This window comes from Streptomyces varsoviensis, assembly GCF_000718635.1.
Lineage (GTDB): Bacteria > Actinomycetota > Actinomycetes > Streptomycetales > Streptomycetaceae > Streptomyces > Streptomyces varsoviensis.
In genome coordinates this window covers 115344-203107 of the sequence record NZ_JOBF01000033.1, presented here as the reverse complement: position 1 = coordinate 203107, position 87764 = coordinate 115344, and the positions used below count along the sequence as shown (strand labels likewise).

The following is an 87764-nucleotide window of genomic DNA, read 5'->3' as shown; positions in this document are numbered from 1 at the left end:
CGCACACACCCACCACTGACCAGCGGCGTGTAGAGCGCCGTGACCGTCAGGTCGAACGCCAGCGGCGAATGCACCAACGACACCCCCGCCACCGCCTCCCCGTACGCCTCACGCGCCCGCAGCAGATACGCGCCCAGCGAACGGTGCTCCACCACCACACCCTTCGGCACACCCGTCGAACCGGACGTGTAGATCATGTACGCGGCATGGGACTGAGCAGGGACACGCCCCAGATCGTCGTCCGACACGCCGTCGGACACGAGAGAGCCGATCTCCTCCTCGGTGAGCGTGAGCACCGGCCGGGAATCCGCCAGCATGTGGGCGATGCGCTCATCCGGATACTCCGGATCGACCGGCACGTACGCGCCACCCGCCTTGAGCACCGCCAGCATCGCCACCACGTTCTCCGCCGACCGCGGCAGCACAATCGCCACAAACTGCTCCGGACCCACACCACGGCCCACCAACGCCCGCGCCAGCCGGTTCGCGCGGGCATTCAACTCCGCGTAAGTGAGGGACGTATCACCCTCCATGAGCGCCGGAGCATCCGGAGTACGGGCCGCCTGCGCCTCGAAGAGTTCGGGAAGAGTCGCGGCCGGGACCTCGCGGGCGGTGTCGTTCCAGCCGTCCAGCAGTTGGTGGCGTTCGTCGTCGCGGAGTACGCCCGTACGGCCGACCGGGAGGTCAGGGTCGGCGGTGAAGGCGTCGAGGACCTGGAGGAGGCGGTCGCCGATGGTCTCGACGTCGGCCTCGCTCAGCAGGTCGGGCTGGTAGAAGAAGCGGAAGCCCAGGCTGGAGTGGGGCATCGCCACAAGGCTGAGCGTGTAGTGGTTGGCGGAGGTGCTTTCGGCGGCGGAGACCCGGAGTCCGCCGGGGGCCGCGCCGGTCTGTTCGCGGGCCTGGTCGAGCGGGAAGTTCTCGAAGACCAGGGAGGTGTCGAAGAGTTCGCCGATGCCGGCCTGGCGCTGGATGTCGGCGAGGCCGAGGTGCTGGTGGTCGAGGAGCCGGGACTGCTCCTCCTGTACGCGCGCGAGGAACCGTGCGAGGGGTTCGGCGGGGCGCAGCCGGGCGCGCAGCGGGAGGGTGTTGATGAAGAGTCCCACCATGTCCTCGACGCCCGGCAGATCGGCGGGGCGGCCGGAGACGGTGACGCCGAACACCGCGTCGTCGCTGCCGGTGAGGCGGCCGAGCACCAGCGCCCAGGCGCCCTGGACCACGGTGTTGAGGGTGAGGCCGTGGGCGCGGGCGCGTTCGACGAGCGCGGCCGTCGCCTCTTCCGTGAGTCCGAATTCGTGCCGTCGCGGGGCGGTCGGCAGCCGGCCCGCGTCCATGGGGGCGATGCGGGTCGGTTCGGTCAGTCCGGCGAGCGATTCCCGCCAGGCCCGTTCGGCGGCCGGCCGGTCCTGCGCGGCCAGCCAGTCGAGGTAGTGGCGGTAGGGCCGGGCCTCGGGCAGGCCACTGGCGTCGCCGCGGCTGATGTAGAGGGCGTAGAACTCGCGCAGCAGGACGGGCAGGGACCAGCCGTCGAGGAGGGTGTGGTGCATGGAGAGCACCAGCCGGTGCTGCCGCTCGGCGAGCTTGACCAGCAGGAACCGTACGAGCGGCGGTCGGGTCACGTCGAAGCGGCGGGCGCGGTCGGCGGCGACGAGCCGGTCGGCCTCGGCGGTGCGCTCCGTCTCGTCGGCGATGGCGCTGAGGTCGGCGTCCGCCCAGGGCAGCGGGACGGTGCGGGCGACGAGCTGGGCCCATTCGCCGGTCTTGCGCTGCCGGAAGGCGACCCGGAGGTTGGAGTGGCGCTGGAGGAGCGCGCCGCCGGCGGCCCGCATCGCCTCGTGGTCCAGCTCCCCGTCCAGGTGGAACACGAGCTGGACGGTGTATACGTCCGGTGCCGCCTCGTCGTACACGCTGTGGAAGAGCAGCCCTTCCTGCAACGGGGACAGCGGCAGAATGTCCTCGATTACCCGCGACTGTCGGCTCACGTTCAGATCTCCCACTCGGCTACCAGGTCGTCTTCGAATTCATCGATCTCGTGCTGCGTGATCGAGCCGAGGCCGACGTCGGAGGGGGTGAGCCCGCCCGCGTCGGGGTGTTCGGCGTGTTCGGCCAGCGCGGTCAGCGCCCGGAACCAGCCCTCGGCCAGTTCCCGCACGCTCTTCTCGTCCAGCAGTCGCTCGGCGAAGGTCCAGGACGCGACCAGCTCCGGGCCGCGCTCGCCGTCCTCGGTGAGGGCGTTGAGGCCCAGGACGTGCGGGAGCGGCATCTTGTCGTCGGTGCCCGGGGCGTTGCCGTCGGCTTCCGGGGTGAGGGCCCAGTCGGCGGACCGGGCGGCCGCCGAGGCTTCAGTCGCGGCCTCGGTCGTGGTCGAACCGGCACCCGAGGCCGCGGCTGTGGTCGTGGCTGTGGCCGTGGCGAATCGGCCGAGGTAGTTGAAGCCGAGCTGCGGCGCGCCGAGACCGGCCAGTTCCCGGGCGGTGTCCGGGTTGAGGTACCGCAGCAGGCCGTAGCCGATGCCGTTGTCGGGCACGGCCCGCAGCCGTTCCTTGACGCGCTTGAGCAGCGCGCCCGCGGCGGGCCCGGCGGCCCACGCCTGGGCGCGGTCCAGCCCCGACACATCCAACCGCACGGGGTACACGCTCGTGAACCACCCCACGGTGGCGGAGACGTCGACGCCGCCGACGGCGTCCTCCTCGCGGCCGTGGCCTTCGAGGTCCACGAGGACATCGGAGGACCGGTCATCGCCGCGCCAGTCGGCGACGGCGAGCGCGAACGCCGACAGCAGCACGTCGTTGACGCCGGCCCGGAAGGTGCTGGGCACGGTCGTCAGAAGGGCGTCCGTCACAGCGGCGGGCAGCCGCAGCGTCACGGAACCCGCCGACCCGTACGTGTCCAGCGAAGGGTCGAGCGGCCCGGCGCCGATGACGGGGTCAGGGCCGCCGAGGGCGGCGCGCCATACCTCCAGTTCTTCGCGCCGCGACGGCTGGTCGGCCTCCTCGACCAGGCGGCGGACCCAGCCCCGGAAGGAGGTCGCCACCGGCTCCGGCTCGGCGTCGCGGCCCGCCGAGGCGGCCCGCCAGGCGTCGGCCAGGGCGGGCACGAGCACCCGCCAGGACACGCCGTCCACCGCGAAATGATGCACCATCACCAGCAGTCGGCCGGGCTCGTCCGGGCCCCGGTCGAACCACACCACCTGGAGCACCGCGCCGTCGGCGGGCGACAGCCGGTCGCGGGCCGCGTCCGCCTCGGCCGCGTACTGGGCGCCGCGCGCCGCGTCGCCGAGTCCGTGCTGGTCGACGCGGAGCACGCACTCCTCGGCCCGTACGGAGCCGGGCGTGGCGACCTCCATCGTCCAGTCGGCCGGGGCGGGCGCGGTGACGACCTTCAGCCGCAGTGTGTCGTGCTGGTCGAGGACGGTCTGCACGGCCGTCACCAGGTCGCGCTCCGCCATTCCGGCGGGCGCCTGGAGGACCGTCGACTGGTTGAAGCGGTCGAGGGGGCCGCCGCGTTCGGCGAGCCAGTGCATGACGGGGGTCAGCGGTACGGGGCCGATCCCGGCGCCCGGCGCTTCGGCGACCGCGCCCCGGGCGACCGCGACGGCCGAGGCCAGTCCGGCGACCGTCTTGTGGTCGAAGACGTCGCGCGCGGTGAGTTCCAGCCCGGCCCGGCGGGCCCGGCTGACGAGCTGGATGGACATGATGCTGTCCCCTCCCAGCTCGAAGAAGCTGTCGTCCACACCGACCCGCTCCACCCCCAGGACCTCGGCGAACAGCCCGCACAGCAGCTCCTCGCGCGGGGTGCGCGGGGCCCGGCCGGCGAGTTCGGTCCGGTATTCGGGGGCGGGGAGCGCCTTGCGGTCGAGCTTGCCGTTCGGGGTGAGCGGCAGGGCGTCGAGGGTCACGAAAGCGGCGGGCACCATGTAGTCGGGCAGTGTGGCGGCGAGGAATTCCCGCAGTTCGCCGGTGGTGGGGGCCGCCGTGCCGGTGGGCACGAGGTAGGCGACGAGCCGCTTCTCCCCCGGCCGGTCCTCGCGGACCAGGACGGTGCTCCGGGCGACGCCGCCGTGGGCCGACAGGGCCGCCTCGACCTCGCCGAGTTCGATGCGGAAGCCGCGGACCTTCACCTGGTCGTCGGCGCGCCCGGCGTAGTCGAGCACGCCGTCCCCGCGCCAGCGGGCCAGGTCGCCGGTGCGGTACATGCGGGCACCGGCGGGCCCGTACGGATCGGCGACGAACCGCTCGGCGGTCAGTCCGGGGCGCCCGTGGTAGCCGCGGGCCAGGCCGCCGCCCGCGATATACAGCTCGCCCGCGACGCCGGGCGCGACCGGTTGGAGCGCCGCGTCGAGCACGTACACCCGGGTGTTGGCGACGGGGCCGCCGATGGGCGGCAGGGCCGGGCCGTGGACGGGGGCGCTGATGGTGGCGGCGACGGTCGCCTCGGTCGGGCCGTAGGCGTTGACCATCCGGCGGCCGGGCGACCAGCGGGCGACGAGCTCCGCCGGGCACGCCTCGGCGCCGACGACGAGGGTGCGGAAGTGCGGCAGCGCGCGTTCGGGGACGCTGCCCAGCACGGTCGGCGGGATCAGGGCGTGGGTGATACGTCGGTCGTCCAGGATGTCGGCCAGTTCCTCGCCGGCGAGGGGGCCGGCGGGCGGTACGACGAGGGCGGCGCCGGCGGGGAAGGCCATGAGGAGTTCCATGACCGCCGCGTCGAAGCTGGGCGAGGAGAGTTGCAGGACGCGGCTGTCGGCGTCGATGGCCAGCCGTTCCCGCTGGGTGGCCCCGAGGCTGGTGAGGCCGGCGTGGGTGACGACGACGCCCTTGGGGCGGCCCGTGGAGCCGGAGGTGTAGATGACGTACGCGGGGTGGTCGGCCGTCAGCGGCGCGGTGCGCTCGGTGTCGCGTATGTCGTCGTCGGCGCGGCCGTCCACGCCGTCCAGCGCCCGTATCGCGGGGTCGTCGTCGAGGAGCAGCCGCGGGGCGGGGGTGGCGGGGAGCCGGGCGGCGGTCGCCGTGGTGCTGATGAGGACCACGGGGCGGGCGTCGTCGAGCATGTAGGCGATGCGGTCGGCCGGGTAGTCGGGGTCGACGGGCAGGTACGCGCCGCCCGCCTTGACGACGGCGAGGAGCGAGACGACGAGGTCGGCGGAGCGCGGCAGGGCGAGGGCGACGGTGGTCTCCGGGCCGACGCCGTGTTCGATGAGCAGCCGTGCCAGCCGGTTGGCCTGGGTGTTGAGCTGGACGTAGGTCAGGGCGGCGGCTCCGGCGAGCACCGCGGGGGCGTCGGGGGTGCGGGCGGCCCGGGTCTCGACGAGCGCGCCGAGGGTGTGGCGCGGCAGGTCGCGGGCGGTGGCGTTCCAGTCGGTGAGGACGTTCCGGTGTTCGGCGGCGTCCATGATCTGAAGCGCGCGCAGCGGCTGTCCGGGATCGGCGGCGACGGCGGTCAGCAGCCGGACCAGCCGCTCCCCCAGGGTGACGGCGGTGTCCGCGTCGAAGAGGTCGGTGCTGTATTCGAGGTGTCCGGTGAGTCCGGCGGGCGTCCCTTCGCCGGTGTGACGTTCGGTGAAGGAGAAGGCGAGGTCGAACTTGGCGGTGCCGGTGTCGACGGCGGCCGGGGCGACGCTGAGGCCGGGGAGGCGGCCGAGCACGTCGAGCGCGCCGCGGTGGTCCGTCTCGAAGGTCAGCGCGGTCTGGAACAGCGGGTGGCGGGACATGGAGCGGGTGGGCGCGAGGACGTCCACGAGCCGTTCGAAGGGCACGTCCTGGTGCGCGTACGCCGCGAGGTCCGCTTCCCGTACCCGCTCGGTCAGCTCGGCGAAGGTCGGGTCGCCGGAGACGTCGGTGCGCAGCACCAGCGTGTTGACGAAGAATCCGACCAGCTCTTCCACCGCGCTGTCGGTGCGCCCGGCGACGGGCATGCCGATCGGGATGTCCGTGGCGCCGCTCAGCTTCGCGAGCAGCGTCGCGAGCGCCGCCTGGACGACCATGAACAGGCTGCCGCGACTCTCCTTGGCGAGGTCGGCGAGGCCGTGGTGCACCTCGGCGGGGACGTCGAAGGAGATCCGGGCGCCCTGGTGGGTGGCCGTGGCGGGGCGCGGCCGGTCCCGGGGCAGCGCCAGCTCCTCGGGGAGGTCCGCCAATGTGTCGGTCCAGTAGGCGAGTTGCCGGGAGATCTCGCTGTCGGCGTCGTCCTCGCTGCCGAGCAGCTCGCGCTGCCACAGGGCGTAGTCGGCGTACTGCGCGGGCAGCGGCGCCCAGTCGGGGGCACCGCCCGCGCAGCGCGCCTCGTACGCGGTCATCAGGTGCTGTACGAGCACGGGCAGCGACCAGCCGTCGGCGGCGATGTGGTGCACGAGGACGAGCAGTACGTGCTGGTCGGGGCCCTCTTCGAAGAGGGTGGCCCGTACGGGGACGGCGGTGGCCAGGTCGAAGCCGCGGCGGGCGGCGGCGTCGAGCCGGGCGCGGCGGCCGGCGGGGGTGTCGGCGCGCACGTCGACGGTCTCGACGGCCGGGCGGGCGCGCGGGTCGGCGGCGTCGAGCACGACCTGGTATCCGCCGTCGGCGTCCTCGGCGAAGAGGGTGCGCAGGCTCTCGTGGCGGGCGACGACGTCGGCGAGGGCGTGGCGCAGGGCCTCGGCGTCCAGCGTGCCGGTCAGGCGCATGGCGATGGGCAGGTTGTAGGCGGCGCCGGGGCCGTCGAGGTGGCTGAGGAACCAGAGGCGCTGCTGGGCGTAGGACAGCGGTATCCGCTCCGGGCGCGGGCGGGCCGTGACGCCCGTGCGCGCGCCGCCGGCCCCCGCGAGCGCCCCGGCCAGGGCGGCCACGGTGGGTGTCTCGAAGAGTTGGCGGATGGCGAGTTCCGCGCCGAGGGCGGCGCGGACCCGGCTGACGAGGCGGGTCGCGAGGAGGGAGTGGCCGCCGAGGTCGAAGAAGCTGTCGTCGATGGTGACGTGGGCGACGCCCAGCACCTCGGCGAAGACGGCGCACAGGATCTCCTCCTGCGGGGAGCGCGGCGGGCGGCCGGTGGCCTCCATGCCGTACGAGGGGGCGGGCAGCGCCTTGCGGTCGAGCTTGCCGTTGAGGGTGAGCGGCAGCGCGTCGAGGGCGACGATCGCGGACGGCACCATGTAGTCGGGCAGGGCCTTGGCGATGTGCGCCCGCAGGGCGTCGCGGTCGAGGGTCGCGCCCGCCACGGGCACGGCGTAGCCGACGAGCCGCTTGTCGCCGGGTCGGTCCTCGCGGAGGATCACGGCGGCCTGCGCGACCTCGGGACGGCTCGCGAGCACGCCCTCCACCTCGCCCAGCTCGACGCGGAAGCCGCGCAGTTTGACCTGATCGTCGACGCGGCCGACGAACTCCAGCCGCCCGTCCTCCAGCCACCGCACGACATCGCCGGTCCGGTACATCCGGCCGCCGTCCCCCTTGAAGGGGTCGGCCACGAACCGCTGCGCCGTCAGCTCCGCCCGGCCCAGATAGCCGCGCGCGAGCCCGGCTCCGGCGATATACAGCTCGCCGCTCACGCCGACGGGCACCGGGCGCAGCGAGCCGTCCAGGACGTAGAGCTGGGTGTTCCAGAGGGGGCGGCCGATCGGCACGACGGCCTCGGGGACCTCGTCGGCCGTACGCATCGGGTTGACGCTGGAGAACACGGTGGTCTCCGTCGGCCCGTACTCGTTGGCGACGGTGATCCCCGGGCAGGCGTCAAGCACGCGCCGTACAGCGGCTGGTGACACAACATCACCTCCGGCCCAGATCTCGCGGACTCCCGCGAAGCACTCGGGGTCAGCAGCGGCGTCCAGATCTCGAACGTCGACGCGTCGAAGGCGTACGGCGAGTGCATCAGCACCCGCTCATGGTTGCCGCGCCGCCAGTACCGGTCGGCTGCCAGATGCACCACGTTGCGGTGCGTGTTGGCGACGCCCTTGGGGGTGCCCGTGGAGCCGGAGGTGTACATGGCGTAGACGAGCTGCTGGGCGTGGGTCGGCACGCCGGGGTCGGTGCCGGGCTCGTCGGCGAAGTCCTCGTCGGCGCGGACGATGGGGGCGTGCACGGCGAATCCGCGAGGCCGATCAGCCGGTGCGCGAGACGGTTGGCCCGCGCGTTCAGCTCCGCGTATGTCAGGGACCGCGCGCCCGAGACCACGGCCACCGCGTCCGGCGACGCCGCCGCCCGCTCCTCGAAGAGCGTGTGCACGGCCGTGTCCGCCGGGAAGTCGACGTCCGTGTCGTTCCACTCGGTCACCATGCGGCGCCGCTCGGCGGGGTCGAGGATGTCGACGGCCGCGACGGGCCGGCCGGGGTCCTCGGTCATGGCGGTGAGGACGCGGACGAGCCGGTCGACGAGGCGCTGGACGCTGTCGCGGTCGAAGAGTTCGGTGCTGTACTCCACGACGCCGCCGAGACCCGCGGGCGCGCCGTCGGGGCCGTATGTCTCGGCGAGGTTGAAGTCGAGGTCGAACTTGGCGACGCGGGTGTCCACCGGCTGCGGCACGGCGGTGAGTCCGGGCAGGGCGTCGATCGCGTCCAGCGCCCGGCGCCGGTCGGTCTCGAAGGTCAGCGAGGTCTGGAAGAGGGGGTGCCGGGCCAGCGAGCGGGCCGGGTTGACGGCCTCGACCAGCCGCTCGAACGGCACGTCCTGGTGCGCGTAGGCGGCGAGGTCCGTCTCCCGCACCCGGTCGATCAGCTCGGCGAACGTCGGGTCGCCGGAGACGTCGGTGCGCAGCACCAGCGTGTTGACGAAGAACCCGACCAGGTCTTCCAGGGCGTCGTCGGTGCGGCCCGCGACGGGCGTGCCCAGGGGGATGTCGGTGCCGGCGCCCAGCCGTGCGTACAGCGTGGCGAGGGCGGTCTGGACGAGCATGAAGAGGCTGGCGCGGCGCTCCTTGGCCAGGGCGGCGAGCGCGGCGTGCAGGCCGGCGGGGACCTCGAAGGCGAGGTGGCCGCCCCGGTTGGCGGAGGCCGCGGGGCGCGGCCGGTCCGTGGGCAGTTCCAGCTCTTCCGGCAGGTTCGCCAACGCGCTCTTCCAATAGGCGAGTTGCCGGGCTACGGGGCTGTCGGGGTCGTTCTCGTCGCCGAGGGTTTCGCGCTGCCACAGGGTGTAGTCGGCGTACTGGACGGGCAGCGGCGCCCAGTCGGGGGCGGTGCCCGCGCGGCGTGCGGCGTAGGCGGTGGAGAAGTCGGCGGCCAGGCGCCCCATCGACCAGCCGTCGCCCGCGATGTGGTGGACGAGCAGCAGCAGTACGTGCTCGTCGGCGGTCAGCTCGAACAGGGTGGCCCGTACGGGGATTTCGGTGGTGAGGTCGAATCCGTGGCGGGCGGCGCGGCGCAGTTCTTCGGGCAGCGCCTCTTCGGTGACGGCGGTGACCGTCAGTTCCGGTCGACCGGCGGCGGCGTCGAGGACCCGCTGGTACGGGCCTTCGGCGTCCTCGGCGAACACGGTGCGCAGACTCTCGTGCCGCGCCACGACATCGTCGAGCGCGTGCCGCAGCGCTGCGCGGTCCAGACGGCCCGTCAGGCGCAGGGCGGCCGGCAGGTTGTAGGTGGCGTTGGGCCCCTCGAACTGACCGAGGAACCACAGGCGCTTCTGTGCGAAGGACGCGGGCACGCGGTGGCCGCGGTCCCTCGGCGCGAGGGCGGCGCGGGCGGCGCCCGACGCCCCGGTGACCGTCGCGAGCCCGGCGACGGTGGGTTCCTCGAAGAGCTGACGGATGGACAGTTCGACGTCGAGGGCGGCGCGGACCCGGCTGACGAGCTGGGTGGCGAGGAGGGAGTGGCCGCCGAGGTCGAAGAAGCTGTCGTCGATGGTGACGTGGGCGACGCCCAGCACCTCGGCGAAGATCCCGCACAGGATCTCCTCCTGCGGGGAGCGCGGCGCGCGGCCCGTCTTGCCGAGGGCGTAGTCGGGGGCGGGCAGTGCCTTGCGGTCGAGCTTGCCGTTCGGGGTGAGCGGCAGCGCGTCGAGGGCGACGATCGCGGACGGCACCATGTAGTCGGGCAGCGCCTCGGCGAGGCGGGCCCGCAGCGCGTCGCGGTCGAGGGCGGCTCCCGGTACGGGCACGGCGTAGCCGACGAGGCGCTTGTCGCCGGGGCGGTCCTCGCGGGCGATCACGGCGGCGCGGGCCACGGCCGGGTGGGCGGCGAGCGCGGACTCGACCTCGCCGGTCTCGACGCGGAAGCCGCGGATCTTGACCTGGCTGTCGGCGCGGCCGACGAATTCGAGGTCGCCGTCGGGGCGCCGCAGGGCGAGGTCGCCGGTGCGGTACATGCGGGCGCCGGCCGGTCCGTACAGGTCGGCGACGAACCGCTCGGCGGTCAGGGCGGGGCGGCGGTGGTAGCCGCGGGCCAGGCCGTCGCCCGCGATGTACAGCTCGCCGGGGACGCCGGGCGCGGCGGGGCGGAGGGCCGAATCGAGCACGTAGAGCCGGGTGTTGACGATGGGCCGGCCCATCGGCGGTACGACCGGGCCGGCGAGCGGGCCGCTCATGCTGGCGCACACGGTGGATTCGGTGGGGCCGTACGCGTTGATCATGCGGCGGCCGGGCGAGAAGCGCTCCACGAGGTGCGGCGGGCACGCCTCGCCCGCGACGGTCAGGGTCATCCCCGCGGGCAGGTCGTCGTCGGCCAGTCGCGCGAGGGCCGAGGGCGGGAGCGTCGCGTGGGTGATCCGCTGTGCGGCGAGGAGCGCGGCGAGCGGAGCGCCCGGCAGCAGGTGGTCCGCGGCGGCGAGGACGACGCAGGAGCCGGAGAGCAGGGCGACGCAGAGTTCGGAGACGGCGGCGTCGAAGCTGGGCGAGGCGAACAGCAGGACGCGGCTGCCGGCCTCCACGGCGAAGCCGTCGATCTGCCCGGCGGCGAGGCTCGCCAGGCCGGTGTGGGTGACGACGACGCCCTTGGGGCGGCCCGTGGAGCCGGAGGTGTAGATGGTGTACGCGGGGTGGTCGGCCGTCAGGGGCGCGGCGCGGTCGGCGTCCGTGAGGTCGGCGGCGTCGTAGCCGCTGGTGTCGGCCTGGTCGACGAGCAGCAGCGGTACGTCGGCGGCGCCGAAGCGGGCGGCGCGGGCGGTGTCCGTCAGGATCAGGGCGGGCGCGGCGTCGTCGAGCATGTAGGCGATGCGGTCGGCCGGGTAGTCGGGGTCGACGGGCAGGTACGCGCCGCCGGCCTTGACGACGGCGAGGAGCGAGACGACGAGGTCGGCGGAGCGCGGCAGGGCGACGGCCACGGAGCGCTCGGGGCCGACGCCCCGGTCGGCGAGCAGCCGGGCGAGCCGGTTGGCGCGGGCGTTGAGCTGGGCGTAGGTCAGCTCGCCGGTCTCGGACGCGGTGGCGGGCGCGTCGGGGGTGCGGGCCGCCTGCGCCTCGAAGAGCGCGGGCAGCGTCGCGGCCGGCACGTCGCGCCGGGTGTCGTTGCAGTCGGCCACCAGATTCCGGTGCTCGGCGTCGGTCAGCAGGGCGATGCGGCCCACGGGCCGGGCCGGGTCCATGCGCATGGTGTCCAGGACGCGGGTGAGACGGTCGGCGACGGTTCGTACGGCCGCCGCGTCGAGCACGTCGCTCTGGTAGTCGAGCCGGAAGCCGAGGCTGTCGCCGGGGATGGCGACGAGCGCCAGGGTGTAGTGCGTGGAGTCGCTGATCGCGGCGTCGGTGACGCGCAGCCCGCCGAGGCCCGCGAGGTCGTCCAGCGCGCCCCGGTCGAGCGGGTAGTTCTCGAACACCACGGAGGTGTCGAAGAGTTCGCCCGCCCCCACTTGTCGCTGAATGGCCGTCAGGCCGAGGTGCTGGTGGTCCAGCAGCCGCGCCTGCTCGGCCTGGACGCGGGCGAGGAGGTCCGCGAGGGGTTCGGCGGGGCGCAGCCGGGCGCGCAGCGGGAGGGTGTTGATGAACAGGCCCACCATGGACTCGACGCCCGCCAGCTCCGGCGGCCGGCCGGCGGCGACGAAGCCGAACGCCACGTCGTCCTGGCCGGTGAGGCTCGCCAGGACCAGCGCCCAGGCGCCCTGGACGACGGTGTTCAGCGTCAGCCCGTGCGTACGGGCCCGCTCCGCCAGCTCGGCCGTGGCCTGCTCGGAGAGGGCGAACCGCAGGTGTTCGGGGGCGGCCGGGGGCCGTACGGCGCGGTCGGCGGGGGCGAGCCGGGTCGGCTCCTCGAACCCTTCCAGGGCCTCGCGCCAGGCCGCTTCGGCGGCGGGCCGGTCCTGGTCGGCGACCCAGCCGAGGTAGTCGCGGTACGGGCGCACGGGCGGCAGCTCTTCCGTGCCCGTGTAGAACTGGAAGAGTTCACGGACGAGGACGGGCAGCGACCAGCCGTCGAGCAGCAGGTGGTGGTTGCTGAGCACCAGCCGGTGGTGTGCGTCGCCCAGCTTGAGCAGGGTGAGGCACAGCAGCGGCGGCCGGGCCAGGTCGAAGCGGAGCGCGCGGTCCGCCGCGAGCAGCCGTTCGGCCTCGGCGGCCCGCTCCGCCTCGCCCATCTCGGTCAAGTCGGCCTCGCGCCATGGCAGTTCCACGCCGGCGGGGATGACCTGCACCGGGTGGGCGAGCCCTTCATGGCGGAAGGCGGCGCGGAGGTTGGCGTGCCGGTCCAGCAGCGCCTGCCCGGCGGCGCGCATGGCGGGCGCGTCGAGGGCGCCGTCGAAGTCCAGGACCATCTGGACGGTGTAGACGTCCCGCGCCTGCTCGTCGAAGAGGCCGTGGAAGAGGAGGCCCGACTGGAGCGGCGCGAGCGGCAGCACGTCGGCGGTGTCCGGGTACGCGGCGAGCACGCCGTCGAGTTCCGGCTGGGTGAGGGCGGCGAGCGGCACGTCGGAGGGGGTGAGCCCGCCCGCGTCGGGGCGCTCGGCGTGCGCGGCCAGCGCGCGCAGCGCCCGGAACCAGCCCTCGGCCAGTTCGCGTACGCGCTCCTCGTCGAGCAGCCGTTCGGCGAAGGTCCAGGTCGCGACCAGCTCGGGGCCGCGCGCGCCGTCCTCGGTGAGGGCGTTCAGCTCGACGGTGTGGGTGAGCAGCAGCGCGTCGTCCGTGCCGCCGCTGCCCGCCGACCCGGCCAGTACGGACCAGTCGGCGGACTCGGCGGCGCCGTCCGCCGCGACGCGCCCGAGGTAGTTGAAGCCGATTCGCGGCGCGCCGAGGGCCGCCAGCTCGCCGGCGGTGGCCGGGTTGAGGTAGCGCAGCAGGCCGAAGCCGAGGCCGTGGTCCGGCACGGCCCGCAGCTCTTCCTTGACGCGCTTGAGCAGCGTCCCGGCGGCTGGCCCGCCGTCCCACGCCTGCGCGCGGTCGAGGCCGGAGACATCGAGGCGCACCGGGTAGAGGCTGGTGAACCAGCCCGCGGTCTCCGCCACGTCCACGCCGCCGACCGCTTCCTCCTCGCGGCCGTGGCTCTCCAGGTCCACCAGGACGTGCGGGGACCGGTCGTCGTCTGCCGCGTGCCCGTCGCGCCAGTCGGCGACGGCGAGCGCGAACGCCGACAGCAGGACGTCGTTGACGCCGGCCCGGAAGGTGCCGGGCACGGTCGTCAGAAGGGCGTCGGTCACATCGGCGGGCAGCCGCAGCGTCACGGAACCCGCCGTCCCGTACGTGTCCAGGGCGGGGTCCAAGGGTCCCGCGCCGATGATCGGTTCAGGGGCGTCGAGCACCTGCCGCCACCGCTCCAACTCAGCGACGCGAGACGGCTGTTGCGCCTCCTCGGTCAGGCGCTGGGCCCAGCCGCGGAAGGATGTCGCCACGGGCCGCGGCTCCGGCTCGCGGCCCGCGGCGGCCGCCCGCCAGGCGTCGGCGAGGGCGGGCAGCAGCAGCCGCCACGACACGCCGTCCACCGCGAAGTGATGCACCATCACCAGCAGTCGGCCCGGCTCGTGGGGGCCGCGGTCGAACCACACGAACTGCGCCATCACGCCGTCGGCGGGCGCCAGGCGCTCGCGCGCCGCTTCCGCCTCCATCACGTGCCGGGCGTCGCGCGCCGCCGCGTCGAGCCCCGTCTCGTCCACGCGCCGCACCAGGTCCCGAGCGCGTACGGAGCCGGGCGCGGCGATCTCCACCGACCAGTCCCCCGGGCCGGAGGCCACCCGCATGCGCAGCACGTCGTGCTGGTCGAGCAGGGTCCGCACGGCGGTCACGAGGTCGCGCTCCGCCATCCCGGCGGGCACGCGCAGGGCGAGCGACTGGTTGAAGCGGTCGACGGGGCCGCCGCTCTCCGCGAACCGGCGCATGATCGGCGTCAACGGTACGGAGCCGACCCCGGCGCCCGCCGCCTCCGCCACCGGCTCCTGGGCGTCGCTCACCGCGGCGGCGAGCGACGCGGCGCTCTTGTGGTCGAAGACATCGCGCGCGGAGAGTTCCAGCCCGGCCCGGCGGGCCCGGCTGACGAGCTGGATGGACATGATGCTGTCCCCGCCCAGCTCGAAGAAGCTGTCGTCCACACCGACCCGCTCCACCCCCAGGACCTCCGCGAACAGCCCGCACAGCAGCTCCTCGCGCGGGGTGCGCGGAGCCCGGCCGGAGGTCTCGGGGCCGTAGACGGGTGCGGGCAGCGCCCGGCGGTCGAGCTTGCCGTTGAGGGTGAGCGGCAGCGTGTCGAGCGGGACGATCGCGGACGGCACCATGTACTCGGGCAGCGACGCGGCGGCGTGGGCGCGCAGCGCCTCCGCGTCGACGCCGGTCCCGGCGGCCGGGACGACGTAGCCGACGAGCCGTTTCGCGCCGGGGCGGTCCTCGCGGAGGACCACGGCGGCCTGCGCGACCTCGGGGCGGGCGGCGAGCACGCCCTCCACCTCGCCGGGTTCGATGCGGAAGCCGCGCAGTTTGACCTGGTCGTCGACGCGGCCGACGAACTCCAGCCGACCGTCCTGAAGCCACCGCACGACGTCGCCGGTCCGGTACATCCGGCCGCCGTCCTCCTTGAAGGGGTCGGCCACGAACCGCTGCGCCGTCAGCTCCGCCCGGCCCAGGTAGCCGCGTGCCAGGCCGTCGCCGGCGATGTACAGCTCGCCGCTGACGCCGGGCGCGACGGCGCGGAGGCCCGTGTCGAGGACGTACAACTGGGTGTTCCACAGGGGACGCCCGATCGGCACGACGGCTTCCGGCACCTCGTCGGCCGTACGCATCGGGTTGACGCTGGAGAACACCGTGGTCTCCGTCGGCCCGTACTCGTTGGCGACGGTGATTCCCGGGCAGGCGTCCAGGACCCGGCGCATCGCCGTCGGCGAGGCGATGTCGCCGCCCGCCCAGATCTCGCGGACGCCCGCGAAGCACTCGGGGCGCTCCTCGGCCGGTCAGCAGCGGCGTCCAGATCTCGAACGTCGACGCGTCGAAGGCGTACGGCGAGTGCATCAGCACCCGCTCATGGTTGCCGCGCCGCCAGTACCGGTCCGCCGCCAGATGCACCACGTTGCGGTGCGTATTGGCCACGCCCTTCGGGACGCCCGTGGAGCCGGAGGTGAACATCACGTAGACGAGCTGCTGGGCGTGGGTCGGCACGTCCGGGTCGGTGTCGGGCTCCCCCGCGAAGTCCTCGTCGGCGCGGACGATGGGGGCGTCCACGGCGAATCCCGAGGCCGATCAGCCGGTGCGCGAGACGGTTGGCCCGCGCGTTCAGCTCCGCGTATGTCAGGGACCGCGCGCCCGAGACCACGGCCACCGCGTCCGGCGTCGCCGCCGACCGCTCCTCGAAGAGGACGTGGACCGGGGTGCCGGCCGGGTACTCCACGTCCGTGTCGTTCCACTCGGTCACCACGCGGCGCCGCTCGGCGTCTTCGAGGACGTCGATACGGCCCACCGGCCGCTCCGGGTCCGCGATGACCGCCTCCAGGACGCGGGTGAAGTGTCCGGCGATGGCCTCGACCCGGTGCCGGTCGAGCAGGTCGGGCTGAAAGTCCCAGACGAAGCGGAGCTGATCGCCGGGCAGCGCCTTGAGGCCGAGGGGGTAGTGCACGGCGTCGCGCGCGGCGGCCCGGTGCAGCCGGAGCCCGGACGCCTCGACCAGACCGGTGAACTCTCCGTCGTCGAGCGGGTAGTTCTCGAAGACGAGGGCGGTGTCGAAGAGTTCGCCGATGCCGATCTGCCGCTGGATGTCGGCGAGTCCGACGTGCTGATGGTCGAGCATCGCCGTCTGCTCGTCCTGAATGCGGGCCAACAGGCGGGACACAGGCTCGGCGGGGCGCAGCCGGGCGCGCAGGGGAAGGGTGTTGATGAACAGGCCCACCATGGACTCGACGCCCGCCAGCTCCGGCGGCCGGCCGGAGACGGTGACGCCGAACACCACGTCCTCACGCCCCGTCAGGCTCCCGAGCGCCAAGGCCCACGCGCCCTGCACCACGGTGTTCAGCGTCAGCCCGTACGCCCGGGCCCGCTCCGCCAGCGCGGCCGTACGCTCCGGCGACAGCGCGGTCTCGACCTTCAGCGGGTCGGACACGGCGTGCTCCGCGTCGGCGGGGGCGACGCGCGTGGGCTCCTCGAAGCCGGCGAGCGCTTTCTGCCACGCGGCCTCGGCGGTCGAACGGTCCTGGGCGGCCAGCCACTTGAGGTGATCGGTGTACGGGCGTACGGGCGGCAGTTCGCCGTGGCCCGCGTAGAGCGCGAACAGTTCGCGCAGGACGATCGGCGACGACCAGCCGTCCAGCAGGAGGTGATGGGCGGTCAGCACCAGCCGGTGGCGGCCGTCGCCGAGGGTGAGGAGGGTGAAGCGGAGCAGCGGCGGCCGGGACAGGTCGAAGCGGCGCCGCCGCTCCTCGGCCAGGAACCGCTCGGTCTCGGCCTCCCGCTCCGGCTCCCCCAGGCCCGACAGGTCCAGCTCGCGCCAGGGCACGTCGGCGTCGGCGGGGATCACCTGGACAGGGCGGCTCAGCCCCTCGTGCCGGAATCCGGCGCGCAGGTTGGCGTGGCGCGCGAGCAGCGCCTGGCCGGCGGCCCGGAAGAAGAGCAGGCCGGACTGGAGCGGCGACAGCGGCAGCACGTCCACCGGGCCGGGCTCGGCGGCCACCAGCGCCGCCAGCTCGTCGGCGGGCAGCGGGGCCAGCTCCACGCCGGCCGTCTCGCCCGGGGCGGACGACGGCGCCGTACGGGAGTGCGCGTCGAGGGCGGCGACGGTGCGGTGCGCGAAGACGTCGCGGACGGAGAACTCCAGCCCCGCGAGGCGGGCCCGGCTCACGAGCTGGATGGACAGGATACTGTCGCCGCCGAGGTCGAAGAAGCTCTCGTCGGCGCCGACCGCCGGCACGCCCAGCACCTCGGCGAAGAGCGCTGCCAGCAGTTCCTCGCGCGGTGTGCTCGGCTCGCGCCCGGCGCTCTCGGTGGCGGTGTAGTCGGGGGCGGGCAGCGCCTTGCGGTCGAGCTTGCCGTTCGGGGTGAGCGGCAGCGCGTCGAGGGCGACGACGGCGGACGGCACCATGTAGTCCGGCAGGGCCTCGGCGACGTGGCGGCGCAGAGCGCCCGCGTCAGCTTCCGTCCCCTCGGCCGGCACCACATACGCCACGAGCCGCTTGTCGCCGGGCCGGTCCTCCCGTACGACCACGGCGGTCCGCGCCACCGCCGGGTGGCCGCCGAGATGCGGAAGCCCCGGACCTTCACCCCGATCGGCGGCGCACCCGCCGCACCCGAACGGGAGAACCACGCCGCCGCGTACACCGTGGCCTCCGTCGGCCCGTAGATGTTCGCCAGCCGCTCCGCGCCCAGGGCCCGCACGATGTCGTTCGCCGCCTGCGCGGACAGCGCCTCACCCGCCAGTACGACGCTGCGCGCGCCCGCGCGCAGTGCGCCGCCCGCCACGATGTGGGCGAGGGCGGAGGGCACGCCGCTCACGATTCCGGCGCGGGCGCCCGAGCAGGAACCGTCGGCGAGGGCGAGGAGGTCTCGTACGACCTCGATGGAGCCGCCCGAGAGCAGCGGCCCGAACATCTCGAAGACGGAAACGTCGAAGTTGAGGGAGGTGGACGCGACGACCCGGGCCAGTTCCTCGGCGCCGAACTCGGCCGCCGCCCACGCCGCGAGGTCCGCGACGTTCTCGTGCGGCACCACGACGCCCTTCGGGAGGCCGGTGGAGCCGGAGGTGTAGATCGCGTAGGCGGGATGGAGCGGAAGCAGCGCGGCGGCGCGGTCGGCGTCCGTGGGGTCGGCGGCCGGGCGGTCCGCGAGGGCCCTGACGGTCTGCGGATCGTCGATGACCAGGAGTGCCGGGCCGCCATCGCCCTCCGGCAGCCGCGACAGTACGTCCCGGGCCGTGATCAGCAGGGCGGGCGCGGCGTCGGTGAGCAGGTGGGCGATTCGGTCGGCGGGGTAGCCGGGGTCGACGGGCACGTAGGCCGCGCCGGACTTCAGGACGGCGAGCACCGCGACCATGGTGTGTTCCGAGCGGGGCAGGGAGATCCCCACGAATTCTTCGGGCCCCGCGCCCAGCGCGATGAGATGGTGCGCGAGCCGGTTGGCCCGGGCGTTCAACTCCGCGTAGGTGAGGGAGACTTCGCCGGATATGACGGCTACGGCGTTCGGGGTACGGGCCGCCTGCGCCTCGAAGAGTACGGGCAGCGTCGCCCGCGGCACTTCGGCCGCGGTGTCGTTCCACTCCTCCAGCACCCGGCGCCGTTCGTCCGCGCCGAGCACGTCCACCCGGCCGACCGGCAGTTCCGGGGCGGCCGTCACGGTCTCCAGCAGCCGCGTGAACCGCTCGCCGACGCGCTCCACGGACGCCCGGTCGAACAGGGCGGGCTGGTAGTGCAGCCGGAAGCCGAGGGTGTCGCCGGGGTGGGCGACGAGGCCGAGGGGGTAGTGCACGGCATCGCGGGCCGTGGCGCCGTGCAGCCGCAGTCCGGCCCCGGCGGCCGAGGTGCCGAGCCCGTCCGCGTCGAGCGGGAAGTTCTCGAAGACGAGGAGGGTGTCGAAGAGTTCGCCGAAGCCGGTGCTGCGCGCGATGTCCGGCACGCTCAGGTGCTGGTGGTCCAGGAGCCGGGCCTGTTCGTCCTGGAGGCGGGCGAGGAACCGCGTCAGGGGCTCGGCGGGGCGCGGGCGGGCGCGCAGGGGGACGGTGTTGATGAACAGGCCCACCATGGACTCGACGCCCGTCAGCTCCGGCGGCCGGCCGGAGACGGTGACGCCGAACACCACGTCCTCACGCCCCGTCAGGCTCCCGAGCACCAGCGCCCACGCGCCCTGCACCACGGTGTTCAGCGTCAGCCCGTACGCACGGGCCCGCTCCGCCAGCGCGGCCGTACGCTCCGGCGACAGCGCGAACTCCACGCGTTCCGGCTCCGTCGGCGCGTACTCCCCGGCGGACGCGACACGCGTGGGCTCGACGCGCGTGGGCACGACGCGGGTCGGCTCGACACGTGTCGGCTCCTCGAAGTCGGCGAACGCCTCCCGCCAGGCGGCCTCCGCCGCCGAACGGTCCTGGGCGGCGAGCCACTTGAGGTGGTCGCTGTACGGGCGTACGGCGGGCAGGTCGCCGCGGGGGTTCCCGTAGAGCGTGAAGAGTTCGCGGGCGAGCACGGGGAGCGACCAGCCGTCGAGCAGCAGGTGGTGGTGGGTGAAGACCAGGCGGTGGCGGTCGTCGCCGAGGGTGAGCAGGGTGAAGCGCAGCAGCGGCGGCCGGGCGGGGTCGAAGCGTTCCTCCCGGTCGCGGACGAGGAAGAGTTCCGCCTCCGCCGCGCGCTCCGCCTCCCCCAGGCCCGACAGGTCCAGCTCGCGCCAGGGCACGTCGGCGTCGGCGGGGATGACCTGGACGGGGCGGCTCAGTCCTTCGTGCCGGAAACCGGCGCGCAGGTTGGCGGAAGAGCAGGCCGGACTGGAGCGGCGACAGCGGCAGCACGTCCACCGGGCCGGGCTCGGCGGCCACCAGCGCCGCCAGCTCGTCGGCGGGCAGCGGGGCAAGATCCACGCCGGCCGTCTCGTCCGAAGCCGCGGCCGGGGCCGTGACCGTACGGCAGTGTTCGCCGAGGGCGGCGGCGGTGCGGTGCGCGAAGACGTCGCGGACGGAGAACTCCAGCCCCGCGAGGCGGGCCCGGCCGACGAGGCGCAGGGCGAGGATGCTGTCGCCGCCGAGGTCGAAGAAGCTGTCGTCGATGGTGACGCGGTGCACGCCGAGGACGTCCGCGTACAGGTCGGTGAGCAGGCTCTCGCGGGCGTCGCGCGGGGCCCGCCCGGTCGATCCGGCGCTGTAGTCGGGGGCGGGCAAGGCGGCGCGGTCGAGCTTCCCGTTGGGCGTGAGGGGCAGTGCGTCCAGGGTGACGACGGCGGCCGGGACCATGTAGTCGGGCAGGGCGGCGAAGGCGTGTGCGCGGAGTTCGCCGGGGTCGGGGCGGTGGCCGGGCGCGGGCACGACGTAGGCGACGAGGCGCTTGTCGCCGGGGCGGTCCTCGCGCACGAGGGCCGCCGTGCGGGCCACCGCCGGGTGGGCGCCGAGGACGGCCTCGACCTCGCCGGGTTCGATGCGGAAGCCGCGGATCTTGACCTGGAAGTCGGTGCGGCCCACGTACTCCAGCTCACCGTCCGGAGTCCACCGCGCCAGGTCGCCGGTGCGGTACATGCGGGCGCCGGCCGGGCCGTACGGGTCGGCGACGAACCGCTCGGCCGTGCGGCCGGGGCGGCCGAGGTAGCCGCGGGCGAGGCCGCTGCCGGCGATGTAGAGTTCGCCGGCCGTGCCCGGCGGCACGGGGTGCAGGGCGCTGTCCAGGACGAGGACGCGGGTGTCGCTGATGGGCCGGCCGATGGGGGCCGCCCCGCCGTCGGAGACGGCGAAGAGGCTGTCGCCGGTGATCTCCGAGGCGCCGTAGAGGTTCACGAGCCGGGCGTGCGGCAGGGTTTCGGCGAACTGCCGGGCGGTGGCGGCGGGCAGCGCCTCGCCGCTGCTGATCCACAAGGCGCACGCGTCGAGCCGCCGCGCGCCGCCGCTCTCCAGGAGTCCGGCGAGCAGGCTCGGTACGACGGTGATGCGCCCGATGCCGTGCCGTGCGCCCACCTCGGCCATCTCGGCGGCGTTCCGGGCTTCCTGAGGCCCCGTCATGACGACGGGCGCGCCGTGGACGAGGGCGCCGAGCAGTTCCGTGGTGCCGTCGATGAAGCTGATGGAGGTCTTGGCGAGTACGGGCTCGTCGGCGCGGTAGGGGAACGTCTCGCCGAACCACGCCAGGCGGTTGACGACGCCTTCGTGGAGTCCGACGACCCCCTTGGGGCGTCCGGTGGAGCCGGAGGTGTAGATGACGTACGCGGGGTGGCGCGGGGTGAGGGGCCCGGTCCGTTCGGCCGGGGCGAGGTCCCCGGCGTCGTACGCGGCCAGGGCCCGCAGCACGTCGTCCGCGTCGAGGACGGTACGGGCCGTGCCGTCGGTCTCGGGCACGGCTGCCGCGGCGGCGCGCGAGGTGAGGACGCGCGCGGGGCGGGCGTCGGTGAGCATGTGGGCGATCCGGTCGGCGGGGTGCGTCACGTCGACGGGCAGGTAGGCGGCGCCGGATTTGAGGACCGCGAGGAGCGCGGTGGCCAGCTCCGCCGAGCGGGGCAGCGCGACGGCGACCACGGATTCCGGGCCGATGCCGTGGGCGGCGAGGTGGCGGACGAGGCGGTTGGCGCGGGCGTTGAGGTCGCGGTAGGAGAGCGTCTGGTCGCCGAAGACCAGCGCGGTGGCGTCGGGCGCGCGGCGCACCTGGTCCTCGAAGAGCTGGGGGACGGTGGCGGGCGGGGTGCTGCGGGGCGCTCCCATGCCGGCCTCCAGCACCCGGCGGCGCTCCTCGCCGGTGAGCGTCGGGAGCTGACCGACACTCTGGCGGGGGTTGTCCGCGAGGCTGTCGAGGAGGGCGAGGAAACGGTCCTGGTGCGCGGCCATCTGCTCGGCGGTGTAGAGCGCCGGGTTGGCCTGGAACTCGATGTGGAGGCCGTCGCCGCCCTCCGCGTCCCCGGAGACGACGACGGAGAGGTCCTTGACGGCGCCCGTCGAGAGGTAGCGGGTGTGGGTCGGGAGGTCGCCGAAGCGGTGCGGCGCGGAGAAGGTGATGGCGTTGACCGAGGGGCCGGTGAAGCCGCCGGCCAGACCGAGTTCCCGCTGAAGGTCCTCGACGCGGTAACGCTGGTGCTTGCCGGCCAGCGCCACCTGCCGGGCGGTCCGGCCGATGAGTTCGGTGAAGGGCGTCGAGGGCCGTACGGACAGCCGCAGCGGCAGTTCGTTGGCCAGCATGGCGGGGGTGGCCAGGGCCGCCTTCGTCATCCGGGCCGTGGTCGGCAGGCCGAGTACGACGTCCTGGGCGGCCGTCACGCGGTGGGTGTAGGCGGCGGTGGCGGCGATGACGAGCAGCGGCCAGCGGCCCGACAGCTCGGGTACCGCGTCCAGCAGGGCGGCGAGGCGGGGCGCGGGCAGGGTGACGGTGCGCCGCAGGGCGGTCGGCGAGGCGGGCGCGGTACGGCCGGCGAGGTTCGCGGGCTCGGGGCGGTCGGCGAAGGCGGCGAGCCAGTAGTCCCGGTCCCGGGTGTGGCGCGCCGAGTCGCGGTAGGCCGCTTCCTCGTCGAGCAGGTCGGCGAGGGTGTGGAAGGGGGCCGGCGCGGGTTCGCGGCCCGCGGCCGACTCGGTGTAGAGCTCGCAGAGCCGGTCGAGGTAGCGGGTCTGGCCGTAGCCGTCGAGGGCGATGTGGTGGAAGCGGACGTAGAGGCGGTGGTGGTCCGGGGCGAGGGCGAACAGGACGTGGGCGTACAGCGGTTCGTCGGAGCGCAGGTCCACGCCGGCGGCCATGTCGTCGTCGATCCACGCGGCCGCGGCGGCGGCCGGGTCGGCCGCGCCGCTCACGGCGATGGTGCGCAGCGGCTCGTCGGGGGCGGGGGCGATGGTCTGCCGGAGGTCGTCGCCGTCCGCGGTGAACCGGGCGCGCAGCGCCTCCGTCTCGGTGAGCGCGCGGCGCACGGCCCGCCGCAGCGCCGGGTGGTCGAGGCGGCCGCGGATGTCGAAGGTGACGCCGCAGTTGTAGAGCGGGCTGCCGGGGGCGAGTTCCTGAGCCACCCAGACGCCGTGCTGAGCGGCCGAGACGGCACGTCGGGCGATCCGCACTTCAGTCACTTCTCACTACCCACGCTCTCTTGGGACTGCGGTTGTCTTCGTGTTCGCCGGGGCCGGCGCGCCCGGCTCCGGGCCGGGGCGTCGAGCCGCCGATCCGGCCGTACGGGCCTCGGTCACAGGCCGTGCGGGCCTCGGTCAGGCCGTCTGCTCGGGCTCGGTGAGGAAGCCGACGAGGTCGTCGATGGTCGGGTGGTTCCACATGACGGTGGGGTCGAGGTCGATGCCGAGGTGGTCCTCGATCTCGCTGGCGACCGTCAGCGCGTAGATGGAGTCGAGGCCGTAGTCGGTGAGCGGCACGTCGGGCTTGATCTGCTCGGGGGTCAGTTGCACGTGCAGGGCGACGCACTGGGTCAGCCACGCGCGCAGGTCCTCGGTGGACCTGCCGTCGGCCTGGTTCTCTACCGCGGAAGTGGACATGACGGCTCCTTCGCCTGGTGCGGGTGGTCGTGATGTGCGGTTCGGGGCGCGGCGGCCGCGGGCGGTCGCGCGGCGGTCGGCGTCAGCCGGCGGGCAGGCCGTTCTTGTTGATGCCGAAGCCCTGTCCGGCTTCGTGGCGCTCGGTCAGTTCGGCGAACAGGTGGCGTTCGATGTGCTCGGGGAGCGGGGCCCGGACGGCGCCCGCCGGGGCGGACAGCCGGTGCAGTACGGCGATGAGCCAGGTGGGGTCGCGCCAGAAGGGGTCGGGGTGGTGCTGGTTGTGCCGCCAGGTCTCGTAGCAGGCGGCGGCGACGAGGATGGTGGTGTAGCGGGCGGTCAGGTCGTAGGAGTGGGAGCTCGCGTCGACGGCGAGTTCGGTTACGGGCAGCCGGGAGCATTCCTCGGCGAGTGCGGCGAGGTCGGTGACGAATCCTTCGGCGAGCCGCCGGACCTCGCGGTGCGCGGGGTCGTCGGCGGAGAGCGCCTGGAGCCCGGCGGCGAGGGAGGAGCTGAGCCGTTCGCGGCCGCCGGCGCTGACGGCGAGCCGGTCGAAGGGCATGGGCGGCAGGTCGGCGTCGAGCCGGAAGAGGTCGTCGGGGGCGGGGACGCCGGGCTGCCAGGAGCGGCGGGCGAGCAGCGGGAGCTGCTGGAGCAGGGACATCTGGCAGACGGAGCGGGCGATGTGGCCGAAGCCGGCGGGCTGGATGTCGCGCAGCATCTTCTGGAAGATCGCGTTGGTGCTGTGCGGGTCGCGGATGTAGAAGTGCGCGCCGAGGACGCCGGAGAGCCGGTTCATCGCGTCGATGAGGGTTTTGGAGACGAAGTACTTGACGGCCTGCGCGTAGATGCCGGTCTCGGCGGGGACGAGGTGCAGCGCCCGGGTGGAGACGGTGGCGAAGACCTCGGACATGAGCAGGTCGAGGAAGACGCCGGCCAGGGTGGAGCGCACCTGGGGGAGTTCGGCGGCGGTACGGCCGTAGAGCCGGCGGTCGTGCACGTGCCGCAGGGTGGTGCGGAGGCCGGTGTCGAGGGCGCCGGTGAACATGCCGACGAGGGTGGTGCGGGTGATCTGGAAGGACTTGAGCATGGTTTCGAGCCCTTGGCCGAGGTTGCCGAGGACGCGGTGTTCGGGGAGGGGGCAGTCGCGGAACTCGACGCCGCCGAGCTGGACGCCGCGCATTCCGGCGCTGGCGAACCGCGGCAGGTAGCTCATCTTCCCGTCGGCGACGCGGTCCTTCTCGACGAGGACCTGGGAGTGGCTGCGGCTGCCCTGGCGGGCGTCGGTGCGGGCGAACATCACCATGGCGTCGGAGCGCTGGATGTTGGTGACCACTTCCTTGCGGCCGTTGAGCAGGAGGCGGCCGGCGCCGGAGGGCAGGGCCTGGAAGTCGGTGCGTGCCATGTCGTTGCCGTGGGCGAGTTCGTGGTAGGCGGCGGCGATCTTGCCGCCGCGCAGCAGGATGGCGGCGACCTGGCGCTGCTGGTCCGGGTCGGCGGCGGTCCAGACGTTGACGGAGGAGATGAAGGAGCTGAAGCCGTAGCCGAGGCCGAGGCAGGGGTCGCGGCGGTAGACGGTCCGCATGATCTCGACGAGGTGGTCGACGCGGGTGAGCCGGCCGCCGTGTGCGACGGGCACGAACTCGGCGTTCAGGCCGTAGGCGTCGAGTGCGCTCTCGCCGTCGGCGAACATCTCGGCGCGTTCGTCGGCTTCGAGTACGGCCGTGAAGCCGAGGGGGTTGCCGCTGTCCCAGGGGTCGCCGAGCCGCTGGTCGAGTGCGGCGAGCCGGGCCTGTGCGGTGGCGGGGCCGGGGGCGGCGTCCGACGGGGGCTGCGTACCGGTCATGACGTGCTCCAGGCCAGGTCGTCGGTGGTGAGGAGGGAGAACGTGCCGGTGGGCGCCGCCAGGAGGAGGTCCGCGACCCGGTCGTAGGCCGCGGCGTGGGACTCGTCCACGGGGTGGCCGAGGCGGGTGAGGACGGCGGCGAGGGCGGCGGCGAGCCACAGGCCGTTGCGCCAGAGCTGGGGGCCCGCGGCGGGGTCGGCGGTGGGGGCGTTGTGCAGCCACAGCCGCAGGGCGGCGGCGCCGGCGTAGAGGAGTTCGTAGCGTTCGGCGAGGTGGAAGGCGGTCGGCGGGACGTCGCGGGGGGTGCGCCGGAGGGCGGCCATGTCCTCGTGCAGCCGGTCGGCGACGGCGGTCAGCTCGTCGGCCAGGCGGGCGGTCTGGAGCGGCAGGAGGCCGCGGTCGGCGAGGGCGGCGATCCGCTGTGCGGCGTCGGGCAGGCTCTGGACGAGGCTGCATCCGTCGCCGGAGAGGAGCCGCTGGCGGGCGGGGTCGAAGGGCGTGAGGTCCCGGTCGAGTCCGGCGGCTTCGGCGAGTCCGGTCTCGTTCCAGCGGCCGTCGCGGTAGGCGCGGGCCAGCCGGGCGAACTGGTCGATGAGGGCGTTGCGGTTGACGGCGGTGCTGCCGTCGAAGATGGCGACGATGCGGTGGTCGCGCTCCAGCTTGGCGTACTGGCCCTCGGCGTAGGTGCGGCTGAGGAAGCCGCGGGTGCCCATGAGTTCGGTGAGCCGGTCGATGGCGTCCTGGGCGAGGGTGGGCACGGCGGCCTTGGTGACGGCGGAGGCGACGCTCAGCTCGCCGGTGAGGGCGTGCGGGGTGCGGGCGGAGACGAGGGCGGTGGCCTCGGCGAGGAAGACCGTCGCGGAGATCTCGCCGAGGATGCGGCGGACGCGCGGCAGGTCGGTCAGGCGGCGCCCGTAGAGGTTGCGGCCCTCGGCGAAGCCGGTGGCCAGGCTCAGGGCGTGGTCGGCGGCGCCGAGGGAGAGCCCGACGGCCACGGTCCGGGTGAGCTGGAGCGCCTTGAGCACCGTCTCGATGCCGTCGCCTACGTCGCCGACGAGGGCGGTCTCGGGGACGGGGGCGTGGTGGAAGGCGATGCCGCTGATGTCGGCGCCGCGGATGCCGTGGGTGAGGATCTTCGGCCGGTGGCGGTAGCTGCCGTCGGGGAGGGTGCGCTTGTCGACGAGGAAGAGGCTGAAGCCGCGGGGGCCGCCGGCCGGGTCGGTGCGGGCGAGCACGGTGATCAGGTCGCCGCGGGTGGCGTTGTTGATCAGCCATTTCTCGCCGTCGAGCAGCCAGCCGGCGCCGGTGGGTGTGGCGGAGAGCTCGCCGGCGAGGAGGTCGCTGCCGTGGTGGCGTTCGGTGAGGCCCCAGGCGGCGACGGCGCCGCGTTGGATCTCCGCGCCGAGGGCGGTGGCCTGGGCGGTGGTGCCGGCGACCCAGGCGCAGGCGCCGCCGAGGAAGGTCTTGGCGTGGGCGACGGCGACGGTGAGGTCGCGGCGGGCGACGGCGCGCAGGAGCAGCAGCAGTTCGCCGTGGTCGTCGAGGAGGCCGCCGTAGCGGGTGGGCACGTAGTGGCGGGCCAGCCCGAGGTCGTCGAGGGCCCGGATCGCGGCGGTGGGGAACGCCTCCCGCTCGTCGAGTTCGGCGAGGCCGCCGGGGCGGAAGGGGCCGTCGTGCCGGCCGGCGTCGTCCAGGGCTTTTTCGAGGGCCGCGACGGCCGGGTGCTGCGTGCTCATGTCCAACTCCCCCATTACGTGCCTTCTGTCCGTGGCGGTGGCGGCTCGGTCGCAGGGGCCGCCCGCCCGCCGTCATGCGTCGAGCAGGGTGCGCAGCTTCGGGTCGGCGTCCAGGTGGACGGTGTTGAGGCCGCCGGCGAGCAGCAGGTCGCGCATCGCGGTCCGCTGGATCTTGCCGCTGGTGGTGCGGCGGATGCCGCCGCGCCGCACCAGGACGACGCCGGACGCGCTCGCCCCGAACTCGCGTGAGACGGTGCGTTTGATGTCGCTGGCGAGCCGGGCCATGTCGGCCTCGGCGTGGCGGCCGCGGAGTTCGTGGGCGATGACCAGCAGGTTCTCCGTGGCGCCGGTGTCCTGCCGGTAGGGCACGGAGAAGGCGGCGCCGAAGAGTCCGACGAGTTCGGCGTGCTGGGCGCGCAGTTCGTACTCGATGTCCTGCGGGTAGAGGTTGCGGCCGCGGATGATGAGGACTTCCTTGAGGCGTCCGGTGGTCAGGATCTCGTCGTGGTGGAGGGTGCCGAGGTCGCCGGTGCGCAGGAACCCTTCCTGGCCGTCGGCGGTGCGGGCGCGGAAGACCTCGCGGGTGGCCGCGTCGTTGCCCCAGTAGCCGTGGGCGACGCTGGGGCCGCGCAGCCAGATCTCGCCGACGCGCCCTTCGGGCAGCGGTTCCAGGGTGCGGGGGTCGACGACGCGCACGTCGTACTCGTCGGCGCGGCCGTTGCTGACCACGTCGCGGCCGGGGCGCGAGCCCTCCACGACGCGGAACTCGTCGTTGGCGAGGGCCTCGGCGTCGGCGCGGCGGACGACGGGCTCGCGCGGTCCGGTGCCGGAGACGAAGACGGTGGACTCGGCGAGTCCGTAGCAGGGGGCGAAGGCGTCGCCGCGGAATCCGGCGGGGGCGAAGCGCTTGGCGAAGGCGGTGAGGGTGGCGGCCTGTACGGGCTCGGAGCCGTTGGGCGCGTACGTCCAGCGGGAGAGGTCGAGGCCGGCGAGCTGTTCGTCGGTGATCATCCGGGCGCACAGTTCGTAGGCGAAGTTGGGCGCGGGCGACCAGTCGAGGTCGTAGACGTCGATCATCTTCAGCCACCAGTGCGGCCGCTTGAGGAAGGTGGTGGGGCTCATCAGCACGCAGGCGCCGCCGAGCAGGAGCGGCGGGACGATCAGCGCCATGAGGCCCATGTCGTGGTAGTGCGGTATCCAGGACCCGAACCGGCCGCGGTCGGTGATGCCGAACGGCTTGGTGAGGCACATGGCGTTGTGCAGCAGGTTGCCGTGGCTGACCATGACGCCCTTGGGGTCGCCGGTGGAGCCGGAGGTGTACTGGAGCAGGGCGAGGGTGTCGCGGTCCTGCGCGGGCCGGATCCAGGCGTCCGGGTCGGCGAGGGCTGTGGTGTCGGTGGCGGCGAGCGCGGTGGCGGTGCGGCCCTCGGCCTCGGCCCATTCCCGTACGGAGGGGAGGGTGGCGGTGTCGGTGAGGATCGCGGACGCGCCGGCGTCGTCGGCGATCGCGGTGACCCGGCGCCGCTGGTAGACGTACTGACCGGGCAGCGAGCTGGGGACGGCGACCATCCCGGCGTAGAGGCAGCCGAGGAAGGCGGCGGTGAAGTGCAGCCCTTCCGGGTAGAGCAGCAGGACGCGGTCGCCGGTCGCGCAGTGGGCCTGGAGCCAGGCGGCGGCCTTGCGGGCCTCGGCGTCCAGTTCGGCGTACGTCCAGGTGTCGTCCTCGGGCGCGCCGTCGAGGCTCTTCACGAAGGTGAGGGCCGCCCGCCGCCCGTGGGCCGCCACGTTTTCCCGTACGAGCCCGGTCACACTCGAAGCCTGTTCAAGCGCTGTACTCATAACGCCCCCTCAGAAAATGCACGGCGCCCGAAAGGCCGCTGCCGGAATTGGGGTCGCGGGAAAAGCGCGACCCGACGCGATCGTGAATCAAGGCAAAGAGCAGAATGAAGATTTCAGTTGCGGCCGCGAAATGCACAGCGGCCCGCAATCCTCCCCGTAGCGCGCGGCACGCGCGGTCCCCCGTCCCGTCAAGCCTCGGCCGCCGCGTTCGCCGTGCGAACCGTGCGGCCGCTTCCCCGTTGTGCCGGCTGTCGACGCCTCGACGGCCGAGCGTGGAATCGACACTAGACAAGTGATCGATTTGGAGTCAATGGCCGCTATAAACGGAAGAGATAAATCCGTGCGAACGGCAGCAGACCCACAACCGAGCGATTCATCATTCGCCGAGGTCATTCACGGTATGCCGAACCCGCCCCGGTTGGCCATTCGCACACCGGCCGGCGCCCTCCGCGCTTGAACGGGCCCTCAGTCGCCCGGAAGCGGAACCACGTCCTTGGCCGCGAGGCGGCCGTGCGCGAAGCACACCCGGTAGGCGTGCGTCGGGTCCGGCTCCCGCGACATCCGGTAGTAGCGGCACGTGGAGTCGTGCGGCATCGGCTTCACGTCCCGGCGCGGCGGCACATCCGTCTGCAGCGACGGCAGCAGGTCCTCCGCGTCCGAGCGCCGCTGCCCGACGCGCAGCCGCTCGTAGTCCCCCGAGTCCAGGACGGACTGCTCCGTCTGGATATAGGAGAAGCCCCCCATCAGCGCGGCCAGCACCGCGGCCACCGCCAGCGGCACGAGGATCACCTGCTTCAGGCCGCGGCGGGCCCGGCGCTGCGCGTGCCGGCGCTGGAAAGCGGACTCCGACGCGTCCTCGCGCGCGCTCTCCTGCCCCGCCGGCCGCGCCGCGCCCGCCGCGTGCGGCAGCCGCGCCGTCACCTCGAAGCCGCCCTCGTACGGCCCGGTGCGCAGCGTCCCGCCCGCGAGCCGCACCCGCTCACGCAACCCCACCAGTCCGTTCTTCCCCGAGGGGAGCCCCGTGTGCCGCGCCGAGGGGGCGTCGGGGCGCGCCGGGGGCGGCCCGTTGACGACCCGTACCTCCGTGGCGTCCGCCAGATGCGCGATCCGCACCGAGACGGCCGCGCCCGGCGCGTGCTTGGCCGCGTTGGTGAGCGACTCCTGGACCACCCGGTACAGGGCGCGGTCCACCATGAACGCGAGCCGCACCGGCTCGCCCTCTTCGGCGAGGTCGACGGCCAGACCGGAGGCGACGGCCCGCTCCACCAGATCCGTGACGGACTCCCGCGCCGGGGCCTTGGGGGCCGTCTCCGCGTCCTCGCGCAGCACCCCGATCACGTCGTGCAGGCTCTCGGTGACGCTCGCCGCCGCGGCGCGCAGCTCCCCCGCGGCCTTGCGGTGGCGCTCGTCGAGGTCGGGGGCCATCTCCAGGGCCCCGGCGCGCAGCGCCAGCAGGCTCAGCTCGTGCCCGAGGGAGTCGTGCATGTCGCCGGCGATCCGTGACCGCTCGCGCAGCCGGGTGCGGTCCGCGATGATCTGCTGCTCGCGCTCCATGCGCTCGGCCAGCTCCCAGCCCGCCCGCGTGAGATCGGCGTACTGGCGCCGGTAGCGGCCGGCCATCCACGGCAGCAGCACGTTCAGGCCGAGGGTGACGGCCATCGTGAACCAGGTCCACAGGTTCTCGCCGCTCGCGGCCACGGCCACCAGCCCGGCCGCCGCGACCACCGCGAAGCCGACGAGCGCGGGCCGCTCCTGACGCGTCCTGCGCCCCACGAGATAGCCCATGACGAGCATGGCCACGCAGAACGAGGAGTTGAACAGGTTCAGTGTCACGCCGAGGCTCAGCGCCACGGTGATGTAGAGGGAGAGCAGCGGCAGCGCGCGGGAGAGCAGCATGGCGAGGGCCAGGGCGGGCATCCCCGCGTACACCGCGAGCGCCGGGGCGGGCAGCCGGATCAGGTCGTAGGCCACGGGCACGCACAGGCACACCCACAGCACGAGGTCCGCGAGGCGCTCGCGGGGGCCCGACTGCGCAAGGGCCGAGGAGACCTCGTGCCGCCGGCGGTTCATCTGTTCAACGAGCTGCCCCATCACCCTGCCCAAACTACAAGCCGGCCGGAGGCGGCGGCACTGACGAAAGACATGATCAAGGCCGCCGCCGGGGTCGCTGCTGGGGCCGCGGCTGGGGCGCCGCCGGTGGCCGCCCCCTGAGGCTCGTACGCCGGGCCGTGCCGACGCTCGTACCGGAGCCACCGACCCGCCCCGCCGCTGCTGCGAGATGTGCCGTCAGCCGGCCGACGCCACCAGGGCCCGCAGCCGCCCCAGGTGTTCGAGGCTCGCGAGGACGTCCTTGGTCTGCACCCCGAAGTCGATGAGGCAGGCGATCTCGTCCACGCCGATCTCCCCGATGCGCGCGGCCACCTCGGCGGCGTGCTCGACGGAGCCGAACAGGCCGCCCTGGTGGAAGTAGCGCTCGAAGGACTGCGCCGCGAGGAACTCCACGTCCTCCGGGGGCAGCGTGCTCAGGTCGACCGAGTCGCCGACGACGGAGCGGGCGCTCAGGTGCAGCGAGCTCTTGAGGTACTCCGTCAGCGGCCGGCGGGCCTGCTCCTTGACCGCGGCGACATCCTCGCCGACGAGGGTGTGCACCATCAGCGCCACATGGCCCGGCCAGCCGTCGTGTTCGGCGGCGGCGACCCGGCGGTACTCGCGGATCTTCTCCGCGAGGATGTCGAGGTCCTGGACCAGCAGATGGGTGAGGACCCCGGCCCGCAACCGCCCGGCCTCCTGGAACGTCTCGACGCTGCCGCCGCTGGTCAGCCAGACCGGCAGCTCCCGCTGCACGGGCGGCGGGAAGGCCCGTACGTCCACCGGCCGGCCGAGACCGTCGGTCCCCGGCACGCTGCCGCCCTGCCAGAGCGTGCGCACCTCCCCCACCCGCTCGGAGACGATCCGCTTGCGCTCGTCGTAGACGCCCGGCCGCAGCGCGAAGTCCACGGAGTTCCAGCCGGACGCGAAGGCCACGCCCACCCGGCCGCCGGAGAGGTTGTCGACGACGGACCACTCCTCCGCGATGCGCGCGGGGTGGTGCAGCGGGGCGACCACGCTGCCCGCCCGGATGGCGACCCGCTCGGTCACCGAGGCGACGGCCGCGCCCAGCACGGAGGGGTTGGGGTACATCCCGCCGAAGGGATGGAAGTGCCGCTCGGGCGTCCAGACCGCCGAGAAGCCGTTCTCGTCGGCGAACTTGGCCCCTTCGAGCAGCAGCTCGTAGCGCCCCTTGTCGCCGGGTTCGGTGCTGTCGTTGGCGAAATAGAACAGGCTGAGATCCACCGTACGTTCCCCGCTCTCGCGTGCCCCCGTCAGGGCACAGTGAATGTCTCTGCGAACGCGCCGCCCGGCCCTGCCGGGCGGCCTCTGCTGTGGTCCATCGCGACGCACGCCGGCCGGTGGATGCCCCTGTCGGCCGATGGGTGAGCGCATACGTGCATACGTGCGTACGCGCGTACGTGCGTACATCGCGCGCCGGGCGGCGTACGGGCCGGCTGGGCCCGGCTCGGTTCCACTGGGCCCGGCTCGGGCATTCAACTGCCCGATCCGATCGGTTGAACACGCCCCGGCCGCACCGGCGGTCCCCCGCGGCGGCGGTGCCCACCGTAAGCGCGGCGCGGCTCAGCTCGCCAGCACGGCCTTCATCACCGAGCCGTCCGCGACCGCCGACAGCGCCGCGGCGTGCTCCTCCAGCGGATAGGCGGTGACCAGGCTGCGGAGGTCGAAGCGCGCGGTGAGCGCCGGGAGCAGCTTCACGTACTCGACGAGGTGCGCCCCGGTGAACGCCCAGGAGCCGACCACGTCGAGCTGGCGGTGCACGATCTGGTGCGGGTTGATCAGGGTGTCCCCGGCGTCCGTGTACTGGCCGATGACGAGGTACGAGCCGCCCCGGCGGGCCAGTCGCAGGCCCTGTGCGACGGCGGCGGGCACGCCCGCGCACTCGATGACGAGGTCCGCGCCGTCGCCGCCGACCGCCTCGCGCACCTGGTCCAGCACCTGTTCGGGGTCGGCGGCGCCCGCGATGTCGAGGTGCGCGTCGCCGATGCCCGCCGCGGCGGCGGCCGCCAGCCGGCCGGCTGGGCCGCCGACGATGACGACCTTCGCGGCGCCGGAGAGCTGGGCGAGCGCCGCGGCGGCGAGGCCGACCGGGCCGCTGCCCTGGACCACCACGGTCTCGCCGACCCGTACCGGGCGCCGCTCGTACAGGGCGTGCACGACGGTGGGGCCCGCGCAGGCCAGTGACATCGCGGCGAGCGGGTCCACGCCGTCGGCGGGCCGCACGACCGTGGTGCCGGGCTGGAGCACGATGTGGTCGGCCCAGGCGCCGGAGAGGGCCGGGCCCTGCTCGACGGAGCGGTTGACGCCGTACGTACGCCGGTTCTCGCAGAGCGTGGGCTCGCGGTGCAGCCGGCACGGGACGCAACGGCCGCAGGCGATCGAGGACGCCCACATCACGGTGTCCCCCGGCCGCAGCTCGGCGCCCGTGGCATCGCGCGCGGCGCCCGCGCCCAGTTCGCGTACGACGCCGATGCCCTCGTGGCCGAGGACCAGCGGGGTGGGGATGGCCAGGTGGCCCTGCCGGAGGTGGAGGTCGGTGCCGCAGATCCCGCCGTACGTACACGCGACGACCATGCCGCCGTCGGGCGGGGCCGGGAGGTCGAACGTGCGCAGCGCCAAGGGCCGGCCGAAGCTCTCCAGGACGACGGCACGGCCGGTGCGGGCGCTCATGCCGCCACCGTCTCAAGGCCGTCGAGGAAGGGCGTCTCGCGGGCGCGCAGCGGCGTGGTGTCCCGGCACACCACGTACTCGGGGCGCGGCTCCCCGGTCCAACTGGGCAGGTTGGCCACGTCGTTGTAGGTGGTGATGAGGAGCCTGCGGGGGAACGGCGACATGTTGGGCGCGGAGCCGTGCACGATCTCCGGCGAGAAGAAGACGAGCGTTCCGGCGGGGCCCTTGGGGCTGACCATGCCGCGCTCGGCGACGAGGCCCGCCAACTGCTCCTTGGTGAGGGCGATGTCGTCGGGGTCGAGGTGCTGGTCGGACCTGACCGCGGCGTCCCGGCTGTCGCGTACGAGGCCGGAGCGGTGCGAGCCGGGCAGGTAGATGACCGGGCCGTTGAACTCGTCGACGTCGTCGAGGAATATCCCGACGTTGACCTGGCGGGGCGCGGGCAGATTGTCGGCGACGCGCCAGGCGACGTAGTCCTGGTGCCAGGACCATTTCTCGCCGCCGAACGCCGGCTTGGCGTTTATCTTGAATTGGTAGATGTAGACCTGTTCCGTGAGCAACCGCTGGACCGGCGCGAGGAGGCGCGGGTCGCGGACGAGCGCGGCGAACTCCGGCTGGCGCTGGTGGGAGGCGTATACGGCGCGTACGTCGGCGCCGTTCTCCTCGGCGATCCGCTGGGGCCCGGGGACCTCGCAGTCGCGGGTGAACGCCGCGCGCAGGCGCTCGACCTCGCCCCGGTCCAGCGCGGATTCGACGGTGAGGAAGCCGTCCTCGTGGTAACGGTCGACTTGTTCCTGGTTCAGGCGCATTCTCTCGTCTCCAGATGTCCAGGGGGAAATCTCTCGGCGGGCGTGCGGGCCCGGGCGGGGCGGCGGCCTGTTCGACTGACCCGGCCTATTCGGCTGGTTCGGCCTATTCGGCAGGGAGGTCTCCGCGCAGCAGGCCCGAGCCGGCGGGCACGTCCGCGGGGTCGCCGCCGAGGTGGGTGGCCTTGTTCTCGTGGTCCACGAAGACCACGCGCGGCTCCAGCGCCTTGGCCTCCTCGTCCGTCACCTGCGCGTACGCGATGATGATGACGAGATCGCCGGGGCTGATGAGCCTGGCGGCGGCCCCGTTGATTCCTATGATCCCGGTATCCCGGGGCCCCTCGATAACATAGGTGGAAAGCCGCGCGCCATTGTCGATGTCGACGATGTCCACCTTTTCACCGGGCAGCAGATCGGCGGCTTCCATCAGGTCGGCACTGATGGTGAGGGAGCCGACATAGTGCAGATCCGCCTGGGTGACGGTCGCTCGGTGGATCTTGGACTTCATCATGGTCCGATACACGAGTAATTCACTCCGTAAATCTGGGATGAAATGCCATGGCGGCGTATCGGCCACACCTGAAGTCGGCGTGCACCGGCACTGCCGGATACGCGGGGCTACCGCGGATCTTATTCCGGCCGTGTGCGGATTCGCCAACACGGGCCGCCGCGGCGGCGGTCGAGGAGGCCGGGACCAGTCGGCCGGCGGGCCGCCGGGAATGGGCGCGGCCAATCCCGGAACCCGCCGGTGGGACCGGCGACGCGGAGATGATGGGCGCATTCCGCTTGTTCCCGGGCGCGCGCGTCCGGACGGCCGGTGTGGCGCGGATCTCGTGAACGGAGCGCCCGGCGGACGTCGATCCCGGCCGGCCGGGTGTTCATCTCGCGAACGCGAATCTTTGACACCGCATAAATGGTCGCCGTAGCGTGCCGTGCGCGCCGATATGGCAACAAGTCATCGGCGACGTGGTGCACATGGGGGTTATATATGCAGGGACCGATGATCGAGGCAATCGGAATCGGAAAGAGCTTCGGACCGGTCACGGCGCTCTCATCCGTGGATATCTCGGTGCACGCCGGCACGGTGCACGGGCTGCTGGGGCACAATGGCGCCGGAAAGACCACGCTGATCAATATTCTCTGCACGGTGCTGCCGCCGGACCGCGGCACCGCGCGCATCGCCGGCTACGACGTGGTCGACCGGAGCCACGAGGTCCGCGCCCGTATCGGGCTCACCGGGCAGTACGCCGCCGTCGACGAGAACCTGTCCGGGACCGACAACCTCATCCTCATCGCCCGGCTGCTCGGCGCGAGTCGCCGCCAGGCGCGGGCCCGCGCCCACGAGCTGCTGGAGATCTTCGACCTGACCAAGGCCGCGCACCGCCCGTCCCGTACGTACTCCGGCGGCATGCGCCGACGGCTGGACCTGGCCACCAGCCTCGTCGGCCGGCCGGACGTGGTCTTCCTGGACGAGCCGACGACGGGGCTCGACCCGAACAGCCGGCTGGCGCTGTGGGAGGTCGTCGAGGACATCGTCCGCGAGGGCGCGGCCGTGCTGCTGACGACCCAGTACCTCGACGAGGCGGACCGGCTCGCCGGGACCATCACGGTGCTCGCCGACGGCACGGTGGTGGCATCCGGCACCAGCGCGCACCTCAAGTCCCAGGTCGGCAGCCGCGCGGTGCACATCGTCCCGGCCGATCCCGCGGACGCCGGCGCCATCGTGCTCGCGCTCGACCGCGCCGGGCTGACGGCGGCTCAGGACGGGGCCGGGGGTGCCATCAGCGCCCCGGCCGAGACGTCCGCGGACCTCGCCACCGTCGTCCGAGCCCTGGACCAGGAGCGGTTGGACGTCGCCCGGTTCTCCCTGACGGAGCCGACGCTGGACGACGTGTACCTCGCGTTGACCAGGCGGTCGACCGTCCTCGCGACCTGACGTCACGCGCCCGCGGACCGCGTCGACCGTCCCTCCCGAACCCGCCGCCCTCCCCCAGGAGTTGTGATGACGAGCCAGGCCATCAGCCCCGCCGCGCCGCCGGTGCGGGTGTCCTCCGCGCCCGGCTGGCCGGCCAGCGGCCGCCTGACCCAGATCGGCGTGCTGGCCGGCCGCTCCCTACGCGCCTTCGTGAACAACCGGCGGCTGCTGCTGTTCGAGCTGGTCCAGCCGCTCATCCTGCTGCTCATCATGAGTCAGGTGTTCGGCAGCATGTCGAATCCGAAGAACTTCCCGGCGGGCGTCGCGTACATCGACTACCTCCTCCCCGGCATCCTCATCACGACCGCCACCGGCACGGCGACCGGCGCCGGGTACAGCCTGCTGTTCGACATGGAGAACGGGGTGCTGTCGCGGTTCCGCTCGATGCCGATCCGGATGTCCTCGGTGCTCGTGGCCCGCAGCCTGGACTACCTGGTCCGGGTCGCGGCGCAGCTCGCGGTGTTGCTGGCGACGGCGCTGCTGCTGCTCGACTGCCATCCTCGCGGGGGCGCGCTGGGGCTCGGCGTGGCCGTGCTGCTGACGCTGTTCGTCACCTGGGCCGTGGTCTGGGGGTTTCTGGCGCTGGGGTCCTGGCTGCGCAACAAGGAGGTCGTCGCCGGCATCGGGCCGCTGGCGATGTTCCCTCTGACCTTCGCGTCGAGCGCGTTCGTGCCGGTCCATGTGCTGCCCGACTGGCTGCGGTTCGTGGCCAAGGCGAACCCTCTGACGTATGTGGTGGACGCCGCCCGGCGCGTGGCGCTGGGGTGGCCCCTCGGCGATTCTCTGTACGCGGCCGTGGGCGCGACGCTCGCGCTCCTGCTCGTGGTGGTGTTCCTGGCGGTGCGCGGCTTCGACCGCACCCCGTCCGACCGCTGACAGGCCGTCACGCGGCGGGCGAACCGGCGGCGGATCCGGGGGGGGCCGCCGCCCCTCCCGCTCACGGGCCGAGCGGGTGCGTCGCCGGCTACCCCCGGGCCGGCCCGCGGAAGAACTCCACGATGGCCTTGTTGACGGCGGCGGGGTCCTCCAGGTAGCCGTAGTGGCCGCAGGCGGCGATCTCGTCGTAGGTGGCGTCCGGGATGGCGTCGGCGACCTCGCGGCCGAGCTTCGCGGGGGTGATCAGGTCGTCGGTGAAGGCGATGACGTGGCAGGGCACGGTGATCCGCCGATAGGCGCGCAGCCGGTCGGCGGGCGGTGCGATGTCCATCTGCACCCGGGTGCCCGGCCCGTCCTGGACGACCATCTCGAAGAGGTCGAGCCAGTCGCGTGCCTGCTCGTCGTGTTCGAGGGTGCGCGGGGAGAGGTTCTGCTGGGCCCGTACGACGGCGGCGTAGCGCGGCGGGAGCGCGGGCCCGGAGTCGTACAGCTCGGCCTCGGCCGTGGCGAGCGCCCGGCCCATGGCATCCACTCGGCCGCGGGTGGCCATCAGCACCGCCTGCCGTACCAACTCCGGCCGTGCGAGGGCGAGTTCCTGGGCGATATAGCCGCCGAGCGAGGTGCCGACGACGCGGGCGGGGCCGAGGCCGAGGGCTTCGATGAGCCCGGCCGTGTCGGCGACCATGTCGTCGATGGTGAAGCCGCCGGGGCACGCGTCGGTCGGCGGGATGCCGCGGTTGTCGAAGGTGATGACGCGGTAGCCGGCGGCGGTCAGCGCGGGCACCTGGTGCAGCCGCCAGGCCCGGCCGCCTCCTCCGGTGCCCATGATCATGACGACCGGTTCGCCCGAACCGTGGTCCTCGTAATTGATGCGAATTCCGTTGACGGATATCAGTGCCATCGCGACGGATTCCCCCTCACCCCGCGTCGAGCGCCTTGCTGTACGGCGCGAAACTATCAGCTCGGTCCGGGTGTGCCAACGACGGCGTGGGGCCGCACCAAAAGGGCATGGCAAACCGGGCCCGGCTGTGCGCACCGGGCCCGGCCAGTTGAACGCGGGGCTCTCTCGGGGTCAGCCCTTCGACCCCGGCTCACCGAAGATGAACCCGGCGAGATACTGGTGGAGTTCTTCCTTCGACAGGTCGCCGCTACGGTCGGTGTCGAGCTTGTCGAAAGTACCCTCGATCTGGTCGGCGGGGACTCCCCACGCGCGGTGGTAGCGCTCGAATTCGCTGCGGGAAACCTTTCCGTCGCCGTCGACGTCGAACAGGTTGAAGAGAATTCCCGCGAACGGTTCCATGGTGCGGCGGATGACGGCCGGGTCGGCGTCGGCGTAGAAGTCGACGTATTCCTTCCGGCTGATCTTCTGGTCGCCGCTCTGGTCGAGCTGGTGCTGGAGGTCGCGCCACAGGTCGACGCTCGCCTGCCGTAATTCCTCGTGCTGCTTGGAGTTGGCGGCGAGTCCGAATCGGCTGGCCAGCCGCTGCGCCAGGGCCTCGATTTCCTGGATGCCGACCTCGCCGTTGCCGTCGACGTCCATCAGGTCGAACGCCTTGCTCACCCTGGCTCGCTGGCTCTCCACGTGCCCACTTGCCATTTCTCTGCACACCCCGCCTTCTTGTTCGCGTGCGCCATCCTTGTCGCCGGATACTAGACTCGCCCGGCCGGGGTGTTCAACGGCGGGGATTGCCCGGAAACACATTGGCCGATTCTGTCGGCGGGCCATTGAGAAACGGCGGTCCGGCGGATCTTGAATGCAATTCACAGCAGATTCACGGGTAACCGCGGACGCTGACGTCCCAGCGTTCCCGCGCTCACGGAGCCGCCGCGGCGCGCCCTCAGTACAGCCCCTCCGGCGCCGAACTCGTGGTTTGCAGCGGGCGGATATTGGCCACGCCGTCGCAGGGCCACGCCTCGGCCCGGTGGCGTGACGCCTGGTCGCGCTCCAGGATGTTGGGGAGGAAGAGGTCCTCGTGCAGCACGGTGAGCCGCACCTGGCCGACCGCTCCCGGCTCGACGACGGCCGACCAGTCGTCCTTGCGCACGACCGCCATCGTCACCTGCGGGAAGTTCGGCACGTACGAGATCAGCTCGCCGTCTCCCGCGACGTCCCAACAGGCGGCATTTCCAAAGGTATTGCCGTATGTCATGCCACAAATCCCGCCATTCAGCGCCGACGTGAACGCGCGGTACATGTCGGCACTGATCTGGGTGCCGCTCAGCCGGACGCCGTCGAGGGCGGCGACGAGGTCGGGGTGGCGCTGCCGGAGCGTCTGGAAGAGCGCGGGCGTGGTGTTGAGGTAGTGCACGGGCGCCTGCCGCAGCACGTCGGTGATCTGCTCCAGGAGGTGGTTGGTGTAGTCCCCCACGTCCTGGAGGCGGCCCGCGCGGATGAGCCGCTTGACCCACCGCGGGTCCATGTCGATCGCGTACGCCTGGCCCGCGTGCAGTTCGGAGACCTCCCACACGCCGTGGCCGATCAGATGCGGCCCGGTGGGGGTGGCCTGGAGCCAGGTGCGGCCGGGGGCGAACCCCTCGCGGACGAACGACCAGCGGCGCCAGACCGCCCGGTGCCGCAGCATGTCGGGGGTGTAGAAGACCCGGCAGGGGGTGCCGGTGGTGCCTCCGGTGTCCCAGGCGCGGCCGGCCAGCGGCCGGGGGACGGAGCGCGGCACGAGGTCCGCGGGGTCCTGCTCGCGCAGGCTCTCCAGCCGGAACGGGCCGAAGGCCGTGAGCTGGTCGTAGCGGGTGATGTCGCGGGGGTCGAAGTCCAACTGCCGGGCCCGGCCCAGCCAGTACGGGCTGCCGGTCTCCGGGTGGAAGTGGCGCCGGACCACCCCGCGGCACCACTGGTCGAGGTCGGTGTCGAGCCACCCGGCGACCAGCGCGTCGGGGTCGTCCGACAGCTTGGTGGGGGCGGCCACCGAGCTGGTGGTCATGGGCTCACCTGCCCGCCGGTGAGATCGATGCCGAGGTCGTACGCGGTGCTGAGCGCCTGCTGGACGTGCTCGGGCTTTTCGATGTGGACGACGGGGAACGGGAAGGCGAGGATGCCCTCCGGGATCGACGGCCCCATCACGAGGCCGAGTTCCACGCCCTCGCTCTTCATGCCGGTGTAGACGTCCACCAGGCTGATCGGGTCGGTGGAGTTGCGCTGGAAGAGGTCGCGGACGTCGTCGGCGCTCGAGAGCTTCTTGCGCTCCAGACAGGAGTACAGCGGCAGTTGGGGGGCCGAGAAGGCCATCGCGTCGACGCGGGGGGCCATGAAGTCGCGGAAGTGCCGGCGCAGCGGCGAGTGGACCGCGATGGTACGGCCCGGCAGCGGGACGACGGTGCCGGGCGGGGCCTCGGCCGCCAGGGCGGTCAGCGCCTCGGCGTGGCCGGCGAGCATGAGGATGCGCTGTTTGCCGTCCGCGGTGGGGCCGAAGTCGCCGGCGAGGTGGATGCCGGTCCGCCCCTCGCCGGGGTGGCCGGGGCCGTCGGCGGTCTGCGCGAAGGCGAGGGCGATGCCCTGGGCCGGGGCGTCGGCGGGGAGTTCGGGGGTGTCCCGGGCGCCCGCCAGCATCTCGAACAGTTCCTGTCTGCTGAGCGCCCCGGCCAGGGTGCTGGCCGTCATCGCGCCGAGGCTGAGGCCGCCGATGGCGGCGGGGCGCAGTCCGAACTGGGCGAGCACGTCGTGCACGCCGATGGCGAGCGCGGCCTCCCGCACCGTGCCGACGCTCTGGCGTTCCTCCTGCGCGGCGGGCAGGTCGTCCTCCAGGACCTGACTTACCGTCAAACCCGTCCAGTCCGCGACCTGTTGGTACCAGCTACGGACGACCGGGTACTCGTGGTACAGCTCCAGACCGTGCGGCTCGGTGCCGACGCCGCCGCCGAACAGATAGCCCAAAGTCATTTCTCGCCCCCAGCGGGAAGGTAACAGGAGAAAGACGCGGTACGGCGCCCGGTGCGGGCGCGGCCCCCGGCCCAGCCTAGGGGAATTCCGACCACGACGCGATGGCACCGTAACATCGATTCGCTTGCCGCCGTAAGGTGCAATTGGCCGTGCGGGAAAGGTCGCGGCGCACGCTATCGAGACGATATTGGCGACTGAAACAATCCTTGAGTGCCGCTATTGTCATTCGCCGGGCCGGCCGGCCCGGCGAATACCGGCGAATCCCGTAATGCCGCCGCGCACCCCGTAAAGCCGCCGCGCGGGCCGGTCCCGCCCGCGCGGCTCGGTCGGTCCGTGCGGCTCAATCGGTCTGCACGACGAAGTGCTTCGGAACCCGTGGCGGCCACGTGCCCACGGTGAGCATACCGATGGAATGGGCGCGGGAGACGAGAGCCACCCGATTCGGCACCTGGAACTGACGCAACATCAGGCCGATGCGGTATTCGACGCCCTTGCGGCTGAGGTAGAGGGAGGCCGCCAGCTCCACGGTGGAGGTGCCGACGGCGATGCCTTCCAGGATGCACGCGTCGAGCGCGGTGAGCCGCTCGGCGTCCGGCGGGGCCGCGCTGCTCCCGGTGTCGTTCGGCCGACCCGCCGGTTCCGCGCGCTCCGGGGTCCGGTCGGCCGCGGGGCGACACGAGCCCCTCCGGTCGTCGGCCTTCGGGAGCGCCGCGGTGGAGCCGACCGCCGTGGAACCGCGTAACGGCGTCAATCCGTACACCTGCCTTCCTGGTTGGTGCGTCAGGTGCGTTCCCGCGTGAGCCGGCCGCCCGCCGCGGGGCGGCCGGCGACGCGCCGCGCCGGGGCGGGCCCCGGAGCCGGCTCGCGCGCCGGAGCCGGCGCGCACGTCCGCGCGGGCGCGTGTGCCCGAGCCGGCACATACGCCCGCGCTCGCACGGTCATCGGTCGAAGTGGTCTTTGAGTACGTCCATCACGTCGCCGGGCCGGCTGGTCAGATAGAAGTGGCCGCCGGGGAATACCTTGAATTCGAAGGCCGCGGAGGTGTGCGCCTTCCACTCCCGGACCTCGTCCAGGGGCGCCCTCGGGTCCCGGTCCCCCGTCAGCGCGGTGATCGGGCAACGGAGCACCGCGTCGGGCTCGCCTCGGTAGGTCTCCACGGCCCGGAAGTCGCCGCGGAGCGCGGGGAGCATCATGCGGACCAGTTCCTCGTCGTCGAGCAGGCTCTCGTCCGTACCGCTCATCTCCCGGACGGCGGCCACGATGCCGTCGTCGTCGCGCAGGTGCAGGCGCTCCTCGTGCGGCACCGCGGGCCCGCGGCGGCCGGAGACGAAGAGATGGCCGATCCCCCCTCCCACGCGCTCGAACCGCCGGGCGACCTCGAAGGCGACGAGGGCGCCCATGCTGTGGCCGAAGAAGGTGAGCGGCAGCCCGCTCCAGCCCCGGAGCGCCGCGAACACCTCGTCGGCCAGGGTCCGGAGGTCGTCGATGGTCGGCTCGGCCCGGCGGTCCTGCCGCCCCGGATACTGCACGGCCAGCACATCCGTCCGGCCCCGCAATTCCGCCGAGACCGGGAAGTAGAAGGATGCCGAGCCGCCCGCGTGCGGGAAGCAGACAAGGCGGGTCGTCGCCGCCGGCGAGGGGTGGAAGCGCCTGCACCAAAGGCCGCTGTCCACGGGTAAGGAAGTCATGTCTCCTGGGTTTTCCCTTCACGGTTCCACAGATCCGGGGGATCTGGGTACGGTGTTTCCCACCCTGCCACGCCCCGTCGAATCTCAGCAAGAGCGCAAATTGATTCGAACACTTGCGCCGCGAATAACGCCTGACCGTGAATTCCCCCCCGACACGCTCGGGAAAGACCGCGATGCGGCCCGGAGAGCGACGGCTTGAATTTGATTCAGAAACCGGCTCCGCGGGCCATGGAGCCGGGGGTGATAAGCACACCAAACGGACAAAACAGGCTACGGACGCGTCAAACATGACATGGCCCGCCGGTAAGGGCTCTAGGAATATGCCTAAACATCTCGGCATATCGTTGACCGGTTCAGAGCGCTCCCAAGATGCTGGAGGTCGCGCTTGACGTCGTTGGCCGACGGGCCCGCGAACCGCCAGACGGCCCGCTCCGCCACGACTCCTGCGTGACGAACAGGACGAATGGGGAGTTCGTTGGAATTCTTGCTGCTCGGCCCGCTTTCCGTCCGGCTGAACGCGCGGGAGGTATACGTCTCGGCCCCCAGGCAACGCGTCGTCCTGGCCACGTTGCTGCTCAATGTCAACCACGTGGTCTCGGTCGACCGTATCGCGGGATACGTCTGGGACGGAGCCCCACCGCCCAGCGCCGCCGCCACCATACGCACGTACGTCATGCGACTGCGCCAAGTCCTCGGCGAGCAGGCGTCCGCGCGGATCATCACCCGGGCGCCGGGCTATCTGATCGCCCTCGGCGAGGACGAGAGCGACCTCGGCCGCTTCACCGCGCACCGCCACCGCGCGGCCGCCCACGCCGACGTCGGCAACATGGAGGACTCCTGCGCCGAACTGGCCAAGGCCCTCGCCGGCTGGCGCGACGAACCCCTCGTCAACGTGCCGTCCCAGACCCTGCGCGACGTCGAGGGCCGCTACCTCCAGGAGCTGCGCCTACAGACGATGGAGCTGCGCTTCGACGCCGAACTGGCGCTCGGCCGGCACGCCCAACTCATCCCGGAACTATGGCGGTTGGTCAGGGAGAACCCGCTGCGCGAGGCGCTGGTCGGCAAGCTGATGCTCGCCCTGTTCCGCTCCGGCCGGCAGTCCGAGTCGCTCTCCCTCTACCAACGCACCCGCGAGCTGCTCGTGGAACAGCTCGGCGCCGAACCCAGCGCCGCCCTCCGCGAAGTCCAGCGACGCATCCTCGCGGCCGACGACCGCCCCGACGCACGGGCCCTCGCCCGCCAGTCCGTCCGGCAGACCGCGCCGACGACGACGCACACCGCGCCGCCCGCGCCCCGGACGTGGCACAGCGCCCTCCGTCTGAAGCCCGCGCAACTGCCCGCCGCGCCCTACCCGTTGACGGCACGCGAGGAGCCGCTGGCCGAGCTGCGCCGCCTCCTGACGGCCACCGGCCTGCCGCCCGGCTCGGTCGGCACGGCCGTGATCACCGGCCGGGGCGGCACCGGCAAGAGCGCGCTGGCACTGCACGCGGCGCACTCCCTGCGGGAGTCCTTCCCCGACGGCCAGCTCTACGCCGCGCTCGGCGGCCGCGAGCACCCGCTGCCCCCGGGCGAGGTACTGAACCGCTTCCTGGCCGCACTCGGCGTGCCCCGGCCCGACATCCCGGCCGATGAGAACGAGCGGGAAGTGCTCTACCGCTCCCTCACCGCCGGCAGCCGGCTGCTGGTCCTCCTCGACGACGCCGACAGCACCACCCAGATCCGCCCCCTGGTGCCGGGCAGCGGCGGCAGCCGGCTCCTGGTGACCAGCCGCCGACGCCTCGCCGACCTGGAGGGCGCGCGGACCGTCGCGCTCCCGCCCCTGGACGAACGCGAGTCGCTGGAACTGCTGGGCAGACTCGTCGGGCCGGCCCGGGTGGACGCGGAGCCGCAGGCCGCGCGCACGGTCGTGGCGATGTGCGCCGGGCTGCCGCTGGCACTGCGCATCGCGGCCGCCCGTCAACTGGACCGCCCGCACTGGAGCCTCGGCGACCTCGCCCAACGGCTCACCGACGCACCGCAGTTGCTGGACGCCCTGCGGATCGGCGACCTCGACGTACGGCCCAGCCTCGACGCGGGCCACACGGAGCTGCCGCGCCGCGCCGCGAACGGCGTCGACCCGGCCGCCGTGTTCACCGCCCTGGGCGCGGCCGGCGCCGCGCACACCTCGCGCGGCCGGGTCGCGGCCATGCTGAACTGCTCGGAGGAGAGCGCCGAGGACGCCCTCGACACGCTGGTCGAGGCGCACCTCCTGCACCCGCCCATCGCCGGCCGCTACCGCCTCGACGCGCTGCTCCAGGCGTACGCGCGCGAACGGGCCCAGGAACACGAGGCGTTCCGGCACCAGAGCGTGTTCCAGACGAGCGGAACGCCCGCGCCCCGGGCCGTATGAGGAGCGCGCCTCTTCGACGACCGCGGACCAGCCGCAGACCATTCGACGCATCACAGCAGAGGGGAAAGCCTTTCTCATGGCCGATCAGACAGCAGCCACCGATGAACTGCTCGACTACGTCAGGGAGACCTCCCTGCGGGACGACGCGATTCTGCGGGAGCTGCGCGAGGCCACCGCGGTGCTCCCCGCCGGCCGGGCCATGCAGGTGATGGCCGAGGAGGGCCAGCTCCTGGCCCTCCTGGCCGGGCTGACCGGCGCCCGGTCGGTACTGGAGATCGGCACCTTCACCGGCTACAGCACCCTGTGCCTGGCCCGCGCCCTGCCGCCCGGCGGACACCTGGTGACCTGCGACATCGACGAGCGGTGGCCGGCGTTCGGCGCCGACTACTGGCGGCGCGCCGAGGTCGAGCCACGGATCGACCTGCGGATCGGCGACGCGAACGACACGCTGGCCGAACTGCTCGCCGACCGGGGGCCCGGCTCGTTCGACTTCGTCTTCATCGACGCCGACAAGGCCAACTACGTCGGATACTACGAGAGTTCACTGAAGCTGGTCCGGCAGGGCGGGCTCATCGTCATCGACAACACGCTCTTCTTCGGCCGGGTCGCCGACCCCGCCGCGCAGGACCCGGACACCGAAGGGGTACGCGCCCTCAACCGGCTGCTGCACCACGACAACCGGGTGGACCTCTCCCTGCTGCCCATGGCCGACGGCATCACCCTCGCCCGCAAGCTCTGACCGGGCTCAGCGGGGGGGGCTCGGGGTGTCCGGGGTGACCGGCGGCACGCCCGTACGGACCGCGCCGCCGGCCCCCGAGCCGCACCGGCCACCGGCGGCTCATGTGAAAAGGACCGGCGCCTCCAGCCGCATGGTGGTGGGCGCCGGGCGGGGCTCGGGCACCAGGTGCAGTCGCTGAAGCCCGTTGGCGGCCGCCGCCCGGGACTCGGCGCCGCCGGTCAGCGCCGCGGCACAGGCGCAGGAATGATCGTCGAAGCCGGCGAAGCGGTAGGCGATCTCCATCATCCGGTTCCGGTCGGTGGCCCGGAAGTCGGCGACCAGATGGGCCCCGGCGCCGGCCGCCGCGTCGGCCAGCCAGTTCAGGAGCGCGGCCCCGGCCCCGTACGAGACCACCCGGCACGAGGTGGCGAGCAGCTTGAGGTGCCACATCCCGGGGTGCCGCGCCAGCAGGAGCACGCCCACCGCGCCGTGCGGGCCGAACCGGTCGGTGAGGGTCACGACGAGCACTTCGTGGTGCGGGTCGGCGAGCAGGCTCCGCAGCCGCGCGTCCGAGTAGTGGACGCCGGTGGCGTTCATCTGGCTGGTGCGCAGGGTGAGTTCCTCGACGCGCGACAGCTCCTCGTCGGTCGCCCGGCCGACGCGCATCACCATGCCGAGGGAGCGCAGGAACTCCTCGTCGGGGCCGGTCGCCTCGGCGCGCTCCGCCTCCCGGCGGAACCCCGCCTGGTACATCGCCCGGCGCCGCCGCGAGTCCACGGTGCTCGTCGCGGGCGTGAACTCGGGCAGGTCCGGCAGCGCGAGCACCCGCTCGGCCGGGTAGCCGCGGACCTCGGGCAGGTGGAAGGCGACCTCGGCCAGCTCGGCGGGCTGGTCGTCGATGAAGGCGATGGTCGAGTGGGCGAAGTTCAGCCGGTCCGCGATGCGGCGCACCGCCTCGGACTTGGTGCCCCAGCCGATCTCCGGCAGCACGAAGTACTCGGCGACGCCCAGCGCCTCCAGCCGGGCCCAGGCGTGGTCGTGGTCGTTCTTGCTGGACACGGACTGGAGGATGCCGCGCGAGTCCAGCTCGATGACGACCTTGCGTACCTCGTCGGCGAGCGCCACCTCGCCGTCCTCCAGCAGGGTGCCCTGCCAGAGGGTGTTGTCCAGGTCCCAGACCAGGCATTTGACGGTTACGGGCCGGTCGGGTCGGTCGGGCCGGTCGTCGTCTGCTGCGGCGTCCATGTCGGTATCGGTGTCGGTCATAGTCTCCCCCTGGGGTTCGCGGGTCTCGGACGCGGTCACCGCGGCCTCCCCGGCGCGGGCGGCGCGGGTGCGGCCGGCGCGCGTACGGGCGGTGCGGCGCGGACCCGCGCGGATACGGCGTGGTCGGCGAGCAGCACCTGGCACAGCTCGGTGCTGCCCTCGATGATCTCCATCAGCTTCGCGTCGCGGTGGGCGCGGGCCACCGGGTGGCCGTCCCGCGATCCGGCGGAGGCCAGCACCTGGACGGCGGACGAGGCGCCGGCGGCGGCCTGGGCGGAGCTGACGCGTTTGGCCAGGACGGTGGCCACCACCTGGTCCGGGGAGCCCTCGTCCCAGCAGCGGCTCGCGTGCTCGCAGACCCTGGTGGCCACCTGCTCCGCCGTGTACAGCTCGGCGAGGTGCCGGGCGACGAGCTGGTGCTGGGCCAGGGGCTTGCCGAACTGCTCGCGCGTGGCGGCGTGTCGCGTGGCCTCGGCCAGGCAGCCGCGCAGGATGCCCACGCACCCCCAGGCCACGGACATCCGCCCATAGGCCAGGGCGGTGGTCACCAGGAGCGGCAGCGGCAGCCCGTACCCGCCGAGCACGCTGTCGGCGGGCAGCCGGACCGCGTCGAGGCCGATGTCCGCGTGGCCGGCCGCCCGGCAGCCGAGCGGGTCGGCGATCCGCCGCACCTCGACGCCGGGCGTGTCGACGGGTACGAGCACGGCGGCGGCCACTCCCCCGCCGGTGCCGTCGACGGCGTCAGGGGCGTCACGGGCATCAGCGGCGTCAGCGGGGCCGTCGGCGTAGCGTCCGAAGATCACCAGCACGTCCGCGTAGTGGGCGGCGGTCACCCATTTCTTGCGGCCGTCGATGACGACGGCGTCGCCGTCGCGGCGGATGACGGTGCCCATGGCCGCGAGGTCGCTGCCCGCGTCCGGTTCGCTGAACCCGACCGCCGCGAGCCGGCCGCCGGTGAGCCCGGGGAGCCAGTCGGCCTGCTGGCGGGGCGTGCCGAACCGCTGGATCGTCCAGGCGGCCATGCCCTGCGAGGTCATGACGCTGCGCAGGGAGCTGCACAGGCTCCCCACGTGGGCCGTGTACTCGCCGCTGAGCAGGCTGCTCAGGCCCCACCCGCCGTACTCGACGGGCACTTCGGCGCACAGCCGGCCGGCCGCGCCGAGTTCGCGGAGCAGGTCCAGGGGCAGCAGGCCCGTACGGTCCCAGTCGCCGGCCCGGTCGCCGACGGCCGCGGAGACCTGGGCCGCCGCCTCGGCCACCACGTCACCCATCGAGGCCCCCGGGCCGCGGCTCCTTCAGCCGGCCGACCAGCGCGGCCATCACGCGCGCGGTGCGGAAGTTGTCCATCCTGAGATCGGCGCCGCGGATGGCCACCCCGTAGGTCTTCTCCAGATGCACGACCAGTTGCATCGCGAAGAGGGAGGAGAGGCCGCCCGTGCGGAAGAGGTCGGTCTCGGGCTCCCATGGTGTGCCGGTATGTCCCTGGAGGAAGTCGAGCAGTTCCCGCTCCACGGCGTCCGGTGCGCCGGTGCCGGTGTCCGCGGCCTCGGTGGTCTGGTTGGTCATCGGTTGTTCTCCTCATGGGTATCGGTGGCGGCGGGGCGAGTGATGGGCGTGCCGCGGAGCGCGGCGGCGGCGGTCATGGGTATGTGTAGAAGCCCTGTCCCGTCTTGCGGCCGTGGCGGCCTTCGGCGACGAGTCGCAGCAGCAGGTCGCAGGGGCGGCAGCCGTCGTCCCCGGTGCGTTCGTACAGCACATTCAGGGAGTCGACGAGGTTGTCGATGCCGATGAGGTCGGCGGTGCGCAAGGGGCCTGTCGGGTGTCCCAGGCAGCCCTGCATCAGCGCGTCCACGGCCTCGGCGGTGGCGGTGCCCTCCTCTACGACGCGGGCCGCGTCGTTGATCATCGGATGCAGAACCCGGCTGGTCACGAAGCCCGGGGCGTCCTTGACCACGACGCCTTCCCGGCGCACCGCGGCGAGCAGCGCGGTCACGGCGGCCATGGCGGCGTCCCCGGTCCTGGCCCCGCGGATGACCTCGGCCGTCTTGATCAGGTAGGGCGGGTTCATGAAGTGCGTGCCGACGAGCTCCGCGGGGCGTTCGACGGCGTCGGCCAGCTCGTCGATGGGGATGGACGAGGTGTTGGTGATGAGCGGCGTGCCGGGCCGCGCCTTGGCCGAGATCTCGGCCAGGGCCTTGGCCTTGAGTTCGGCGTTCTCGGTGATCGCCTCGATGACGGCGGTGGCGCGGCCGACGGCCTCGGGTGACGGCGCGGTCGCGGTGGTCAGCTCGCCCGGCTCGGTGTCCGGGGGCAGGGCGCTCATCAGGTGGGCCAGCCGCAGTTCGTCGCCGATCTTCGCCGCCGCCCGGTCGAGCCGGTCGGGGTCGGTGTCGACGAGATGGACGGGCAGACCGTGGCCGAGGGCCAGCACGGTGATGCCGACCCCCATCACCCCGGCGCCCAGCACGGTCAGCGCGTGCGCCGGCGGGCTCGCGGGCTCCGGATGCGCCGTGGTGGTCGTCATACGTGCCTCCTGTGCGGGTGGTCTGTACGGGGGGCGGGGGCGGGGCCGGTGCCCGCGGCTTCCGTGGGCTCCGTGGGCTCCGTACGAGCAGTGGCCGTCGCGTCCGTACGGGCGTCCGGGGCGGCGTTCGCGTCGGGGGGAACGATGACGCGGAGCCAGTCGGCGACCGCCTCGCCCGTGGTCGCCACGTGCTGTTCCATGATCGAGAAGTGGTCGCCGGGCACGTCCACGACCGTGTGCGCGGACGGCCAGGACGAGCGCCAGTCCCCGGCGTCCGGGGCCGGCTCGCCGAGCGGCGCGGAGGCCCGTACCAGCAGCACGGGCGCCTCGACGGCCGGCGGCCGCCAGTCGTCGAGGATGCGGAAGTAGCCGCCCATCGCGGTCAGCCGGGTGCCGTCCATCGGGGCCGCCCGGTCCTCGCGCGCGAACATGCCGCCGAGCAGCACGTCGTTGAACTGGGTGATGCCCGTGTTGTCCGACAGGTAGGTGTCGAGCAGCACCACGGCGGCGGGGCCGGCCCCGAGCCGTTCCAGCGCCGCCGCCGCGCCGTGGGCGAGCGTGCCCCCGGAGGACGACCCGACGAGCACCAAGGGGCTGTGCGGGTGGTGTCGACGGATGGTCAGCGCCTGGAACTCCAGGAGCGCGTCCATGTCCGCGGGCAGCGCCTCGCCCGGTACGAAGCCGGGGGCGCTCAGCGCGCTGACGGCGAACCGGTCGCCCAGAGCGGCGGCGAACCGCGCGTACTGGTGGGCGCCGCCCAACGCGACGACGGAGCCGAAGCAGACCACCACGGGGGCATCGGCGCGCTCGCGCAGGCGCAGCAGTTCGGGACCGGCGCCGGAGGCGATGACGTCGTGCGCGTTGGCGAAGCGGGGGCGCAGAGCTGAGGCGTGCTTCAGCAGGGCGAGCCCGTCGTCGACCTTGCCGAGTTCGCACGCCTGCCGGAACAGCAGGCTCACCGGGTCGGCGTCCGGCTCCGGTGCGGTCGTCGTCGCGCGGCGCGGGACGCCCGCGCCAGGTTCCTTCGCCTCCCCTGCGACGGGAACAGCCGCGTCGGCGTCTTCAGCTCCGGCCCCGGCCTCGCCCTCGGCGGCGGCGGCCAGTGCGGCACCCAGGTGTTTCGCCAGCTTGGCCGGGGTGCCGCTGTCGAGGACGGCCGAGGGCCGCAGCCGGAGCCCCGTGGCCTCCCCCAACCGGTTGCGCAGTTCGACGGCGGTCAGCGAGTCGAAGCCGAGCGAGAGGAAGGCGGCCGACTCCGGCACGGCCTCGGCGTCCGCGTGGCCGAGGACACCGGCCGCGAGGGTCCGTACGAGGTCGAGCAGGACGCGCGGGCGCTCCTCGGCCCCGGCCGCGGCGAGCCGGTCCCGTACGGACTCGGCGGCGGCCGCCTTGCGGGGCCGGGCCCGTACCAGCGAGCGCAGCAGCGGCGGCGGGCCGTCGCGGTAGGCGGCGAGGTCCAGGTGGATCGGCACGGCCAGCGCGTCGCCCGTGGCCAGGGCCGCGTCGAAGAGCGCCATACCGTCCTCGTCGGACAGCGGGCGCACCCCGCCGCGGGCCATCCGGCGGAGGTCGGCGCCGGCCAGTTCGGCCGTCAGCCCGCTCTGCCGCTCCCACAGCCCCCAGGCCAGCGAGGTGCCCGGCAGCCCGAGCCGCCGCCGCCTCGCCATCAGCGCGTCGAGTCCCGCGTTGGCGGCGGAGTACGCGCACTGTCCGGCGCTGCCCAGCACGCCGGCGGCGGAGGAGAACACCACGAACGCCGACAGGTCGCGGCCGCGCGTCAGCTCGTGGAGGTGGGTGACGGCGTCGGTCTTGGGCCGCAGCACGGCGCGCAGCCGTTCCGGCGTCAGCGTCTCCAGCAGACCGTCGTCGAGGGCACCCGCCGTATGCACGACCGCGCGCAGCGGATACTCCGCCGGAACCGTCGCCAGCGCCTCGGAGAGTTCCTGACGCTCCGACACATCGCAGGCTAGTACGGTCGTTTCGGCGCCCTGCTCGGCCAGTTCGGTGACGAGTTCCCCCAGCCCGGGGCTCTGCGCACCGCGCCGACTCAAGACCAGCAGCCTGCGCACGCCATACGCGGCGACGAGGTGGCGCGCCACCACCCCCGCGAGCGCCCCGCCACCACTGAGCAATACGGTCCCCTCGGGTCCGAAGGGCGCGGAGAACGCGGAAGGCGCGGAAGGCGCGGAGAACGCGGAGGGTACGGGCGTGGGCGGTACGGCCCCGGGGGCTTCACGGCCCGTGGGGGTGTGGCGGGTGAGGCGGGGGGTGAGGAGGCGGCCGGCGCGGAGGGCTGTCTGGGGTTCGGCGGCGGCGAGGACGGTGGGGAGCGCGGCGGTGGTGTCGCGGGGCTCGTCGGTGTCGAGGAGGAGGAACCGGCCGGGGTGTTCGAGTTGGGCGGAGCGGAGGAGGCCCCAGATGGCGGCGGCGCCGGGCTCCACTGGTTCGTCGCCCGCGTCGGCCGCGCCTCGGGTGAGGACGACGAGCGGGGTGTCCGCGAAGCGGTCGTCGGCCAGCCAGCCCTGGATGCGGGTGAGCGCGTCGGCCGCGGCCGCGTGCACCGCTTCCGGGTCCGCGAGGCCGTCGCCCTCGGCACTGGGCGGTGCGCAGAGCAGCAGCACGGCATCGGGCACGACCCGAGCGTCCGCGGGGCCGGTGGGCAGCGGCTCGGTGGCGAACTCCGGCGGGAGCAGCCGTTCGTCGCGGGGTCCGAGGATTCCCCAGCGTGCGGCCGGGGGCGCGGCGTCGGGGGCCGCGAGGGGGGCCCATTCGAGGCGGAACAGCGAGTCGGCGGGCGTACGCAGCGCGGCGAGCGAGGCGGCGCGCAGGGTCAGCGAGCCGACGGCGGCGACCGTGCGCCCGGCCAGGTCGGTGATCCGTACGGACACGGCGTCGGGCCCTGCCGGGCGGAGTGTCACACGCAGCACGGGTTCGACTGTCGGCTCCAGCGTCACCTGGCTCCACGAGAAGGGCAACGGCACGCCGTCAGACGGCTCTTGACTGCCCGTGGGCCGTAGCCCGGTGGCCTGGAGGGCCGCGTCCAGCAGGGCCGGGTGCACGCCGAAGCCGCCGTCACCGCTCGGCGGCGGCTCCGGCAGCGCGACCTCGGCGTAGATCTCGTCGCCGTCGCGCCAGGCGGCCCGCAGCCCCCGGAACGCCGGCCCGTACTCGATTCCCTGGGCTTCCAGGGTTTCATACAGGCCGTCAACATCCATTTTCTCAGCCGTGGTTGACGGCCAGTCCGCGTGTACGGGCGCGGTCGGCGGCTCCTCGGCGCCGAGGGCGCCGTCCGCGTGCCGGGTCCAGGGCTGGTCGTCCCCGGCGTCCTCGGGGCGGGAGTGGAATGTCACGGGGCGGCGGCCTTCGGCGTCCTCGGGCCCTACCAGCAGCCGCAGGTGTACGGGCCGGTCGGCCGTCGGGTCGGCGGGCAGCAGCAGCGGAGCGGCGAGGGTCAGTTCCTCGACCGTGGGGCTGCCGAGCCGCCGTCCGGCGTGGGCGGCCATCTCCAGGAAGGCCACGCCCGGCAGCAGGACCGTGCCCGCGACGGCGTGGTCGGCGAGCCAGGGGTGGGCGGCGAGGGAGAGCCGGCCGGTGAAGAGGGTGCCGGCGCCGTCCGGGAGGTCGACGGCCGCGCCCAGCAGCGGGTGGCCGCCGTCGGCCTGGCCCGCCGTCGAGGGGTCGCCGCCCGCGGGGGCCGCGTCGAGCCAGTAGTGGCGGTGCTGGAAGGCGTACGTCGGGAGGTCGACCCGGCCCGCGCCGGCCCCCTCGAACAGCGGCTCCCAGGCGACGGGCAGGCCGTTCGTCTGGGCCGCGCCGAGGGAGAGCAGGAGCCGCCGGAGGAGGCCGCCGCCCTCGGAACGGTGCAGGGTGTCGAGGACGAGGGCGTCCGCCGCGCCGGCGTCGGCCGCGGCGTCCTCGATGATGTCCTCGATGGTGAAGGTCAGCGTGGGGTGCGCGCCGACCTCGACGAAGGTCCGGTGCCCGGCGTCGAGCAGCGCCCGTACGGTGTCCTGGAACCGGACGGTGTACCGCAGGTCGCGGTGCCAGTGCTCGGGGCCGAACGCGTCGGGGCCCGGCGGGGCCGCGTCGACGGTGGAGAGGATCGGGACGGCGGGCGTACGGGGCGCGATGCCCGCCAGGGCGGTGCGCAGGGTGTCCCGTACGGCCGCCGCGCCGTCGTGGTGGAAGGCGTGGGCGGCCGGCGTCCGCCAGGCCATCGCGCCCTCGGCCGTGAGGCCGTCCACGAACGCGTCGACGGCGTCCTCGGCCCCGGCCACCACCACGGTGCGCGGCCCGTTGACCGCCGCGACGGCCAGGTCGAGTTGACGGCGGGTCAGTGCAGCCGTCACCTCGTCCGGCGTCATCGTCACGGTGGCCGCCGCGCCGCCCGGCAGGGCGCCGAGCGCCTTGCCGCGTTCCACGGCGACGCGGGCCGCGTCGTCGAGGGAGAGCGCGCCGGCCACGCAGGCGGCGGCCACCTCGCCCGGGCCGTGGCCGATCACCGCGGCGGGTTCGACGCCGTGGGCGCGCCACACGGCGGCCAGCGACACCAGCACCGCGAACAGGACCGGCTGGGCCGCCTCCGCCCGCTCCGGGGCGGCCCCGCGCCGCAGCACCTCGGTGGGCGACCAGTCGAGATGCGGGGCGAGGGCGCGTTCGCAGTCGGCCATGCGGGCGGCGAACGCCGGGCAGGAGTCGAGGAGTTCGGCGCCCGCGCCGATCCACCGCGTGCCCGCGCCGGGGAAGACGAAGACGGGTTTGCGCCCGCCCTGCGGGGCGGTGCCGCGTACGCCCGAGGCGGGCTCCTCGCCACGGGCGAGGGCGGCGAGTCCGGCGAGGAGTTCGGCGTGGTCGTCGCCGACGAGGACGGCCCGCTCCGCGAACCGGGACCGGCCGAGCGCCAGGGACCGGCTGACGTCGAGGGGGCGCGGCGCGGGGCCGGCGGTCAGGTGGTCGTGGAGGGCGGCGGCCTGGGCCCGGAGCGCCGGGCCGCTCTTCGCCGAGAGCGGCCACAGGACCGGGCCGGGCGCGGGGCCCGGCGCGTCGGCCGGGGCGGGGGCCGGCTCCTCGGCGGACTCCAGGATCAGGTGGGCGTTGGTGCCGCTGGCGCCGAAGGAGGAGACCCCGGCCCTGCGGGGCTCGCCGGTGGCGGGCCAGGGGCGGGCCTCGGTGAGGAGTTCCACCGCGCCCTCGGTCCAGTCCACCTGTTCGGTGGGCCGGTCGACGTGCAGGGTCTTGGGCAGCAGGCCGTGTCGCATCGCCAGTACGGTCTTGATGACGCCGCCCACCCCAGCGGCGGCCTGGGTGTGGGACAGGTTGGACTTCAGCGAGCCGAGCCACAGCGGGCGGCCCGCGGGCCGGTCCCGGCCGTAGACGGCGAGCAGCGCCTGGGCCTCGATGGGGTCGCCGAGCACCGTGCCGGTGCCGTGCGCTTCCACGGCGTCGATCTGACCGGGGGCGAGCCGGGCGCGGTCGAGGGCCTGCCGGATGACCCGTTCCTGGGCGGGGCCGTTGGGGGCGGTCAGGCCGTTGCTGGCGCCGTCCTGGTTGACGGCGGAGCCGCGGACCAGCGCGAGGACCGGGTGGCCGTTGCGGCGGGCGTCCGAGAGCCGTTCCAGCAGCAGCAGGCCGACGCCCTCGCCGAACCCCGCGCCGTCGGCGGCCGCGGAGAACGACTTGCTGCGGCCGTCGGGGGCGAGCCCCCGCTGGCGGCTGAAGCCGATGTAGAGGCCGGGGGTGGACATCACGGTCACCCCGCCGGCGAGCGCGAGGGTGGCGTCGCCGGCCCGTAGCGCCTGGCAGGCGAGGTGGATGGCGACCAGGGAGGAGGAGCAGGCGGTGTCGAGGGTCACGGCGGGGCCCTGGAGCCCCAGCGTGTAGGCGACCCGTCCGGAGGCGACGCTGGGGATGGTGCCGGTGCCCAGGAAGCCCTCCACCTCGTCGGGGACCGCGCCGAGCCGGGAGCCGTACTCGCTGTAGATGACGCCGGCGTAGACGCCGGTGCGGCTGCCGCGCAGGGTCAGCGGGTCGATCCCGGCGCGCTCGACGGCTTCCCAGGCCGTCTCCAGCAGCAGCCGCTGCTGCGGGTCCATGGCCAGGGCCTCGCGCGGCGAGATGCCGAAGAACGCCGGGTCGAAGTCGCAGGCGTCGCGGAGGAACCCGCCCTCGCGGACGTAGAAGGTGCCGGGCGCGTCGGCGTCCGTGTCGTAGCGGCCCTCGACGTCCCAGCCGCGGTCCTCGGGGAACGCGGAGACCGCGTCCCGCTCCTTGACCAGCAGTTCCCACAGCTCTTCGGGGGTGCCTACGCCGCCGGGGAAGCGGCAGCTCATGGCGGTGATCGCGATGGGCTCGCGGGCCTCGTCGGCGAGCCTCCGGCTCGTCTCGCGCAGCCGCTGGTTCTCCTGGAGCGAGGCGCGCAGCGCCTCCACCACCCGGTCCGTGGACATCGTCTTCCCTTCCCGCGCCGCTTGCCCTTCTCGGCTGCCTTGTCCGGCCAGGCCGTCTCGCCCCCGCGGTTCAGTCACGGTCGCCGCCCAGCGCCATCCGTACGAGATCGTCGACGGCCATGTCCGCGAGGTCCGCGGTGTCGTCGGTGTGCCCGGTGCCGTTCGCCGGGGGTTGTTCGTGGGCGGTGCCGGCCGCCGGGCCGGTGCCGTCGAGGCCGTCGGCGAGGTTCAGCAGCGCGTCGAGGAGCCCGGCGCGGCGCAGCGCCGACGGCGGGATCGCGGCGAGCCGCGCGCTGATCTCGGCGTCGGTACGGCCGCCGGTGCGGCCGTCCTCGTCGCCGGCCTGGGCGGCGTCGTCCGGCAGCAGCCGTTCGGTGACGTACGCGGCGACCTCGGCCGGGCTCGGCCGGTCGAAGACCAGGGTGGCGGGGAGCCGGAGGCCGGTGGCCGCGTTCAGCCGGTTGCGCAGGTCGACGGAGGTCAGCGAGTCGAAGCCGAGGTCCTTGAAGGCGCGGTCGGGGTCGACGGCCTCGGCGCCGCGGTGGCCGAGGACGTCCGCGACGCGGGCCCGTACGAGGTCGAGGACCGCCGCCCCGCGCTCCTCGGCGCCGAGCCCGGCCAGCCGCCGGCGCAGCGATCCGGCGTCGGCGTCGTCCGTGCCGGCCGCCCGCCTGCGGACGCCGCTGGGAACCAGGGCGGACAGCAGCGGCGGGACGGGGGCCGTACGGGCCGCGGCGCGCAGCCGGGCGAGGTCGAGCTTGACGGGGACGAGGAAGGGCTCGTCGGAGGCGAGCGCCGCGTCGAGGAGGGCCAGCCCCTCGTCGGTGGAGAGGGCGGCGGTGCCGCCGCGGGCCATCCGCCGCAGGTCGCCCTCGGCGAGGGTGCCGGTCAGGGCGGAGCGTTCGGCCCACAGCCCCCAGGCCAGGGACTGCGCGGGGAGCCCCTGGGCCCGGCGCCGCTGGGCGAGGGCGTCGAGGAAGGCGTTGGCCGCCGCGTAGTTGCCCTGTCCGGCGTTGCCCACGGTGGCGGACGCGGAGGAGAACAGGACGAACGCCTTGAGGTCCATTCCGTCCGTCAGCTCGTGCAGGTGGAGCGCCGCGTCGACCTTGGGGCGCAGCACGTGGTCCACGCGCTCGGGCGTCAGCGACTCGACGAGTCCGTCGTCGAGGACGCCCGCGGCGTGCACGACGGCGGAGAGGGGGTGTTCTTCCGGTACGCCCTTGAGCAGGGCGGCGACGGCGCCGCGGTCCGCGACGTCGCACGCGGCGAGGGTCACGTGGGCTCCCGCGGCCCGGAGTTCGGCCGCCAGGTCGGGCGCGCCGGGCGCGTCTGGTCCGCGCCGGCTCACCAGCAGCAGGTGCCTGACGCCGTGTCGGGCGACGAGGTGACGGGCCACCAGGGCGCCGAGCACTCCCCCGGCGCCGGTGATCAGCACGGTCCTGTCCGCGTCCCAGTGAGCGGTGGCGCTACTCGCACCCTCCCGCACGAGCCGCGCTACCAGCAATTCACCTCCCCGCAGTGCCAGTTGGGGCTCGTCGCTCGCGAGCGCGGCGGGGAGACGGTCGGCGACGGCCGCCGGGTCGTCGGCGTCGAGGAGCAGGAAGCGGCCGGGGTGTTCGGACTGGGCCGAGCGCAGGAGTCCGCGCACGGCCGCGGCCGCGAGGTCGGTGAGCCGGTCGCCGCGGCCCGTGGCGACGGCCCCGCTGGTGAGCACGGCCAGACGCGCGTCTTCCCAGCGGGGGTCCGCCAGCCATTCCCGCGTCAGGGCCAGAACGCGGTGCAGCGCGGCGCGTACTGACGGCGCGTCGGCTCCCTGTTCCATGCAGGGGACGACGACCACGGACGGCGGCGGCATGCCCTTGTCCACGGCCGCGGCGAGCGACGCGAGGTCGGGGTGGCTGTCGGGGAACAGATCGCCGCCGTCGTTGGCCCCGCCGATGGCCGCCCAGTGACCGAGGCGTTCGGCCGCCCCGGTGGCGGGCAGCGGCGTCCACTCGGTCCGGAAGAGGGAGTCGGAGGCGACGGTGCCCGTTCCGGCGGCGCGCAGCGCGTCGAGGTCGACGGGGCGTACGGCCAGTTCCTCGACGGTCGCGACGGGGCGGCCGTCCGGGTCGGCGGCGTCGATGGAGACGGTGCCGTCGGGCCCGTAGCGGAGCCGGACGCGCAGCGTGGTGGCGCCGGCGGCGTGCAGCCGGACGCCGCCCCAGGAGAACGGCAGGCCGGCGGCGCTGCCGCCCGGTGAGCCCGCTCCGCCCGGGTCGGAGCCGTTCGGCGAGCCGAGCCAGAGCCCTTGCAGGGCCGCGTCGAGGAGGGCGGGGTGGAGCCCGTACGCGGGGGCGTGCGGCTGCTGATCGTCGGGCAGCCGCACTTCGGTGAAGATCTCGCCCCCTCGCCGCCAGGCGGCCCGCAGGCCCTGGAAGGCGGGTCCGTAGCCGTATCCGGAGGCACCGAACCGGGTGTAGAGGTCGTCCACGGCGATCGGCTCGGCCCCTGGCGGCGGCCAGGCCGCGCCGGTGGCGGCGGGCGGCGCGGCGCTCGCGGTGTCGGGGCCGAGGACGCCCGTGGCGTGCGGGGTCCAGTCGCCGGCGGCGGCGTCCTCGCGGCGGGAGAACAGGTCGATGGCGCGGCGGCCGTCGGCGTCGGCGGCGCCCACGCGCAGTTGCAGCCGGAGGACGGCGTCGGGCGGCAGGAACAGCGGTGCCTGGAGGGTGAGTTCCTCGACGGTGGCGCAGCCGGCCTCGTCGGCGGCGCGTACGGCCAGTTCCACGAAGGCCGCGCCGGGCAGCAGGACGGTGTCGGAGACGCGGTGGTCGGCGAGCCAGGGGTGGGTGCGCCGCGACAGCCGGCCGCTGAGCACCAGTTCCCCGGTGTCCGCGACCTCGATGGCGGCGGCGAGCAGGGGGTGGCCGGCGCTGTCGAGGCCCGCGGCGCCGATGTCGCCGCGGGCCGTGGCCTCCGGCCGCGGCCAGTAGCGTTCCCGCTGGAAGGGGTAGGTGGGCAGGTCGACGCGGCGTGCTCCGGGGTAGGCGGCGGAGAGGTCGACGGGCAGCCCGGCCTCCCATGCCTCGCCGAGGGCGCGCAGCATACGGGCGGGGCCGCCGTCGTCGCGGCGCAGGGTGCCGATGGCGCGGGCGTCGCGTCCGGCGCCGTCGGCGGTCTCCTGGACGGCGGCGGCGAGGACCGGGTGGGCGCTGGGCTCCACGAAGAGGCGGAAGCCGTCGTCCAGGAGGGCGCGGGTGGTCTTCTCGAACTCGACGGTGCGGCGCAGGTTGCGGTACCAGTACCCGGCGTCCAGTCCGGTGCCGTCCAGCGGCTCGCCGGCCACCGTCGAGTAGAACGGCACCTCGGCCTGGCGCGGCGTCAGGCCGCCGAGCTGGGCGAGGAGTTCGTCTTCGAGGCGTTCGACGTGCGCGGAGTGGGAGGCGTAGTCGACCGGTACGTAGCGGGCGCGCACCTCCCGCCGCGCGGCCTGGTCCATGAGTTCGTCCAGGGCCTCGACGTCGCCGGAGACCACGGTGGAGCGGGGCCCGTTCACGGCCGCCACGGACAGCCGGCCGCCCCAGCGGGCGAGCCATTCGCGTACCTGGTCGGCGGGGAGCGCGACGGAGGCCATGCCGCCGGCGTCGGAGAGGGCGCGCAGGGCCTTGCTGCGCAGCGCCACGACGCGGGCCGCGTCCTCCAGGGACAGCGCCCCGGCGACGCAGGCCGCCGCGATCTCGCCCTGGGAGTGGCCGACGACGGCGCCCGGCTCGACGCCGTACGCGCGCCACAGGCCGGACAGCGACACCATCACCGAGAAGAGCACCGGCTGGACGACGTCGACCCGCTCGAAGGCGGGCGCGTCGTCGTCGGCGCGCAGCACGGCGCTCAGCGACCAGTCCACGTGGGGCGCGAGCGCCTGTTCGCACGCGGCGATCAGGTCCGCGAACACCGGCTGGGCCGCCATCAGTTCGGCGCCCATGCCGACCCATTGGGAGCCTTGGCCGGGGAAGACGAACACGGCGCGGTCGTCGGCGTCCGGGGCAGCGTACGCCGTCGCCGACGAGTCATCGGCCAGTGCGCGCAGCCCGGCGAGGAGTTCCCGGCGGTCGCCGACGAGCGCCGCGCGGTGCTCGAAGGAGGTGCGGCCGTGGAGGGTGCGGCCGATGTCGGCGGGGTGCGCGGCGGGGCTGTCGGCCAGGTGCCGGGTCAGCCGCCGGGCCTGGGCCCGCAGGGCTTCGGGGGTACGGGCCGACAGCGGCCAGAGGGTGACGGCGCCGTCCGGGTCGGGGCGGTCCACCGGGTCGGAGCGGTCAGCCGGGCCGGAGCGGTCAGCCGGGCCGGAGCGGTCAGCCGGGTCGGAGCGGTCAGCCGGCCCGCCGCCGACCGCCGAACCGGCGCCGGCCACCAGCGCAGGGCGGTCCGCCGGTTCGAATTCCGGTCCGGACTCCGCCCCAGGGGCCGCCTCGGGGTCCGCCTCGGGCGCCTGTTCCAGGATGGTGTGGACGTTGGTGCCGCTCAGTCCGAAGGACGACACTCCGGCGCGCGCCGGCCGGCCGCCGTCGGGCCAGGGGCGGGTCTCGGTGGCGAGGGCCAGGGCGCCGCGATCCCAGTCGACGTGGGTGGTGGGCCGGTCGATGTGCAGCGTCGGCGGTACGGTGCGGTGCCGCATGGCGAGGACGGTCTTGATGACTCCGGCGACGCCGGACGCGGCCTGGGTGTGGCCGATGTTGGACTTCAGCGACCCGACGAGCAACGGGCGTTCCGCGGGCCGGTCCTGACCGTATGTCGCGAGGAGCGCCTGGGCCTCGATGGGGTCGCCGAGGGTGGTGCCGGTGCCGTGCGCCTCGACGACGTCGATGTCGCCGGGGGCGAGCCCGGCGTTGGCGAGGGCGGCCCGGATGACGCGCTGCTGGGAGGGGCCGTTGGGGGCGGAGAGGCCGTTGCTCGCGCCGTCCTGGTTGACGGCGCTGCCCCGTACGAGCGCGAGCACCGGGTGGCCGTTGCGGCGCGCGTCGGAGAGGCGTTCCAGCAGCAGGACGCCCGCGCCCTCGCCCATGCCCATGCCGTCGGCGGCGTCCGAGAACGCCTTGCAGCGGCCGTCGGCGGCGAGTCCTCGCTGGCGGGAGAAGGTGACGATGGCGCCGGGGGTGGCCATGACGGCGACGCCGCCGACGACCGCGAGGGCGCAGTCCCCGGCGCGCAGGGCCTGCCCGGCGAGGTGGAGGGCGACGAGGGAGGAGGAGCAGGCGGTGTCGACGGTGACGGCGGGCCCTTCGAGGCCCAGGGTGTAGGCGACGCGGCCGGAGACGACGCTGGGGGCGCTGCCGGTGAGGAGGTGTCCTTCGCCCTCGGCGGACTGGGCCACGACGTTGGCGTAGTCGGCGTAGTTGACGCCGGTGAAGACTCCGGTGCGGCTGCCGCGGAGCGTCGCCGGGTCGAGTCCGGCGCGTTCGAGGACTTCCCAGGTGGTTTCCAGGAGCAGCCGCTGCTGGGGGTCCATGGCGAGCGCTTCGCGCGGGGAGATGCCGAAGAAGGCGGCGTCGAAGTCGGCGGCGTCGTGGAGGAAGCCGCCGTGCCGGGTGGTGGAGGTGCCGGGCCGGTCGGGGTCCGGGTCGTACAGCTCGTCGAGCGGCCAGCCCCGGTCGGCGGGGAACTCGGTCACGGCGTCGCCGCCGTCGGCGAGGAGGCGCCACAGTTCCTCGGGCGAGGTGATGCCGCCGGGGAACCGGCAGCCCATGGAGACGATGGCGATGGGGTCGTCTTCGGCCGCGGCGGCCGGTTCGGCGCTCGGGGCGGGGGCGGTCGGCGGGGCGTCGCCGCCCATGAGTTCCGTGCCGATGTGCCGGGACAGGGCGGCGGCCGACGGGTAGTCGAAGATGAGGGAGGAGGGCAGCCGCAGGCCGGTGGCGGCGGACAGCCGGTTGCGCAGTTCCACGGCGCTGATCGAGGCGAAGCCCAGTTCCTGGAACGCCTTGCCGGGCCTGATGTCGTCGGCCGAGCGGTGGCCGAGTACGGCGGCGGCGTGGGTGCGGACGAGGTCCAGGAGCGTCCGGTCGCGGCCCGTCGCGTCGAGGGCGGCGAGCCGGTCGCGCAGCGCCTGCGCCGCGGGGGCCTCGGCGGGCCCGTCGGCCGTCTGCCGGGCCAGGACGCGGCGCGCGTCGGGGACGCCGGTGAGCAGCGGGCTGGGGCGGGCGGTGGTGAAGACGGCGGCGAACCGCTCCCAGTCGACGTCGGCGACGGCCAGTACGGTCTCGTCGTCGTCGAGTGCCTGTTGCAGGGCGGTGAGGGCGCGGCGGGGGTCGATGCGCGGCAGGCCGTGCTCGGCCATCTTGAACAGGTCGGCGTCCGGTCCGGCGGTCCGGCCCTGCCAGGGGTTCTCGGCCTGCCAGACGCCCCAGTCCACGGTGGTGGCCCGCAGGCCGCGGGCGCGCCGGTGCTGGGCGAGGGCGCCGAGGTAGGCGTTCCCCGCGGCGTACGCGCCGTGGTCGCCGCTGCCCCAGACCCCGGCGATGGAGGAGAACAGCACGAAGGCGTCCAGTTCCCGGTCGAGGAGCGCGTCGAGGTGGGCGGCGCCGGCGGCCTTGGCGGCGACGATCCGTTCGAAGGCGGACAGCGGGGTGGACTCCAGGGGGGCGAGCGCGATGAAGGCCGCCGCGTGGACGACGGCGGTGACCGGGTCGCCCTGGGCGTCGAGGCGGGCCAGCATCTCCTCGACGGCGCCACGGTCCGTCAGGTCGCAGCGCGGCAGGGAGAGGCGGGTGCCGGACTCGGCGAGTTCCGCGGCGAGTTCGGTGGCCCCGGGGGCATCGGGGCCGCGCCGTCCGGGCAGGACGACGTGTTCGGCGCCGCCCCGGGCGAGCCAGCGGGCGAGGTGCGGGCCGACGGCGCCGGTGCCGCCGGTGAGCAGGACCGTGCCGCGGGGCCGCCAGGGCCGTCCCTGGCCGGCGGCCCTGGGGGCCCTGGCCAGGCGGCGGGCGAGGAGTCCGGTGGCGCGGAGCGCGAGCTGGTCCTCGCCGGGGCCCGCGGCTCCGGCGAGCGCGGCACCGAGCCGGGCCCGGGCGCGGTCGTCGAGGCGGTCCGGGAGGTCGATGAGGCCGCCCCAGCGGGCGGGGGTCTCCAGGGCGGCGACCATGCCGGTGCCCCAGACGAGGGCCTGGCCGGGATCGGTGACGGGGTCGGTGGGGCCGGTGGAGACCGCGCCGTTAGTGGCGCACCACAGGGGCGCGATGATCCGCAGGTCGCCGAGGGCCTGGACGAGCGCGACGGTCAGGGCGGTGCCGCCGGGCAGCGCGGGGTGCCGGGGGTGCGGCCGTGCGTCGGCGGCGAGCAGGGACAGCACGCCCGCCGGGGTGCGGCCGGCGAGGGCCGCGGTGAGTTTGGCGGCGAGCGCGTCGCGGCGTACGTCGTCGGCGGTCAGTTCTACGGGCAGCACGTCGACGCCGAGCGCGGCGAGGGCCTGGAGGGGGCCTCGTACGCGGTCGTCCGCCGTGCGGCCCGCGGGGGTGATCACGAGCCAGTCGCCGTCGGGGGCGCGCCGGGGCGGTTCGGCCAGGGGCTGCCACTGGGCGCGGTAGCGCCAGGAGTCGATGGCTTCGGCGTCGGCGCGCCGCTGCCGCCAGGCGCGCAGGCCGGGCAGGACCCGGTCGAGGGGTTCGGGGTCGACGGCGAGGCGGTCGGCGGTGTCGGCGAGGTCGCCGTCCTCGATCATCCGCCAGAAGTCGCCGTCGGCGGGGTCGGCGGCCGGGCGCGGGTCGGCGTCGTCCGCCGGTTCCAGCCAGTAGCGGCGGGTCTGGAAGGGGTAGCCGGGCAGGGGGACGGTGCGGGCGCCGGTACGGGCGTAGACGGCGGCCCAGTCCACGGCGACGCCGGCGACCCACAGTTCGGCGGCGGAGGCGAGCGCCCGGCGCGGGCCGCCCTCGCCGCGCCGCAGGGTCCCGGCGACCACCGCGCCGCCGGCGGCGGACGCGGGTGCGGCGGCGTCTTCGACGGTCTCCTGGACGGCCATGGTCAGCACGGGGTGCGGGGACGCTTCGAGGAAGACGTCGAAGCCCTGCTCGGCGAGGGCGCGGACGGCGGTCTCGAAGCGCACGGTCTGCCGCAGGTTGCGGTACCAGTACCCGGCGTCCATGGCGGTGGTGTCCAGCCAGTCGCCGGTGACGGTGGAGAACAGCGGGACGCGGCCGGGCAGCGGCCGTACGGCGGCCAGCTCTTCCCGCAGCCGGTCCTCGATCGCGGCGACCTGGGCCGAGTGGGAGGCGTAGTCCACGGGGACGGCTCTGGCCCGTACGCCGTGCTCCTCGCAGTGGGCGAGGAGTTCGGCGAGGGCGGCGGCCTCGCCGGAGACGACGACGGAGGCGGGGCTGTTGACGGCCGCGACGGACAGCCGCTCGCCCCAGGGGGCGATCTCGGCGCGGGCCCGGTCCTGGGGCAGGGCGACGGAGGCCATGCCGCCGTGTCCGGCGAGGGCCCGGAGCGCGCGGCTGCGCAGGGCGACGACTTTCGCGCCGTCGTCGAGGGTGAGGGCGCCCGCGACGACGGCGGCGGCGATCTCGCCCTGGCTGTGGCCGACGACGGCGTCGGGCCGTACGCCCCACGAGTCCCAGAGCGCGGCCAGGGACACCATGACCGCGAACAGCGCGGGCTGCACCACGTCGACGCGGTCGAGGGACGGCGCGCCGGGCTCCTCGCGCAGGACCGCGAGGACGGAGAAGCCGGTGTGCGGGGCGAGGGCGGCGGCGCAGGCGTCGAGGCGGTCGCGGAAGACTTCGTGGGAGTCGAGGAGTTCGCGGGCCATGCCCGGCCATTGGGAGCCCTGGCCGGGGAAGACGAGGGCGGTGCGGCCCTCGGCGGCGGGGCCGCCGCCGAGTACGAGGCCGGGGGCGGCGACGGCGTCGGGGCGGGCGAGCGCGTCGAGGGCGTCGCGCAGTTCCGGGAGGCTGTCGCCGAGCAGCACCGCCCGGTGTTCGAAGGCGGCGCGGGTGGTGGCGAGGGAGAGGCCGATGTCGGCGGGTTCCGGGTCGTCGTCGGCGTCGAGGCGGCTGCCGAGCGCGGCGGCCTGGTCGCGGAGGGCGGCGGGGGTACGGCCGGAGAGCACCCAGGGGGTCGTCGGCAGCGGCGCTGCGGGCGGCTCGGCGCCGGACTCGGGCTCTGCCGCGGGGGCGGGGGCGGGGGCCTCTTCGAGTACGAGGTGGGCGTTGGTGCCGCTCATGCCGAAGGAGGAGACCCCGGCGCGGCGGGGGCGGCCGGTCTCGGGCCACGGCCGGGCGTCGGTGAGCAGTTCCACCGCGCCGGCGGCCCAGTCGGCGTGCGGCGTGGGCATATCGACGTGCAGGGTGCGCGGCAGGACGCCGTGGCGCAGCGCGAGGACCGTCTTGATGACGCCCGCGACGCCCGCGGCGGCCTGGGTGTGGCCGATGTTGGACTTGAGCGACCCGAGCCACAACGGCCGCTCAGCGGGGCGTTCCTGACCGTACGTCGCCAGCAGCGCGTCGACTTCGATGGGGTCGCCGAGGGTGGTGCCGGTGCCGTGCGCCTCGACGGCGTCGACGTCGGCGGCGGTCAGGCGGGCGTCGGCGAGCGCGGCCCGGATGACGCGCTGCTGGGAGGGGCCGTTGGGGGCGGTGAGGCCGTTGCTCGCGCCGTCCTGGTTCATGGCGGAGCCACGAAGAACGGCGAGTACGGGGTGGCCGTTGGTACGGGCGTCCGTCAGCCGTTCCAGGACGAGCATCCCGGCGCCTTCGCCCCAGCCGGTGCCGTCGGCGGCGGCCGCGAAGGGCTTGCACCGGCCGTCGGGGGCCATGGCGCCCTGCCGGTTGAACTCCACGAACACGGCGGGCAGCGACATCACGCTGACGCCGCCGGCCAGCGCGAGGGAGCATTCGCCGGCGCGCAGGGCGCGGGCGGCGAGGTGCAGGGCGACCAGGGACGCCGAGCACGCGGTGTCGACCGTGACGGCCGGGCCCTCCAGGCCCAGCGCGTAGGAGACGCGGCCGGACATGACGCTCATCGAGTTGCCGGTCATCAGGAAGCCCTGCACGGCTTCGGGGGCGTCGGCGCCCAGCGTCGCGTATCCCTGGTCGATGGCGGCGGCGAACACCCCGGTGCGGCTGCCGCGCAGCGACAGCGGGTCGATGCCGGCCTGTTCGACGGCCTCCCAGGCGGTCGTGAGCAGCAGCCGCTGCTGCGGGTCCATCGCGACGGCCTCGCGGGGCGAGATCCCGAAGAACTCCGCGTCGAAGTCGGCGGCGCCGTCCAGGAACGCGCCCTGCGCGGGCACGCCGCCCGCCGCGAGGTCGGCGGTGGGCCAGCCCCGGTCGGCTGGCAGCCCGGTCACGGTGTCGCGCCCGGCGGCCAGTAGTTCCCACAGGTCGTCGGGGGTGCGGACGCCGCCGGGGAAGCGGCAGGCCATCGAGACGACCGCGATCGGCTCGTGGGCTCTGGTCTCGGCGTCCGCGAGGCGTCGCCGGGTGTTCTGGAGGTCGATCGTCACACGGTTGAGGTAGTCGCGCAGCTTCTGGTCGCTCACCGGGAACCGCCGCTTTCGTCGTGGGTGTCGTCTCCCGGAGCCCGTCGCATCGGCGGAGACTGTGGAATCTGCGAAGTCGTCAGGAGGTGCGGGGCCGTCAGGTCCTGAGGGGGCGTCAGGACGCGCGTCCGGCGGGTGCGGGCGGGGTTCATGAGGCGCCCAACTGCCGGTCGATGTAGGCGAAGATCTCGTCGTCGGTCGCCGACTCGATGGTGTCGGCGAGCGGCGCGGCGGCTGGTTCCGCCGCGTCGTCGGCGGCCGGCGCCAGCCGGGACAGGGTGTCGCGGAGCCGGTGCGCCAGCTCGTCCCGTACGGCCTCGTCCGGTGGCAGCCCGGCCATCAGCGCCTCCAGGCGGTCGAGTTCGGCGAGGACGGCCGCCGCCGGGGACGGGCGCCGGGCGGCGGTCCGCTCGGTCAGGTGGCGGGCCAGCGCCTCCGGGGTGGGGTGGTCGAAGACCAGGGCGGCGGGGAGCCGCAGCCCGGTGGACGCGGCCAGCCGGTTGCGGAGTTCGACGCCGGTGAGGGAGTCGAAGCCGATCTCCTTGAAGGGCCGGGCGGGCCGTACCAGCTCCGGCGAGGTGTGGCCGAGGACGGCGGCGGCGCTGCCGCGTACCAGGTCGAGCAGGACGCGGTGCGCCTCGGCGGCGGAGAGCGCGGCGAGCTGCTCCGCCATGGACGCCGCGGGCCGGGCCTCGGACCGGGCGGGGCCCGGGGCCGTGCGCGGGGTACGGGCCAGGCCGCGCAGCACGGGCGGCACCGGCCGGCCGCCGCGCAGGGCGGCGGGGTCGATGCGGGCGGCCAGCAGGTAGGGGTGGGCCGAGCCGAGGGCGGCGTCGAACAGGGCCAGCCCCTCGGCGGTGGTGAGCGCGCCCGCGCCGCCGCCCGCCACGCGCTGGAGCCCGGCGGAGCCCAGCCCGGCCGTCAACGCGGAGCGCTGCTCCCACAGGCCCCAGCCGATGGACAGGCCGGGCAGCCCCGCCGCGCGGCGTTCGGCGGCGAGCGCGTCGAGCACGGCGTTGGCGGCCGCGTAGTTGGCCTGCCCGGCCCCGCCGAAGAGGGCGGCGCCGGAGGAGAACAGCACGAACGCCGCCAGGTCCATGTCCCGTGTCAGCTCGTGCAGGGCGAGCGCGGCGTCCGCCTTCGGCCGCAGTACGGACGCGAGTTGATCGGCCGTCATGTTGGCGGCGAGGGCGTCGTCGAGTACCCCGGCCGCGTGCACGACGCCGGTCAGCGGGTGCGCGTCGGGGACCTCGGCGAGCAGCGCGGCGAGGGCGTCGCGGTCGGCGGCGTCGCAGGCGACGGCCCGCGCCTCGGCGCCCAGCCCGGCCAGCTCCGCCAGCAGCTCGGCCACCCCGTCGGCGGCCGGCCCCCGCCGCCCGGCCAGCAGCAGATGGCGCACGCCGTGCTCGGCGGCCAGGTGCCGGGCCAGGAGCCGGCCCAGCGTCCCGGTGCCGCCGGTGATCAGTACGGTGCCGTCCGGGTCCAGCGGTGCGGGCAGCGTCAGGACGTTCTTCCCGACGCCACTGGCCTGGCTGAGGAACCGTACGGCCTCGGGGGCGCGCCGCATGTCCCAGCCGCGGACGGGCAGCGGGGCGAGCGCCCCCCGCTCGAAGAGGGCGAGGACGTCGGCGAGCATCGCGCCGATACGCTCCGGCCCGGCCTCCATCAGGTCGAACGCCCGGTAGCGGACGCCGGGGCAGCGCGCGGCGACCTCGTCGGCGTCGCGGATGTCCGTCTTGCCCATCTCCACGAACCGGCCGCCCCGTGGCAGCAGCGTCAGCGACGCGTCGACGAACTCGCGGGCCAGGCTGTCGAGTACGAGGTCCACGCCGCGGCCTTCCGTGGCGGCGAGGAACCGGTCGGCGAACTCGACGGTCCGGCTGGACGCGATGTGCTCGTCGTCCAGCCCGCCGGCGCGCAGCACGTCCCACTTGCCGGGGCTCGCCGTGCCGAACACCGTCGCCCCGGCGTGCCGGGCGAGTTGCGTAGCCGCCATGCCGACGCCCCCGGCGGCGGCGTGGATCAGCACCGTCTCTCCGGCCCGCAGCCCGCCGAGGTCGAACAGGCCGTAGTAGGCGGTGAGGTACACGATGGGAACGGAGGCGGCGCGGGCGAAGGACCAACCCGCCGGGATACGGGCGACGGTCCGCCGGTCGGCGACGGCGACGGGCCCGAAGGAGCCGCCGAAGATCCCCATGACCCGGTCGCCGGGGGCCAGGTCCCGCACCCCGGAACCGACCTCCAGGACGGTGCCCGCGCCCTCGCTGCCCAGCGTCTGCTGGTCCGGGTCGAGCCCGAGGGTGACCACGACGTCATGGAAGTTCAGCCCGGCGGCGCGCACCGCGATCCGCACCTCGCCGTCGCCCAGCGGGGCCGTGGCCTCGGGTGCGGGCACGGGCGCGAGGTCTTCCAGGGTGCCGGTGCCCTCGGTGCCGATCCGCCAGGCGGCCCCGCCCGAAGGAGGGGTCAGCACACCGCCGGAAGGCCCACCCTTGGCGAGCTGAGGCTTCATCAGCTCCGCGCCCCGTACGGCGATTTGAGACTCGCCGGAGGCGAGGGCGGCGCGGAGCGCGGGGTCGTCCGGGGCGGTGACCGGCCGGTCGAGGTCGACCAGGACGAAGCGGCCGGGGTGCTCGGTCTGCACCGTGCGCAGCAGCCCCCACAGGGCGGCCTGCGCGAGGTCGGCGGGCCCCTCGCCGCTGCCGGTGCGGACGGCGGACCGGGTGAGCAGCGCCAGCCGCGCCTCGGCCAGCCGCTCGTCGGCCAGCCAGTCCCGTACGAGGCCCAGGCAGGCGCGGGCGGTGGCGTGCACCTCATCGGCATGAGCGAGCCGGTCGGCCGATCCTGCGGGCCTGGCGGTCGGGCAGGCCGCGACGACCACGCCGGGGAGCGGGGCGCCCGCGTCGAGGGCGGCGCGCAGGGCGTCGACGTCCTGCCAGGAGGCTAGCCCGGGGACGGCGCCGCCCAGAGCGGCCCAGTCGAGGGGCGGCGCATCGGAGGAGGACGGCGGGCCCGCCGCGGGAGCGCGAGTTGAGTCACCCACGGCCGTACCGGCCTCGGAATCCGCCGCGGCCATGCCCGGCCCGGCGCCCGGCACCGGCGTCCAGTCGAGGTGGAACAGCAGCTCCCGGGCAGCGCTCGCGGCGGCGTCGAGGGCATCCGAGGCGAGCGGCCTGAGCAGCAACTCACCGACGGACAAGACCTCTTGGCCCGTCAGGTCATAGACCGTGAGGCCAATGGAGTCGGAGCCGCCAGAGCCCTCGGGGCCCCCGGCGGTCAGCCGCACCCGGAGCGCGGTGGCGCCGGCGGCGCGGCTGGTGACGCCGGTCCAACTGAACGGCAGCCGGGCCCGGCCGTCCTGCCCGGGCAGCAGCGCGGCGCTCTGCAGGGCGGCGTCCAGCAGCGCCGGGTGCACGGCGCAGGCGGCGGCGTCGGCCTGCTGCCGCCCGTCGAGCACGACCTCGGCCAAGATCTCGCCCTCCCGCGACCAGGCCGCGCGGATGCCGCGGAACGCCGGGCCGTAGCCGTAGCCCGCCTCGGCGAAGCGGTCGTAGAGGTCGTCCACCGGGATGGGCTCGGCGTCGGCCGGGGGCCACATCAGGAGGCCGGGCCCGCTCGGTACGGCGGCCGAGGCCGGGGCGAGGGTGCCGGTGGCGTACGGGGCCCAGGGCTGGCCCTCGGCCCGGTGGGGCCGGGCGAACACGCCGAGCGCGCGGCGCCCGTCGTCGCCCGCCTCGGCCACCCGCACCTGGAGCAGAACGGCCCCTTCCTCGGGTAGCGCGAGCGGCGCCTGAAGGGTCAGTTCCTCGACGACGGGGCAGTCGGCCTCGGCGGCGGCACGGAGGGCGAGCTCCAGCAGGGCCGTGCCGGGGAGGAGGGCGGTGCCGGACACGCGGTGGTCGGCGAGCCAGGGGTGGGTGCGCAGCGACAGCCGGCCGCTGAGCACCAGTTCCCCGGAGTCGGCGGCCTCCAGGGCCGCGCCGAGCAGCGGATGCCCCGTGGCGCCGAGCCCGGCGGAGGCGACGTCCCAGCTCGTGGTCGGGACGTCGAGCCAGAAGCGCCGGCGCTGGAAGGGGTAGGTGGGCAGCTCCACACGGCGCGCTCCGGGGTACGTGCCCAAGAGGTCCACCGGCAGTCCGCTCGCCCACGCCTGTCCCAGCGCCAGCAGCAGCCGGTCCCGGCCCCCGTCGTCACGCCGCAGCGTGCCGAGCACCACGGCCTCGACCCCGGCGGCCTCCGCCGACTCCTGCACGCCGACCGTCAGCACCGGGTGGGCACTCGGCTCCACGAAGCACCGGAAGCCCTCCGCCAGCAGCGCCCGCGTCGCCTCCTCGAACCGCACCGTCTGCCGCAGGTTGCGGTACCAGTAGCCGGCGTCGAGCGCGGCCGGGTCGGCCCACTGGGCGTCGACGGTCGAGAAGAACGGCACGTCGCCGGGCAGGGGCGCGACGGCCGCCAGCTCCTTCGCCAGCCGCTCCTGGATCTCTTCCACGTGTGCGGAGTGCGAGGCGTAGTCCACCGGAACGCGCCGCGCCCGCGCCCCCCGCTCCTCGGCCCGCACCAGCAACGCGTCCAACGCCCCCGCATCGCCCGACACCACGGTAGAGGCGGGCCCATTGACAGCCGCGACGGACAGCTCGCCATCCCACTCGGCCAGCCACTCCCCCACCTCCCCAGCAGACAGGGCCACGGACACCATGCCACCCCGCCCGGAGAGGACCCGCAGCGCCTGCCCTGAGAATGACCGACGACAGCACCCGGCTCCACGCCGTACGAACGCCACACCGCTGCCAGCGACACCATCACCGCGAACAAGGCAGGCTGCACCACATCGACCCGCTCCAACGACGGCGTCGACGAACGGCGCCAAAGCCCGCCCACACTCAGCAACCCGATCCGCGAACACCGGCTCCGAGTCCAGCAGTTGAGCAGCCATACCCACCCACTGCGAGCCTTGGCCGGGGAAGACGAACACGGGGCGGCCGGTGCCGGGGGCCGACGCTGTCGCCACGTTCCCGGCGGGGGTCCCTTGGGCGAGGGCGGTCAGACCTGCCGTCAGGTCGTCAGGGGCGGCGCCTACGACCACCGCGCGGTGCGGGTGCGCGGTGCGCGTCGTGGCGAGCGAGTATCCGATGTCGAGCGGGTTGCGGTCGCCGAGGCCGTCGGCGTCGTTCTCCAGGGCGGTCAGCAGCGTCGTCGCCTGCGCGCGCAGGGCTTCCGGGCTCCTCGCGGACAGCGGCCAGGCGACGGGACCCGCGATAGCGGGGCTATCAGGGAGGCCGGGGGGCTCCGGGGCCTCTTCCAGGACGACGTGTGCGTTGGTGCCGCTGACGCCGAACGACGACACGCCCGCCCGGCGTGGCCCGTCGACGGCGTCCCACGGGCGGGCCTCCGTCAGCAGCTCCACCGCGCCCGCCGTCCAGTCGACCTCCGGTGTCGCCGCGTCCACGTGCAGCGTCTTCGGCATCACCGCGTGCCGCATGGCCAGTACGGTCTTGATGACGCCGCCCACACCGGCGGCGGCGGAGGCGTGCCCGATGTTCGACTTGAGCGAGCCGATGCGCAACGGGCTGTCTGCTGACCGTTCCTGACCGTACGTCGCCAGCAGCGCCTGGGCCTCGATGGGGTCGCCGAGCCGGGTTCCCGTGCCGTGCGCCTCCACCAGGTCCACATCCGCTGCCCGCAGCCCGGCGTCCGCCAGCGCCGCCCGGATCACCCGCTGCTGGGACGGGCCGTTGGGGGCCGTCAGGCCGTTGCTCGCGCCGTCCTGGTTGACGGCGCTGCCGCGCACCACCGCCAGTACCGGGTGGCCCAGCCGCCGCGCGTCCGACAGCCGTTCCAGGAGCAGCATCCCGGCGCCCTCGCCGAATCCGGTGCCGTCGGCGCCGGCGGCGAAGGGCTTGCAGCGCCCGTCGGGCGCGAGCCCGCCCTGGCGGCTGAACTCGACGAAGAGTTCGGGGCTGCACATCACGTTGACGCCGCCGGCCAGCGCCATGGAGCACTCGCCGGAGCGCAGGGCGCGGGCCGCGAGGTGCAGCGTGACCAGCGAGGACGAGCAGGCCGTGTCGACGGTGACGGCGGGGCCTTCGAGCCCGAAGACGTAGGCGAGGCGGCCGGAGACGATGCTGCCCGAGTTGCCCGTGCCGAGGAATCCCTCGACGTCGTCGGGGATGTACGGGAGGAGCCGGGCCGCGTAGTCCTGCTGCATCAGGCCGACGAAGACGCCCGCCGGGGCGCCGCGCAGCGTCGCGGGGTCGATTCCGGCGCGTTCGAAGACTTCCCAGCCGGTTTCCAGCAGCAGCCGCTGCTGCGGGTCCATGGCCAGGGCCTCGCGCGGGGAGATGCCGAAGAACTCGGCGTCGAAGTCGGCCGCGTCGTAGAGGAAGCCGCCCTGCCGGGTGATGGAGGTGCCGGTACGGTCCGGGTCGGGGTCGTACAGCTCGTCGAGGGGCCAGCCCCGGTCGGCGGGGAACTCCGAGATGCCGTCCGCGCCGGCGGCGACGAGCCGCCAGAGGTCTTCGGGCGAACGCACTCCGCCGGGGAAGCGGCAGGCCATGGAGACGATGACGATCGGGTCATCGTCTTCCGCGACCTTCACAACGGAGGTTTCCTTATTGTCACTTTGACCTGCTGTCAGCTCCGCGAGCAGATGGCGTGCCAGCGCTTCGGGGGTGGGGTGGTCGAACACGAGGCTCGCGGGGAGCCGCAGTCCGGTGACCGCGTTGAGGCGGTTGCGCAGTTCCACGGAGGCCAGCGAGTCGAAGCCGAGTTCGCGGAAGGCCCGGCTCGCGTCGAGCGCGTCGGGCGAGGGGTGGCCGAGTACGGCGGCGGCCTGCGTACGGACCTGGTCGAGCAGCAGGCTGGTCCGGCCCTGCGGGTCGAGGGCGGCGAGCCGCTGCTGGAAGGCGCTGCCGTCGGCCGCCTCGCCGCCGGCCGCCACGGCCCGCCGGGCCCGTACGGGCACCAGGTGGCGCAGCAGCGGCGGCAGCTCCTCGCTCGCGGCCCGGTCCCGTACGGCGGCGGTGTCGAGCCGCATCAGCACGAGCGTGGCCCGGCCCGCGGTCCGGGCCGTGTCGAAGAGGGCGAGCCCCTGCTCGGTGGTCAGCGGCGGCATCCCGGAGCGGGCGAGGCGGCGCACGTCGGCGTCGGCGAGGTGGCCGGTCAGGGCGGACCGCTGGTCCCACAGGGTCCAGGCGAGGGACTGGGCGGGCAGTCCGGTGGCGCGGCGGCGCTGGGCGAGGGCGTCGAGGAAGGCGTTGGCCGCCGCGTAGTTGGCCTGCCCCGGCCCGCCGAAGGTGCCGGCGGCGGAGGAGAACAGCACGAAGGAAGAAAGATTTTGAAGCCGGGTCAGTTCATGAAGATTGATCGCCGCGTCGACCTTCGGCCGCAGCACGGCGTCCAGGCGCTCGGGGGTCAGCGCGGTGACGACCCCGTCGTCCAGCGCGCCCGCCGTGTGCACCACGGCGGTCAGCGGGTGTTCGGCGGGCACGGCCGCGAGCCGCGCGGCGAGCGCGTCGCGGTCGGCGGCGTCGCACGCGGCGACCGTGGCCCGCGCGCCGAGCCCGGCCAGTTCGGCGACCAGTTCCCGCGCGCCCTCGGCGGCCGGCCCGCTGCGGGAGAGCAGCAGGAGGTGGCGTACGCCATGTTGGGCAGCGAGGTGCCGGGCGATGTGCGAGCCGAGCAGGCCGGTGCCGCCGGTGATCAGTACCGTGCCGTTCGGGTCGATGGGGCCAGGCCCCTCGGACTCGCCCGCCGCCACCTTGACCAGTCGGGGTGCGAGGAGTTGCCCGCCGCGAGAGGCCAGTTGGGGCTCGCCGGAGGCGAGGGCCGCCGCGAGCCCGGTCGTGCTCCGCGGAGCCTCGTCCAGGTCGAGGAGGACGAAGCGCCCGGGGTGCTCGGTCTGGGCGGAGCGCACCAGGCCCCATACGGCGCTGTGCGCGAGGTCCGGTACGTGCTCGTCGTCGGTCACGGCGACGGCGCCCCTGGTGAGGAAGGCGAGGCGGGAGTCCGCGAGCCGTTCGTCGGCGAGCCACGCCTGCACGGCCGCCAGCGCCCGGTGCACGGCCGCCCGTACGGACTCCGGCGTCTCGTCGCCGCTGGCGCCAGGCCCGTCCGGCACGTCCGGCGTCAGGGAGAGCGGCACCACATCCGGTACGGGCGCCCCCGCGTCGACGGCCGCGATCAGCGATTCCACGTCCGCCCAGACGGCGGGCGGCGGCCCGGCGGGGGTGGTCGTGGGGGCCGGGCGGGCGGCGGCCCATTCGACCTGGAACAGGCTCTCGTGGAAGCCCGTACGGCCCGTGGCGAGCTGACCGGCGGCGGCCGGCCTGAGCGCCAGGGACTCGACGGTCGCGACGGGGCCCCCGGCCGGGTCGGCCGCCATGAGGGAGACCGCGTCGCGGCCGTCCGGCGCGATGCGGACGCGCAGCGCGGTGGCCCCCGAGGCGTGCAGCGTCACGCCGGTCCAGGAGAACGGCAGCCGCCCCTCGGGGTGCTCGTCCGCCCCCGGCGCGCCGGGCAGCCCGGTGGCGTGCAGCGCCGCGTCGAGCAGCGCCGGGTGCAGACCGAAGCGGTCGGCGTCCTGGCGCGGCCCGTCCGCCAGCGCCACCTCGGCGAACATCTCGTCGCCGCGCCGCCAGGCGGCCCGCAGCCCCTGGAACGCCGGACCGTAGACGAAGCCTCCCTCGGCGAAGCGCTCGTACGTACCGGCCACGCCGACCGGCTCCGCGCCGGGCGGCGGCCAGGCGCCGTCCGCTCCGAAACCGTCGAACACGGCAGCGGCCTCCGGCTCCGGGGCCAGGACGCCGGAGGCGTGGCGCACCCACGCGCCGTCGTCGTCGGCGGGCCCGTCCGGGCGGGCGTGCAGGGTCAGCGGGCGGCGGCCCCGTACGTCCGGGGCGCCGACGGTCAGCCGCAGCACCGCCCCGCCGTGCTCGGGCAGTACGAGGGGCGCCTCCAGCGTGAACTCGTCGACGCGAGGGCAGTCCACGCGGTCACCGGCCTGCACCGCCAGCTCAAGGAACGCGGTGCCCGGCAGCAGGATCGCGCCCCGCACGGCGTGCTCGGCCAGCCACGGGTGGCTCTGTACGGACAGCCGCCCGGTGAGGAGGAGGCTGTCGGCGTCGGCCAGGGCGATGACTGCGCCGAGCAGCGGGTGCCCGGCGGGGGTGAGCCCCGCCGAGGTCACGTCGGCCGCCTCGGCCGCGCCGTCCTCCAGCCAGTACCGCTCGCGCTGGAACGGATAGGTGGGCAGGTCGACGCGGCGGGGCGCGTGTCCGGCGAAGACGGCGCCCCAGTCCATCTTGACGCCGCGCAGGTGCAGTTCGCCCAGCGACTCCATGAGCCGGCGCGGCCCGCCGTCGTCGCGCCGCAGCGTGCCCACGGCCGCCGCGCCGCTCCCCGCGTCGTCCGCCGTCTCCTGCACGCCGACGGTGAGCACGGGGTGGGGGCTGGACTCCAGGAAGACCTGGAAGCCGTCGGCGAGCAGCGCGCGTGTCGCCTCCTCGAAGCGCACCGCCTGCCGCAGGTTGCGGTACCAGTACTCGGCGTCCAGGACAGTCGCGTCCAGTAGCCCGCCGGTGACCGTCGAATAGAACGGCACGTCAGCTTGACGTGGCGTCAGCCCTCGTAGTTCAGAAAGCAGTTGTTCGTGAATGTCCTCTACGTGCGCGCAGTGCGAGGCGTAGTCCACCGGAACGCGCCGCGCCCGCACCCCCCGCTCCTCGGCCCGCACCAGCAACGCGTCCAACGCCCCAGCGTCACCCGACACCACAGTAGAGGCGGGCCCATTGACAGCCGCGACGGACAGCTCACCACCCCACTCACCGGCCAGCCACTCCCCCACCTCCCCAGCAGGCAGAGCGACGGACACCATGCCACCCCGCCCGGACAGCACACGGAGCGCCTTGCTCCGCAGCGCCACCACCCGAGCCGCGTCCTCCAACGACAACGCGCCCGCCACGCAGGCGGCAGCGATCTCCCCCTGAGAATGACCGACAACAGCACCCGGCTCCACGCCGTACGAACGCCACACCGCTGCCAGCGACACCATCACCGCGAACAAGGCAGGCTGCACCACATCAACCCGCTCCAACGACGGAGCACCAACCCCGGCCCGTAGAACATCGTCCAACGACCAGTCCACAAACGGCGCCAAAGCCCGCCCACACGCAGCAACCCGATCCGCGAACACCGGCTCCGAGTCCAGCAGTTCGGCAGCCATCCCCGCCCACTGCGACCCCTGGCCGGGGAAGACAAAGGCCACGTCGGCGCTCGTGCCCGCGATCCCTTGGACGAGGCCGGGGGCGGCCGACCCCGCGGCGAGGGCGGTCAGGGCCTGCCGGAAGTCGTCCGGTTCGGTGCCGATCAGCACGGCGCGGTGTTCGTGCGCGGCCCTGCCCGTGGCCAGGGAGTGGCCCACGTCGGCCACGCGCCAGTCGGGTTCGGCGTCGAGGTGGGACCGGAGGCGTACGGCCTGGGCGCGCAGGGCCTCGGCGGTGCGGCCGGAGAGCACCCAGGGGAGCACGCCCGTGTCTTGGCCGCGTCCCTCTTCCTCCGGTTCCTCGGCGGCCGGGGCCTCCTCCAGTACGACGTGCCCGTTGGTGCCGCTGACGCCGAAGGAGGAGACGGCGGCGCGGCGCGGGTGACCGGTCGTCGGCCAGGGCGTCTCCTCCGTCACCAGCCGCACCGCGCCCGTGGTCCAGTCGATCTGCGGGGAGGGGTCCTCGGCGTGCAGGGTCGGCGGTACCACGCCGTGGCGCATGGCGAGCACCGTCTTGATGACGCCACCCACGCCGGCCGCCGCCTGCGTGTGCCCGATGTTCGACTTCAGCGAGCCGAGCAGCAGCGGCCGCCCTTCGGGCCGGTCGCGCCCGTACGTCGCCAGCAGCGCCTGCGCCTCGATGGGGTCGCCGAGCGGCGTGCCGGTGCCGTGCGCCTCGACGACATCGACCTCGGACGGGGCGAGGCCCGCGCCGGCCAGGGCCTGGCGGATCACGCGCTGCTGGGCGGGGCCGTTGGGCGCGGTGAGCCGGCTGCTCGCGCCGTCCTGGTTGACGGCGGTGCCGCGGACCACGGCCAGCACGGGGTGACCGTTGCGGCGGGCGTCGGAGAGCCGTTCCAGCAGCAGCATTCCGACGCCCTCGCCCCAGCCGGTGCCGTCCGCGCGGGCCGAGAAGGACTTGCAGCGGCCGTCGCGGGCGAGCCCGCCCTGGCGGCTCATCTCCACGAACGGCACCGGCGTGGACATCACCATCGCGCCGCCGGCCAGCGCCAGGGCGCAGTCGCCGAGCCGCAGCGCCTGGCAGGCGAAGTGCAGGGCGACCAGGGAGGACGAGCACGCGGTGTCGACGCTGACCGCGGGGCCCTCCAGGCCGAAGGTGTAGGCGACGCGGCCGGAGGCGACGCTGTCGGAGCTGCCGCTGCCGAGGTAGCCCGCGACGTCGTCGGGCGCGTGCCGCAGCCGTACGGCGTAGTCCTGGTACATGACCCCGGCGAAGACGCCGGTGCGGCTGCCGCGCAGCGTCGCCGGGTCGATGCCGGCCCGTTCGAACGCCTCCCAGGTGGTCTCCAGCAGCAGCCGCTGCTGCGGGTCCATGGCCAGGGCCTCGCGGGGCGAGATGCCGAAGAAGCCGGGGTCGAACCGGCCGACGCCGTCGAGGAAGCCGCCGAGTGAGGCGTAGGTGGTGCCGGGGCGTTCCTGTCCGGGGTCGTGGAGCGCGTCGAGGTCCCAGCCGCGGTCGGCGGGGAACGGGGTGATCGCGTCGGTCCCGGCGGCGACCAGCCGCCACAGGTCCTCGGGGGTCTCCACGCCGCCGGGGTAGCGGCAGCTCATCGCGACGATCGCGATGGGTTCGCGGTCCTTGGCCTCCGCGTCGCTCAGGCGCTGCCTGGTGCGGTGCAGGTCGGCGGTGACCCGCTTGAGGTAGTCGCGCAGCCGGTCGTCATTCACCATCGTCGGTCACCTTGCTCCGCTTGCTCGGCCGGGGTGGGGTCTGGTGCCTGGTCCGCGTCATGACGTGCCGAGTTCGTTGTCGATGAGGTCGAAGAGCTCGTCGTCCGTCGCGCCGTCCATCCGGTCCTCGATCGTCGTGCCCTTCCCGTCGCCGTTTCCGTTCTCGCCATTGCCATTGCCATTGCCGTTGCTGCCGTTGCCGTTCCCGCCTGGACCGCTGCCGTTCCCACCGTTTCCCCCGTCCCTCCCGTTCCCGTACGTGCCGCCGTCCGGGTCGAGTCCGCTCAGCAGTTGCCGCAGCCGTTCGGTGAGCGTGGCGCGGGCGGCGCGGTCCAGGTCGCCGCCGTCGAGTACGCGCTCCAGCCGGTCCAGTTCGGGCAGGCCGGGCGCCGGGCCGGGGTCGGCGGCGGAGTCCGCGGCGGGGTCCGGTACGAACTCGGCGGCGAGGTGTCCGGCGATGGCGGTCGACGTCGGGTAGTCGAAGAGCAGGGTGGCCGGGAGGCGGAGCCCGGTGGCGGCGCGGAGGCGGTTGCGCAGTTCGACGGCGGTCAGCGAGTCGAAGCCCAGCTCCAGGAGGCCGCGGCCGGGTTCCACGGCGGCGGCGCCGGCGAAGCCGAGGACCATGGCGGCGTGCGAGCGGACGAGGTCGAGCAGGACGCGGTCGCGCTGGGCCGCGTTGAGCCCGCCGAGCCGCTTGCGCAGCGCCGCCGCCGCGTCGGCCCCGCCCTGGGGCTCGGTCGCGGTCGCGGCGCCCGCCTCGGCGCGCCGGGCCGGCGCCCGTACGAGTCCGCTGAGCAGCGGCGGCACGCCTTGGGCGGCGGCCTGGGCGCGTACGGCCGCGGTGTCGAGGCGCAGCGGCAGCAGCACGGGTTCGGCGACCGCGCCCGCCGCGTCGAACAGGGCCAGCCCCTCTGTGGGGGTGAACGCGACGATGCCGCCGCGCGCGATCCGCCGCAGGTCGGCCTCGGTCAGTCCGCCGGTCATGCCGCCGCCGTTGGCCCACAGTCCCCACGCGAGGGAGGCGCCGGGCAGTCCTTGGGCCCGCCGCCGGTGGGCGAGGGCGTCGAGGAAGGAGTTGGCGGCCGCGTAGTTGCCCTGGCCCATGCCGCCGAAGACGCCGGCGATGGAGGAGAAGAGGACGAACTCCGACAGGTCGAGGCCGGCGGTGAGTTCGTGGAGGTTGAGCGCGGCGTCCACCTTGGGGCGCAGCGCGGTGTCGAGTTGTTCGGGGGTCATGGTGGCGACGACGGAGTCGGCGAGGGCGCCGGCCGCGTGCACCACGCCGGTCAGCGGGTGGTCCGGGTCGATGCCGGCGAGCAGCGCGGCGAGCGCGTCGCGGTCGGCGGCGTCGCAGGCGACGGCCTCGGCCCGGGCGCCGAGCGCGGCCAGCTCGGCGGTGAGGTCGGCCGCGCCCGCCGCCGCGGGGCCGGTGCGGCTGGTGAGCACCAGGTGCCGTACGCCGTGTTCGGTGACGAGGTGGCGGGCGAGGTGGGAGCCGATGGCACCGGTGCCGCCGGTGATCAGCACGGTGCCGTGCGGGTCCCAGCCGGGTCGGCGTTCGGGGGCGGACAGGGGTACGCGCGCCAGCCGGGCGGCGTACGCGGCCCCGGCCCGTACGGCGAGCTGCGGCTCGCCCGTGGCGAGGGCGCCGGGGAGGGCGCCCGGTGCGTCGTCGTGGCCGGCGTGGCCTTGGAGGTCCACGAGCACGAAGCGGTCGGGGTGCTCGGTCTGGGCGGTGCGGACCAGCCCCCACACGGCGGCGTGCGCCAGGTCGCCGACATCGTCCCCGGCATCGACGGCCACCGCGCCGGAGGTCACGAAGGCGAGCTTGGCGGTGGCGAACCGCTCGTCGGCGAGCCACTGCTGGAGCAGCGCGAGGACATCGGCGACGGCGGCCCGTACGGCATCCGCGTCCGCGCCCGTGCCGTCGCCCGCCGCGGGCGGGCAGGTGGCCAGTACGAGGCGGGGCGTGGGCGCGCCCGCGTCGATCTGTGCCGCGAGGGCCGCGAGGTCCGGGGCGGTACGGGCCGGGGTGGGCTGCCACCAAGGGGCGTCGGCGCCGAGCGTGGCCCAGTCGGCGGTGGACTCGGCCGCGACGGGCTGTGGCGGCACGGCGTGCCATTCGGGGCGGAACAGTTCCTCGTGGTGGCCGCCGCGAGCCGCCTTGACCTGGTCGGCGGTGACGGGCCGCAGCACGAGGGAGGCGGCGGAGAGGACCGGGTGTCCGGTGGTGTCGGCCGCGGTCACGGCGACGGTGTCGCGGCCGGCCGGGGTCAGCCGGAGCCGCAGCGTGTTCGCTCCGGTGGCGTGCAGGCGGACGCCGTTCCAGGAGAACGGCAGCCAGCCCTTGGCGGGGCCTTCGAGCACGTCGAAGACGAGGGCGTGGAGGGCCGCGTCGAGGAGCGCCGGGTGGAGTCCGAACCGTCCCGCGTCCGGCTGCTGCGCGGCGGGCAGGGCGGCCTCGGCGAAGACCTCGTCGCCGCGCCGCCAGGCGGCGCGCAGCCCCTGGAACGCGGGCCCGTAGGCGAAGCCGCCCTCGGCGAACCGTGCGTAGAGGCCGTCCGCGTCCAGCGGCTCGGCGTCGGCCGGGGGCCAGAGCGCGAAGTCCTCGGCGCCGTTCTCCTCAAGGGCCGCCGCCTGGTCGGCTCCGGTCAGCAGGCCGCTGGCGTGACGGGTCCAGGGGTCATCGGGCAGGGCGTCGTCCGGCCTGGCGTGGACGGTGACGGGGCGGGCTCCGGAGCCGTCGGGCGGTCCTACGGCGAGTTGCAGGGCGATCGCGCCGGTCTCGGGGAGGAGCAGCGGCGCTTCGAGGGTGAGTTCCTCGACGGCGGCGCAGCCGGTCCGGTCGGCGGCGTGGAGGGCGAGTTCCAGGAAGGCGGTGGCGGGGAAGAGGACGCCCTCGTACACGCCGTGGTCGGCGAGCCAGGGGTGGGTGCGGACGGAGAGCCGGGTGGTGAACAGGAACGCGCCGGTGTCGGCGAGGCGGCAGGCCGCGCCGAGCAGGGGGTGCTCGGCGGGGCGCAGTCCGGCGGCGGGCAGGTCGGCGGTGGCGGCCTTGGCGGCGAGCCAGTAGGGCAGGCGCTGGAAGGCGTAGGTGGGCAGCGGGGTGGGGCGGGCGCCGCTGCCGACGAAGACGGCGGGCCAGTCGATCGCGGTGCCGTGTACGTGCAGCCGGGCGAGGGCTGTGGTGAGGGCGGCGGGCTCGGGGCGGTCCTTGCGGAGCAGCGGCACGAGGACCGCGCCGTCGGAGGCGTCGCCCAGGCAGTCCTGGCCCATGGTGCTCAGGGCGCCGTCGGGGCCGAGTTCCAGGCAGGCCGTGACCCCTTGGCGCTCCAGGTGACGCAGGCCGTCGAGGAAGCGGACGGTGCCGCGTACGTGGTCCGTCCAGTAGTGCGGGGAGGCGAGCTGTTCGTCGGTGGCGGTCGTCCCGGTCAGGTCGGAGACGATGGGGACGCTCGGCCGTCCGTACGCGACGCGCGCGGCGATCTCATAAAACTCGTCGAGCATCGGTGCCATACGCGGCGAGTGGAAGGCGTGGCTGACGCGCAGCCGCTTCGTCTTGTGGCCGAGCGCCGCCGCCCGCGCGGCGATGTCCGCGACGGCCTGTTCGTCACCTGAAATCACCGTGGAGGCGGGCCCGTTGACGGCGGCGATGCTGACGACGCCCTCCTGACCGCCCATCAGCGGCAGCAGGTCCGTCTCAGAGAGGGTGAGGGAGACCATCGCACCGCCGGCCGGCAGGGCCTCCATCAGCCGGCCCCGGGCCGCCACGAGCGCGGCGGCGTCGGGGAGGGTGAGGACCCCGGCGACGTGGGCGGCGGCCAGTTCGCCGACGGAGTGCCCGAGGAGGTGGTCGGGGGTGATGCCCCAGTGCTCGACCAGCCGGTAGAGGGCGACGCCGAGCGCGAAGAGGGCGGGCTGGGTGTAGGCGGTGCGGTCCAGCAGCCCGGCGTCGGGGCTGTCCGGCCCCGCGTCGATCACGTCGCGGAGCGGGCGGTCGAGGAGCGGGTCGAACTCCGCGCAGACCGCGTCGAAGGCGTCGGCGAAGACCCGGTGGCGCGCGTACAGGCCGGCGCCCATGCCGGGGCGCTGGCTGCCCTGGCCGGGGAAGAGGAAGGCGGTCTTGCCCGCGCCGCCGGTGACGCCGCGTACCAGGTCGGGCGAGGGCTCGCCGGCGGCGAGGGCGGTCAGGGCGGCGAGCAGGGCGGGCTCGGACTCGCCGGTGAGGACCGCGCGGTGTTCGAAGGCGCTGCGCTGCGCGGCGAGGGAGTAGCCGATGTCGGCGGGGTCGGCGGGGTGGGTGCGGAGGTGCTGGAGCAGCCGCCCGGCCTGGGCCTGGAGGGCGTCGGCGCTGCGGCCGGACAGCAGCCAGGGCAGGACGGGGCGTTGCTCCTCCGGGGCGACGGGGGTGGGGGCGGACGCGGCGGAAGTGGGGGTGGCGGCCGGTTCCGGGGCCGGTTTCGCGTCCGGCCCCGGGGCCCGCTCCGGTTCCCGTTCCGGCACGTGTTCGAGGATGGTGTGGGCGTTGGTGCCGCTGACGCCGAAGGAGGAGACGCCCGCGCGGCGCGGACGGCCGGTCTCGGGCCACGCGGTGCGTTCGGTCAGCAGGCGTACGGAGCCGGCCGACCAGTCCACGTAGGGCGTCGGCTCGTCGAGGTGCAGGGTGTGCGGCAGCTCGCCATGGCGCATGGCGAGCACCATCTTCATGATGCCCGCGACGCCGGCCGCCGCCTGGCTGTGGCCGATGTTGGACTTCAGCGAGCCGAGAAGCAACGGCCGCTCGGCGGGCCGGTTCTGACCGTATGTCGCCAGCAGCGCCTGTGCCTCGATGGGGTCGCCGAGCTTGGTGCCGGTGCCGTGCGCCTCGACGGCGTCCACGTCGGCGGCGGTCAGCCCGGCGCCCGCCAGGGCCTGCCGGATGACGCGCTGCTGGGAGGGGCCGTTGGGCGCGGTGAGGCCGTTGCTGGCGCCGTCCTGGTTGACGGCGGAGCCGCGGACCAGCGCGAGCACGGGGTGGCCGTTGCGGCGGGCGTCCGAGAGCCGTTCGAGGACCAGCAGTCCGGCGCCCTCGGACCAGGAGGTGCCGTCGGCGGCGGCCGCGAAGGGCTTGCAGCGGCCGTCGGCGGCGAGCACGCGCTGCCTGCTGAACTCGACGAACGCGCCGGGCGTGGACATCACGGTCACACCGCCGGCCAGGGCCAGCGCGCACTCTCCGGCGCGCAGCGCCTGCGCGGCGAGGTGCACCGCGACCAGCGACGAGGAGCACGCCGTGTCGACGGTGACGGCGGGGCCCTCCAGGCCGAGGCTGTAGGAGATGCGGCCGGAGGCGACGCTGCCGGCGCTGCCGATGCCGAGGTAGCCCTCGGACTCCTCGGAGGGTTCGGCGACCCGTGAGCCGTAGTCGTGGTGGCTGCATCCGACGAAGACGCCGCTCGCGCTGCCCTTGAGGGCGAGGGGGTCGATGCCCGCGCGTTCGATGGCCTCCCAGGAGAGTTCGAGGAGCAGCCGCTGCTGGGGGTCGATGGTCAGGGCCTCGCGCGGGGAGATCCCGAAGAACGCCGGGTCGAAGTGGTCGGCGTCGTGCAGGAAGCCGCCCTCGCGCGCGTAGGTGCTGCCGACGCGGTCCGGGTCGGGGTCGTAGAGCCCTTCGAGGTCCCAGCCCCGCCCGGTGGGGAAGCCGCTGATGGCGTCCCCGCCGGAGGTGAGGAGGGTCCACAGCTCCTCGGGGGTGGTGACGCCGCCGGGGAAGCGGCAGCTCATCGCGACGACGGCGATGGGGTCGTCGTCGGCCGCCTTGTCGCGCGGGGCGGCGTGGTCCTCGGCCGCGGCGGTCTCGGGGCCGCCGAACGCGGCGAGCAGTTCGGTGCGCAGGTGTCCGGCCAGTACGGTCGCCGTCGGGTAGTCGAAGGCCAGGGTGACCGACAGCCGCAGCCCGGTGGCCTCGGCGAGGCGGTTGCGCAGGTCGACGGCGGTCAGCGAGTCGAAGCCGATGTCCTTGAACGCCCGGTCGGGGTCGACCGCCTCGGGCCCGGGGTGGCCGAGCACGTCGGCGACCTCGGTGCGTACGAGGTCGAGGAGGGCGCGGTCGCGGTCCGCGGCGGGCAGCGCGACCAGCCGCCGGGCCGGCGAGTCCGCCCCTCGGCTCTCGCCGCCGGCCGACCCCGTCTCTGCCAATACGCGCTGTACGGGCGGGAGTTCGCTGATGGCGGGGCTGGGGCGGAGGGCGGTGAAGGCCCGTACGAAGCGGTCCCAGGCGAAGTCGGCGACGAGGAGGTGGGTGTCGTCGTGGTCGAGGGCCTGCTGGAGGGCGGCGGTCGCGAGTTCCGGGTCCATCGCGGGAAGCCCGTTGCGTACGAGGCGGTCGCCGACGGCCCCGGCGGCGAGGCTGTCGCCGGCCCACAGGCCCCAGGCCACGGAGGTGCCGGGCAGGCCGCGGTCGCGGCGCTGCTGGGCGAGGGCGTCGAGGTAGGCGTTGGCGGCCGCGTAGCTGCCCTGGCCGGTGCCGCCGAGGGTGCCGGCGAGCGAGGAGAACAGCACGAACGCGGTCAGGTCGCGGTCGCGGGTGAGGACGTCGAGGTGGCGGGCGGCGTCGAGCTTGGGTCGTAGGACGCCCGCGGCCCGTTCGGGGGTGATCGAGTCGATGACGCCGTCGTCCAGGACGCCCGCCGCGTGCACGACGGCGCGCAGCGGCCGCCCGGCGGGGACGGCGGCCAGCAGCTCCGCCAGGGCGTCCCGGTCGGCGACGTCGCAGGCGGCGACCGTCACGTCGGCGCCGAGCTGTTCCAGTTCGGCGAGGAGGGCGTCGGCGCCGGGGGTGCCGGCGCCGCGGCGGCTGGTGAGCAGCAGATGTTCCGCGCCCGCGCGGGCGAGGTGGCGGGCGACTTGCGCGCCGAGGCCGCGGGTGCCGCCGGTGATGAGTGTCGTACCGTCAGGTGTCCACGTATGGGCGGGCGTTGTGTCGCCGACGGCGGCGGGGGCGAGCCGTCGGGCGAACACTCCGGAGGCGCGGAGCGCGAGCTGGTCCTCGCCGTCGGCGTCGCCGTCGCTTCCGGCGGTGGGGCCGGTGCCGTTCCCGATGCCGGACAGCGCTTCGGCCAGCCGGGCCAGGGCCCGGTCGTCCAGGTGCTCGGGGAGGTCGATCAGCCCGGCCCAGCGCTGCGGGTACTCGACCCCGGCGACCCCGCCGAGCCCCCAGGCGAGCGCCTGGGTGGCGCTGCGCAGCCGGTCGGACCTGCCGATGGAGACGGCGCCCTGGGTCGCGCACCAGACGGGCGCGTCGAGTCCGGCGTCGCCGAGCGCCTGGAGCAGGGCCACGGTGAGAACGAGCCCGGTCGGCATCGCGGAGCCTTCGGCGTAGGGCGACTCGTCGAGTGCCAGCAGGGACAGGACCCCGCTGGGCGCCTCGGCCGCGAGGCCGTCCGGGAGCAGCGCGGCGAAGCGGCCCCGGTCGGCGGCCTCGCGGTCCGCCGCGATGAGGACCGGCCGGGCCCCGTGCGCGGCGAGGGCCCGTACGCAGGCCGTCGCGGTGGGGCCGTCGGCGGCCGTGGCGGGCACGGCGACCAGCCAGGTGCCGTGGAGGGTGGGCTCGCCGCCGGTCGGCAGTGGTTTCCACGTGACGCGGTAGCGCCAGCCGTCGACGGTGGAGTGGCCGCGGCGTTCGCGGAGCCAGCCGGAGAGGGCGGGGACGACGCCGGCCAGGGAGGCGCGCAGTTCCGCGTCGTCGACGCGGAGCGTGTCGGCGAGGGCGTCGAGGTCTTCCCGTTCCACGGCCTCCCAGAACCCGCTGTCGAGCGCCGGGGTGTCCTGGGCCTCGCCGGGAGCGGTGGCGGTGGCCGTGAACCAGTACTGCTGCTCCTGGAACGCGTAGGTGGGCAGCGGCCGTACGCGAGCGCCGGTGCCCGCGAAGACGGCCTCCCAGTCCACGGGCGCGCCGAGCACGTGCAGGTGGGCGAGCGAGGCGAGGAACCGGTCGAGCCCGCCCTCGTCCTGACGGAGCGTCGCCACGACGCCGCCGCCCGCCCCGGCGGCCTCGACGGCCTCCTGGAGCCAGACGGCGAGGGCGGGGTGGGTGCTGCACTCCACGAACACGCCGTGCCCGTCGGCGAGCAGCGCGTCCACGGTCCGCGCGAACTCCACGGGCTGCCGCAGATTGCGGTACCAGTACTCGGCGTCCATGGCCGCGGTGTCGATCGGCCCGCCGGTGACCGTGGAGTAGAACGGCACGTCGGAGGGGCGCGGCCGGACCCCGGCGAGGACGGTCAGCAGCTCCTCGCGGATCTCCTCGACCTGTACGGAATGGCCGGCGAAGTCCACGCCGGGGATCGGCCAGCACAGCACGCCGTCGGCGGAGAGCGCGTCCTGGAGCCCGGCGAGGGCCGCCGGGTCGCCGGAGACCGTGGCGGAGGTCGGCCCGTTGACGGCGGCGACGCCGAGCACGCCGTCCCAGGCGGTCAGCCGCTCGCGGACGCGGTCGGCGGGGAGCGGCACGAAGAGCATGCCGCCGCGGCCGGTCAGCGCGCGGAGCGCCTTGCTGCGCAGCGCGACGACCCGCGCGGCGTCCTCCAGGGAGAGGGCGCCCGCGACGCAGGCGGCGGCGATCTCGCCCTGCGAGTGGCCGATCACGGCGTCGGGGACGGCCCCGTACGAGCGCCACAGGCCGGCCAGCGACACCATGACCGCGAACAGCACCGGCTGCACCACGTCCACGCGGTCCAGCGGCGGCGCGTCCGGGGCGTCCTGGAGAACTTCCAGCAGCGACCAGTCGAGGTGCGGGGCGAGGGCCCGTTCGCAGGCGGCGATGTGGTCGGCGAACACCGGTGAGGTGTCGAGGAGTTCACGTGCCATGCCGGTCCACTGCGAGCCCTGGCCGGGGAAGACGAACACCGTCCGGTCGGACCGGGCCACGGCGCCGCTGACCAGGCCGGGGGCGCGTTCCCCGGCCGCCAGGGCGGCGAGCCCGGCGAGCAGCGCCTCGCGGTCCGTTCCGACGACGGCGGCGCGGTGCTCGAAGGCGGTCCTGGTGGTGGCGAGGGAGTAGCCGGCGTCCCGCGCGGAGATCTCCGGATGGCCCGTCAAATGGTCGTGCAGTCGGGCGGCTTGGGCGGCGAG

Annotated in this window: 28 protein-coding genes and 9 pseudogenes (1 of these 37 only partly in view); 4 read left to right on the top strand and 33 right to left on the bottom strand. The window is 74.5% G+C overall.

What is annotated here, in order from left to right:
- From IF55_RS32525 to panD, 18 genes and pseudogenes are all read right to left on the bottom strand, one after another.
- The coding region (locus IF55_RS32525; RefSeq protein WP_157854620.1) for a condensation domain-containing protein at nt 1-1979 on the bottom strand (1979 nt) is incomplete at its 3' end.
- A gap of 2 nt (nt 1980-1981) precedes the next feature.
- Nucleotides 1982-7735 (bottom strand): annotated as a pseudogene (locus tag IF55_RS39595) (amino acid adenylation domain-containing protein); the annotation flags it as partial.
- A 105-nt stretch (nt 7736-7840) separates the two neighbouring features.
- Nucleotides 7841-7947, bottom strand: a pseudogene (locus IF55_RS41010) (AMP-binding protein); the annotation flags it as partial.
- A 116-nt stretch (nt 7948-8063) separates the two neighbouring features.
- Nucleotides 8064-15245: pseudogene (locus IF55_RS39590) on the bottom strand (amino acid adenylation domain-containing protein); the annotation flags it as partial.
- A gap of 58 nt (nt 15246-15303) precedes the next feature.
- Nucleotides 15304-15420: pseudogene (locus IF55_RS41535) on the bottom strand (AMP-binding protein); the annotation flags it as partial.
- A gap of 148 nt (nt 15421-15568) precedes the next feature.
- Nucleotides 15569-17584 (bottom strand): annotated as a pseudogene (locus IF55_RS32510) (condensation domain-containing protein); the annotation flags it as partial.
- 2 nt (nt 17585-17586) lie between these two features.
- Nucleotides 17587-19665: pseudogene (locus tag IF55_RS41005) on the bottom strand (non-ribosomal peptide synthetase); the annotation flags it as partial.
- 283 nt (nt 19666-19948) lie between these two features.
- A pseudogene (locus tag IF55_RS32505) lies at nt 19949-22990 on the bottom strand (amino acid adenylation domain-containing protein); the annotation flags it as partial.
- A gap of 144 nt (nt 22991-23134) precedes the next feature.
- The gene (locus tag IF55_RS32500) at nt 23135-23416 is read right to left on the bottom strand and encodes an acyl carrier protein (protein WP_048832942.1); all 282 of its coding nucleotides are present in this window, start codon (nt 23414-23416) and stop codon (nt 23135-23137) included.
- A gap of 82 nt (nt 23417-23498) precedes the next feature.
- On the bottom strand, nt 23499-25259 hold the full coding sequence (locus IF55_RS32495) for an acyl-CoA dehydrogenase family protein (protein WP_030890523.1): 1761 nt from the start codon (nt 25257-25259) through the stop codon (nt 23499-23501).
- Complete coding sequence (locus IF55_RS32490; RefSeq protein WP_030890521.1) at nt 25256-26995, bottom strand: acyl-CoA dehydrogenase family protein; 1740 nt, start codon at nt 26993-26995, stop codon at nt 25256-25258. Before IF55_RS32490 ends, IF55_RS32495 begins: the two co-directional genes overlap by 4 nt.
- 72 nt (nt 26996-27067) lie before the next feature.
- A complete protein-coding gene (locus IF55_RS32485; RefSeq protein WP_078645627.1) occupies nt 27068-28834 on the bottom strand; it encodes a fatty acyl-AMP ligase in 1767 nt (588 codons plus the stop codon).
- The gene (locus IF55_RS39890) at nt 28818-28970 is read right to left on the bottom strand and encodes a hypothetical protein (protein ID WP_157854555.1); all 153 of its coding nucleotides are present in this window, start codon (nt 28968-28970) and stop codon (nt 28818-28820) included. Before IF55_RS39890 ends, IF55_RS32485 begins: the two co-directional genes overlap by 17 nt.
- A 329-nt stretch (nt 28971-29299) precedes the next feature.
- The gene (locus IF55_RS32480) at nt 29300-30925 is read right to left on the bottom strand and encodes a histidine kinase (protein ID WP_245661586.1); all 1626 of its coding nucleotides are present in this window, start codon (nt 30923-30925) and stop codon (nt 29300-29302) included.
- A gap of 195 nt (nt 30926-31120) precedes the next feature.
- A complete protein-coding gene (locus IF55_RS32475; RefSeq protein WP_030890512.1) occupies nt 31121-32167 on the bottom strand; it encodes a MupA/Atu3671 family FMN-dependent luciferase-like monooxygenase in 1047 nt (348 codons plus the stop codon).
- Nucleotides 32168-32506: 339 nt separating this feature from the next.
- The gene (locus IF55_RS32470) at nt 32507-33613 is read right to left on the bottom strand and encodes a zinc-binding dehydrogenase (RefSeq protein ID WP_030890509.1); all 1107 of its coding nucleotides are present in this window, start codon (nt 33611-33613) and stop codon (nt 32507-32509) included.
- The gene (locus IF55_RS32465) at nt 33610-34422 is read right to left on the bottom strand and encodes a phytanoyl-CoA dioxygenase family protein (RefSeq protein ID WP_048832940.1); all 813 of its coding nucleotides are present in this window, start codon (nt 34420-34422) and stop codon (nt 33610-33612) included. Before IF55_RS32465 ends, IF55_RS32470 begins: the two co-directional genes overlap by 4 nt.
- Before the next feature lie 103 nt (nt 34423-34525).
- Nucleotides 34526-34942, bottom strand: a complete 417-nt coding sequence (gene panD / locus IF55_RS32460) for an aspartate 1-decarboxylase (RefSeq protein WP_030890505.1) — start codon at nt 34940-34942, stop codon at nt 34526-34528.
- A 477-nt stretch (nt 34943-35419) separates the two neighbouring features.
- Here panD and IF55_RS32455 point away from each other — a divergent pair, with 477 nt between their 5' ends.
- Complete coding sequence (locus IF55_RS32455; RefSeq protein WP_245661584.1) at nt 35420-36355, top strand: ATP-binding cassette domain-containing protein; 936 nt, start codon at nt 35420-35422, stop codon at nt 36353-36355.
- Nucleotides 36356-36421: 66 nt separating this feature from the next.
- Nucleotides 36422-37270 carry an ABC transporter permease gene (locus IF55_RS32450; RefSeq protein ID WP_030890498.1) on the top strand — a complete coding sequence of 283 codons (849 nt, stop codon included), beginning with the start codon at nt 36422-36424 and terminating at the stop codon, nt 37268-37270.
- 88 nt (nt 37271-37358) lie between these two features.
- On the opposite strand, the gene IF55_RS32445 is transcribed toward IF55_RS32450, so the two are convergent.
- The 6 genes from IF55_RS32445 to IF55_RS32420 form a co-directional block, all read right to left on the bottom strand.
- Entirely contained in the window at nt 37359-38171 is an 813-nt protein-coding gene (locus tag IF55_RS32445) for an alpha/beta fold hydrolase (protein ID WP_030890495.1), read from the bottom strand.
- Nucleotides 38172-38342: 171 nt separating this feature from the next.
- The gene (locus tag IF55_RS32440) at nt 38343-38852 is read right to left on the bottom strand and encodes an EF-hand domain-containing protein (RefSeq protein ID WP_157854553.1); all 510 of its coding nucleotides are present in this window, start codon (nt 38850-38852) and stop codon (nt 38343-38345) included.
- A 256-nt stretch (nt 38853-39108) separates the two neighbouring features.
- The gene (locus IF55_RS32435) at nt 39109-40209 is read right to left on the bottom strand and encodes an acyl-CoA synthetase family protein (protein ID WP_048832939.1); all 1101 of its coding nucleotides are present in this window, start codon (nt 40207-40209) and stop codon (nt 39109-39111) included.
- The gene (locus IF55_RS32430; protein WP_030890486.1) at nt 40206-41165 is read right to left on the bottom strand and encodes a malonyl transferase; all 960 of its coding nucleotides are present in this window, start codon (nt 41163-41165) and stop codon (nt 40206-40208) included. Before IF55_RS32430 ends, IF55_RS32435 begins: the two co-directional genes overlap by 4 nt.
- Nucleotides 41166-41505: 340 nt before the next feature.
- On the bottom strand, nt 41506-41916 hold the full coding sequence (locus tag IF55_RS37870; RefSeq protein ID WP_245661583.1) for a LuxR C-terminal-related transcriptional regulator: 411 nt from the start codon (nt 41914-41916) through the stop codon (nt 41506-41508).
- 187 nt (nt 41917-42103) lie between these two features.
- Nucleotides 42104-42853 carry a thioesterase II family protein gene (locus IF55_RS32420; RefSeq protein ID WP_030890478.1) on the bottom strand — a complete coding sequence of 250 codons (750 nt, stop codon included), beginning with the start codon at nt 42851-42853 and terminating at the stop codon, nt 42104-42106.
- 475 nt (nt 42854-43328) lie between these two features.
- Here IF55_RS32420 and IF55_RS32415 point away from each other — a divergent pair, with 475 nt between their 5' ends.
- Nucleotides 43329-45242 carry an AfsR/SARP family transcriptional regulator gene (locus IF55_RS32415; protein WP_030890475.1) on the top strand — a complete coding sequence of 638 codons (1914 nt, stop codon included), beginning with the start codon at nt 43329-43331 and terminating at the stop codon, nt 45240-45242.
- 76 nt (nt 45243-45318) lie between these two features.
- The gene (locus IF55_RS32410) at nt 45319-45981 is read left to right on the top strand and encodes an O-methyltransferase (RefSeq protein ID WP_030890472.1); all 663 of its coding nucleotides are present in this window, start codon (nt 45319-45321) and stop codon (nt 45979-45981) included.
- 99 nt (nt 45982-46080) lie between these two features.
- Here the strand turns inward: IF55_RS32410 and IF55_RS32405 are convergent, their stop codons facing one another.
- The 9 genes and pseudogenes from IF55_RS32405 to IF55_RS32370 form a co-directional block, all read right to left on the bottom strand.
- Complete coding sequence (locus IF55_RS32405) at nt 46081-47205, bottom strand: HAD-IIIC family phosphatase (RefSeq protein WP_048832952.1); 1125 nt, start codon at nt 47203-47205, stop codon at nt 46081-46083.
- Between the two features lie 56 nt (nt 47206-47261).
- Nucleotides 47262-48497, bottom strand: coding sequence for an acyl-CoA dehydrogenase family protein (locus IF55_RS32400; RefSeq protein ID WP_078645621.1), 1236 nt, complete (start codon nt 48495-48497; stop codon nt 47262-47264).
- Nucleotides 48490-48792 (bottom strand): acyl carrier protein, encoded by a 303-nt coding sequence (locus IF55_RS32395; RefSeq protein WP_048832938.1) that lies wholly within the window; start codon nt 48790-48792, stop codon nt 48490-48492. Before IF55_RS32395 ends, IF55_RS32400 begins: the two co-directional genes overlap by 8 nt.
- Nucleotides 48793-48865: 73 nt before the next feature.
- Nucleotides 48866-49750, bottom strand: coding sequence for a 3-hydroxyacyl-CoA dehydrogenase family protein (locus IF55_RS32390; protein WP_048832937.1), 885 nt, complete (start codon nt 49748-49750; stop codon nt 48866-48868).
- Complete coding sequence (locus tag IF55_RS32385; RefSeq protein ID WP_063764078.1) at nt 49747-56196, bottom strand: type I polyketide synthase; 6450 nt, start codon at nt 56194-56196, stop codon at nt 49747-49749. The genes IF55_RS32390 and IF55_RS32385 overlap by 4 nt, the downstream gene beginning before the upstream one ends.
- A gap of 70 nt (nt 56197-56266) precedes the next feature.
- Nucleotides 56267-66703, bottom strand: a complete 10437-nt coding sequence (locus tag IF55_RS41000) for a type I polyketide synthase (protein ID WP_245661582.1) — start codon at nt 66701-66703, stop codon at nt 56267-56269.
- 148 nt (nt 66704-66851) lie between these two features.
- Nucleotides 66852-78605, bottom strand: a pseudogene (locus IF55_RS32375) (SDR family NAD(P)-dependent oxidoreductase).
- A pseudogene (locus IF55_RS41530) lies at nt 78606-78656 on the bottom strand (polyketide synthase docking domain-containing protein); the annotation flags it as partial. It abuts the pseudogene before it with no gap.
- A gap of 57 nt (nt 78657-78713) precedes the next feature.
- Nucleotides 78714-87764 carry the 3' portion of a type I polyketide synthase gene (locus tag IF55_RS32370; protein WP_048832936.1) on the bottom strand. 6267 nt of this gene lie beyond the right edge of the window, so only the last 9051 of its 15318 coding nucleotides appear in the window; its start codon lies beyond the right edge, outside the window; it ends in the stop codon at nt 78714-78716.

Bases quoted from the DNA above. Each gene is read 5' to 3' on its own strand.
- IF55_RS32500 (WP_048832942.1), bottom strand. From the start codon at position 23,416: ATGTCCACTTCCGCGGTAGAGAACCAGGCCGACGGCAGGTCCACCGAG.
- IF55_RS32495 (WP_030890523.1), bottom strand. From the start codon at position 25,259: ATGACCGGTACGCAGCCCCCGTCGGACGCCGCCCCCGGCCCCGCCACC.
- IF55_RS32490 (WP_030890521.1), bottom strand. From the start codon at position 26,995: ATGAGCACGCAGCACCCGGCCGTCGCGGCCCTCGAAAAAGCCCTGGAC.
- IF55_RS32485 (WP_078645627.1), bottom strand. From the start codon at position 28,834: ATGAGTACAGCGCTTGAACAGGCTTCGAGTGTGACCGGGCTCGTACGG.
- IF55_RS32480 (WP_245661586.1), bottom strand. From the start codon at position 30,925: ATGGGGCAGCTCGTTGAACAGATGAACCGCCGGCGGCACGAGGTCTCC.
- IF55_RS32470 (WP_030890509.1), bottom strand. From the start codon at position 33,613: ATGAGCGCCCGCACCGGCCGTGCCGTCGTCCTGGAGAGCTTCGGCCGG.
- IF55_RS32465 (WP_048832940.1), bottom strand. From the start codon at position 34,422: ATGCGCCTGAACCAGGAACAAGTCGACCGTTACCACGAGGACGGCTTC.
- IF55_RS32455 (WP_245661584.1), top strand. From the start codon at position 35,420: ATGATCGAGGCAATCGGAATCGGAAAGAGCTTCGGACCGGTCACGGCG.
- IF55_RS32450 (WP_030890498.1), top strand. From the start codon at position 36,422: ATGACGAGCCAGGCCATCAGCCCCGCCGCGCCGCCGGTGCGGGTGTCC.
- IF55_RS32445 (WP_030890495.1), bottom strand. From the start codon at position 38,171: ATGGCACTGATATCCGTCAACGGAATTCGCATCAATTACGAGGACCAC.
- IF55_RS32435 (WP_048832939.1), bottom strand. From the start codon at position 40,209: ATGACCACCAGCTCGGTGGCCGCCCCCACCAAGCTGTCGGACGACCCC.
- IF55_RS32430 (WP_030890486.1), bottom strand. From the start codon at position 41,165: ATGACTTTGGGCTATCTGTTCGGCGGCGGCGTCGGCACCGAGCCGCAC.
- IF55_RS32420 (WP_030890478.1), bottom strand. From the start codon at position 42,853: ATGACTTCCTTACCCGTGGACAGCGGCCTTTGGTGCAGGCGCTTCCAC.
- IF55_RS32410 (WP_030890472.1), top strand. From the start codon at position 45,319: ATGGCCGATCAGACAGCAGCCACCGATGAACTGCTCGACTACGTCAGG.
- IF55_RS32405 (WP_048832952.1), bottom strand. From the start codon at position 47,205: ATGGACGCCGCAGCAGACGACGACCGGCCCGACCGACCCGACCGGCCC.
- IF55_RS32400 (WP_078645621.1), bottom strand. From the start codon at position 48,497: ATGGGTGACGTGGTGGCCGAGGCGGCGGCCCAGGTCTCCGCGGCCGTC.
- IF55_RS32395 (WP_048832938.1), bottom strand. From the start codon at position 48,792: ATGACCAACCAGACCACCGAGGCCGCGGACACCGGCACCGGCGCACCG.
- IF55_RS32390 (WP_048832937.1), bottom strand. From the start codon at position 49,750: ATGACGACCACCACGGCGCATCCGGAGCCCGCGAGCCCGCCGGCGCAC.
- IF55_RS32385 (WP_063764078.1), bottom strand. From the start codon at position 56,196: ATGTCCACGGACCGGGTGGTGGAGGCGCTGCGCGCCTCGCTCCAGGAG.